This is a genomic window from Aneurinibacillus sp. REN35, assembly GCF_041379945.2.
Taxonomy (GTDB): domain Bacteria; phylum Bacillota; class Bacilli; order Aneurinibacillales; family Aneurinibacillaceae; genus Aneurinibacillus.
Window position 1 is genome coordinate 1 of sequence record NZ_JBFTXJ020000011.1, and the last position, 115,343, is coordinate 115,343.

Genomic DNA, 115,343 nt, shown 5'->3' on the forward strand with positions numbered 1-115,343 from the left:
GGCCCATCTGTACGTGGTTACAAGACCTTTCCATCTCAGACCATGCGGTCTGAGAACGTATCCGGTATTAGCTCCGGTTTCCCGGAGTTATCCCAGTCGTACAGGCAGGTTGCCTACGTGTTACTCACCCGTCCGCCGCTAACCTTAGAAGAGCAAGCTCTTCTTTGGTCCGCTCGACTTGCATGTATTAGGCACGCCGCCAGCGTTCGTCCTGAGCCAGGATCAAACTCTCCAATAAGATGTTGATCGCTCATGACAAGCTAGCTTTATTACAATCGAAAAGAAATCTTTTCGGGGTCTGTGATAAGGATCAGGCATTCGCTACAAAGCGATTCATCACCTTCACAGATATATTTACTCGCACACATCGAGTGTCACTGTTCAGTTTTCAAGGAACTTGTTAGTACGCTTTCGCGCTGCGCCGTATCTCATCGGCGACTTTATTATCTTATTACATTTATAATTTAATTGCAAGCACTTTTTTAAAAAAGTTTTTCTTTCTTTTGCCTGCAAAAAAACATGCGTAATAAGCGACAAAAAATAATGTACTATACTTTCTCAATGAATGTCAACATCTTCTGCCGCTTTTCTTTACAAAATTTCATAAAGAAAAGACAGCACACATATATGCTGTCTTTATTCCTTACAAATATTGATTATTCTTCATCATCAATCGGACTGCTTTGTACTTCCTCGATCGACTCATGTACTTCGTCTTTGTTTTCTACACTATCTACGTCCTCTAAATCGTCTATCTCTTCGGTTACTTCTACTTTTGCTACAGTCGCTACTTCTTCCTGTTCACCAACACGTATAAGCTTAACCCCTTGCGTATTACGTCCCATAGAAGAAATGTCTTTGATGCAAAGACGAATAATAATACCCGCCGATGTCACCAACATCAAGTCATTCTTAGCATCTACGACCTTTAATCCTACAATCTCACCGTTACGCTGCGTCATATGCATTGTCTTAATGCCTTTACCGCCACGGCTCTGAAAGCGGTAAGATTCAAGAGGCGTCCGCTTGCCGTATCCACGTGAGGTCACGATCAGAACATCCGCTTCTTCCTCAGCAATATCCATATCAATTACACGGTCTCCGCTGCTTAAGTTAATTCCTTTTACACCTGTAGCGGAGCGTCCCATGATGCGTACGTCTTTTTCCGAGAAGAGAATGGACATGCCCATCTGGGTACCAATAATAATATTCTGGTTGCCATCCGTTAAGCGAACGCCGATCAACTCGTCATCTTCTCTTAAGTTGATGGCAAACAGGCCAATCCGTCGAATATTGCTAAACGATGTAAGTTCGGAACGCTTTACAATCCCCTGCTTTGTAGCAAAGAACAAGTAATGATTCGCGCTAAACTCCTTAATCGGAATAACCGTCTGAATATACTCATCCTGCTCAATTTGCAGCAGATTAATGATCGGCGTACCCTTGGCTGTACGGTTTAACTCTGGAATTTCATACGCTTTTAGACGGTATACCTTCCCTTTGTTTGTGAAAAATAAAAGGTAATGATGTGAATTGGTCGTGATTAAATGCTGGACAAAGTCATCTTCTCTCGTACCCATTCCTTGAATGCCGCGTCCGCCACGCTTCTGCGCACGGTACGTATCGACCGGAAGCCGCTTAATATAGCCGCGATGCGTAAGTGTAATGACGACTTCTTCCTGCGGAATCAGGTCTTCATCTTCGATATTGTTCATGTCTACTGTAATCTCAGTGCGACGCTCATCCCCATATTTTTCCCGAATCAGGGTCAGTTCTTCGCTTACAATGCCTAGGATGCGCTGTTCGTCTCCAAGAATGGCACGCAGCTCAGCAATCTGTGCGGACAATTCATTGAATTCATCCGTTAACCGCTCAATGGAGAGACCTGTTAACGCCTGCAGACGCATATCAAGAATGGCATTTGCCTGTTCTACTGTAAATCCAAGCGGAACCTCTCGGCCTTCCAATGTGAATGATTCTGCCATTAAGAATCCCCGGGCTTCCTCCCTGTCGGATGCCGAGCGAATCGGACCCTGACGGTCAACGAGATCATCCACAATATCAATGGCCTTCAACAAGCCTTCCACAATGTGAATGCGCGCTTCGGCTTTGCGCAAATCGTACTGTGTACGACGGCGAATGACTTCTTTTTGATGCTCCAAATAGTAATACAGCATCTGCCTTAAGTTCAAAATACGCGGCTCATTGTTAACAAGTGCCAGCATATTGATACCAAAGCTTGTCTGCATCGCCGTATGCTTGTACAGATTGTTGAGCATCACCTGCGGATTTACGTCGCGGCGCAGCTCAATCACGATACGCATACCGTTGCGGTCGGATTCATCACGCAAATCTGTAATGCCATCAAGCTTTTTCTCACGTACAAGCTCCGCAATTTTTTCAATCAAGCGAGCTTTGTTCACCTGATAAGGGATTTCCGTCACAATGATTCTTGCTTTATTGTTATGCTCCTCCACTTCGGCTTTGGCCCGAATGATAACGGAGCCCCGGCCTGTCTCATACGCACGGCGAATGCCGCCGCGTCCCATAATGAGCCCACCTGTCGGAAAATCAGGACCGGTAATGTGCTCCATCAGATCCTGATTTGAGCATTCTGGATTCTCGATCAGCAGCAGAACGCCATCAATCACTTCCCGTAAGTTATGCGGCGGAATATTGGTCGCCATCCCGACGGCGATCCCGGCTGCTCCGTTCACCAAAAGGTGCGGAAAGCGAGCCGGCATGACCAGCGGTTCCTGTTCATTGCCATCATAGTTCGGCCCAAAATCGATCGTATCCCTGCCGATGTCACGCATCAGCTCGGTCGCGATTTTTGACATTCTTGCTTCCGTATAACGCATAGCCGCCGCCATATCACCGTCTACAGAACCAAAGTTACCATGTCCGTCTACCAACGGATAACGGTAAGAGAAATCCTGCGCCATCCGGACCATCGTCTCGTATACCGCTGCATCACCATGCGGATGGTATTTACCGATAACATCCCCGACGATACGAGCCGACTTCTTATATGGCTTATCCGGAGTCACACCCATCTCATTCATCGCAAACAAAATTCGACGGTGAACCGGCTTCAGACCATCACGAACATCTGGGAGAGCACGGCTTACGATAACGCTCATCGCGTATTCAAGGAACGATTCGCGCATCTCCTGGTTTATATTAATATCAATAACATTAGATTGTTGCTCGGCCATTCCACTACCTCCGTCGTTCAACGTTTAATAGGCCTACACACGGCAGGTTGCAATCGTTTTGCCTATATATTTTATTATACCATTTATCTCCCTTTACGTACGAAAATAAGCCCTCTTAACAGAGAAGAAGGCTTATTTTTTATTAAATATCGAGATTACGCACTCTTTTTGCATTTTCCTGGATAAATTCACGCCTTGGTTCTACCTTATCACCCATCAGCGCCTCAAAAATCTCATCTGCCTGCATCGCATCTTCAAGCGCAACACGCAGCAGGGTACGGCTTTCTGGATCCATCGTTGTCTCCCAGAGCTGTTCAGGATTCATCTCTCCTAAACCCTTATACCGCTGTACGTTCGGCTCCGGCCTTGCAGGCGCCTCTGCACGAATCTGATTCAGTTGAGCTTCGTTATATGCGTAGCGCACCACTTTGCCCTGCTGGAATTTGTATAGAGGCGGTTGGGCAATGTATACGTATCCGTTCTCGATAAGCGGTCGCATATACCGGTAAAAGAAGGTCAGCAGCAGCGTCCGAATATGAGCACCATCTACGTCCGCATCCGTCATAATAATAATGCGATGATAACGCGCTTTCGAAATATCAAAATCTTCTCCGATCCCTGTACCAAGAGCTGTAATGATAGCACGAATCTCCATGTTGGAGAGAATCTTATCCAGACGGGCTTTCTCTACATTCAGAATCTTCCCCTTCAGCGGAAGAATGGCCTGGAATTTACGATCCCGGCCCTGCTTGGCCGAACCACCGGCAGAGTCACCCTCGACCACGTAGAGTTCGCTGATCGATGCATCCCGGCTTGAGCAGTCCGCCAATTTGCCCGGCAGGGAACTGAATTCAAGCGCATTCTTGCGACGTGTTAGCTCCCTTGCCTTCCGGGCAGCTTCCCTGGCACGGGCAGCCATCAGACTCTTCTCCACTACCCGCTTGGCTTCCTGAGGATGCTCATCTAAATATACGAAGAAATGCTCTGCAAATAATGATTCCGTAATGCTGCGGGCTTCACTGTTTCCAAGCTTTGTCTTCGTCTGTCCTTCAAATTGCGGATCAGGAATTTTCACACTGATAATCGCTGTAAGACCTTCTCGCACATCATCTCCGGTAAGATTCCCGTCTTTTTCCTTCAACAGGTTATTCTTACGGGCGTAATCATTGATCACACGAGTAAGCGCACTCTTAAACCCGGATTCGTGTGTACCGCCTTCATGTGTGTGAATGTTGTTCGCATACGAATAAATGCTGCTAACAAACGAATCATTATACTGCAAGGCGATTTCGACCATCAGTCCATCTTTTTGCCCCTCGATATAAATTGGGGGCTCGTGCAGTTTTTCTTTATTTTTGTTCAAGTATTCTACGAACGAGCGGATTCCACCCTCATAATGATACGTATCTGTCTTATTTTCCCGTTCATCATGCAGGGTAATGTGCACACCGCGATTCAAAAAGGCCAGCTCACGCAGGCGCTTCTGCAAAATCTCATACTCGAATACCGTTACTTCTGTAAAAATCTCCGGATCTGGAAGGAATGTTACCTTCGTTCCCGTATCTTCCGCTTCACCGACCACCTTCAGCTCATCCTGCGGCGCGCCGCAAGCGAAATGCTGGACATAGCGTTTGCCGTTACGTTTCACTTCTACTGTGAGAGACTTGGATAATGCGTTTACTACGGAAACACCAACTCCGTGCAATCCACCGGATACCTTGTAACCCTCTCCGCCGAATTTCCCACCGGCATGCAGCACGGTTAAGACAGTTTCTACCGTCGATTTTCCCGTCTTCTCATGAACCTCTGTAGGAATGCCCCGTCCGTTATCCGTTACCGAGACACTGTTATCAGGGTGAACATAGATATGAATATCATCGCAGTACCCGGCAAGTGCCTCGTCAATACTGTTATCCACAACCTCCCAGACCAAATGATGAAGGCCGCGGGCGCTCGTAGAGCCGATATACATACCGGGGCGCTTGCGGACTGCTTCTAATCCTTCGAGGACTTGAATCTGGCTTGCTCCGTAATTGTTCTGCGTATTTTCTGCCATATGAGCCTCACCTGCTTTCCAAGAAATTAGCACGACGCTTCAACGTAAGCGATGAAATCGGAGAGCAGTACACCTTATCCTTGGTGACTACATAGGATTTCGTCTGCTCATTGTCTAGCGCTACGATCCGCCCGCTTTCTTCTGCCTTTTGCAGAAATTGCCGGGTAATTTTAGAAGATTGCTTCATGTGAAAATCAAGAATGGTAACCACATCTTTCGCCCGCACAACCGTCTCGCCACCCAAATGAATAAACATGTTTTTCCTCCTTAGGTGTCCCGTGTAATGGTTCCTTGCTTTACCCGGTAAATCGATGCCTGCTGCAGCGTCTGATGGTATAGACCTTCTACACCGGTCGTTGTTACAAACGTCTGCACGCGATCTTTGATATTCTGCAAGAGGTGCGATTGCCGATCGGCATCCAGCTCAGACAATACATCATCTAGGAGAAGCAGGGGATATTCTCCTACTTCCTGGTGGATCAACTCAATCTCCGCTAACTTTAGAGACAATGCAGTCGTCCGCTGTTGTCCCTGCGATCCATATTGATGTACACTCGTTCCGTTAATAAAAAAGTGAATATCATCGCGATGCGGACCAGCCAATGTGGTGCCGCGGGCAATTTCACGATCCTTGATGGAGGTTAGATGACGGTAGGCCGCTTCTTCTGCCTCGCTCTCTGACATATCGGATGTGATGGGCAGCGTGCTTTCATAAGAAAGAGTGAGCTTCTCTCTGCCCTGCGTAATTTGTGCATGAATGTCCTGGCCCCACTTCTCAAGCTTCTCCATAAAAATAAACCGTTTATACAATACTTTGGCTGCTAGCTGTGAGAGCTGTATGTTATAAACATCTAGCATATCACCAAACGACTTGCCCAACTGCAACTCTTTCATCGCCTGATTGCGCTGTTGAACAAGTTTTTGGTACTGCAGAGTGTGGTATAAGTATGATTTAGAAACTTGTCCAATCTCCATATCAAGAAAACGCCGGCGGATGATCGGACTTCCCTTTACAATACTTAAATCCTCCGGGGCAAACATCACAACATTCAGCGCCCCGATATAATCGCTCAGCCTTCGCTGCTCTAGGTGGTTGATCTTTGCTTTCTTCCCCTTTGGCGTTAGCTGAATATCAAGCTGAATAGGGCCGATTTGCCGTTCTGCCCGGCAAGATAAGCGGGCAAATGGTGCCTCCCACTCGATCAGCTCCCTGTCCTTGCTTGTTCGATGCGATTTGGCCATCGCCAGCACATAGATTGATTCTAATATATTAGTCTTTCCTTGCGCGTTGGGGCCTACAAACAAAACGATTGGTGAATCAAAGTGTACATGAGTATGTGCAAAATTTCTATATTGCGTAAGTTCAAGCTCTTTTAGTATCAAACCGTCTTCCCTCCCGGCCCACACGCCTCGCTATCTGCAATACGCATGACGCTGGTTACGATTCGGCTTGACGTGACACTTCATACGTACCGAATCCATCTACAAAAACCATATCTCCATTATACAACTTTTTGCCGCGACGATTCTCTTCTTCTCCGTTCACCTCAATATAGGTCTCGGCTAGAAAGAATTTTGCTTGTCCGCCTGTGTCAATAATTTCAGCCAGCTTTAAAAACTGGCCAAGCGGAATGTAATCCGTGCTGATGATAACTTTTTGTTTTTCCATACGAATACCCGCTCTCTATTGATTCGTTCTGACAGGCAGAATCAGATGCAGCATCCAGTCATGCTCTGTTGGATGAATAACGAACGGACTCATCGCTCCGGTAAACTCGATGCGAATCTCCGCACTATCTACCGCCCGCAGAGCATCAATCATATATTTGGCATTAAACGAAATCTTTACGTCTTCTCCATCTAGGGAGGATGGGGTCACTTCTTCTGTTACCTTTCCTACCTCTGGCGTATTAGAAGAGATTTCTACCACACCGTCCGGACGAGTAAATAAACGGACAACATTGTTTTTCCCATCTCTTGCTAATAAGCTTGCCCGTTCAATCGCTCCAAGAAACTCTTTTGTAGATAAAATCATTTCTGTTTTTGTATTTTGCGGGATAATACGGCTCGTATCTGGATACGTTCCCTCAAGAATACGAGAATAAAACAGTATATGGTTCACTTTAACAAGAATTTGATTATCAGTAATGACCAGATCTAAGAGCTGATCATCATCAGGTAGAATTTTATTAAGTTCAGTTAAGCTTTTGCCTGGAATGACGATGTTATCGAATTGTAATCCTGCTGCCGATTCCACTGACGCAGTACGCGTGGTCAAACGATGGCTGTCGGTTGCCACAAACGTAAGAGCATCATCAGCTAACCTCCACATCACGCCCGTCAAAATCGGACGTGTCTCCGTCGTTGCTACCGCAATGACAGTTTGGCGGATCATTGTTTTTAACAAATCCGCTGGCAAACTTAACACCTTATTTTCTTCAATTTGAGGAAGGCGGGGGTAATCCTCTGCATTCATTCCATTTAGATTAAATTCTGAACGGCCGGAAGAAATGGTCGTAACGAATCGGTCATTTACAGAAAGCGTAACTTGGTCGCCTGGCAGCTTTCTTACAATTTCACCAAAAAAACGAGAAGGAAGGACAATGCTCCCCGGTGTAATATTCTCAATCCATTGGTGTTCACCGGATTCCATCGGAATATATTGTTCAATTGAAACATCTGAATCACTTGCCGTCAATGTAATGCCATCTTCATGGGCAACGATCTTAATCCCAGTAAGAATGGGGATCGTTGTGCGAGAGGATACAGCTTTGCTAACAGTATTAATCGCATTGGTCAATTGGTCTCTTTGAATCGTGAATTCCATTATGTCCCCCTCTAGGAATGTTATTTATTATTTTATCATATACTAATATTTTATTCTTTTTTTAAAACCAGTAATAGTAATAGGGCCGGTGGATATGTGAATAAGTCGGAAGGAGAAAAGAAATAAAGCCTATACACATGTGGATAACTTTGTGTACAGGCCAAGTCTGTTATTCGCATTTATACACAGGGTACAACCGCTAGAAACACAAAAAAAAATTAGCGGCCGTTTTTAATAATATCAATAAGCTCTTGAATGGTTGCCTGCAGCTGGCGGTCGCTTTGCAGAGCCTGTGTAATTTTTTCATGGGCATGGATAACTGTTGTGTGATCGCGCCCTCCGAATTCCTCCCCGATTTTTGGAAGCGAATAATCGGTTAGCTCTCTCGATAAATACATGGCGATTTGTCGAGGAAAAGCAACTGATTTCGTCCGTTTCTTTGCTTTGAAATCTTCAAGCTTCAAGTTAAATTGTTCTCCTACCACCTGTTGAATAGAAGCGATATTAATGATTCGCGGTTTGTTGGAAGGAATAATATCCTTTAGAGCCTCCATCGCTAATTCTGAATCAATGTCCCGGTTGATAAGGGATGAATAGGCTACAACACGGATGAGAGCGCCCTCTAGTTCGCGAATGTTTGTATCGATTTGGTTTGCGATGTATACCATTACTTCGTTTGGAATTTCGAGATTTTCCGCTTTTGCTTTTTTGCGCAGAATCGCAATCCGAGTCTCAAGATCCGGCGGCTGGATATCGGTAATAAGCCCCCATTCGAAGCGGGAACGCAGCCGGTCTTCTAGCGTCGGGATCTCCTTTGGAGGTCGGTCGCTTGAGATAATAATTTGTTTGCTTTCTTCATGCAGCGCATTGAACGTATGGAAAAACTCCTCTTGTGTCTGCTCTTTTCCAGCCAGGAATTGAATATCATCAATCAGCAGGATGTCAACATTCCGGTATTTATTGCGAAAGTTAACGGTCTGATTATCACGAATTGAGTTGATAAATTCATTGGTAAATTTTTCAGAAGAAAGATAGACGACGCGGGCATTCGGATTCTGTTCCTGCACATAATGTCCGATGCCATGCATGAGATGCGTTTTTCCGAGCCCAACTCCTCCATAAATAAAAAGAGGATTGTAAGCCTTTGCAGGTGCTTCGGCTACTGCAAGAGAAGCAGCATGCGCAAAGCGGTTGCCGGCTCCAATCACAAACGTATCGAATGTGTACTTTGGATTCAGCATGGTCTGCGGATAATCATCATGCGCATTATTTCGCTTATCTTTGGCGGAATGAGCAGCGCCAGTTTCCGCTTCATTTTGTTGGGAATTCGAGGTCGGGATGACAAACTTAATCGTAATAACTTTGCCGGTTACTTCATATAATGTCTCAAGAATTAATTCCGAATATCGTGATTCCAGCCAATCCCTCGTGAATTCATTTGGAGCTGTAATCAATAGTGTATTGTCATCGATTGAAGTGGCTTTCGTCGATTTAAGCCAGGTTTCAAAGCTTGGTTTGCTAATACGGGTTTGTATATGTGAAAGTGTTGTGTCCCAAAGTTCTTTTACATTGGTAACCATGTGTCTCCTCCCTTCTCCTTCCCATACTCCTATCTTCCGGTATAAAAATTGACCCGGACCGTTCGTTTCAAAAGAAGAAGTATGCTGCATCGTGGGGTGTAAATATATCGACCGTTGTGGATAACCGGTTCATAATTTTTCCGCAGAAAAAAAAGGCCTTCCCACACTTTTAAACAGTTTCCCCAAAACTGTGACTTATTTGTCCACATACCGGTAAAAGTGTCCACAATTTTATCCACAGCTTGTGGATAAGGCGCTTGTTTTTGAATAGTTATCCACCGGTTAAAACAAAATTATGATAGCAGATAAAAGTAAGAACCGCAATGATTTTTTATTACTTATCCACATGTTCTACACCTTGTGTACTAAAAATATTCACACCACTATATTTTGTGAATAACCAGTTAGGAAAATTGTAGACAAGTCTATTCGGGAAATAATTTTATACACAATGGCTTTGGGAAATAAAAAATGTGGATAATAAACATGCGCTTGACAGTCATTAAAGAAGATATATATAATAATCTAGACTGTCTGTAATATGATATTTGGATGGAACCTTCCTAAGGAGGTGGATATAATGAAACCAACTTTTAACCCGAACAATCGTAAACGTAAAAAAGTTCATGGCTTCCGCGCTCGTATGAGCACAAAGAACGGCCGCAAAGTTCTTGCTGCTCGTCGTAGAAAAGGAAGAAAAGTATTATCAGCATAAGGCCACTTTTAAAGTGGTCTTTTCTATCGTTTTACTGTAGGTAAAGCGGAGAGATAAAAAGGACAAAAGCTGTAAGGAGTGTTTCCCTTGTATCGCAATAATCGTTTGCGAAAAAATGAAGAGTTTCAGGTCATATTTCAAAAGGGCACTTCTGTAGCGAATCGCCAGTTCGTGATTTATTCATTACCAAAAGACGAACAGGAGAATTTTCGGGTAGGCGTATCTGTAAGCAAGAAAATGGGCAACGCGGTAACGCGAAACCGTTTGCGTCGAACCATTAAAGAGGCCATACGTCTACGCGCAGATGAGGTAAAGCAGGATGTGGATTTTATTGTGATCTGCCGTAAGCCGGCCGTTGACCTGGAATTTCATCAATTCAAAGAAAGTCTGTATCACTGCATGAAAAAAGCGAAATTGTTTAAAGCAATAAAAAAAGGGAAAAACACATCCTCATAACATTTGTTCAGAAAGTTTTCATTTTTTTTCAAGGTGCAAGTATAATGAACGAAAATACATACGTTGCAAGGAGGAGTTTTCTTGCTTCCCAAGCGATTACGAATAGCCCTGCTTTTTGTGCTGATCGCTGTATTTTCCGCAGGATGTACCGCTGCTAATCCTAATAATCCTCTGCCGATTAACCCGGATGGGGGAATATGGGACAAGTTTTTCGTGTATCCACTTTCTTGGATGCTACAAGAATCCGCAGCGTTTGCCGGTGGAAGCTACGGCATAGCGATTTTGATTGTAACTGTCATTGTCCGCTTAGCGATTTTACCGCTGATGGTTAAGCAGATGAAGAGTAGTAAGAAGATGCAAGAGCTGCAGCCTGAGATGGTAAAGCTGCGCGATAAGTATAAGAATGATCCGCAGCGCTATCAGCAGGAGATGATGAAGCTCTATCAGATGCATCAGGTAAATCCGCTGTCCGGTTGTTTGCCGATTCTTATTCAGATGCCGATTCTTCTTGCTTTTTATCACGCGATCATTCGTACGGGTGATATCCGCTCCCACGATTTCTTGTGGCTGCAATTAGGAGCGAAGGATCCATTATTTATTCTGCCGATTCTTGCAGCGGGGACAACGTTCCTGCAGCAGTGGATGATGATGCGGAATAGCCCTGCGATGTCTGAGAACCCGCAGATGAAAATGATGCTCTATATCATGCCGGTCATGATTCTTGTTATCTCGGTCACGCTTCCATCCGCCCTCTCGTTATACTGGGTATATGGAAACATTTTCACAATTATCCAAACGTATTTCCTTTATCGTGATACTGGTTCTGCTGCTACTGCTACTTCAAGCAAGACTCCTAAATCTAAAGGAGGAAAGAACAAGTGAAAAAGGTGACGGCAACGGGAAAAACAGTGGAGGATGCGATTCAGTCCGCCTTGCAGGAACTTCGTGTAGCACGTGAGATGGTCACATATCGTGTGCTTGAAGAGCCGAGTAAAGGGTTTCTAGGATTGATCGGTGTCCGTGATGCGAAAGTAGAAGTCATTCTAGAAGAAAAAGCGGCAGAGGTAGAGAGCGCTGCCGTCGCGCAAGAACTGTCTGTAAGTGAACCTGTGCCTGAACCTGAACACCAGCCGCTTGTCTCTTCTGCTCAAGAAGAAGGGGAGGAAGAGTCGAAGGTAGCGACCCGAGTCAATGCAACCCAGCAGGGAAAGGCATTTCTAGAAGAAGTCCTCTCGACAATGGGGATTGATGCTGAAGTGGAAGAGCAGAAGAAGGATGGCAATCCTTTGTTTATTATTAAAGGCAGAGGACTTGGCCTCATTATTGGCCGCCGTGGTCAAACGCTTGATTCCCTTCAATATCTGGTAAATGTGGTAGCTAATCGTCATGCAGATAAACGCATGCGAATTGTGCTTGATGCTGAGAATTATCGGGAGAAAAGGAAGGAAGCGCTTGAACAGCTCGCTGATCGCATAGCCAATCAGGTTGTTAAATCTCGCAAACCAATCCGTCTCGAACCGATGAATCCGGCCGAACGAAAAATTATCCACAGCCGTCTCCAGAAGCATCCGAAAGTAGAGACATTCAGCGAAGGATCGGAGCCGTATCGTCGAGTAGTTATTGCATGGAAGAAGTAAAATAAGAAAATGCAATCGTGTAAGAATCGCGTAGAAAGAATCTATGCGATTCTTTTTTTGTGGATAAGTGAAGGATAAAAATGCTGTGAATACGTTTGTTATATTCTCAAATGTTAATAGAGTATGGTATTCTATACATTTAGGGAAAGCTTAAAAAAAACTGCCAGTTTGCGTGGTGATATAAACATGGATTTTGATACGATTACAGCGATTGCAACACCGCTTGGTGAGGGCGGCATTGCCATTATTCGCGTAAGCGGACCTGCAGCAGTCGAAGCTGTGGATAAGATATTTAAAGGTCGAGAAGCTTTATCCACTGTGGATAGTCATACGATTCATTATGGCCATCTTGTGGATGAGACTGGTGATGTACTTGAAGAAGTTATGGTATCAATTATGCGAGCACCGCGTACGTTTACGCGGGAAGATGTGGTTGAGGTTAACTGTCACGGCGGGATTGTCTCGGTTAAGCGTGTGCTTGACTTAATTCTGGCTCAGGGCGTACGTATGGCTGAACCGGGGGAATTTACGAAGCGGGCATTCCTCAACGGACGGATTGATTTGTCACAGGCGGAAGCGGTCATTGACTTAATTCGTGCAAAGACGGATCGGGCGATGAAGGTAGCGGTCAATCAGGTACAGGGTAAGTTGTCAACGCTGATTGGTAAGCTTAGACACCAACTGGTTGAGCTGATGGCGCATATTGAGGTGACAATTGATTATCCGGAGCATGATGTGGATGAGGTTACGCGGAATCTGCTCTCAGAGAAGAGCCGTTGGGTACAGGATGAGATTGGGAAAATGCTGCGCACAGCCAAACAGGGAAAAATCCTGCGGGAGGGTCTGTCGACGGTTATTGTCGGTCGGCCGAATGTAGGCAAGTCATCTCTTCTCAATAGCTTGCTACAGGAAGTCAAGGCCATTGTCACCGATATTCCAGGTACGACCCGTGATATTATTGAGGAATACGTTAATGTGCGGGGCGTACCGCTTCGTTTAGTTGATACAGCGGGCATTCGAGAGACAGAGGATATTGTTGAGCGGATCGGCGTCGAGCGCTCACGCGAGATGCTTGGCAAAGCTGATTTAGTTCTTTTGATTCTGAATTTCGGTGAAGAATTGACCGATGAAGATCGTAGTCTGCTAGCTATCGTCCAGTCGATGAATGCAATTGTCATTGTCAACAAAACCGATTTACCACAGCGTATTGACCTGGAAGAAGTACGAAGTCTTGCAAAAGAGATTCCGCTTGTGACGATTTCTGTAAAGGAAGAGCAGGGCATTGAACAATTGGAGGAGGCGATTGCGTCTCTGTTTTTTGCAGGCTCCGTACAGGGCGATGATTTAACGTATGTAAGTAATGCCCGTCACATTCAGTTGTTAAATGAGGCTCATAGAACGATAGGCGAAGCGATTGAGGCAGTAGAGAACGGATTGCCTGTAGATATGGTGGCATTTGACATTCGGCGTACGTGGGAGCTGCTTGGTGAGGTAGTTGGTGATGCGGTGAGTGATGACTTGATCGATCAGATTTTTTCTCAATTTTGCCTTGGAAAATAAGTAAGGTTGCGCGTATGTCGCGCAGAGGAGGAAGTACAAAAAGATGGGATATCAAGCAGGTTCATTTGACGTGATTGTGGTCGGAGCCGGACACGCGGGGGCTGAAGCAGCACTCGCTGCAGCCCGGATGGGTTGTTCGACACTGATGTTGACGATAAATCTTGATATGATTGCTTATATGCCGTGCAATCCGTCCATTGGCGGACCGGCTAAAGGTCATGTTGTGCGTGAAATTGACGCACTTGGCGGAGAGATGGGCAAAAATATTGATAAAACATATATACAGATGCGGATGTTGAATACGGGGAAAGGGCCTGCGGTTCATGCGCTTCGCGCCCAAGCAGATAAATTCTTGTATCAGCATACGATGAAGCAGACGATTGAGAATACGGAAAATATCGTTCTGCGGCAAGGAATGGTGGAGGACCTTCTTGTCGAAGACGGCATATGCAAAGGCGTTATTACAAAAACAGGTGCAGAATACGAAGCAAAAGCAGTGATCCTAACCACGGGTACGTATATGCGCGGCAAAATTATTATTGGTGACTTGCAATATGAGAGCGGTCCGAATAATATGCAGCCGTCAGTTGAGTTATCCCACAACCTCAAAAAGCTTGGTTTCGAGCTTGTACGTTTTAAAACCGGTACACCGCCCCGTGTACACAACAGCTCTATCGACTATAGCAAAACTGAGATTCAACCGGGTGATGACATTCCACGGGCATTTTCGTATGAGACAACAGAATTTCTTACTGAAGAACAGCTGCCTTGCTGGCTGACATACACGAATGAAAAAACACATGAGATTATTAACAATAACCTTCACCGTGCACCGATGTTCTCAGGTGCCATTGAAGGAACAGGACCGCGTTATTGTCCGTCCATTGAAGATAAAATTGTACGATTTAACGACAAGCCCCGTCATCAAATCTTCTTGGAGCCGGAAGGACGTAATACGGAAGAGGTATACGTACAAGGATTATCGACCAGTATGCCGGAAGAAGTGCAGCTTGAAATTCTGAAGACGGTAGATGGCTTGGAAAATGTAAAAATGATGCGGGCCGGTTATGCGATTGAGTATGATTCTATGGTGCCGAACCAATTGTGGCCGACACTGGAGACAAAGCGTGTATCAGGATTATATACAGCAGGCCAGTTAAACGGAACCTCAGGCTATGAAGAGGCGGCAGGCCAAGGCATTATGGCCGGAATCAACGCCGCATTAAAAGTGCAGGGCAAAGAGCCGCTTATTCTTGACCGCTCACAAGCATACATTGGTGTAATGATAGATGATCTAGTAACCAAGGGAACGAATGAGCCGTACCGTCTGCTGACATCGCGTGCGGAATACCGCCTGCTGCTCCGTCATGATAATGCGGATATGCGTCTGACAGAAATCGGACATGAGATTGGTTTGATTCGCGAAGAACGCTATCAGCGTGTTCTTGCGAAGAAAGAAGCGATTGAGGTAGAAAAGGAACGTCTGCGTACAGTGAAGGTTGGACCGAAGCCGGAAGTGCAGCAAATGCTGCGTGATGTAGGCTCTAAGGAACTCGATAACGCAATTGATCTATATTCACTGCTGAAACGACCGGAAGTAACGTATGCACATCTTGCACAGCTTGTACCTGCGGATATAGAGGTACCTGAAGATGTGGCGGAGCAGGTTGAGATTCAGATTAAGTATGAAGGGTATATTCGTAAGCAGTTGCAGGACGTGGAACGCCTGAAGAAAATGGAGAAGAAAAAGCTTCCAGAAGACCTTGATTATATGAACATTCAAGGTCTTGCGATGGAAGCACGTCAGAAACTTGAGAAAGTGAAGCCGCTGTCTATCGGGCAGGCTTCCCGTATCTCCGGCGTAACGCCAGCTGATATCTCCGTTCTGCTTATTTACCTTGAATCGTATAGAAAAGTCGCCAACTAGGAGAAGAGTATGGATGCAGCTACATTGCGGCAGATGGCCGCAGATAGAGGACTTGTCTTATCAGATGAGCAGCTTGCGCAATTTGAGACGTATTATGAGCTGCTTGTAGAGTGGAATGAAAAGATGAATTTAACAGGGATTACTGAGAAGCCCCAAGTATATGAGAAGCATTTCTATGATTCTATTACCCCTGCATTCTATTATGATTTTACGGAAGTAGGAAGTGTTATCGATGTAGGTTCAGGGGCAGGCTTTCCCGGTATTCCATTAAAAATTTGCTTTCCAGCGCTTGAGCTTACCATTCTAGACTCGCTGAACAAACGCCTGGTTTTCCTACAAGAAGTGGTAAATCAGCTCGGACTCACGCATGTTTCATTTGTTCATAGTCGGGCAGAGGATGCGGGCAGAGATAAGAAATACCGCGAACAGTTTGATATTGCAACTGCTCGTGCCGTTGCTCGTATGAACGTGCTGGCTGAATTATGCATGCCATTTGTTAAGCCGGGCGGTTCGTTTCTTGTTATGAAAGGCTCTAACGTAGAGGAGGAGCTGACAGAGGGCAAGAAAGCAATTAAAGTTTTGGGCGGAAAAACGGAGAAGGTGGAGACGTTCGATCTGCCGGAAGAGCAGTCAGAGCGCAATATTGTTATGATTCGTAAACAGCAGAAAACACCAGGAACGTATCCAAGAAAAGCCGGTACACCGTCTAAAAAGCCAATTATATAAAAATACAGAAGGGCAGCTAATCTGGCTGCCTTTTTTGCCTATTTTCTTTGTGTTTCACGTGGAACATCCGGCAGGAAACAACCTGGCAAATGGCGAATATTGAAAGTGGAAAGAAGGAGAGTGGGTGGTGTCTTATTTATGAAAGATCAGTTTTCACGTTTATTTGGACTGACGGAACGTACCGATCAGGAAGAAATTCGGCATATCCCCGTTGCTAAGATTGTACCCAATCCTTATCAGCCCCGAGCAGTATTTGATGACGATAAAATCGATGAGTTATGTGAAACGATTAAAGTGCATGGGGTCATTCAACCTATTGTTGTACGGGCAAGGAATAACATATTCGAGATCATCGCTGGAGAGCGGCGCTGGCGTGCAGTGACTCGTCTTGGCATGGAGAAGATTCCTGCTATCATAAAGGAATTTAATGATGAGCAGGCGGCCTCTATCGCTTTAATTGAAAATCTGCAGCGCGAAGGATTAACTCCGATTGAAGAAGCCATTGCGTACCAGAAATTAATTGATATTCATGGCTTAACACAAGAAAGCCTGGCGAATCGTCTGGGTAAGGGACAATCGACCATCGCCAATAAGCTGCGCCTGCTTCATCTGCCACAGCCGGTACAGGATGCATTGCTTGGTCGAAAGATTTCTGAACGGCATGCTCGAGCATTGTTAACACTAAAGGATGAAGCCCTGCAATTAAAAGTGTTGGCGGAGATTATCGAAAAAAATTGGAATGTGAAACAGACGGAGCAGCGAATTAAGCTATTAATAGAAAAACAAAAAGAGAGGCCGGGGCAGAAGCGTCGTTCTTTCTCAAAAGATATGCGCCTGGCTATTAATACGGTGCGCCAGTCGGTTGATATGGTGCTGCAAAGCGGTCTGAACATCCAAACAGAAGAAGAGGACCACGAAGAATTCTACCAATTTGTCATCAAAATCCCGAAAGAAAAAAATAGCCCAAAAGCAGAGTAAAGGGTTGTTGATTGGAATAATTGAGGGGTGAGAGCTATGGGCAAAATCATTGCGGTCACGAACCAAAAAGGCGGCGTCGGAAAAACAACCACCTCTGTAAACTTAAGCGCCTGTATTGCGAAGGAAGGCAAAAAAGTGCTGCTGGTTGATATTGATGCCCAGGGAAATGCCACAAGCGGCATCGGTGTGGAAAAAGCGAATGTCAGGTATTGTGTTTATGATGTGTTGATTAATGATATCAATACATTGGATGCGATTCTTCCGACAGAGATTGAAGGTCTTTTTGTCTTGCCTGCCACCATTCAATTAGCCGGAGCGGAAATTGAGCTAGTACCCGTCTATTCGCGTGAGAAGCGATTGAAGAAGGCATTGGAGGTCATACAGGATAAGTACGATTATATTATTATCGACTGTCCGCCTTCGCTGGGCATATTAACAATTAATGCATTAACAGCGGCTGACTCTGTGCTGATCCCCATACAATGCGAATACTATGCGTTGGAAGGGTTAAGTCAACTGCTGAATACGATTCGTCTTGTACAGAAGCAACTGAACCGCAATTTATATATTGAAGGTGTATTGCTCACGATGCTTGATGCCCGTACGAACTTGGGCATTCAAGTTATTGAAGAGGTGAAGAAGTATTTTCAGGAAAAAGTATATGGAACGATTATCCCGCGCAATGTGCGGTTGAGTGAAGCGCCCAGCCACGGTCAATCTATTATCACGTACGATCGTCGTTCTAAAGGAGCGGAAGTATACAGCGACTTAGCCAGAGAGGTGATCGGAATTGAGTAAGCGACTGGGGCGAGGGTTGGATGCGTTGATTTCTGCGACTGATATTGATGAAGGAGATCATATCCTCCAAGTAGAATTGAAAAAAATCCGACCCAATCCGTACCAACCCCGCAAGCATTTTGCTGAGGATGCGCTGCACGAACTTGCTGATTCGATTCGGGAACATGGCATTGTCCAACCGCTAGTAGCAAGAAAAAGTGTAAAGGGCTATGAACTGGTAGCAGGTGAGCGCCGATTACGTGCCGCTAAGCTTGCTGAAGTCGAGCATGTTCCTGTTGTTATACGCGAGTTTACAGATGAGCAAGTGATGCAGATCGCATTAATTGAGAATTTGCAGCGGGAGGATTTGAATGCGATTGAGATTGCGCAGGCTTATCAGAAGCTGATGTCTGCTTTTTCGCTAAAACAAGAAGAGCTCGCCAAGAAAGTAGGAAAAAGTCGACCGCATGTAGCTAATTTTTTAAGGTTGCTGCAGCTACCAGAAGAAGTACAGGAAAGTGTTTCACGTGGAACATTATCCATGGGACACGCCAGGGCGCTATTATCTTTAGAAAAAGAAAAAATGAGGATTGATTTAGCTAAAGAGGTAGAGAAGAAATCACTGAGTGTCCGCGAACTTGAAGAAATCGTAAAAAAAATCAGCGAAAAAAAGAAAGTTTCACGTGAAACAAAGCAGACAGATCAACAACGCTTTGTGAAAGATCTGGAGGAGCGGCTTCGAATGACATTCGGTACATCGGTACAGATTAAACCCGCCAAAAACTCTCGCAAAGGTAAAATTGAAATTGCGTACTTCTCCGAAGATGATCTAGAGAGAATCTTAGAAATTATCGAGAATCATAAAACGTAACCAAGGCAACCTGCGGATCTCAGGTTGCCTTCACGATTTTTCGAATGAAAAAGGGGGATGATGAGCATGCGCACAATTTATCTAGACAACGCAGCTTCCACCTGGCCTAAACCAAAAGAAGTAAGTCAAGCTGTAGCCGCATGTATTGAGGAATATGCTGCAAATCCTGGGCGCGGTGGTCATAAATTGTCAATGAAAGCAAGCAAATCAATTTATCAGGCACGGGTTAAGATCGCCCGCTTATTTAACGTAAAGAACCCAAACGACATTATTTTCACTTCCAATGCCACACATGCACTTAACCAGGCGATTAAAGGCTTTGTAAAGCCGGGTGTACATGTAATTACGACTTCACTTGAACATAATTCGGTTCGTCGCCCATTAGAGTTTTTGCGGAAGGAAGCAGGAATTGATGTTACATATATAAAGCCGGAGAATCACCAATTTTCGTTGGAGGCGATTCAATCAGCCATTCGTACGAATACAGCGTTAATCGTAGTGAGTCATGCTTCGAATTTATTGGGTACGATCGCTCCGATAAAAGAGATTGGTCGCATGGCACAGGAAGCGGGCATTACGTATTTGGTGGATGCCTCGCAGACCGCCGGGATTCTTCCGTTAGATGTGGAAGAGATGCATATTGATATGCTTGCATTCCCCGGACACAAAGGATTGTACGGACCGCAGGGAACAGGTGGATTGTATGTCCATTCTTCTATTGAGCTGATTCCGCTGTTGCATGGAGGAACAGGCAGCCGTTCGGAAGATATCGATCAGCCAATGACAAGACCGGATCGGTATGAAAGCGGTACGCTGAATACACCAGGTATCGCCGGGTTGGCTGCAGGCGTTGAGTTTGTTCTTGGTACCGGCGTAGATGCAATCAGAGAGAAGGAATGGCGACTTACTCGCTTATTGCTGGAGCGCATTGAAGCGATGGAAGGGATTCATGTATTCGGCCCGGCCAAAGACGTGGAGCGTGTCGGGGTTGTTCCGTTTATGATAGATGGAATTGATGCGTCTGAGCTTGCGTATATTCTGGATCAGGAGTATGGGATTGCGGTACGGGCAGGCTTTCATTGTACGCCACTGGCACATGAGACAGCAGGCACAAGTGATACGGGAGCTGTGCGGGTTAGTTTTGGTTATTTTAACGAAGAAGAAGATGTCGAAGCATTGCTAATAGCCTTAGAGGAGATTATGGAAGCCTTCGCGCTATAGAGAGAAGAGGGGAGCAGCAGGAGTCATGGTATTACTGGGTACAGTCATCAATGCGGTTGCGATCATTATAGGGGCGCTGCTAGGTTCATTATTGTCTGGAATTAAAGAGAATATGCGGGTTACTGTGATGCAGGGGATCGCATTGGCCGTTTTCGTATTAGGGCTTCAGATGGGCATGTCGTCTAAGAACTTTTTGTTGGTAATCGCAAGTCTTGTCATAGGAAGTATCTTGGGAGAATGGTGGAGAATTGAAGAGCGGCTTCAATCGGTAGGCACTTGGCTGGAGCGGCGCGTAGGAAGTAAAGGAAAGGGGAGCATATCCACTGCGTTTGTAACGACTACACTGGTTTATTGTGTAGGTGCTATGGCGATATTAGGTTCGCTCGACAGCGGACTTAGAGGAGATCATCAAGTATTGTTTACGAAAGCCATGCTGGATGGATTCTCAGCGATTATTTTTGCATCTGCTTTAGGAATAGGCGTGATCTTTTCGGCTATCCCTGTATTCCTATATCAAGGTATTTTGTCATTGAGCGCATCGTTTATTTATCAGATTGTTGATGAGAAGATGTTGATGCTGATCGTTGATGAGATTACGGCTACGGGCGGTATTATGATTATGGCCATTGCGATTAACCTACTGGATCTTAAAAAGATTCGGATTGCTAATATGCTGCCTGCGCTGCTCATCGTATCCATCGGAGTTCCTCTTATAGAGAAGTGGCCTGCTATACAACGCTGGATTGAGAATATACTATAACGCAAGAGAAGAGCATATGTTTCACTGCCTGGCAAAGCAACAAGTCATTAGCGGTGAATCATATGCTCCTTTTTTATTCCGTTGCTCTGTGATAAAACGAATTAGCGTGTAGCTTATGCATATAACGAGGGGCAGAGTCTTTTGCTTGAGAAATAGCGTTATATAATGAATTGGCAATGACTTCACCCATCTTCATCACAACGCTCAGACGTGTATTTTGCAGAACAAAATACTCCATAAATCCACCAATGTTTACGATTCCAGTAATATGAAACGTACCGACTTCAGGCAATTGCTTTTTTACACCTGCTCCTGGTTTAATGGGGCCGTGTGCTACAGAAATCTTACCGACGCTGTTGAGTTGTCCAAGACAGGCGTCTATGGCAATAATAAGTGGATTGGCATGATTTTTCTTCACATAATCAATCGTCTCTTGAAGATTAACGGCATGTACAGGGGAATCAAGGGTGCCATAAATGGATACGTTATTTGGATACAGGCGCTCTAAATTCGATCCGACAATAGGACCCAGGGCATCTCCGGTTGAGCGGTCCGTTCCAATACAGAAAACGACAAGCTCAGGATGTCCGCGATAGACGCGGATCCGCTGTTGAAGGTGCTGGCTTAATAGTTCGGTGGCTTGTTCCTCTGAATGGTCAATACGAAACGGATTGGGCGGGTACATTTGTACCGTATTGTTGTCGTTCACCATGCGTACCTCCCGTAAAAAAAGAATGTTATCAGTATACGTCGAAATTTCGAAAAATATACTACAGTATTACTTTATTCAGAGGCCGGAGAAAAAGGGACAAATTCAGTTTTGCTTCTTAAAATGATTTTATTAGTGTTTATACCACTTGCTCGCTTGTATGACACAGAGTAAAGTGCATTTGGTATATGACGGGACAATCAATTTCTGCTATATTTTTGTACAGAGTATGATAGATACGTGATAAAGGAGATAAGCATGCATACATGTATTCTTATTGCATTTGACTCCACCCAGCAGGCGCTGCGAGCAGAAATGCTGCTTGAATACGCAGATATTGATGTGGATACGAGACCGACACCAAAGGAAATTACGGCGGGCTGTGCGCTGTCCATTGATATTCCCGCAGCAGATTTTTCCGTTGCCAGCCGCATAATTAGAGATGAAAAGGTAGAGATAAAAGGGTATTATCATATGGTAGAAGGTATGTATGAGCCTTTTGTCAAACAGGAAGAAGCTGAGTGTGAGGCATAAAAACAAGGACAGGAGGAGTCATTTCGGTGGATTTTACCAAGTATTATGATGATTTTATCGTCTATATTACCGATGTGGAAAAATGGATTGCATTCGGTAAAATCGCATTAAAAATTATTGTCATTCTGATTCTGGCAAAGATCATCGTGAGCGTTGCCAGTGCAGCCGTGAACCGGATATTCCAACAGCGTGAAGAGACAACATCAGGAAGATTAGATCGTTTTCGAATGGATACGCGCCGCAGCCAAACGATGCGGACACTGATTAACAATGTGATCAAATACACGATTTATTTTATTGCGTTTTTAAATGTGTTTACCTTTCTCGGCTATGACCCGAAGCCGCTTTTAGCAAGTGCAGGGGTGCTGGGATTAGCTATTGGTTTTGGAGCACAAAACCTTGTGCGGGATGTAATTACCGGTTTCTTCATTATTTTTGAAGATCAGTTTGCGGTTGGGGATGTTATTACTGTAAATAATGTAACCGGAACAGTACAGGAGATTGGTTTGCGGGTTACACGTATCAAGATTTGGACAGGAGAGGTATATATCGTTCCGAATGGCAACATTACAGAGGTGACGAACCTATCTGTAGCCAATTCGCTTGCGGTTGTTGATGTGAGCGTATCGTTAAATGAAAATATTAATGAAGTAATAAAATTACTAGAAGAATCAGCGCCAAGATGGCAGGAAGAGTACGACCAAATTGTAGCTGCCCCTACTGTCCTCGGGGTAGAGCGATTTGGCGCATCCGATGTGGTGATCCGCATTATTGCAGAGTGTGAGCCGACGCAGCATTTCCCTGTCATGCGTGGATTGCGGGCAGATATTAAGCGGATGTTTGACGAACGCGGCATCGAGATTCCGTATCCGCATATGGTAATGATTCCGCAACGTGGTGAGAATGAACAGGCAAGCAGTAGTAATAAAGATGTCAAGGACTCAAAAGCTTCATCTTAAGAGAAAAAGAGGGGGTACGACGATGGAGCACAAGCAGTTTGCGCTAGGCGACATTGTGGAGATGAAGAAGCAGCATCCATGCGGAACGAACCGTTGGAAAATCATCCGGATGGGAATGGATATTCGATTGAAGTGTATGGGGTGTGAGCACAGTGTCTTAATCCCGCGCCAGAAGTTTGAAAAAAGCCTGAAAAAAGTATTGGTTCGCGCAGAAGAATAGGCAGTACAGCAAAAAGCGAAGACAACGTGGATGCGGTCTTCGCTTTTTGTATGGACTATTGTGGTTTGGATTGAGCACTTTCAAAAGCCATCAGCAAAATCGGCTTCTTCATCTCTTCAGTTAGCTGTCTTTCGAGAGCTTGAATCTTATCCACCTCTTTCTCGGATAGAGCAGCAGGCGGAAATTCTTGTAAGTATTCGTTTGCCATCGGTGTCACCTCCTCGCCATAGTATGTCCTGCAATGGCAAATTAAAGAGGATGAAGTTTGCTTTTTTACAGCCGAGCAATCATGCTATAATGGTGAAAGTGTTTTTGGAAATTAAAATGAGGAGTGTTTACATACATGGCGAATTCTTGTGGGATTGTAGGTCTTCCGAACGTAGGGAAGTCTACACTGTTTAATGCAATTACACAGGCGGGGGCCGAGTCTGCCAACTACCCGTTCTGTACCATTGAGCCAAATGTCGGCATCGTAGAGGTGCCAGATGAGCGACTTAAAAAGTTGACGGAGATCGTAGTACCGAATCGGACCGTACCTACTGCCTTCCAATTTGTCGATATCGCAGGCTTGGTGCGTGGTGCCAGCAAAGGGGAAGGTCTCGGCAATCAGTTCCTATCCCATATCCGGGAAGTGGATGCGATTGCGCACGTTGTACGCTGCTTCGAAGATGAGAACATTACGCACGTGGAAGGAAAAATCGACCCGATTAACGATATTACGACCATTAATCTAGAGCTGATTCTTGCGGACCTAGAATCCGTGGAGCGACGCGTTGATCGTCTAGGCCGGAAAGTAAAGTCAGGGGATAAGGAAGCAAAAGTAGAATATGATGTTCTGATCAAGCTAAAGGAAGCGTTGGAGAACGAGAAACCAGCCCGTAGCCTTGAGTTGACAGATGATGAGAAGAAACTTGTGAAGCATTTTCATCTGTTGACGATGAAGCCCGTATTGTATGTGACAAATGTAAGCGAAGATGGCATCCATGAAGCGGAACAAGGTCAAAATCCGCATGTGGAAAAGGTTAGAGAGTTTGCTGAAGCGGAAGGATCAGGCGTTGTCATCATCTCCGCCAAAGTAGAGTCGGAAATTGCGGAGATGGATGAAGAAGACAAGGCAATGTTCCTAGAAGAACTTGGACTGCAAGAGTCAGGGCTGGATCGCCTGATCCGTGAAGCCTATACGCTCCTTGGTCTCATTACGTACTTTACCGCAGGGGTACAGGAAGTGCGCGCATGGACGATTCGACGCGGCACGAAGGCGCCTCAGGCGGCTGCTGTGATCCATAATGATTTTGAACGCGGCTTTATTCGCGCGGAAGTGGTCGCATATGATGATCTAATCGCTGCCGGTTCTACAGCGCAGGCGAAAGAAAATGGTAAATTCCGTTTAGAGGGAAAAGAGTACGTTGTAGCGGACGGAGATGTAATGCATTTCCGATTCAATGTATAACAGTAAATCGGTTTAAAAAATACTTGCAGTGGATATTTAATTTCAGTATAATTGTAAAATGCGAGTTTAGAATTGCCACGTGTGAAACGGGCTCGCTCCTTGTCCCATAATATGATGGGACCGCTTAGACCAAAAGGAGGTGAATAGTATGCGCAAATACGAAGTTATGTACATCTTGCGCCCGGACCTTCAAGAAGAAGCCGCAAAAGCAAACGTTGAACGTTACTCCAATGTAATTACGGAGGGCGGCGGCCAAATGGAGAAGGTTAATGAAATGGGCAAAAAGCGTCTGGCATATGAAATCGAAGATCATCGTGAAGGTTTCTACGTGCTCATGAACTTCCAATCCGAGCCGCAGGCTGTTACTGAGATGGAACGTCTGATGAAGATTAGCGACGATGTGATTCGTTATCTTGTTGTTCGTGAAGACGAAAAATAAGTCTGATGATTTGGAGGGGTTATCTTGTTGAATCGTGCGATACTGTTAGGCCGATTAACGAAAGATCCAGAGCTGCGCTATACACCGAGCGGAACGGCCGTAACTACCTTTACGCTTGCCATTGATCGTCGTATGACGAATCAACAGGGTGAGCGGGAGACGGATTTTCTTCCGATTGTAGTATGGAGCAAGTTGGCCGAGCTATGTGCGCAGTATCTGAAGAAAGGACAACAAGCCGCTGTAGAGGGGCGCATCCAGGTGCGTAATTACGAGAACAAAGAAGGCCGCCGCGTCTATGTGACGGAGATTGTGGCCGAGAATGTTCAGTTCCTGAGCGGTGGACAAGGCCAAGGCGGCGGAGAATCTTCGTATGCTGGAGGCTTTGATAAGCCGGCTTCTTCATTTGGAGGAGGCAGCGGTGGTGGCGGTCGTTCCCGCGATTCATTCAATGATAATCCCTTTGCTGACGATCAGCGACCAATTGATATCTCGGACGATGATTTACCATTTTAATAACGCTTCGGTATGAAAATAAAAAAGGAGGGAATTCTCATGGCACAACGTCGTGGACGCGGCAAGCGTCGTAAAGTGTGTTATTTTACTTCCAATAAAATTACACACATCGATTATAAAGATGTAGATTTGCTGAAGAAATTCGTCAGCGAGCGCGGTAAGATTTTACCTCGCCGTGTGACAGGTACTTCTGCAAAATATCAGCGTATGCTGACAGTTGCAATCAAACGTGCTCGTCAAATTGCTCTGTTGCCTTACGTAACAGAGTAGGATAGATGATAAAAGAGGCAGAGAGATATTCTCTTGCCTCTTTTTGCGTCTTATCGTGTGTTTGTTTGCCACATAGCGGATGTGTATGATAAATTTAATTAGATTGTTTACTAGATGATGATGTGAAGGATTGAGGTGAAGCGTCTGTGCAAAGTAATGTGAGGGCTATGTTAGAAGGCGCCTTTATGAGTACGATTTTTCTCGTGCTCCTTCTTTTAACGGTATATACTCCCTTGAGCATTGTTGCCGCTTTTGCACTGCCCGTACCATTCTCGTTGTACGGATATCGTCACGACACGAAGATGGGAATTATAACTGTATCGGTTGCCGTGATGCTCTCCTTTATTTTTACCAGTTTTCCAGGGCTTCTGCTTTCTCTGCCAGCAGCCGTTATGGGACTGGTCATGGGGATTGCCTACAAAAAGAAAAAGCCTGCAGGCCAGGTACTTGTGCTTGGAATGCTGACTGAGTTGGCCTTTATGTTTGTTAGTTTTGCATTGGTGATTGCGATTATGCAGACCAATCCGGTTAACGATATGATTAAGGGAATGCAGATGATGTCCAATCAAGTGTTTACCCAGATGCAGGCCCAGGTAGATCAATCGATTAATCAGCTTCCGCCTGATCAGAAGAATGGGGCGCAGGGTAATCAATTGAGACAGATGAAGGAATCGATGGAGAGTATGAAGACGCAGCTTCCTTCGATTATCTCTTCGATTATTCCTACTATATTAATTACATCGTCTCTGCTTGCAGCTCTTGCAAATCATGCGCTTTTCCGCCGAATTGCACAGCGGATGGGGATGCAGATTCAGGCGCTGCCTGCTTTACATAATTTGCGTTTACCGCGTTCGGTTTTGTATTATTATCTTATTGTACTCTTTTTGTTTATGATCAAAGAGATACAGGATTACCGATTTCTCTATATGATCGTACAGAACGCGATGTTCTTGATGCCGCTTTTGTTTAGTGTTCAGGCATTGGGCTTCTTCGCCTACTGGATTCATAGGCGCAATCGCAGCAAGGGGCTTCTCGTTCTTGTGGTAATCTTATTTCTTATTCCGCCGTTTAGCTATATACTACTCTTAATAGGGGTTCTTGATGTAGGGTTTAACCTGCGGAATCGATTCTTTCAATAATAGGAGCTGAGTATATGCCGAAGTTCCTGGCAAAACGCTGGTTTGGCTCGCATATCATTCTTGCTCTCGTTTTTTGCCTGCTGGCGGCCGGATTGCTTGCCGTGTACGTGAATTGGTTATTTGGGCTGCTCGGATTGATGATCGTAGCGAGCAGCGGATATCTTGCTTTTCATAATCAGCGGCTTTTTCGTGAGGACATGGAGAATTATATCTCGACGTTAAGCCATCGAATCAAAAAGGTAGGCGAAGAGGTTCTTACCGAGATGCCAATTGGCATTGTGCTCTATAATGAAGAAAAAATCATTCAATGGCACAATCCATATGTACAGCAGATGACCGAGAGTGAAAGCGAGACGTTGATCGGCGAGTCACTGCTTGACGTGTTTCCTCCACTTACAGATATGAAGGAGAGTCAGCAGCAGGGTGAATTGACGTATCGTAAGCGTATATACGATGTCATACATCGTCCGGAAGAAAGGCTTCTGTACTTCCAGGATATGACCGAGTTTAAAGAACTGCAGATGCACTATCGGGAAGAGAAACTGGTGTTAGGTATTGTCCATCTCGATAATCTTGATGAAGTAGCACAGGGGATGGATGAGCAGAGCCGCAGCTTTTTGCTGACGAATGTGACAGGCGCAATTACGAAATGGGCGCATCGATACGGTATTTATCTGCGCAGGTTCTCTTCTGATAAGTTCCTTGCCGTGTTCGATCAGGGAACACTACAGCAGTTGGAAGCAACCCGGTTTGACATCCTCGATGTTGTGCGGGAGATGACGAGCAAGAACAAAATCCCAATTACGCTTAGCATTGGTGTCGGAGCCGGTATTGATACATTTATCGAATTGGGTGAAATGGCGCAGTCAAGCTTGGATGTAGCGCTGGGCCGCGGTGGTGATCAGGCGGCTGTAAAAGTCAAAGATAAAATTACGTTCTATGGCGGAAAATCGAATGCGGTAGAAAAGAGAAACAGGGTACGTGCTCGTGTGATCTCTCATGCGCTGCGTGATCTGATGCTTGAGAGTGATCTGGTGTTGATCATGGGCCATAAGATGCCGGATATGGATGCGATCGGAGCCGCCATTGGGGTATTGAAGGCCGTTCATGCGACACAAAAACAGGGCTATATCGTATTGGATGAAAGCAATCCTGCGATTGAGAGATTGATGCAGGAAGTAGAAGAGCATGAATATCTTGATGACTACTTCATTACGAGTGATCAGGCACTGCAAATGGTTACGAAACGAACGCTTGTCGTTGTTGTAGATACGCATCGTCCGTCAATGACTATTGAACCGCGCCTGCTAAATGCAACCCATAAGGTTGTGCTGATTGATCATCACCGCCGTTCAGAAGAATTTATTGCTGATCCTGTACTTATTTATCTAGAGCCGTATGCATCCTCGACAAGCGAGTTGGTAACGGAGCTTCTGCAATACCAAGGGGATAATTTGGCGCTTGATACGCTTGAGGCGACCGCACTTCTTGCGGGCATTGTAGTAGATACGAAAAGCTTTGCGTTCCGCACAGGCTCGCGGACATTTGAAGCGGCCTCCTTTCTCCGGCGCAAAGGAGCAGATACTTCGCTTGTCCAGGTGCTGTTGAAGGAAGATTTAACCCAATATATCCGTCGTTCCGAGATTGTTCAACATACAGAGATTCTCGGCGGCTCGATTGCTATCGCAACCGGAAAAGAAAATGAAAAGTACGGCCAACTGCTTATTGCGCAGGCAGCGGATACGTTGTTGACGATGGCTGGCATTGAGGCTTCCTTTGTCGTCTGCCGCAGACCGGACGATCTGGTGGCGATTAGCGCCCGCTCCTTAGGAGATTTTAATGTCCAGGTCGTAATGGAGCAGATGGGCGGCGGTGGGCATCTGAACAACGCGGCAACGCAGGTAAAGGATGTCACCGTTGAGGAAGCGATGGAACAGCTAAAACAAGCAATTAAGAATTACCAAGGGGGGAAACTGAAATGAAAGTAATTTTTCTACAAGATGTAAAAGGACAAGGGAAAAAGGGAGAAATCAAGGAAGTTTCCGAAGGTTATGCACGTAATTTCCTGCTGAAGAAGGGGCTGGCGCAAGAAGCGACTACAGGCAACTTGAAGATGCAGGAAGCACATAAACAAAGTGAGAATAAGCGCAAGCAGGAAGAATTAGAAGAAGCGAAGAAATTGGCTAAAGTAATGGAGGATACAACCATTACCGTTACAGCTAAATCAGGTGAAGGCGGTCGTCTGTTTGGCGGTGTAAGCTCTAAGCAGATTGCTGAAGAGCTGAAGAAAGCAAATTTCAAAGTTGATAAACGCAAAATTGAATTGCCTGAACCGATTCGCACTCTCGGCTACACGAATGTGCCGATCAAATTACATCAGGAAGTTACAGCGACAGTGAAGGTACATGTCGTTGAAGAATAGAATTGAGGGATAGACCATGAGCGATATTTTCCTCGATCGTATTCCACCCCAAAACATAGAGGCCGAACAGGCCGTTTTGGGGGCTATTTTTTTGGAACGGGAAGCACTGATTACAGCGACCGATGTTCTAGGAGCAGAAGATTTCTACCGGACCGCGCACCAGCGTATTTTTCAGGTGATGGTTGATCTTGGTGAGAGAAATGAGCCGGTAGACCTTGTGACGGTGACAGCGGAGCTAGAGAATCGCAAGCAGTTAGATGAGGTCGGTGGTGTCTCGTATCTGACTGATTTGGCGACGACAGTGCCGACGGCTTCAAATGTGGAGTACTATGCCCGGATTGTAGAAGAGAAATCGACCCTGCGTCGGTTGATTCGTGCCGCAACAAAAATCGTTACAGACGGCTATACGGCCGCAGAAGACGTTCCCGGCCTATTAGGTGAAGCTGAGAAGTCGATTATGCAGATTTCTCAGCGTCAGCGTACATCAAGCTTCCAGCATATTAAAGATGTGCTCATGGAGACGTACGAATATATTGAGACATTGTCCAACAATAAAGGGGAAATTACCGGGCTGCCGAGCGGATATCCGGATCTTGATAAGATGACAGCAGGGCTGAAGCCATCAGAGCTCATCATTCTGGCTGCCCGGCCAGCGGTAGGTAAGACGGCATTCGCCCTGAATGTAGCACAGAACGTCGCAGCGCGCGCGGGTGCTCCTGTCGCGATTTTTAGCTTGGAGATGTCAGCGACGCAGCTTGTGCAGCGGATGATCTGTGCAGAAGGAAACATTGACGCCCAGCGGATGCGGACAGGATACTTCATGGAGGATGACTGGCATAAGCTGACGATGGCGATTGGTACGCTGGCGAGTGCCCCGATTTATATTGATGATACGCCCGGGATTACGATCAGTGACATCCGCTCCAAATGCCGCCGCTTGAAGACGGAAGTAGGGCTTGGCCTCATTCTTATCGATTACCTGCAGCTGATTACCGGGAAGAAGGGCGGCAGCGGGGATAATCGTCAGCAGGAGATTTCGGAGATTTCTCGGACATTGAAGCTGATTGCCCGTGAGTTGGAATGCCCGGTCATTGCCCTCTCCCAGCTGAGCCGTGCTGTTGAACAGCGACAGGATAAGCGTCCGATGCTGTCGGACATTCGCGAAAGTGGCTGCTTATCTTATGATACACTGATCACTCGAGCTGATACGGGAGAGCAGGTAGAAATCGGATCGCTGGTTGGACAGGAAAACATTCCTGTTTTAAGCATGCGAGAGGATTTGAAGTTGGAAGTAGCTACGATCAGTAAAGTGTTTAGCAGTGGTTATAAGCGGCTGTTTGAATTGAAGACGGCCAGCGGACGCACGATTAAAGCTTCCGCTAATCATCCTTTTTATACGGTAAACGGTTGGAAACCTGTGGAATCACTACAGGCAGGCAATCGGGTTGCTGTTAGCAGGAAGGTTGCTCTTCATAACCATTGCAGTGATGAAGAAAAAATGAGTGAAGAAGAACTCGGATTGCTGGCTCATCTCATTGGTGACGGCTGCGTGTTATCAAGACAGCCGATTCATTATACAAGTCAGGATGAAGCCAATCTACAATATGTGGCAGAGGCGGCCCAAGCATTGTTTGGAATTATGCCACGTTTCGTCAAACAGGATACGTGGAAGCATATATATCTTCCGTCTCCTTATCGCTTAACTAGAGGAAAGCATCACCCTATTACTCTTTGGTTTAAAAAGATGGGGATCTGGGATCGTCGATCTTACGAGAAAGCAATTCCTGCATGTGTATTCAAGCAGCCAAAAGAATCGATCAGTTTATTTTTACATCATCTTTGGGCTACGGATGGTTGTGTTTATTATAAGAAGGACAAGCAGGGAAAAATCTATTACAGCAGTACAAGCAAAAAGCTTGCCCAGCAGGTTCAACATTTACTGCTTCGTATGGGCATAATAAGTACTCTGCGTATGGTACCACAAGGCAAGCATCGGCCTGGTTACCATGTTATTATTTCAGGTAAGGAAATGCAGAGGTTATTTTTAAAAGAGATTGGCTGCTTTGGTGCTCGTGGTGAGAAAGCGAATGCTCTGTTGGCCGCGCTAGAGATCCAGCGCATGAATCCAAATCGAGATATTGTTCCAAAAGAAGTATGGAGCTACGTATCGGAAATAAAAAATCATTATGGACTGAGCTGGAGAAAAGTTAGCAGTGGACTTGAAACGGCTTATTGTGGGTCTACCTTAATGAAAAGCGGGTTGTCAAGAGACCGCATGCTTCGATTATCTGAGGTGATTCCGGATAAGAGGCTATATGATCTCACTCATTCGGATTTGTATTGGGACGAGATCATATCAATTACGCCACTTGAGATAGAAGAAGTTTTCGATGCTACAGTTCCTGGAAATCACAACTTCCTTGCTAATGATTTTATTGTTCATAACAGCATCGAGCAGGATGCCGACATGGTTGCCTTCTTGTACAGGGATGACTACTATGATAAAGAAACAGAACGAAAAAACATCATCGAAGTTATTATCGGTAAGCAGCGGAGCGGTCCAACTGGTACAGTAGAGTTAGCATTTTTGAAGGAGTACAACAAATTCGTTAGCTTAAGCCAGCATGATGATGGAGGACAAGGATAAGCCGTGCATAGATTTTGAAAAAATCTCTATCCTACATGATAGGGATTTTTTCTTTTTTATACGGCATTGTCGAACAAATCATAGAGATAAAACCCGATTGTTCGGTTTTTATTGACATACGGAAATGCCGTTGCTAAACTTAATATGTTAGAAAAGTAGGAGGTGTCCAGCCAATGTCAACTGTAGTAGTTGTAGGAACCCAATGGGGGGACGAAGGGAAAGGAAAAATCACGGACTTCCTCGCGGAGAAAGCGGAAGTTGTCGCTCGTTATCAAGGTGGAGACAATGCGGGTCATACCATCGTTTTTGGCGGGACCAAATATAAATTGCACTTAATTCCTTCCGGGATTTTTTACAAAGAAAAAATCTGCGTAATCGGAAACGGTATGGTCGTTAATCCGAAAGCATTGATTACGGAACTGGATTATTTACATAGCCATGGCGTAAGCACGGACAATCTGCGAATCAGCGATCGTGCGCATGTAATCATGCCGTATCATATGAAGCTTGACGCCGCTGAAGAAGCGCAAAAAGGCGATAATAAGATCGGTACCACGCTTAAAGGAATCGGGCCTGCGTACATGGACAAGTCTGCACGTATTGGAATCCGTATGGCCGATTTAATGGATAAAGACGTATTCGAGATGAAACTGCGCCGCAATCTTGAAGAGAAGAATCGTCTATTTGAAAAGTATTATGAAACAGAAGGCTTTACAGTAGACGAAATTATGGATGAGTACGTAGCATACGCTGAACGCATCCGTTCGTACGTAGTGGATACATCGGTTACGCTTAACGATGCCATCGATGCTGGCAAGCGTGTACTGTTCGAAGGTGCACAAGGTGTAATGCTTGATATTGACCAAGGAACGTATCCGTTCGTAACTTCTTCCAATCCGGTTGCAGGCGGGGTCTGCATTGGTTCTGGTGTAGGTCCGACAAAAATCCATCATGTTGTTGGTGTAGCAAAAGCGTACACCAGCCGTGTCGGTGACGGTCCGTTCCCGACGGAACTGCATGATGAAGTCGGCAACCGTATCCGTGAAGTGGGCCGTGAGTATGGTACGACAACAGGCCGTCCGCGTCGCGTAGGTTGGTTTGACAGCGTAGTGGTTCGCCATGCGCGCCGCGTTAGCGGAATTACAGCCCTGTCTCTTAACTCCTTAGACGTATTAAGCGGCTTGAAAACAGTAAAAATCTGTGCCGCATATCGTTATAAAGGAGAAGTGATTGAACATTATCCGGCTAATCTTAATACATTAGCTGAGTGTGAACCGGTATATGAAGAGCTTCCGGGTTGGGATGAAGACATTACAAGTGTCCGCTCCCTTGATGAACTGCCTGAGAACGCGCGTCATTACATTGAGCGTATTACACAATTAACGGGAATTCCGCTCTCTACATTCTCTGTAGGTCCGGGTCGTGAACAGACAAATGTTGTCCGCAGTGTATATGCGCTGTAAGATAGGATAAAAAAAGCAGATCCTCGGTTGTTATTAGACCGGGGATCTGCTTTTTATTTGCTGAACTAGATATGATTCCCTCTTTTTCCTGTCATTTAATGTCGAAGTCTGTCATTTTTCCTTGCCATAGTATTCTGCCAATGGTACCATGAAAAAGTGTTTGGAAGATAAGCTGTGAGGGAATAGTCCCGGTCATTTGTCTTACGTATAAAATTATCTTTGTAACTAAAAATAAACATAGACAAAGGGATACTTTTACAGGATTCCCTTTTTTATTTTGTATGCAAGAGTTATGGCATAACGTTAATTGCAAGGAGAAAAGGGAGGTAGCAATGTTTATCGAAAGGATGTCGTCATGGACAAAAGATAAATGGTCCTATGGCGTAAATCTCATACAGGATAAGAAAAATCGTGGCAAAGTAGCATTTGGTATTCTCACAGGTTCATTGTTAGTAAGCGGGACGGCTGCAGGCGGATATGTATATGAGTCGAATGTAGGTACGCTCTATCATATCTCCGTTGATGGCAAAGACCTGGGTGCTGTAGAGAATCCGCAAAAGGTGCGCAAGTGGATGAATGATCAATTGGCGTCAGCGAAGAAGCAATACCCTGATTTGACGCTCGATTTTAATAAAAAGATCTCAGTGATTGAAGAGCGGCATTATAATGCTCAAGGCAGTGAGGCGGATAAGGTTGTGAAAAAATTAGCCGCTGCTGTCGAGGTAGAAGCTAAAGTCGCCCAGTTGACGGTGAATGGTCAACCCATCGCCTATGCTAAGGATCAGAAAACAATAAATGAAGCGCTGTATCATTTGAAAGCCCTCTATAATGAAAAGAAACCGACGCAAAACCTTACAGCTGGTGTAGGAAACGCATCCGACATGCAGGCATCACAGGTACAGCAGGATCATTCGGCTGTATCATTTAAGGAAAAGGTTCAGGTGGAAAATACATCAATCGCACCTGGGGTGGTGCTTGATGAAGCGAAGCTCATAAGCGTGCTGCAAAAGGGTGTGCCTGAGCTTAGGAAGCATACGATTGCTGCAGGGGAGAACCTGTGGAATATCGGACCGAAATACGGTCTTACCCAAAAAGATTTATTGGCGATGAATCCCGGTGTGACAGATGATACGCTGCTGCAAATCGGAGATACGATAAATGTGCAGGCAAAGGAACCGAAACTTACAGTTGTCTCCAAGCAGGAGATAGCAGAAACGGTAGCCGTACCGTATCCGATTCAAGCCAAGGCTGACCCGGCCAAATACCGGGGCGATGATACGATCATTGCAGAAGGAAAAAACGGCAGCAAGCAGGTCGTCTACGAGCTGATTAAGGAAAATGGGAAGCTTGTACAAAAGCAAGCAGTACAGCAAAAAGTGCTGCAGCAGCCGATCCCAAAAGTTATGATTCGCGGTACAAAGGTAAAGCCTTCACGTGGCGATGGTAAATTCCATATGCCTTCTGCGGGAACATTCAGCTCACCATTCGGCGAGCGCTGGGGTCGCCTGCATGCAGGTATTGATATTGCGACTCCGATTGGTACTCCGGTACATACGTCCGATCATGGCCGTGTCGTCTTCGTTGGAATAAAGAGCGGATACGGTAAATGTGTCATTGTCGATCATGGCAACGGATATCGTACATTGTATGGACATCTAAATGGCTTTGTAGCCAAAGAAGGTGACACTGTAGTAAAGGGCGAAGAAATTGCTAAATCGGGCAATACGGGACGCTCTACGGGTCCACACCTGCATTTTGAAATTCATAAGGGTGGGGAGCCGGTCAATCCCTTGTCATATTTACGATAGAGAAAAAGAATAGGATACGTTAACCGGTGCAGGCCCGCTTGTGCCGGTTTTTTATGTGTAGGAAATAGAGAAGGATTTTCATAGGGAAAGTGGAAGAAGTGTAAGAGAGGTGAAACCATGAGACATAAAGTAATGGTAGTGGATGATGAGCGTCCGATAGCGGATATTCTACAATTTACATTAGAAAAAGAAGGCTACTACGTCGTATGTGCCTACGATGGAGATGAAGCGGTAGCGCTCGCAGAAAAAGAAAAGCCGGATCTGATCCTGCTTGATATTATGCTTCCTGGAAAAGACGGTATAGAAGTGTGCCGAATTATCCGCCGCACATCCAATGTGCCGATTATTATGCTAACAGCTAAGGACAGTGAATTGGATAAAGTACTCGGACTTGAACTGGGTGCAGACGATTATGTCACAAAGCCATTCAGCAGCCGTGAGCTGCTCGCCCGTATTAAAGCGAACCTGCGGCGCCATACGCAAGACGCAGCAGAAGAGACCAAAAATCAAAGCGTAGCCTCAAAGATTACAGTCGGACAGCTTGTTATTGATATGAAATCCTATACGGTGGAAAAAGCGGGGCAGTTGATCGACATTACGCACAGGGAATTTGCTCTGCTTCATTACATGGCCAAAAACCGGGGCCAGGTCGTAACACGCGATCATCTGTTGCAGGCTGTGTGGGGCTTTGACTATTTCGGTGATGCTCGTACGGTCGATGTGACGATTCGCCGTCTGCGTGAGAAAATTGAGGATGATCCAAGCTCGCCCCAATACATTATTACCCGGCGCGGCTTAGGCTATATGATGCGTAACAATCTGGAGGAGTAGGCGATGAAGCGCCTTCGTTTTTTTCAGACGGTGCAATGGAAGGTTGTCATCCTCTACCTGCTGCTTATCCTGATTGCGATGCAGGTAATCGGAGCGTACTTCATTCGTGCCACAGAAACCTACTACCTGAATAATTTTAGCGAAACGCTCAACACACAGGCCAATCTGCTAGGAGCCAATGTTGAAAAATACTTGGAAGAAGAGAACATTCCGCGCGAGGATATTGATGTATTGATTCACAATTTGTTTGCGCTGCGCAATGCTGACGTACAACTGCTTGATCAAAACGGTATGGTAGTAACCACTACAGAAGAAAACAAAGCGTTCGTTGGGCAGAAGAATACACGCGCTGAAATCAATATGGCGCTGCTCGGTACACGCAATGAATCCATTCAATACAATCCTGAGACCCATGAGCGAGTAAAGGTGCTGGCCCTGCCGATTAAGAAGGGAGCCAAAATCCTGGGCGTGCTGTATATGGTGGCATCGATGGAAGAAGTGTACCATACGATCCGGCAGATTAATGGGATTTTTGCTACAGGTACGGTACTGGCCCTGCTTCTGACAGCAGCGCTTGGTATCGTACTGGCGCGAACGATCACAACCCCTGTTAAGGAAATTACCCGGCAGGCGACCGCGATGGCCGACGGAGACTTCAATGGACAGGTTCGCATCTATTCAGAGGATGAGATCGGACAGCTTGGGGAGACATTCAACCAGCTAACCCGCAAGCTCAAACAGGCACTCTCGCAGGCGGAAGCGGAGAAGGAGAAATTCTCTTCCATTCTGACCAATATGACGGAGGGAGTTATCGCAGCCGACGGCAACCGTGATATCATCCTCGTCAACAAACCAGCTCAGCGCATTCTAGGTGTCAGCTACAAAACGGTACTGGGTAAGAACCTTCACGATGTGCTCTCTATTCCGATGGAAGAAGAGAAAGACTCATTCTTTACGGAAAACGGCTCTTTAGTAATGGATATGAATGTCGAGGGAGAAGAGCGGCTTATTCGTTTCTCCTTCACCGTACTTAAAAGTAGAGAAGAAGAAAAGAACGCGGGCATTATTGCGGTGCTTCAAGACGTTACCGAGCAGGCCGCGCTAGAGCGTGAACGTAAAGAGTTCGTCGCTAACGTATCACATGAGCTTAGAACCCCATTAACAACGCTCAAAAGCTACCTGGAGGCATTGGAGGAGGGTGTCGTCGATGACCCGGACATGTCCCGGCGCTTTCTGCGTGTGCTATTGAATGAGACGGATCGTATGACGCGGTTGGTGACCGATCTGCTTCAGCTTTCCCGGTACGATGCCGGGCAGTACATCTTGGATCTGCAATCGATTGATGTATATGATCTTCTTCGTGATGTAGAAGAGAGATTCAAGCTTAGAAGCCAGCAGGAGAACATCGCACTTCGGCTTGATCTGCCGGACAGCGGGCTTCCTATCATCGCAGCGGATCGGGATAGCATCATTCAAGTGCTTGATAACTTAATTTCAAATTCAATGAAATACTCCAACGAGCATACGACGATTACCATTTGCGCGCGTACAGAGGAGCGCTTTGTACGAATTGACGTAATTGATGAGGGAATGGGAATTCGCAAGCGTGACCTTGAGCGGATTTTTGAGCGTTTTTACCGAGTAGACAAAGCTCGCAGCCGAAGCATGGGAGGGACGGGGCTCGGTCTCTCCATTGCCCGACAGATTGTACATGCGCACGGTGGGGCAATTGAACTTGATAGTGAATGGCAGAAGGGTACGCGCGTTAGATTTACCCTGCCTATATATGGAGAGAATGAAGATGAATGTTGAGAGAGTTAAAACCATCGTCTTGGTTCTGCTGATTGTAGTAAGCCTTGTACTGTCTATGTTTCTCTGGAGCAGTACACCCAAGCTTGACAGCCTTACCCCTTCTGATTATGTGGCTCCACAGCCCATTGGACACAAGTATGAAGCGACCGATGTGATCCGTCCATCTGCGGTGCTGTTTCATACCGGAGACGGCCATCATAAGAAGGCGGATCTAGAATCTGCGATCTATAAAGAAGTCGTGAGCGAGATGAATAAGTGGTCATTTTATGATCTAGCAGCTGTCCAGATGACGCGGGAAGAATGGGAAGCCTTCATCAATAAGAAAAAGACGATGGAGATTGTATATCGTCATGAAATTCCGGCTGATATCGCAAGCCAATTATTTACGCTGCGCGGGCGTATAGATGGAGAGCTGCGCTCGGTGAGCCGTATTCTCTTATATGAGAGCGGCGATAAAAGCGCTGTCTACGCGCTTCTCATCTCCAGCAGAGATCAGCGTATTATTCGGGCGCGTACCTCCATGACACCTGAGATGATTACGAAGCTTTCCACGCCAGAGAAAATAGGCGGGCTTCCCGAGCAAATATTGTATCGGGCGTTTGTCGATGGGATTGAGAGCCAGATTCGTCCGGCTCGGTATGATTTCTACGACCCGCTCTATCTGCCGAAAGAGCAGGGAAAAATGTCGCGCTACCGCTATTTCTATCAGCCTTTAACGATTCAGCAGGTACTAGATGCCATGTTTGTCGATGTCAGCCTGACCCGCCAGGTCACAGAACGGGATGGTACGATGATCTATACGAACGGCAGCCAATCTGTCTCTATCCCTGTCGATCGGAATTATCTGCTGTATCGGCATCCCCGCCATGAGGAAGAAAATATGGAAGAGGAGCAGGCCAATTATGCAGCGTTAAACTCGGCATTGACGTTTGTCAATCAGCATGGAGGATGGACCGGTAGATACTATCTTGAAGACATTGAAGAGAGCAGTGCATCGAATCGAGGAGAGTCCATCTCGTATCGTTTTCGCCAATATGTAGGGGCATACCCTCTATTTAACGGGGATGGGCCGGAGATGAATATCGTATCTGCCCGCGTCTTTGACGGCAGCGTATCAGAGCTGTATTATCCGATGCGCCAGCTTGATCTATACTTTGAGAAGATACCGTTAACAGTCGTATCTGGAGTTGAATTGATCAAGCTAGTAGAGAAGAAAGGCATCCGCAAAGAAGAGATTGATTCCATTGAACTTGGATTGTATACGCGATCGGTTTATGACTTTATCGAGATGAAACCATGCTGGCTGATTCACTTACAGGATAACAGGGAGCCGTTATATATTGAGGCCGGTACAGACAGCTTCGGTAGATGAGCAGGGGGAAGGAAGCATGGATTGGAGCAGAGCGAAGACCATTCTGATCATTACGTTTTTCCTGCTTAACTGTTTTCTCGGTTATCAGGTGGTGATGAGCCAGAACCGGGATATTGAGACGGCGCCGCAGGGTGAGCTCATTCCGTCAAGTCTAGAGGAATTGTTGAAGACGCGCAGTATTAAGATGGACGCCGACATGTCGAATGAAACGCCGCAGATGAACTATGTGAATGTACGATTTACCAGTTTTGCCGATCATCTGCACACATTAACCGGACAGGTGGTAGGACAGCAGGGAGTCGGTGTGGCGGTGAAATTTAATGAACCCATTGCCCTCCCTGCTTTCGTAAATAAGGGAGAGAGGTTGAAAAGCCTGTCATCCTATATTATTTACAGCGGAGATTATGCATTCGATGAGAAGCGAAGCACAGATAACGTGCAGCGCTATGTGCAGCAATACGGCAAATATCCGATATTCAGCGCCCCGCTTGAGATGGTAGTTAATGATGGGCAGGTATTAGGCTATCGCCAAATCCATGTTCATATCGTTAATCAAGGAACAGGCCGCAAAATTATCCCGTCTTTTACAGCGGTGCGGACGTTGATTGATAACGGATATATCCGGTACGGAGAGACCATCGTAGATATCTCGGTCGGATATTATGGTCACATGTATGATGCGGATATTCAGGTGCTCGCTCCTGTCTGGCGGGTGGCACACAGCGAAGGCGTTCATTATGTGAATGGCATTACCGGGGCGGTGGAACAAGCACCGCCTATTGAAAAAAATAAAATTATCTCCAATAATAATACTAGCAAATAGATAGACAGCAGAAGGTAACTTCAGGGAAGTACGGCAAGGAGAGAGAAAACATTTATGAAATTCAGTGTGCTTGCCAGCGGAAGCACTGGCAATTCTTTTTTTATCGAGTCAAAGAACAGCAAAGTGTTAGTGGATGCTGGGTTAAGTGGTAAGCAAGTAGAGAAGCTATTAGGAGAAGCCGGTGCCTGTGCGCAGGACTTAGACGCAATTCTCATTACGCATGAGCATTCCGACCATATTAAAGGAGTAGGAGTCTTAGCCCGGCGGTATCAACTGCCTGTCTATGCAAATTCGAAGACATGGGAACAGCTTGACCGCCAGCTTGGTACCATTGCGGAGGATCAGCGGCTGATTATGGAAGTGGGGGATACGGTAGAATTCGGCGATATGAAAGTGGAATCGTACGGCATCTCGCATGATGCAGCGGAGCCGATGGCTTTCTGCTTCTATGAAGATGACGCCAAAGTAAGCCTGACAACTGATCTTGGCTATGTAAGCCAGCGCATTAAGGATACCATCAGAGACTCCGATGCGTACATTTTTGAGTCGAATCATGATGTAGAGATGCTCAGAATGGGCAGCTATCCATGGAATACGAAGCGCCGCATTCTAAGCGATGTGGGTCATCTATCCAATGAGACCGCAGGTGAAGCGCTAGGAGATATTCTTGCAGGCAAAGGTGAAAAAGTCTATCTTGCTCACCTTAGCAAAGAGAATAATATGACTGAATTGGCCAGGCTCACTGTCAAAAACATTCTTCAGGAATATGGCCTTGAAGATGGAAGCGATGTAGAGCTCATGGACACATCACCGATTCGCCCGACGACCGTTCAAGAAATTATACGTAAATGAAGCAGCACAATCAGCAATACACGTTCGAGGAATTGTATACGGGATGAGAAAGGAGCAGCGCAATGGGCTACTATGATGATGAGTTTTACGATAATAGTAAGAAAAGCGGCAGACGAAGCGGCGCTTCCACGTTTTTCATTGCACTGGTTTCTGCTATTATCGGCGGGATCATCGTATTGATGATGGTCCCTACCTTATCCAAATCAGGATACCTACCAGGATGGAACCAACCTACTACTGAGCAGCCGACGCAGACACCTACGCCGAGTGGCAAGCAAGCGAACTATTCGGTTGAAGTCAGCAGCGGCGTAGTGGATGCTGTGCAGAAAGTAGAGAATGCGGTCGTTGGTGTCATCAACATACAGCGTTCGCGTGATTTCTTTGGCCAGACGGAAGAAGGCGAAGCGGGTACAGGATCAGGAATTGTGTTCCGTAAAGCCGGAGGTAAGGCATATATCGTAACGAATAACCATGTCATCCAAGGTGCCGAACGCGTTCAGGTCTCGCTTACAAGGGGTGAGAAAAACCTGGATGCAAGAGTAGTGGGAGCCGATCCGCTGACAGACCTTGCGGTGCTTGAAATTGATGGCTCTAAGGTACAACAGGTTGCCGAATTCGGTGATTCATCGAAAGTAAGGGCAGGAGAGCCGGCCATCGCAATCGGCAACCCGCTCGGCCTTGCCTTCTCCCGCACCGTTACCCAGGGGATTATTAGTTCCGTTGAGCGGACGATGCCTGTTGATGTAAACGGAGATAATGAAACCGATCTGGAGTTGAATGTCATTCAGACAGACGCAGCCATTAATCCGGGGAACAGCGGCGGCGCGTTGGTGAATATTGCCGGTCAGGTAATCGGTATCAATAGCCTTAAGATTTCAAAAACAGGTGTGGAAGGACTGGGCTTCGCAATTCCGATTGATGACGCCAGCAAAATTATTGATGATCTAATCAAATACAAGTCCGTCCAACGTCCGATGATCGGTATTACACCGATTGATCTCTCCTCGTTGCCAACAGAAGCATACAAAGATCCGCTGCAGCTGCCAGAAAGCGTTGAGAGCGGAGTCGTAGTCAAAGAGGTACAGGCGATGAGCCCGGCTGATAAAGCCGGATTGAAGCGCTATGACGTCATCGTGCAGCTTGATGATCAGAAGATCCAGAGCCAGGCACAGCTGCGCAAATATTTATTCCAGAAGAGCATTGGGGATAAAGTAAAGGTAACATTCTATCGCGCAGGCAAGCAGCAGAGTGTAGACGTCACGCTTGTTAAGCAGGAAATGCAGTAACAGGAAGCAGAAGCCGGGGCATGTTCCCGGCTTTTTGTATGGAAAGGCAAAAATAAGGTATGATAGGAAAGCGAAATACATGGATACGGAGGGAATCATTTTATGATGGATACTGCAAAAAAAGAATATCTAGCAAATGGAGGCGACCGCTTCATCGCGTGTGCAGCGGATCAGCTTGAAGTTGCCCTTGATGATTTTGTAGATGAGTATGAGGAAGCACCGGACGTATACAAAATTGACGAAGTAAAGCAGGAGTTGGTTGATTGGAAGGCTCCGCATACATGCCGCTACAGTGAACAGTCACCTGTGTACATCTTAGTATAAAGGAAAAGTATGCACAGATTTGAAGAGAAACAAAGAGATGTCATTTTTGTGAATAACTTGTGTATAGATGTGTGTAAATCTTGTTATGCACATGTTAGCAAACATTTGTGCTGTGTTAAAACCCTTGATACCACTAGGTAAATCCAATGTTTTCCTCTACAATAAATTCACAAGTAAGTTATCCACAGAATGTTAATAACTCTGAATAAACGGGGGATAACTTTTCAAAAAGTGTGAAAAAGGCAAGGAGTAAAAGATATGCACATAACCATTGTGGCGGTCGGCAAGCTGAAAGAAAAGTATTTGAAGCAGGGGATTGATGAGTATCGTAAGCGGCTATCAGCCTATGCGAAAATCGAGCTGATCGAGGTAGCGGATGAGAAAGCATCGGAGAATTTAAGCAAGGCTGACATGCTGAAGGTGAAGGAAAAAGAAGGGGAAAGAATTCTCGCTGCGCTGAAGCAGGACCAGCATGTGGTCGCCCTTGCGATCGAAGGCGAGCTGTGGTCGTCTGAGCAGCTCGCAAAGAAGCTGGATACGTGGGCAACGTATGGGAAGAGCTCGGTTGCCTTCATTATAGGGGGCTCGCTTGGTCTCTCGGATGCGGTGCTGAGCCGGGCCAATGAGTATTTGTCATTCTCGAAGATGACGTTTCCTCACCAGTTGATGCGCTTGATACTGTTAGAGCAGGTGTATCGTGGGTTTCGGATTAATCGAGGGGAACCGTACCATAAGTGAACGGCTAAAAACTCTTCGAAAAAGGAGCCATACTCCAGTCACAAGAGGGCAGAGCAAATCTATTGAAATAGCAACCACCGGTACTTTCCTCCGAAATAAGTAGAGATACGGCGATAGTCAGACTAATGATCACCATTTACATACATACAGAATGTATGTTAAAATCGATACTATCATAACCGAGGGGGAAATATTATGAAAGTATCCAGTTTTTATCCGGTCATTTTAACAGATCAAGTTATTACTACGACAGCATTTTACGAGGATCATTTTGGATGTGAGAAGGTATTTGAGGCGGACTGGTATGTCAGCCTCAAAATGCCAGGCAATGACATGCCGTACGAATTGGCTATTCTTGACGCCTCTCATCCGACTATTCCCGACGCATACCGGATAAAAGTAAGAGGGCTGATTCTTAATTTCGAAGTGGACGATGTTGATGCTGAATACGAACGTCTCATTCGAGGAGCAAAGCTGCCATTGGAACTGGATATTCGGAGCGAGGATTTTGGACAGCGGCATTTCATTACTTCGGATCCTAATGGGGTATTGATTGATATCATTACTGTCATCCCGCCCTCAAACGATTTTAGTACCCAGTATTCCGAAGAGGTTTGGAAATAGGGGGGAATACTTGCATGGGTGCACATGTACCTTTGAAGAATTATTTTGGAGGGGAGCTGGCTGTACGACTAGCCCATTTAATTAAGCCTTATTATCCGGGTTTCCCGGTCGACAGTTTTGTAAATAGAGTAGCGGAACAGACAGAACCGCTGGAGTTGAAAGCAAGGGTCCGGTTGATAGCTGAAGAGCTGCATTGCGCATTACCGCTGGATTATCCTGATCAATTGGAGATCTTATTACAAATCCTGGGCCCTGAGAATGAAAGTGAGCAGGGGATGTTCACCGAGGGTTACTTCCTGATGCCGATCGCCTATTTTGTGGAACAATATGGTCTTACTCATTTTCGTATTTCTATGGATGCGATGTACGAAATTACAAAACGCCATACATCGGAATATGCCATCCGTCCGTATCTCCTCCGTTATTCGGAGGAATGTCTTGAAGTATTATCTATGTGGGCTTCCGATCCTAATTTTCATGTGCGTCGCTTAGTCAGTGAAGGGACTCGTCCTCGTCTTCCATGGGCAAAGCGGATAGAAGTGTTAGATGGTGATCCCGTGCGAAATTTTGCTCTACTTGAGCCATTGCTGGATGATGATTCGGCTTATGTCAGAAGGTCAGTAGCAAATCATTTGAATGACTTGACGAAGGATTACAAGCAGATCACAATAAATTGGATGGCTAACAAGCTGAATACCGGGTGGAAGCATAGCCCGATTATGGTTCGGCATGCTTTGAGAACGTTAGCAAAGTCTGGAGACCCAGATGCATTGGCAATGTTACAGGCAATAAGAAAATGAGATGAAATGTAGTGCGAATGGAGAGAACGAACCGATTATGAGAAGAAACAAAGCAGAGACTGCAGAAACGATTCGTAAGCTGATCGATGTGGCTAGAAGTCATTTTACCGAATACGGTTATGCTGATGCGGCATTGGAATCGATCGTTCATGAGGCGAATCTGACACGGGGAGCGGTCTATCATCATTTTCGCAACAAGAAGGAATTGTTTCGAGTCGTACTAGAAGATGTCCAGCGAGAGGTTGCCGAAAGGGTGGAGCAGGAGGCATCGGCAAGTGAAGATGTATGGCAGCAACTCTACTTGGGTTGCCGCGCATTCATTATCGCTGCTGTTGAAGAGCGAAACAGGCGTATCATGTTAATCGACGGTCCTGCAATTCTTGGCTGGGAAGTATGGAGAGAGATGGACAAAAACCATTCCATGCGTTTATTGAGGGGGCAACTTGAAATTATGCAGGATCAAGGATACTTTCGGATGGTTCCTCTTGATGCAATGGCCCATTTTATTTCGGGTGGTTTGAATGAGACGGCGCTCTGGCTTGCCAACGAGTCCTCGCAGCCTAATGCTCTCGATGGGACGATGAAGGTACTTAGCGTATTCTTGGAAAGATTGAAACAATGACGATTCAATCGTCTGAAGAGTTGAGGTTAGGGGAGCGGATAGCGTGTATCACAGCCCCTAACACTGCTCTTCCGGAAAATGTAAAGGAGAGCACCTTAAACTGTGAACCGTATCATAATTAAACGATGTTTTATTTCTGCTCTTGCTCCCTTTAATATTCCCCTTTAATGACAAAAAACCAGCCTCGAATGGTTCCAGCCAGTTTAGACTTCTGCCTGGCAAACTTAAACTTCCCTTCTAACTCTTTTGGTACCTCCATTCCCTCAGAAAGCTTAAAACCAACAGTAGATACATTTTTAAAGTCAACGATATAGGACATTTCCATCCTTCCTTCTATCTCCTTATTTTCTGACAACTGGAATCTACATTTCTCCATATACGAATCCATTTCGTTGTCCTATTTCAACTGTTGCATTTGGCCCACCAACATAGGCAAAATTCTTTGCTTCCGGTAAGACTTGACCGAATGCAATGCCAGTAAGCTTATTGCTCAATTCTTCAGCCGTTTTCTCTTCGCCTTTCACAACTAAGTATTCTCCCTTAGGGAATTGGATTACTCTCGATTCCTCTGGTACCAATGCTTCTGTCATGACACCAGCATAGTGCATCATCTTGTTATTCACCGCTTCGTTCACGACAAAAATATAGTTATTTGCAGCGATGGCTTTTAACGTATCAAGCCTTCCATCTTGTTTGATTGCCTGCCAGAAGTCTGCCTTTTCCTTATTTATGCCAGCATAGTCTGTGTAATCGCTCGTAAGCTCAGTTCCAATACCTAAAACAGTAAGGCTGTCTTTTTCTTCAAGAATATAATTTGTCATATTCAAACCCTTCCTTTTTTAAAATTAATCAAATAATTTGTCTTTTCACTTGATGAGTTTATAATAGTCTTAAATCGTGTCAAAAAATGGTACTGTTTAGGAGTCCCGATGAAAAAAGTTGAACGGATTAATACGATGATGCGGTATATCAACAACCGCGCTCACTTTACCATTTCTGAGATCATGCGGGAATTTGGCATCTCTCGTTCGACAGCTATTAGAGATATCAGAGAAATTGAAGCCATGGGAATGCCGCTTGTCGCTGAAGTTGGGAGAGATGGGGGTTATTTTGTCATGAATAACTCTGTCTTGCCGACTATTCGCTTTACCAATAATGAGATTAAAGCTCTTTTTATTGCCTTTATGGCCACCAGAAATCAACAACTCCCTTATCTAAAGAGCCGTCATTCTTTAGCTGAAAAATTACTGGGTCTTATCTCAGAAAACCAGCAAGATGACCTTGTTCTTTTAAATCAAATCTTGCTTTTTGAAGGGACTAACCCCCATAATCCTGACCTGCTTGAGCTTTCGGACCTTCCCCACCCTATGTTAGAAAAACTTATCCAGATCCTTCTCCTGGATACCCATTTATTGATTACCATCAAAGAAGAGAAGGTAATAAAGTCTTATCTCATTTATCTTTTGCATCTTTATCTTGAAAGAGGATTTTGGTTGATAGAAGGTTTTGACTTAAAGGATGAAAAGAAGAGGATTTTCCCTGTCGACAATCTCACAGATGTTCAACTGTACGCTACGAAAAAAAAAGTAAGCAGAAAAAAGATTTTGGAAAAACTAGGTAAGCAGGAAGAAGCAATTAATCTTGTCCTTGAACTCGGTCCAAAGGCGATAGCCCAGTTCAAAAAATACCATCCTTTGAAAGTATCCATTTCGTATACGAATCCTTACCAAACCACAGCCATTCTAAAGGCTTTTATCAACGTTCATCATCTCGAAGAATTGACCGAAATGACGAATTGGATGCTTTTTTTGGGTGGGGATATTAAGGTAAGGGAAGTGCCAGATGAAGTCTTGGAAGGTTTACAAGAGAGAGTATCTCTATACCGCCCATAAGTAGTGCCGGTTTAAAGGAGGAGAAAACAAATGGTGGAGAAGATGCACGTAGACGAAATGGAAATTGATGAGGCACTTGTGCGTCGTCTGCTTGTTGCCCAGTTTCCCCACTGGGCAGAACTGCCTCTGGGACGGATCGAGCCTGCTGGCACGGTTCCATGGCGATCCAGCAGCGCTTGCTGCGCCTCCATGGGATGGCCCGCCGATTTGGCATCATGGCGATCTTGACGTGCGTAACTGGCTCGTACGAGATGGACGCATCACCGGTGTGATCGATTGGGCAACCATGGGCATTGGTGATCCTGCATGCGATGTCATGGTCGCATGGAAGTTACACTCGCTTGCGGCCCGTGATGCGTTCCGCGAATGCCTTCCTACAGACGACGCGACGTGGGCAAGAGCGCGCGGATGGGTCGTATCGCAGGCGGTGGCAATTCTGGCGTACTACACGCCGGCAAACAATCCAGTTCTGTATCAAGAAGCGAAATCCTGGCTGGACCTAGTCCTGTCAGAATGATGCCGAAAAATGGAGGCAAAACACGATGGTTGAACCAGTAAAGATTTTAGTAGTAGAGGATGATAATGATATAAATCAGCTGCTATGCAACATCATTAGAAAAAGCGGCTACTTTCCGCAGCCTGCTTTTTCTGGCACAGAAGCAATGCTTTATTTGGAGAAGAAAGAATGGGATATGATACTCCTTGACCTGATGCTTCCGGGAATGTCCGGAGATAAAATACTTTCAGAAATTACTGAAAAAAACAACATTCCCGTTATTATCATTTCAGCAAAATTGGATCAAGAAACAAAAATAGATATGTTAAGAACCGGTGCAGACGATTATATTACAAAGCCGTTTGATATCGAGGAAGTTTCTGCTCGGATTGACTCTCATTTGAGAAGATACCAACGAATAAATAAACTGCCAAACACGAAAAGGCTTATACATAAGGATATGGAAGTTGATACAGAAGCGAGGACTGTAATTGTACAGGGGAGGGAACTGAATTTTACAGCACGTGAATACGAGATTATAGTTCTTTTCATGTCATCACCAAAGAAGGTTTTCACGAAGAAGAATTTGTTTGAAAGCGTTTGGAAAGAGGCGTTTTACGGGGACGATAATATAATTAATGTACATATCAGCAATATACGAAGCAAGTTGGCAGCCGTTAATCCAGATGAACAATATATTGAGACCATTTGGGGTATGGGATATCGGCTTAAAACTTAAGGTTTTCTTTAGACTTTGCTTAAGGGTTGGCTAAGGTTTCCTTTCTATGCTAAAAGCATCATGTTGAGGAGGGAAATTAATGGGTGAGTATGTACTGAAAACAAGTAACGTAACAAAACGATTTAAAAATCAAGTTGCCCTAAATAAAGTGAACCTTTCCATTGAAAAGGGGTCCATTTATGGTTTTATTGGACAAAACGGTGCCGGAAAGTCCACTTTAATTCGAATTGTCGCAGGCCTTGCTACTCCCACCACGGGGTCGATTGAATTATTCGGGCACAGCAATGGTCCAGAACTAATTAAAACGAGGAAGCGGATTGGCACAATGATTGAAGGACCTGCCTTATATCCGCATATGACAGCTTTTGAAAATTTGGAAGCACACCGGCTTTTGAAAGGAATTCCAGGCAAAGAATGTGTAGAAAGAATGCTTGCAATGGTAGGTCTTCAGGATACAGGAAAAAAGAAGGCAAAAAATTTTTCATTAGGTATGAAACAAAGGCTCGGAATAGCCATCGCCTTGCTTGGAGATCCTGAATTTTTAATTCTTGATGAGCCTATCAATGGGCTGGATCCGATGGGAGTCATCGAAATAAGAGAACTATTGAAAAGACTAAGTCAGGAATATGGAATGACCATTTTAATTTCCAGCCATATATTGAGTGAGCTTTATTTGCTTGCGACCCATTATGGGATTATTCATGAAGGCCATTTATTGGAACAAGTAACGATCGAAGAACTACATGCAAAGTGTCAGCAATTTTTGCATATCAAAGTAAACCATCCGGAAAAGGCTGCTGCTATTATCGAATCAAGTCTTTCAACAAATGACTTTGAAGTCATGCCAGATGGTTGCATTAAACTATTCGACTATGTTGATACCCCTGGAAAGGTTTCTTCCATTCTTGTACATGAAGGTCTGGTCATTGAGCAACTTATGCCAATGGGACAGGATTTGGAAACTTATTTCATAAATCGTATTGGGGGTATTGAGCATGAGTAATCTTATTATGGCAGAATGGTATAAGCTGAAAAAGGATCGATCACTTTGGACATTGATCATTGTTCTGGTGGCTGTTAGCCTCTTATATCCTCTGTTGATTATGTTTGATGAAGGGGCAGAAACGATTAAAGTAAGTGATTTTTATCAAAGAACCATTCTAGATGGAAATAACTACGTGCTAAGGCTTGCTCCTTGTATACTGGCTGGCTTCTTTATTTCAGGCGAATATTCAACCGGAACCATGAAAAGTATTGTTTCTTCTGGGAATAGCAGGGTTTGTATTTATCTCGCAAAATTGATTGTCTATTCTATTGGGGCCATTACGCTTTCATTAATTTTTCCAATTGTTTTAACAGGAGCTGTCTCTGCTTCCCTTCATTTCAATGGGATGCCGGAGATCGGATATTTTGCTAAAACAATTGGATTAACGATCCTTTATGTGCCCGCTTTTGCCTCGATCATGGCCTTGCTTGCCACAATTTTTACGGATAGTGGAAAGGCAATCGGTTTTATGCTTATCTTTTTCCTTCTTATTGATAGTTTCTTATATTTATTGGCTCAAGTATCTCCGGTATTTGAAGTTATATTCAATTATTCTGTCTTTAAGTTATTTGTAGACGTTGCAAATGCAGACATTATTCATGGTGCTGAAATGATTAAGCTGTTCTTGGTACCGATTGTAACGTTTGTCGCTTTCGGGATTTTGGGCAGCGTTTTATTCCATAAAAAAGAAATAAAATAAACGAATGGGTGGGTGAGGAAAATGAAGTATGTACTAATATTTTTGGTTTGCATGGCATTACTTTTTCTCATCCGCCTTCTTTTCCTGAAAAAAGAAATACGAAGTGTTACTGAACAGTTACAGGAGAGACACCACAATAAAACAGATAAGAAAATAAGTCTTGCCTTTTATGACAAAGACTTTGAGGAACTTGCAAAGGAAATAAATCTTCAAATAGATGAAACAAAGCAGGCGATTGCACAAAAAAGACGGACAGAGAATGAATTAAAGCAGGCTATTTCAAATATTTCCCATGACATTCGAACGCCGATGACTTCTATTTTGGGTTATATACAATTTTTAGAGGATGATGAGTTAACCCCCGAAAGAAGAAAAGAGCATCTCCTAACTGTAAAAAATGGAGCATTACGATTAAAAGTATTACTGGAAGACTTTTTTGAGCTATCCATCATTGAGTCAACAGATTATTCATTAGAGATAGAATGGATTCAATTGAATGAGCTAGTTTTAGAGGTGTTGATAGGCTTTTACGAAGAATTCAATCAAAAGCAGATAGAGCCGACTATCAACATTCCAGAGGATAAAATATGGATGAAGGCTGATTCCTCAGCAGTAAAACGGGTAATGGAAAACTTGGTTACAAATGCTTTAAAGCATTCAACTGAAAATGTAACCATTACTTTGAAAGGTACTCCGTCATCTGCCCTGCTTATGATCAGCAATCCAGCTCCGCAATTAAAGGAAGAAGAACTCTTCCACTTGTTTGATCGCTTTTATAAAGCAGATCAAGCAAGAAAAGGAAAAGGAACAGGACTTGGATTATCCATTGCCAAAAGTTTAATGGAAAAAATGAATGGAAGTCTCTCTGCGGAATTGAAAGAGAACCAATTATATATGATATGTGAGTGGAAAATCAAAGCACATAATACCCGGGGATAAATATAGCCGTTACATAAAGGGAGTGACGTACAATTAAGGGCATGCAACTTCGGGAACAGATAAAAAAGATAGGATTAATATTGTCAATCATTCCAATTGTTTGGGGAACTTTGTTGTGTTTTGAGGAAAATAAAACCGAAGCACACATAAATAATAAACTGCATGAAATTGACCAATATGTTCAAGCAAAACTGGAAAAGAACAATATTCCTGGTGCATCTATTGCGATTACTCATAATGATACGGTTATTTTTATAAATGGCTATGGAAGAACTGCAAATCATCATCGGATTACAGCGGATACGCCATTTCCTATCGCTTCATTAAGCAAAGCTTTTACAGCATTATCTGTCATGCAGCTTGTAGAGGAGGGAAAGATCGAATTAGATAAGCCTTTTAATGAATATGTACCATCGTTTAAAATAAACGATCCAAGAGGTTCGAAAATTACTCCACGGCATTTATTGAATCATACTAGTGGTTTAACTGATAAGGTGTACCCCGATATGACTCTTGATCCCCAGCCTCAATCATTTCAAGAAGTAATCCAGCTATTAAAAAATGTATCCCTCGCAAGTGAACCTGGAAAGGAATATCAGTACAATAACACGAATTATCAACTGCTTGCACTTCTCGTAGAGGTTGTTAGTAAAAAGAAATTTTCGGAGTATATGGAGCAACACATCTTTGCCTCATTAGGGATGAAACAAACCTTTAATGTCGCAAATACGAAAGAACTTAATAAAAGTAACAAAGTAGTTGGTGGGCATTATTTTTTATTTGGCAAACCAGTGGCCAAAGATGAACCGGATTGGTTTGTAGACGGGCCTGCAGGAATGGTTTCAAGTGCAAAGGATATGGCTAAGTGGTTACTTATACAATCAAACGATGGTATGCATAATAATAACCAGCTCCTTAGCAGCAACGGGATTCAAGCCATGCACATGCCGACAAGCTCTAAGATATCTTATGGAATGGGCTGGAATATCTTCGAGGATGATGAGGGTGAAAAACAGACCCAGCATAGCGGAATTTTATGGACATATAAATCAGAAGCATTGATATTGCCAACTGAAGGCTATGGAATTGTGATGCTATTCAATAGTGGATTGAATTCGTTTGTTGATTATTATTCCTTTATCGATGGCATAGCAAAAATTTTAACAAACCAATCACCGGATGAGACTTTTTATAACAATCAACTTTTTGAGATAGTAGCAGGGGCGTTAATTATCGTAGCCATTGTTTTGGGGATTCGCCAACTACTGCGTTTACATCGTGGGGTGGAGAAAGTTAAAACCCGACCAAAATGGCGGTCTGCACTTTATCTGGTGTTACGATTGATTCCTGTATGCTTATTGATTTTCTTGCCGAAACTGCTGACGTTTATTGGGGGTGGGAGAGTAATTAGCTGGGAAGGAATTATCCTGATGATGCCGAGCATTTTTATCTTGCTTGTAATTGTGTCATTATTCAATCTTATGATTGTTATTTTTCGAGTAATGTATAGATAATGGGATACCCATATAAGTGAACCATGACAGTATAGACTAGAAGAAACCATACGTAGGGAGGGTAAAATGAATAAGAACAATTTTTTAGAGGTGATTGAACAGTCAGATATCGCAAGCCATAAAGAATATCTAGGTCAAGTTTTGAGACCAGCAATTGATATATTAAAGAATAAAGATGCCAAACCACGATTGGGCTGCAGCCGTTTTGGTGGAGCCCCCGATTTACCGATTGGTAGCGAATGGCCTACCTATGAGGGGAAGCCTTATCGCTTCCTTGGTCAAATTAATTTTGCAGAAATTCCATCAACTGAAGCAAATTTGCCATCGAAAGGAATCCTAAGTCTTTTTGTAGCAGGTACTAATCCTGATGGTGACTGTTATCTGGAGACGTATGAGGACGGATATATTCATGCTATATACATCCCTGAATCTACGAAGCTAGAGACTATATTCCCGCTGCGTTCTGATATTGGCAAGCCTACTGTGATTGAGTTTTCCCCGACGATTGATATCCCTTATGACGAATACCAGGTGAATGATTGGCCTTTCGAGGAAGATCAGAATGACATATACACTGAAATACGTGATTCTTTACATAAAAGTTCAGATTATCTTCTAGGCTACCCTTCATATTGCTCACTAGCATATGATCCAACACCTGGAGCAGAATGGATTCCACTGCTAACAATTGATTCAGATGATGATCTTGAGTGGTGCTGGCATGACGGCGACAAATTGATGATATTTATCGAAACAGAACGACTGAGGAATTTAGATTTTAGTAGGCTAAAGTCTGATGCAGGCTAAAGGAAATTAATCTTATGTTTTTTAAGAGTGAGGTCTTACTCTCACTCTTTTTATGTATGTACATAACATTATGGAAGGTGATAATTAAAATGAAAGCAAATCAAATTATCCAGATTATGGATGATCGTCAACTCGCTCACTTCATAATTATATTAATATTAAAAATAATATACGTCAAACAACCGATTCGTCTAAATATAGAGCAATCGAGAAGAAACCTTACCTTATTTTTCGTGCTACTATGAGCTTATGAATCGGTAGTGTTCTGTTAACGCGCATGAAGAGAAGGAGGGGAAATATGAATAAAAAAGTTCAGAAAATCTCAGCGAATTTGTGGTTTGATACGCAAGCCGAAGATGCAGCCACGTTCTATACGTCTATCTTTAAAAATTCGAAGATCGGAAGAATAACTCGTCGTGGTAAAGAAGGGTATGAAATTCATGGTATAGCAGAGGGAACGGTAATGACCGTGGAATTTCAATTGGAAGAACAAAAATTCGTAGCGTTAAATGGTGGTCCGCAATTCAAATTCACAGAGGCAATATCTTTTATCGTTAATTGTGATGATCAAGAAGAATTGGACTATTATTGGGAAAGGCTTTCCGAAGGCGGGGATGAAACGGCTCAAGTGTGCGGTTGGCTGAAGGATAAGTACGGCGTGTCGTGGCAAATTATTCCCGCCATACTAACTGAGATGATAAGCGATCCTGACGTAGAAAAATCAGAAAGGGTTATGAAGGCCCTTCTCCAAACAAGTAAAATCGACATAGAAACATTAAAACAGGCGTATGAAGGCTAGGGGTGCTATAGGGATATTTATGCTGCCCAACAACAGATGTGGCTTGGACCCTATTAGAAATAGTGATGAGAAAGAAGAACATGAATTGTAAAATTAAACGTATGGTTTTTAAGGGGCTGTCCAGAAAGTCGATATAACTGACTTTACTGGCAGGCCGCCGTTTCACCCGAAGTACAGCCGGTGCATCGAGAAGCTGATACAGGAACATCTTCCCGCCTTCCTTAATCTAAATGGGTTAAAAAAAGAAGATGGCCAAAAACTTTTCGTTTTCGCCATCTTCTTTACTGTTTTAGGGACCTTTTAGACAGCCCCTTCTACCAGGGGGGACAGGAATGCTTGCCAAATCTCTTATTACTCGTTTTTATATTCCAACATTCTGAGTAGCATTACGACTGCTTCTGCTCGCGTTGTCGTATCGTTCGGGGAGAACTTGTTGTCGCCGCGGCCGCTGACAATACCTAGCTTACGCATTGCTTCGACCGCACCTTTCGCCCAATTTGGAATATCTTCGTCATCGGTAAAGCCGCTTCGTGCATTCGCGTCAAGGGATATCTCTTGCGCTCTTGCGATCATTGACGCCGTCTCCGCGCGAGTGATCGGTGCATCCGGACGCAAACTACCATCCTCGTACCCGCTTACGATACCCGCCTCTACGGCGAGAGCGACCGCTTGTTTGGCCCATGATCCGATCTTAGCCTGATCCTTGAAGGTAAGTGACGTGCCTGATCCCTCCAATTTCAGCGCACCCACCAACATGACCATAAATTCAGCACGGCTAATCGGGTTATCCGGTTTGAACGTTCCATCCGGATATCCGCTCACATGCTTTTGCGCTGCTGCGCGAATAATGGAGCGCTCGCCCCAATGACCGATAATGTCAGTGAACGTTGGCTCCGGCTGTTTAGGTGTTGCTTTGCTACCATCCTTTTTTATATCAACGGCCAGAACAGCAAATTTGGTAAAGTGGTCCACCTGTGCAGTGATCCATTCGTCGTTAATCTGTCCTCCTATCTCTACCCACCTTTTCTTTTCTTCATCATAATAGTAGAGAGCGATTTTCTGATTTTTGCCTACTTTAGCTGGATCGAATTTGATCGATAGTGTGACCGGCTTCTTAAAGTTATTGTTAAAGTTTTTCAAGACTTCAAAGGGTTGACTGACGAGCTGTTCTTGATCGGTTAAGGGGACAGACGTAGCAATCAGCTTTTCGATCGTGATACGCAGTTCTTGTTCAGCAGCCCCATTGGGAGCTTTAATGACGACCTCCCCGCCTAGATGTACTTCCCCGGAACTTCCAACCGGAATCGTAATGGTTCCATTAGTTGATGTAATGACACCAAGATTGTTGCCTGAACCACTACGACCATCACCGCCCAAACCACCTGAACCGCCCGAACCACCGTTGTTGCCTATGTTATTAATCGCAATTGTTTCCACCGCTTTGTTTCCGGCATTGTCCCGCGCATACACCGTGTATGTTCCATTCTTCTTGACCTCAAAGCTGCTGGTAAAGCTGGTTCCACCGCCGGTTGAAAAGTAGGATAGAGGCTGCGCTCCGCTCGCCCACTTCGTCAATTCGAGTCCACTATGCGAGTCATCAATTTTCGCTGTGATTGTAGCGTTCTGATTTGCTGAAGAGGATGTTAAGTGGATAGTGGGCGGCGATTGATCCACATTGAAACTATCCGAATGATAGAGTGATTCATATTCATTCTCATCCTTAAAACGAACATGTAAAACCAAGCTTCCGGTCTCTGAAGATGTAGAAATCGTATCTCCGCTGGAAAATTCTTGCCAGCCGCTGGAATTCGGCTGCTCTTCTGTTTTTGTCCATTGGTAAGCTTGTGTACCAGCAATATATGACACAACCTCTACATCAGTAGAATGAGTTGGCGCCCAGTTTGAATGACCCTTTGGTTGGAAAGATACAGACACGATTTCTTTATATCCGAAATTATGTGAGGAGGCGTAATTGCGGATATTCTCGTAACCGACCATGATCAATGTAGGGTTGCCCATAAACGCTTGTTGATCTATGCTGGTTACAAGAGCCGGAATGGTCACGTTCGTTACATTCTTGCTTTTAAATGCGTTTTCCCCAATGGCAGTTACGATTAAATCAGCATCGCTTACCTTTGAAGGAATGACAATATTCCCTCCGCTTCCCTTATAGGAAACAATGGTCGCCGTCCCATCTTTATTATCTGCGTATTCAAAATCTCCATCGTAACTGACCACAATGGTTTCCACCGCTTCGTTCCCGACATTGTCCCGCGCATATACGGTATATGTTCCGTTATCCGTAACGTTAAAGCTTTTGGTAAAGCTAGTTCCGCCGCCGGCTGAGAAGTAGGATAGAGGCTGTGTTCCGCTTGCCCACTTCGTTAATTGGAGTCCGCTATGCGGATCATCAATGGTAGCTGTTATGGCCACATTCTGATTGGATGGGGAGGATGCTCCCGTGCTTAACTGGATAACGGGCGGCGATTGATCCACATTGAACCTGTTCGAATAATAGAATGATTCATATCCATTCCTATCTTTAAAGCGAACATGCAAAACCAAGCTCCCGGCCTCTGAAGGTGTAGAAATCGTATCTCCGCTTGAAAATTCTTGCCAGCCGCTGGAATTCGGTCTAGCTTCTGCTTTTGTCCATTGGTATGCCTGTATGCCAGTGATATAGGATGACACAACATCCACATCAGTTGAGTGAGATTGCGCCCAGCTTGAATCGCCATTTGGCTGGAAAGATACGGACACGATTTCCTTATAGCCAAATCCTTGTGAGGAAGCGTAATTTTTGATATTCTGGTAACCGACCATGATCGGGGATGAGTTATTGTTAAAAGAATTTGTAGAAATTCTCGTCGATGGTCCTTCGATAATGGCTTCCGTTAGCCTGTTATTCAAAAAAGCAACTTCATCTATGCTGTTTACACGGGCCGGAATGGTCACACTCGTTAATTCGTTATGCGCAAAAGCCAGATAACCTAAGCTGGTTACACTGTCTGGAATGGTCACACTCGCTAATCTGTTATTAGTAAAGGTACCTTCACCTATTTTGGTTACACGATTCGGAATAGTCACGCTTGTTAATTGATTACGAGCAAAAGCATAAGGGCCTAAGCTAGTTAAATCGGCCGGAAGCGTCACGCTCGTTAATCGGTTATCCTCAAAAGCACCATAACCTATCGTGGTTACACTGTCCGGAAGTGTCAGGCTTCCTAACTGGTTTTTTTGAAAAGTACGTTCGCCCATGCTGATTAAATTGCCCAGAATGGTGACGTTCGTTAATTGGTTTTCGCTAAACGCATATCCACCTATGTGGGTTACACTGTCTGGAATGGTCACGCTCGTTAATTGATTAATCGAAAAAGCATGATCATGTATGGTGATTACGCTGTCCGGAATGGTCACGCTCGTTACATTCCTTCGAGAAAAAGCGCGAGTCCCTATTTCAGTCACTGTCAAATCGCTAGAAGGGCCCACCTTTGAAGGAATGACAACATCCCCTCCGCTTCCATTATAAAAAGTAATCTTTGCCGTTCCATTACTGTTCTCCGTGTACGTAAAATCCCCATGTGTTGCCGCCTTCGCTTCGCGCATGCCCGTTCCCGACCAAATACCAAGCAAAAGCACCATTAGTACTGCAGACCATGCTGCTATTTTGCACCCTTTACTGCCACCTTTTTTCACTCTGAATCTCACTCCTCCAATTTCATTACTAGTAGAATTGGCCCTCAGAAGCAGGACAGCTCCGGAAGAACGCAAAGTCGCTAACTATGTCACAAATAGCAAGAACGTAAAATCTATATCAATTTTCTGCTTCATTATATCAATTCATTCGTATGCATAAAGAAAGTTAAAGAAAACTTTAACATCATAGAAGATGGACACGCAGCATAAAAAAGAGGCTCGCGTTCGAGCCTCTTACCCTGTTGTGAACCTATAACCGATGCCTCGTACCGTAACGATCCATTTAGGATCAGACGGGTCGGATTCTATCTTCTTGCGGAGATTGCTGATATGAACTGCCACTGTTCTTGTATCTTCTAAGTAGTTCGTGCCCCAAATCTGTTGAAGCAGCGTCGAAGAATCAATAATCTGATTAGGCGATTGCGCCATATGGGCCAGTAAGCCGAATTCTTTCTTGGACAGCTCTACGAATTGACCATCCAGATAAACATTCTGCGTGACAAAATCGAGCGTCATCCCGGGAAACTCCAAATACCGATCTGTGGCGATAGCGGACGTACGTCGCAGGTGCGCCTTGATTTTGGCAATCAACACTTTCGGACTGATCGGTTTCGTCACGTAGTCGTCTCCACCATCGGTCAGTGCACGGATTTTCACTTCGTCTTCCTGTCTGCTGCTCAGAAAAATAATGACTGCGCTCGTCACGTTGCGCACCGTCTGGCACCACTGTATGCCGTTCTCATTAGTCAGCATAATATCGAGCACAATCAAATCCGGTCTGAATTTTTCAACAAGCTTACTTGCTGCGTCGCAGTTGTGGGCTGCGGCAACCTGAAACCCTTCATTCTCGCAATACGCTCGAATTATTTCACAGAGGTGAAGATCATCGTCTACAATGAGTATTTTGCTATGTTTCATCGTGTTCACCCGCCTTGCTCCATTTCATTGGTCATGACCGGCAAAGCAATAAAAAAGGAGCTTTCAGCTTTGCCTGTGCTTTCTGCCCATATTTTCCCTTCGTGAGCTTCGACGATTTCCTTGGCAATTGCCAGGCCTAAGCCGCTCCCCATCGAAGTTTGCTCAAACCCAGAAGGATAATGTTTGTAATTTCGTTCGAAGATGCGCTCCAGATGCTCTGGTTGGATGCCGCTTCCTGTGTTCTTCATTTCGATCACCGCATACTTAGCCCCATCTATCTCCCAAAAGGATAATGATAACGCAATCATTCCTCTGCGCGGCGTAAATTTCAACGCGTTAGTCATTACATTGGACAACGCTTGCTCATATCGAAGTGGGTCCGCATACACGTGCAAAGAAGTGTCTTCGTGATCGGGGGGCAGTGAAATGGTCAGTTTCCCATTTAGTTCCGCATCTTTAATAACCCATTCATATTGCTGCCAAAATTCGCGGATAAACGATTGCATTGGTACCGCGCGCATTGCAAAAGAAATTTGACTCGTCTCCAGATGCGACAGGAATGAGAGGTCCTCTATCATACGGTTAAGCCATACCGTCTTGTCGTAAACAAATTTTAAGTAGGTCTGGGATTTTTCTGGCTTTACGTTATCCTGCACTGCTTCGACATAACCGAGCATCGTAGAAAGCGGAGCTTTCAAATCGTGCGTAATATAGGATAACAATTTCTTGCGCCCTTCCTCCGAACGCAGCAATTGATCGTAGGCTTGTCTGAGGCTTTCGTTCGAAGCTGACAATTCGTTCGTGCGTTCCAATACGATTCGCTCTAGATTTTGATTGACATGGAATAAATTGTCGTTAGCCGCGGCCAGCTCCAGCGCCGCCTTTTCCTCGTTCTCGGCCGCCTTGGCAAACCTGGTTGACAATAAATACATCTGTGCAAACGTAAAGATCAGAAGTCCCCAAGTGGACGAATTTCCGAGCAGAAGCTTTTCATTGTAATAGAGAAAATCGTTGATCACGGATGCAAATGTAATTACGGAGACTGTCAAAAAAATGGCTGCTCCTTCTTTTTTTTGCATGGTAGCTTTGCACAGAGCATAAAGAAAATAGATCAAGTGAACAACAATAATGACTTCGTATGCTAGCAGCGTGTGTGTATAGATGCGAGCTGGCGCGACGACAACAATCAGACAGAAAATGGTCGCTAGCCAGCGCGAAGCTATCTGGAACCAGGAAGGTACTTCTTTGAATAAATGATAGAAATACATGGTGAAAATATACGTTCCGCTATATAGCGCCAGATACTCGATTTTAATCTGAACGCCCCATGGAAAACTCGGAAACCATTTCGTTAGAATCAGCTCTCCGACAAGCAATGAGCGAATGGCCCAGATGATGGAGAACAATCCGAAGTATAGCATTGCTTTGTCTTTCCGACGTTGCATATACAGCATGAGATGGTACGCGCCAATGATGAGCAAGCTTGCTGTTACGAACATCTCAAAGGCGATTTTTAAGTTCGTGCTTGTCGTCATTGCATCGCTGTCGCCGAGCTCAATATATTTGGTAATACCGCCCCTTAAATGATGAAAGTTAGCCACCTGCATCACTAGTTCAACTTGATCTTTTTCTGGCTGGAAATAAATCTGCTTAGTAGCTAGGCTCGGTACAGTGTTACTTCGATCCGTCCCTACTTGACCTACTTCGGTATACAATTTACCGTTGATCCACAGCTTATACGAATGAAATATCGTAGGGATTCTTAGGACGAGGTTTTTTTCCATATCCTGTTCGCGAATATGCAGCATTAAACGAAATGTCGCATACCCGTCGCCAGTCAGATGCTGCCCTTCCCAAACATATCCGTTCCAAGAGTGCGGCAATGCAATCAAATGCTTGGTTTTCAGCGGATGCTCCTGCCCAAATTCGGCAGGAGTAAGGAAAACCTTCCAGTAAAATTCCCATTCTCCCTGAAGCATTACTGATTGCTCGGATAAGTCTCTTTCTCGCAAATCAAGAGCCCCGTCTTTAGCGGCTGTTGTTACAGATGCTGGTTCACTGCATCCAGATAAACATAGCATCAAACCAAAGATGATCCCTAAGTTGATGATGCTAAGCCTAATCTTTGAAATACTCAACACCTCTTCTTTATTCATTTCGTTTTCGAAATAAGTTACGTCATCATTCACAGCTATTTTTTATAGATACAATAATTTCACTATATTATCCTTAAATCTGGTTCTTTGTGTACACTAAAAATTCTACATTTTATCTGATTCCCCTGCTTTCGGCTCAGAATGACAAAGGCTTTAGAGTCTAGCCATCGAAAATATTTGTCTTTTATTTATGGCAAAAGATAACGGAAACTGGAACTATCCCCTTGTTGTAGCAGCGGGATTTGGGATCTTCTGTCTAGATTGTCTATCACAAAGAAAAATGTTAAAGCAGGCGTATGAGGGGTAGGTTGCGCTATAGGGATATTTATGCTGCCCTACAACAATTGCAAATTACATGTATGGTTTTTAAGAGTGGGTCCTTTGATCTCACTCTTTTTGCGTTTAACGTTTCATTAATAAACTCCAATACCTGTGTTAACGCCCATAACAAATGATCATTGCACCCATATAGTAAAAGATGGATATCTAATTTGGGAAGGAGAAAAAGCATGGCGACCGAAAGCATTACCACATTAACGAGTTCGCCCAATCCTTCTGCATATGGTCAGTCCGTGACTTTTACGGCCACAGTAGTAAGTGTTCCTCCAGGCTTAGGAACACCAACGGGGACGGTTACGTTTACGGAAGGAGCTACCGTTTTAGGAACGGCTTCGTTAGATGGCGGCGGCACAGCAGCGTTAACGACGAACGGATTGAGCGCAGGTACACACCAGATTACAGCTATCTATTCAGGCGATGCTAATTTTCAGGGAAGCGCATCAGCACCTGTGAGCCAGATCGTCAATCAAGCCAGCACGACGACCACGTTAACGAGTTCGCCCAATCCCTCTGCATATGGTCAGCCTGTAACCTTTACAGCCACGGTAGTAAGTGTTCCCCCGGGCTTAGGAACACCAACGGGCACGGTTACGTTTACGGAAGGAGCTACCGTTTTAGGAACGGCTTCGTTAGATGGCGACGGCACAGCAGCGTTAACGACGAACGGATTGAGCGCAGGTACACACCAGATTACAGCTATCTATTCAGGCGATGCCAATTTTCAGGGGAGTACATCAGCACCTGTGGATCAGGTCGTCAATCCAATGAGCTGCCTTTTACAAGCAAGCTGTTTTCTATCGGATGAAAATGGTCGCCCCTTAGATCCACTGGCTAAAGGATCGATTGTATGCGGTGAAATTTTGCAGAAGGATGGACGTAAGGAGATACCAATCGTTTTGCCAAATGGAGAAAGAATCACCCTGCAAAAGGTGACAATCAGGAAGAAAGGGTTTGTTGTTGTACAAATTACGAGTGCAACCACTATGCAGCGCACGCAGCCCATCCCGTTTCACATAGTGGAAACATTTCTCCTCTGTGTCCCTCCCAAAACAAATATTCATTGCGAGATCACAAGTTTTGAATGCGAAGTAAACTTCTGGTGTGACACGCATCAAAATATTCAGCAGTTCCATATAGCTTTAACCTTATGTCAGTCTGTAGAAGTTGAGGGGAAAGTCACACTCATGGTGGAAGGTATAGACTGTCAGCCTCGTGAAGAATTATTCTCGTCCTGTTCCTCACCACATATCCCTTCTTCTATACGTAGTACAGCCTCAAGTCAGAATAACGAACAAGAAATGGTCTGTGTACAGAGTACAAAAATCTATGACTGGGTTACTCGACCCGTTAACAGTACGATAAGTATCCCGTTTGATCAAGTGAAATGGATGTAGCTTCAAGTAAGACGAGGACACGCGTATATTTTTGTATGCATGTATCTTTGTCCCTTTCCTTCTATCCTCCTCTAGCATTGTATAACGTAGGGGGAGGTGATCGTATATGGCAGGAAAATCAAAGAATTTCAAAGCCAAACTGAAGCAATCCCGAAGTTCTGTTAGGCGTGTTACACAGCTTGAACGCTTTTCTTTAAGTGGTGATATTGGTGGAGAACGGTCATTTAGCATTTCTGGCCGGAGGAATCGAAGTGTACAAGTGATCACAGTTGGTGTAATTTCATCGGCAAGCTTGGTGCTTAAAGGTGCTCGCTTTAATTTTCAAAACAGAAACATGCGGCTGCGCGTGCAGGTAAGAGGATCTAGAGCTTTTTGGCAGTCAACATCCAATAAACAGGATTTCCCTAATTTAAACCGGGTTCTGTTTACTGAATCGGCTGAAGCTAGAGGCGTAGAACTCGTTGTTTCTGTGGTTAATGTCAGCGGAAATCGTGCGGTACTTTGTCCGCAAGATGGATGGTGGCTTGATTTTGCCCTTAACAAAAGATCATAAAGGCAATCAAGAGGAACGCTCTCAGTAGGGGAGCGTTCTTTTTTAATGAGGAGGATAAAACACGAAGAAAAGAGTATACTCAATAACGAGAATAACCGATAAAGGAGCAGAAAAAATGAAAAAAAATAACGTGGTGCTACTTACGGGTTCAGCGACCGGCTTAGGTCGTGCGGTAGCGATTAAACTAGCGGAACAAGGTTATACGCTTTCATTGGTAGATTTTAATGAAGCGGCCGGACAGGAAACCCTCTCGATCGTGAAAGAAAAAGGTGCGGAGGCTATTTTTGTGAAGGCGGATGTATCGCAGGAAGCCGACGTACAAGCGTATGTAGAGAAGACGGTACAGCAATTCGGCACGATCAATTATTTTGTGAACAATGCCGGAATTATGATTCCGATGCGGCTTTTACATGAGTATGATGTCAATGAGTTTGATCGTGTCGTAGGGGTTAATTTTAAGGGAGTATTCCTCGGCTTAAAGTATGTGATTCCGATTATGCTGGAGAATGGTGGCGGAAATATCGTCAATACCGCGTCCTCAAACAGCTTCAAGCCGACTGCGTACAATGGGCTTTACTCCGCTACGAAGCACGCGGTCGCTGCCTTAACAAAATCAATCGGACAAGACTATCAGGATGTGAACATTCATGCTGTTGGTGTTGCGCCGAATATGATGAAAACAAGCATTGGCGCACAAGCAGTGACTTCGCTTACTGAGGAACGGATGGCAAAAATGATGGCAAGCACAGGGCCGAATATCCCGGCTACCGCTGAAGAAATAGCGGACGTAGTTATTTTCGCATTAACGACAGGCGCAGCGATGTTAAACGGAACCATTGTAAATTGTTCCGGTGGTGAAATTTTTCAATAGTACTACATACGTGTAACGCTCAATAAACAGGCTGGTGTCAAGAAAGACACCAGCCTGTTTGGCTTTATGCACGAATTATTTTACAGACGATACGCGCAGTTGCTCATTTGCCTTTAGAATATTCACGACAGCTTGCAACGGTTTCTTGCTACCTTTTCCACTAAGGAATGATCTTGGTGGGAACATGTCAGTACCTCCTTTCTTAGTTTGGTAACAAATGGTTTGTATTAACATTATATGTTATCCTATGTGACCATTTCAGTAGTTTTAATCACATTTTACGTAAATAGTGCACCAATTTCTTGAAATCCGCGGCATAAATATTTTCTGTTCCGTGATAGCCCTCATGTTGCCCAATGACAGAAGCGAACTTGGAGTACAGCCGATTTAAGTAGGCGTTCTCGATTTGAGCATAAAAGTGCAGTTGCTTGACATGGCTGTTCTCTTCAGCGATTTGGCCGACGAGTTCACCAAATCCATGGAAAAAGAGGCGGCTGCTGCGGTATTCCTTGGTTATAATCACGGAGTTTATAAAAGCAATCTCACCCTGGGGGTCAGGCTGATAATCGGGAGTGACATATTTGTAGTGTCCCCAACCAATCATATTGCTGTTGGTATCTTCAATCAATACAATGTGGGAATCATGAATCGATTCGAGAATATGAAATATGGTATCACTTAGAGAAAAACGTCTGTCAAAATCTGTGCGGTGGCGGATAAAAAACAGCGTGAATTGCGCATAATCCTCATCGCTTACACAGCGTCGTAATTGTGCAGACATACGATATATAGGCACCTCCTAGTTTCTTCGCTCCTGTAACGTCTCCCTGACGCGAGTATTGATATCGGGATATTTGGACAGGATGTAGTGCAGTACTTTCCGTTGCAGGGTAAGGAATACGCATGGCGTCATTGTTGTAACTGTGGCCGTCCGTGGAACATTCTCCAGCAAGGCAATCTCTCCAAAATGATCTCCGTCCTCCAGTACGGCAAGTCGGATTCGCCCCGTATCAGCCTCTGGCGATACTTTCGTAATCTCTACTTTTCCCCGCACAATAAGGTAGAACGTCTCACCAGGTTCTCCTTCATGGATAATAGGCTGTCCGGCAGTGAAAGTTTCAGTATGAAAGAGCTGCGTGATTTCTTGTAACACATCAAGATCAATACCACGGAAAAAAGGAAGTCGGGCCAGGCGTTCATCATTAATGGCCGCCTCCTGACCGCTGTGGGATAGTGATAACCCGCTCTGTTTATCCCATAGCTGCTTATAAAATCCATCTTTTTCAAGCAATTGTTGATGATGGCCGCTCTCTATCAACTCTCCTTGATCGAATACGAAGATATGATCTACGCCGGTAATGGAAGCCAGGCGGTGGGTGACGGTAATAACAGTGCGCTCATGTGATAGCTTTCCGAATGTCTCGTTAATCGCTGCCTCCGAGATTGGATCGAGGGCAGAAGTCGCTTCATCTAGGAGCAGAATGGGCGGATCACGTAAAATAGCACGGGCAATGGCAAGGCGCTGCCGCTGTCCGCCAGAGAAGTTGCTTCCTTCATCCAGCACCTGTGTCTCATACCCATCCGCTAGATTGCAGATATAGTCATGGATCTCTGCTTTCTTTGCAGCAGCAACGACTTCATCCAATGAAGCATTCGGCTTACCGATTCTGATATTCTCCAGCAGCGTCCCATGAAATAGGAAATTATCCTGAAATACGACACCGATCTGTTCTCGGTACAATCCCCGATCCAATGCCTGGAAACTGACGCCGTTAATACGAATATGCCCATCATCAGGCGCATAGAAGCCGAGCAGCATCTGGACCATGGTGCTTTTTCCAGAGCCGCTAGAACCGACAAATGCTGCCGTTGTACCAGCAGGAATACGTAGACTGACCTGCTTTAAGGCCGGCTGCTTTTGGTCATAGCTGAACGTCACATGATCCATGTCAATCGTAAGCTTTCGCTGCTCTATCCCAGGGAAGATAGAGTTGCCCGTCTCTTCTCTAGGTTGATCCAACAGGTTCCTAATTCGCTCCATGCTGACAAGTGCTTCCGTAAAAGCAGGAATGGTAAAGGTCAGATTAAACACAGAGTTGCCCATGGACGTATACATGGTGAAGAAGGCGACAAGCGAGCCGATTGTAATATGCCCTTTTAAGGCTAAATACGAGCCGAATCCGATGATGGTAAAGTTAATAAGCAGCAGGCTTACCATCGGAATGCGTTCTAGTTTCGCATTCATCACATTTTTGTTGTAGCTGCTGCGAAATAAGGACGAGAGCCGGATATTGAATTTCTCGATCATGGCCGATTGCAGGTTGAAGCCCTTGATGACTTTCTGTGCCTTAATGTTTTCCTGCACATCACTTGTCATCGAGGCAAGCTGCTCTTTATATATGCTATTGACTGATTGGGCGCGTCGGCCAAGCAAATAAGGACCGGTAAAAATCACGATCGCACCTATCAGAATGAAGACAGCCATACTCCATTGAAGATAAAACAGCACCACGGTACTGATGATCACGACGGACAACGATTGGATGCCCGTGGTAAGAATCACTGTCATGGCGCCTTCAATTGCAGGCAGATCCACAGAAAAATAAGTGATGAAGTCGCCGGAGCGGGATTTTTGAAAAGAACCGATGTGTAGGTGCTGAATCTGCGCGAATAATTTCCTTCGTAAGTCGGTTTGCACACGAGCATTCAACTTGGCTAGTATATAGTCGCTTACAATACCGGCACTAAGACAAAAAAGTCCGACAATAACCAAAATCTGTAGAATGAGAAAAAAGGCATCCATATCCCGTGGTTCAATCGCTTTATCGATAATGAATTTAAAGCTAAGCGGAGCGAGTGAAATGAAGGCAAGGTCAAGCAGCAAGGTGAGAAAAAACAGAGATGTCAGCAGCTTATAGGGACGTAGATAGCTCAGCAGATTCTTTATGACGGTTACCATGAAAACGCCTCCTCCACCTTGTCAAAAACTCGCTTCATGACGAAACTTTGCTGCATAGGTGCGCCAGGCTGAGAAGGAGGCATGATATTCATCAATTGTGCCAAAGGCAGTTTCCGAAGAGGAAACTTTTTGTGCTATTTTAGTGAAAAGCTGACGCAGGTAGGCATCTGCCGGCGCCCAGAAGTGAAATTCTGTAACTTCTTGGTCTAACTGGGCGAGATATTGCGTCAAGAACTGAAGGCCTTTAAGGAAGACCGTCGTTCCGTGATATTCTTCCTGTAGAAATACAATTTGCATTTGTATAATATGTGTATCTTCGTAGTCGTTCTCGCCGGTTCCATATATGTATCCAAATGCCCCGATTACCTCATGTTCTTCATTAAAACAAAGAAAAGATTCTCTCTCCATGAGAATGGGGCTGGCTATAAAGCTGAGTGCTACGGGGAATGAGTAAGGCAAATGCAGTTGGTTGTAATGCTCAAGCAAAAATTCGAGATACTTTTGCTGATACATTGCGGAAGAACAAATAGAAAAATAATAACTCATAGCGCTGCCTGCTCCCTTGTTTATTCTTTACAATGTAATTATATACGCAGAGACAATAGAAAGTCTGTAGTTGTAATTACAAAAGTGGAGCGATGTTGAATGATTTAGAGGCACCTACGCCATGTGCTGCGGTATCTACAATTCGCGATGCTTATATGGAAAGCCTTGCTGTGTCTTTACAGCAGGGCTTTTTGGGTTTGGACTGTGCGTGTGCGATTCATACGAAAGAAAGAGGATATCCTTAAGAAAGTCTTAAGGATTGTACGCATGGAATGTTAAGAATTGCAGCGTACACTGTGGATAGAAAGTCCCGCGGGACCGCACATGCTATACTTTGGAGGGGAGCGTGAAAAGAGATGAATGATTATACAGTACTTGTTGTTGATGACGAAAAAGAAATCCGTGATGCGATTGAAATTTACTTAAAAAATGAAGGCATGACCGTGATCAAAGCACAGGATGGCATCGAAGCGATTGAAAAATTGAACGAACACACCATTCACCTCATCATTTTGGATATGATGATGCCGCGTCTGGATGGCATCGCCACCACATTTAAGATACGTGAGGAAAAAAACATTCCCATCATCATTCTCAGTGCAAAAAGTGAGGATATTGATAAAATTCTCGGCCTTCAGGTTGGCGCAGACGATTATGTCACAAAGCCCTTCAATCCGCTGGAGCTGATCGCCCGGGTGAAATCTCAGCTGCGCAGGTATGTGACGCTTGGTACATATGAAGGCACAGAGAAAGTCATTCAATGCAACGGACTGGCAGTGGACCCGTCCGCCAAGGAAGTAACGGTTGACGGAGAGCCTGTGAAATTAACGCCGACAGAATATAAGATCGTCGAATTGCTGATCCGAAATGCGGGACGGGTGTTTTCGATCAACGAGATTTATGAGCGGGTGTGGAACGAGCCCGGCTTTAATGCCGAGAATACGGTGGCTGTTCATATCCGTAAGATTCGGGAAAAAATTGAAATCAATCCGAAACAGCCAAGATACGTAAAGGTGGTGTGGGGAATTGGATACAAAATCGAAAAATAGATGGCTTTTTATCATCTGGATTCTGTTATTTACATTCGGGATCAGCGGCATTCTTACCGTACTGTTTAGCGGGCAGGAATACATAAAAAAGGATTATTTTCATACGCCGCAGTTTGAAGGCCAGATGAACCAATTTGTGGAGAATCTAAAGCGGTATGAGTTGGCTCCCGTCAATAAGGAAGAACTGATAAAGCAGATTACCGTTACAGAAGAGGAAATCAATGAGCACCGGTACCGCTACGGCGATCTGACGACCCAAATCTCGAACATAAAAAGTCAGTATGAGCAGAAGGTTCAGGAGGCAGTGGCCGCCAATAACCAGGAGCTAATTGTGGCCTATGCGGCGGATCGGGATCGAAAAATTGCCGACATTACAAACAACTTTAAAAGTGATGACTATGTTCGCCCCAAGGTTGTCAAAGAAAAAGAACAGAAGATTGAGCAGCATGTCCGTGAGATGGAGAGGGATCGTCCAGAATTTGTAAAGGAGAAAAGCCTGTTTACCTATTATCTAAAGGACACAACGACAGGAAAAATTTATACGAATCTAAATCTGGCTCAAGGCGAGTCTGCCGATAAGTATATAAATGATAACAAGATGTTCCTCATCCGAACGTACCCTTCTCAAAAATACGATGAAATTTTAACAGAGTATGAGGCTTGGATTGAAAACGGTGAGAAAAGGGTTTCGCCAATAAAATATGATGAAGTGGCAACAGCGACACATGAGGTTCAGTTTGAAAACGGTGAGACAGTAATGTCACCGGTAAGATCAGAAAAAAAGTTTGAAGGAAAAATTGCGCTGTCCAAATCCATTCCGTCAACAAATCAGTTTATGATGGATTACCGTGATTACCGACAGAAACAACTCTTTTTGCTTGTGTACGGAATTAGCAGTATCCCTGCCCTTTTCCTTGCCTATTTTATAAACCGAAGAACGCCTGTGCTCAAGCTGATTGCAACGGAGAGATGGCAGCCTTATTATCATCATGTTCCAAAAGACGTAGCGGCCATTGCCCTGCTGGGAACCGTGCTTGTTACCCTGTTTTTTCTAGTCGTGAATACGAATATATATAATATGCATATCTACCAAGATGTGTATAGCTTTGCTATTGATAAAACGACCATGTTACTGATTATAGCCTGCTTGGTTGCGCTTGCGCTGATTCAATGGAAATTCTGGCGGGAGAGAACAAAGGAGGCGGCAATCTGGCAGGAGGACTGGCAGAGATCCCTGACTTACCGAGTATATAAAGGCATGCGAGACGCCTTTATGCTTCGTAGTCTTGGAGTGCAGCTTTTCCTTCTGTTAGGGGTTGTCTTTGCTGCGGGCTTTGGCGCAGGCATCGTTCTGCTCGAAAATGAACTAATTATTGTATATGCTCCATTATTTGTTGTCGTATGCCTGCCTACACTTTTTCTGATTATAAAAAGCGTGGGATATTTCAACCAGATTGTGGTGAACACCAACGGTCTGGCGCAGGGAAGGATGGAGTCGGATATACCGGTTACAGGGAAATCTACTCTGTCTGTGCTCGCAGGCAATGTGAATACGTTAAAGCACGGCATCAAGGTCTCACAGAAGGAACAGGCGAAAAGTGAGCGGCTGAAAACCGAACTGATTACAAACGTAAGCCATGACTTGCGCACCCCGTTAACCTCGATCATTACGTATACCGAACTGCTCAAGACGGCGGATGCGTCGAGCGAGGAGCATGCTGCCTATATTGAGATCATTGACCGAAAATCCAAACGGTTAAAGGTATTGATTGACGATTTGTTTGAGGCGTCGAAAATGGCGAGCGGAAACATTGAGCTGATGAAGGAAAAGGTTGATATTGTGCAGCTTTTGCAGCAGGCGCTTGCTGAATATAACGAAAGCATCGGAGAATCGACGCTGCAGTTCCGTGTTACAAACCCGGATGCTCCTGTCTATGCAGTGGTAGATGGACAAAAGCTGTGGCGGGTATTCGATAACCTGATCGGCAACATTCTCAAATATTCATTGGAGAACACACGAGTCTATATTGCTGTAAAAATAGTACAGAATGAAGCTGTGATCACGTTTAAAAATGTGACCAAATATGAACTGAGTGAAGATATTGACGAACTATTTGAGCGTTTTAAGCGCGGCGATACATCGCGTCATACAGAAGGCTCCGGATTAGGGCTTGCGATTGCGAAATCCATTATGGACCTCCATCAAGGTGGGATGGATATTGAGGTGGACGGTGATTTGTTTAAAGTAACAGTCTCCCTTCCTATTGTTTAAGACATGGAAAAATTAAACATACGAAGCAGCGCGGCAGGTTTTTCATCCTGCGGTGCTGCTTTTTTTATTTCAAATTATATTTTACAAAATGACATATATATATTGCAAAAAGACGCATATCATATATAATGAGTATAAGAAAAGGAAAAAAAGAACAGCAGGAGGGTGAAGGAAATGGCTTGGTTTACAAGCAAGAAACGGATAGAGGATGAGCGAATTGTCCAGCTACAGAATGTGATTTATCGGGAGATGTATCTGATCGTATTGGTTCTCTGTCTGTTGTCGATTGCAGTGAAATTTTATATGCATGGGATCGATGTGAAGCAGGTCGCGATCGAATTTCTCATTTTAATCGTTCAAGGGCTATACTATATGGGTAGAGCGATGAGCCTTGGAATTATATCAGATGAGATTGAGGTACATGATCGCACAAGCAGTGTTCCGATGAGCAAAAAGAACTTACGGACTGGCCTGGGAACCGGTGTTGCGATTGCGCTGATCTTTGGCGTTCGCAGCGCGGTAGTATATGGAGATACGCTGTCTACGCAGTTGGGGTACTTCGCCACGGTATTCTTTGCTTCTTTCATGATCTATGTTCCGCTGTTTTTTGTTGTGATTATGATCTTTCATTATGCAGCAAAGAAGGCGGGACAGAAGTCAGCTGAAGATGATGAGGATGAATAGGGTGGAGAAATGGGTGGTATCGTATGAAAAATATTAGGCTCAAGATGGCGAGGGTAGAAAAGGATTTGTCGCAGGAGGAACTGGCTAAGCTGGTCGGGGTATCACGTCAGACGATTGGTTTAATCGAATTAGGAAAGTATAATCCGACTCTGAGTTTATGTGTGGCAATATGCAAGACTTTATCTAAAACGCTAGATGATTTATTCTGGGAAGAGTAATGAAAGAAGCACAGGGAGTTCTTTATGAGAATTAATAAATTTATTAGTGAAACAGGAATATGTTCGCGGCGCGAAGCGGACAAATGGATTGAGGCCAAGCGAGTAACGATTAACGGCGTCGTTGCGGAGCTTGGCAGCACGGCGGAGCCGGGGGATGATGTACGGATCGATGGCCGTCCGATCGGCAGCAAAAAGCAGCCGGTCTACATCGTGTTGAATAAGCCGGTCGGCATTACATGTACGACCGAGCGGCATGTGAAAGGAAACATCGTAGACTTCGTTAATCATCCGGAGCGGATTTTTCCGATTGGCAGGCTGGACAAAGACTCGCAGGGGCTGATTCTCCTGACGAATGATGGAGATATTGTGAACCGCATTCTGCGGGCGGAAAATAACCACGAAAAGGAATACATCGTAACGGTAAATAAGCCGATCACCGATTCGTTCATCAAAGGGATGTCGAGTGGTGTCCGTATCCTGAATACGAAGACGAAGCCGTGCAAAATCACCCGGATCAGCGACCGGGTGTTTCGAATTATTCTTACGCAGGGACTGAATCGGCAAATTCGCCGCATGTGCCAGGTTTTTGGCTATCATGTGATGAAGCTGCAGCGTATTCGCATTATGAACATTAAGCTGGACGGACTTAAAATCGGGCAGTGGCGGAATCTAACCCGCCAGGAGTTTAAAGAGCTAATGAAGGACTTATAACAAACCCGAGGGAGAAGAGGATTCTATTTCCTTTATATTACATGTATAATATTTACATATGAATATAAAGGAGAGGAAGAAGTGAAACGAGCAGGCGTACTGCTTTTATATGCTGTATGTTTCAGCCTCATCTTTTACGCTGGCTATGCGTATTGGTATTACTTGCGGGCAATGATGCAGCAAACGCTTGAAAGAATGCCCTTTTTTATCTTTTCTGTTACATTCCCCTTCTTTTTAGGAATGATGGCCTCCATTCCGTATGTGATAAAGGAGAAGAGGCGGTTCGGAAGGTGGCGCTATGACTGGCTGAAGCTGCTTATTTTTGGCCTGCCTGCGTTTTATGTGAGCTCCTTCTATGTACTTGCCATGTATACAGCACAGTATGAGAAGCTAAATCTGGTCTTGTTCCCTGCGGTATTTGATCTGTTCATGCAGCCTTCTGTATCGGGCATTGCCTCCTTTATCCTGGGCTGTGTTGTTGTGCAGTGCTTCTATAAAGCTGAGCTACAAATGACGGTGAATCAATAGGGAGGGTGTGCGTCATAAATAAAGGGGTATGGTGGCTTGCGGTGCTTCTTGCTTGCTCTCTAGGGCTCAAATAATGGTGTACATATGGCTGCGTTAGATGCAGAGGTGATGAAGAATGCCGAGCATGTTGCGATCAAGTTTGAGAGAAAGATTCGGAACAGGTTGTAAGATTGCACCGATGGAGGCGCAATCTTTTTTATTTTGGTTTGATGAATGTTTGGATAGATTAGAAGTTGGAAATGGATAGTATCATGATCAATGGTAAAATAGAGGAATACGTAGCTGGCAGATCGAGAGGTGAAACAATGACAGAAGCATCTTTTTTTATCACAAAGGAAATGGTAAGGCGATGGTGTAGCTCTAATGCGATGTATCAGCGTGGCTTATCCTATTATCAGCATGGCAGGGTGAGTCAGCTTACATTTCACCCGTCGCAGCGCGGCTGGCATGCGGTGGTTACCGGAAGTGAAGACTATGATGTTGAGATCAGTATGGGGAGCAGAGAAATTGATGCATGGTGTGAATGTCCGGCTTATGATACATACAGATCGTGCAAGCATATTGTTGCTGTTCTTCTAGAAATCCAGGAACGACAGGATGAAGAAGAAATAGTAGTATCACCAACATTGAAGACACAAAAAGACAGCAGAAATCAGCGGATAAATAGTTGGGATGACTATAAATACGAGCAAGCAGCACAGCTTATCGATACAGTAATGAACCGGGTCAAGCCCGCAAGTGAAGAGAAACAAATCCATGGGAAGCAGCCAGTGGCGATAGAATATATATGTAAGGTGCATATGCCTGTTTCTACAGGACCAAGACTGCTTGCTATTGAGCTAAAAGTAGGGACGCAGCGAACCTATGTGGTAAAAAGTATGGAAGAATTCTTGCGTAGTGTGATAGAAGGGGATTCCTATTATTTTACAGTCAAGTTCTCTTTCGATCCGTCTGAACACTATCTTCTAGCAGAAGATCTAGAGGTAATGAAGCTCCTGAAGGAAATCATCAGCAATGAAGCGTTTTTTCGCGTACAGCAGAGTTATTATTGGGGAAGCCGGAATGACCGTTCCCTGCTTATTCCGCCTATGATTGTAGATCGGCTTTTTTCGAAACTGAATGGAAGAGCAATATCCTTTGAGGAATATACGGATGTACGCTTTGAGATTGATCCGAAGGAAAATCAGCTTCCGCTTACATTCCGTTTGGAAAAAGGATCAGGTGAGGAGTTTAAGCTTGATGTGTCTGATCTAAAGACAATCGTATTCTTTGAATCGTACGGATGGTTTTTCCAGGATGGAGTTTTCTATAAATTATCTGATGCGCAGAAGGATATGATGAGTAAGTTTGTTCCTATGCTGCGTTCTATGGAAGGTGCTTCTCTTCCGGTTGCTCAGAAGCAGATGGAAACCTTCATCTCCTATGTAGTGCCGGGATTGAAGAAGATCGGCCAGGTAGAGGTGGCAGAGCAAGTATCGGATCGCATCATCAGTCCACCGCTACAGGCAAAAATGTTTATTGATCATGAAGAAGAGCGGATGTTTGCCAAAATTGAATATCATTATGGAGATATTGTGATTGATCCGTTTCGCCCGGATGCATCCAATAGTTTTTCACGGGGAATTATTTTGATGCGAGAGATGGAAAAAGAGCAGGGCATTATGAAAATATTTGAGAGTACATCCTTCAAATATAACGGCAAAGAATGCTATATCGAAGGAGATCAAGAGATTTACGACTTCTTGTTTGCTACATTGCCGAGTCTTGCGCCTCAAGTGGAATTGTATATGAGCGGCTCAGCCCAATCCTTGACACTGTTCAGACACCATGCGCCTTCCACAAAAATCGATGTAGATTCGGGAGGGAATTTGCTAGAGATTAGCTTTGACATGGATGAAATTAATCAGGAGGAAGTCAAAGAGATCCTGCAGTCGGTTGTGGAGAAGAAGAGCTATCATAGACTGTCTAACGGAGCCTTCGTATCATTGGAGAATGATGCTTTTCGAACGATTACCCACCTGTTTACCGAATTACAGGTCAACAAGTCTCAAATCAAAGAGGGAACCCTGCAGCTTCCTGTGTACCGCAGCCTACAGATTGATGGGATTATTAGCAAGACAGATACGTATTCAGCCAGTCTCGGGAAGAATTTTCGCCGTCTTATTCAAGAACTAAAGAACCCGGACATGATTGATTTTTCCGTACCTGCGTCGTTGCATGCTAAGCTGCGGGATTATCAGCATTTTGGCTTTCAGTGGCTTAAGACACTGGCCCATTACCGTCTGGGCGGCATACTTGCCGATGATATGGGTCTTGGGAAGACGCTGCAAACCATTGCCTATCTGCTCTCGGAAAAAGAAGAAGCGAAAGAAGGGAAGCGGAAGTCACTCATCGTCGTACCTGCATCGCTTGTGTACAACTGGAAGCTTGAATGTGAGAAGTTCGCGCCGGATTTGGAAGTAGCCGTCGTGTATGGTACACGGGAGGAGCGTATGGAGTGTTTTCGTAAAGGTGAGCCTGATCTGTTTATTACATCCTATCCGCTGTTGCGGCAAGACTTTGAACTGTATGAGGAGATGGAATTTGATTCGCTTATCCTAGATGAAGCCCAAGCGATCAAAAATCACCTGACCAAAACAGCAAACGCTGTGAAAACGATCAAAGCAAAGAAACGCTTTGCGCTCAGTGGTACGCCAATCGAGAATTCCCTGGATGAGTTGTGGTCGATTTTTGATACGATTTTGCCCGGTTTTTTTTACAATCATCGTATGTTCAAGGATCTGGAACAGGAGAAGATCGCACAGATGGTACGCCCCTTCATATTGAGACGGTTGAAGCAGGATGTATTGAAGGAACTGCCGGAAAAGATCGAAACGATACATCAGTCGGAATTAACCAAGCAGCAGAAGGAGCTGTATGTTGGCTATCTTGGGAGAATCCAACAGGAGACGAGGGACTCCCTGCAAGCGGGCGGATTTCAAAAAAACCGGATGAAGATTCTTGCAGGATTGACGCGTCTTCGCCAGTTATGCTGTCATCCGGCACTCTTCCTTGAGAACTACAAAGATAAGTCAGGCAAAATGGAACAGCTAATGGAACTGATCGAAAATGCGCTTGAGAATAAGAAGCGAATTCTTGTGTTCTCGCAATTTACGAGTATGCTTGCGATTATCCGAGAAGAATTGGCGCAGAAAAATATCGGATATTTTTATTTGAGCGGTCAGACACCATCGAGAGAGCGCATAGATATGACAGAGCGATTTAATCAGGGAGAGAACGATCTTTTTCTTATTTCGTTAAAAGCGGGGGGAACAGGATTGAACCTGACCGGTGCCGATACGGTGATTTTATATGATCTGTGGTGGAATCCGGCTGTGGAGGAACAAGCCGCAGGGCGGGCTCATCGCATCGGACAAAAGAACAGTGTTCAAGTGATGCGATTGATTGCGCGTGGAACGATTGAAGAAAAAATATATGAAATGCAGCAAAAGAAAAAAGAATTGATTGAGCAGGTGATACAGCCTGGCGAGACGATGCTATCTAGCTTATCTGAAGCAGAGATCTGCGACATACTGGGAATATAGCAGGCTGATAAAACAACAAAAGCAGGTAAGGGACACTATACAGTTCCTACCTGCTTTCTTTATTGATGCCAATCAAGTGCACTTGCTATGCTTGAAAAATGCGGCTGATTTTCTTCACTTCATCATCCGTTAATCGAACATCTACTGTCTTGAGATTGTCTTTTACTTGTTCTGGTTTTTTAGCGCCAGGGATCAATACGTCAATAGAGGGCTGAGTCAAATACCAGGCGAGAACGACATGCGCAACATCAGCGTTTTTAGCATGAGCAATGTCGCGTACTTGCTCGACTTTTTCTAAATTGCGGCGGAACGCTTCTCCCTGGAACATCGGGTTTTTCGCCCGGCCATCCTCGAATGTCGTATCTTTTGTATATCGTCCGCCGAGCAGTCCGGCCGCAAGCGGAAAGTATGGAATGAATGAAATATTGTGCTCTGCTGTATATGACAGCAGCTCTTTCTCCGCTTCTCGCTTGAATAAATTGTACTCGGATTGCAGTACATCTACATATCCGTCTTTGTTAGCTTCCTTAAGCTGATCAATAGAGAAGTTCGATACACCGATCGCTTTGATTTTTCCCTGCTCCTTCAGCGCCCTTAGTGCGCCAACCGCTTCGTCTTTTGGTGTGTCTTCATCCGGAAAGTGAATATAGAACAAATCAATATAGTCGGTTTGCAGACGTCGTAAGCTGCTTTCTACCGATTCTTTCAAAAAAGCGGGTGAGTTATCCAACACAATCTTACCGTCGACAAACTTGTGAGCGCCTTTTGTAGCGATCACAACCTCGTCGCGTCGGCCTCTCTCCTGCAGTACTTCACCAATGAGTTCTTCTGAGCGTTCGGGACCGTAGATAAAAGCTGTATCCAAAAAGTTAATGCCATTGTCTAAAGCGGTGCGGACAACGTCTTTGCCTACCTCTTCACTAAGATTTGGATAGATGTTATGTCCGCCGACAGCATTTGTGCCAAGACCGATTTTATTCACATATAAGTCTGTTTTACCGATTTTTGTTTGTTCAGCCATTTCGTACAGTCAGCTCCTTTTCTCAATGTAATACACTCTTCATAACAGTACCGCTTCTGAGCCTAAAGTAAAAGCCATAGGTGTGCACTTCCTCGCCGTTTGGTACTATAAATAAAAAGAGGAGGGATGGAGTATGCTGATAGATGAGCTGGGGAAGAGAACACTTCTCGTTGATGGAGGCATGGGTGCAGAACTGATCAGAAGGATAGGTGTACCGATGAAAACCTTATTCTCAGCTCCTTCTCTAAACCTCACCCATCCTGAGATGGTCAAGCAAATTCATAAGGAGTATCTAGAAGCTGGTTCTGATATTATTACGACGAATACATTTACTGCCAACGAGCTTATGTTGAGCGTGTATGAAAAAGAAGCGGAGCTGGTGCAGCAAAATGCCCGTGGGGTACATATTGCCAAAGAAGCGGTGGAAGAGCATTTCAACAACACGGGTAAGCGGTGTTATGTCGGTGCAAATATCGGGCCGCTGCCTTTTCCAGAGAAGCACCTGCATAACAAGTCGCTGGCTGAACTTGCTAGCCTCTACGAAACCCAGTTTACAGCCCTCCTGGATGCGGAGCCGGATCTGCTTATTATTGAGTGTGCGTATCATGTAGAAACGGTAAAAGCGCTCGGCATGTTGGTGGAAAGGGTATTTCAGACCGCGTATGAGCGCATTCCTATTATGCTTACCGCCACAATCAGTGAGAATCCAAGCTATATAGACGGAGTGACTGTCGCTGAGTTTTTTGCGGCAGCCGCTCAGATGAAGCCGGATGTGGTCGGTTTCTCCTGTGGCTATGGATTGAATCATATCGAGCCTGTGCTTATGGCACTGGATAATATACCCAAAGTGCTGATGCCGAATGCAGGGCTGCCGGATGAGCAGGGTGAATATCCAACAGATCTGCGGCTGTTGGCTCGTCGAGTGGTGGACCTGAGCAGCCAATACGATATTCGAGTGCTGGGTGGATGCTGCGGTACGACTCCGGCTTATATTGCCGAGCTGTCGTCAAAGGTGTCTGCGCAAAATAAATAGAAGATGCTAAAAAGAGCGGAAATGCTTTATCGCACCCGCTCTTTTTGGTATTGTCTTGTATGCTTATATAATCCCTTGAGCCATCATCGCATCTGCCACTTTAAGGAATCCTGCGATATTGGCGCCTACAACCAGATTTCCCGGTTGCCCGTATTTCTCCGCCGCCTCTACGCTATTGCGGTAGATATTGGTCATGATTTCATGCAATTTTGTGTCAACTTCTTCAAATGTCCACGAAATTCTTGCGCTGTTTTGTGCCATTTCCAGTGCAGAGACAGCCACACCGCCTGCATTGGCCGCTTTTGCCGGTCCGAACAGAACATCATGCTGTAAGAAAAGGTCAATCGCTTCTAATGACGAAGGCATATTAGCACCCTCACCGATTGCTTTGACTCCATTGGAGATGAGAATCTTTGCCGAGACGTCATCAATCTCATTTTGTGTAGCACACGGCAGAGCGATATCACAAGGAATAGACCAGATGCCTGTGCATCCCTCATAGTATTCCGCCTGTGGATGTTCTTTTACATAATCACGAATTCGCTTTCTGTCCACTTCTTTTAGACGCTTCACGGTATCTAGATTGATGCCGTTTTTGTCATAGATGTAGCCGTTGGAATCGCTGCAAGCCACTACTTTTGCGCCCAACTGCTGTGCTTTTTCGATGGCGTAGATGGAGACATTGCCCGAACCGGACACGACAACTGTACTTCCTGCGAATTCAAGCCCTTTATCCTTGAGCATTTCCTGCACAAAGTATACCGTACCGTAGCCAGTTGCTTCTGTACGGGTTAGGCTGCCCCCGTATCCCAGTCCTTTGCCTGTTAGCACGCCTGCTTCATATCCGCCGCGCATTCTTTTGTATTGTCCGAACAGGTATCCGATTTCCCGCGCCCCTACTCCGATGTCGCCGGCCGGTACGTCAGTGTCAGGACCGATATATTTACACAGCTCTGTCATGAAGCTTTGCGTGAAGCGCATGATTTCGCCGTCAGACTTTCCTTTTGGGTCGAAGTCGGACCCGCCTTTTGCTCCGCCGATCGACTGTCCAGTGAGAGAGTTTTTGAAAATCTGCTCGAAGCCGAGGAACTTAATGATACTGGCATTTACAGAAGGGTGGAAGCGAAGACCGCCTTTGTAAGGACCGATGGCGCTGTTGAATTGTACGCGGAAGCCGCGGTTTACCTGTACTTTTCCAGCATCATCTACCCAAGGAACGCGGAAGGAGATCATGCGCTCTGGCTCGACAATTCTCTCAAGAATTCCGCTATCCATATAGGCAGGGTGCTTGGCGAATACAGGAACAAGTGAATCGAAAATCTCTTTGACAGCCTGGTGAAACTCACTTTCGTTAGGATTGCGTTTCTTCGCTGTTTCATATACTTCATCTACATACGCTTTTGCCACCTGCAGCTCATCTTTTTTGATCTCTTGTAAAGTAGTCATGCTCTCTTCCACTCCTCTTTGAGTACATACGTAGTATAAAATCTCGCAATCTATACGATGTTGATCTTCTGTATAGAAAGATAATTTGACATATCAGAATATTAAAATCGTCGTTTTTGGTAGGTTTTCTTACTAAGGAATATTCTATAAGGAATAAATAATCTAAACAATATAGAAATTAGATAAGATTAATGCCGCTATGAGATGAATGTAGAGGAAGGGAATAAGTAATGGCACAACATTGGCATAAAATACTTGAAATTCCTCATACTGATAAAGAACAATGCAACAATAAATAGGCAAAAGGAGCATAGATAATGGAGAATCAGTCGATACAGGATGCGCGTAGATCCGTACATAATGCTTATCAGGCGGTAAGTCAGCTAGAAGGAGCGCCAAATGAGAAGCAGGTCATGAATAGTGCGCGTAATGCAATGGAGCATGCACGTCACGCCATTGAACAGGCACGACACGGGGGAGAGGAAGCCGCGGTAAGTGAGATGGAGCAGCAAATAGAGCAATTACAGGCTCGTTTTGAGTCGGCACAGGATGATAGTGCCAAGCATATAAATTAGAGAAAAGAGATAGTGTGGAGCGGGGCTGTCTAAAAAGCCCCTTTACGAGTAAAGTGCATACAAAACAAAAAGCCAAGCATGTTGATGTAACAGCATTCTTGGCTTTTCCTTTTATCAAGGATTTGGCTGAAATATAACTTTCTGGACAGCCTCATTCTTGTGGAAATAAATTTAAATAAAATACAAAATATGGATTATGATATTATTATTTACAAATAAAGGGAGGGATTATAGGGGGAATCATGGGGAAGCATGGTGTTACATTATATGGAGTAGTTGTGACAGGGCCAACGAAGGAACTGCTTAAGCTAAAGCAAGATCCGATGCTAACTGCACCATATATAGGAAGGTAGATTGGTGGAACTGGGATCAGCCGAGTGCTTCAGGAAGTGAAATAAGCTATTAAGTTATAGAGGGAGAACAGGAAGCAGGCATTCTTGTTCTCCTTTACTATTATTTTCCGCATATTTATAGATTGACAATAATAGAATGGGAGGATATATTGATAATGATAATTGTTTTCATAAAAAGGACTACATAGGAGAAGGGGTTAGGAAATGAAGCGTAGAAAGATTTTCTCAACAATGATGGCGGCTGTTATGGCAACAGGTCTTCTCGCCGGATGCGGAGCCGGAACAAAGGAAGAAGCAAAGCCGGAAGGAAATAAAGCTGCACAGGAACAAGTAGTGAATATTTATACGGCTAGACATTATGAAGTAGACGATGTTCTATACAAGAACTTTACAGATAAAACAGGCGTCAAGGTCAATGTAGTAAAAGGTAAGGCGGAAGAGTTAATCGAACGCTTAAAACGAGAAGGACAGAATACATCTGCGGACGTATTTATTACTGTTGACGGTGGTGTACTGAATAACGCAAAAGAAAAAGATATTCTACAGCCGGTTCAATCACAAACAGTAGACCAGCAGGTGCCTAAGCAATTCCGGGATAAAGACAATCAATGGATTGGACTGTCTACGCGTGCTCGCGTGATCGTATATTCTAAAGACCGAGTAAAACCGGAACAGTTATCTACATATGAGGATTTAGCAACAGACAAGTGGAAAGGTAAAGTGCTTGTGCGTTCTTCTACAAGTCTGTATAACCAATCGCTGATGGCGTCCCTGATCGAGTTGAATGGCGAGCAAAAAGCTGAAGAGTGGGCGAAAGGTATTGTAGCGAATATGAGTCGAGCACCAGAGGGTGGCGACCGTGACCAAGCTAAAGCCATTGCGGCTGGCGTGGGTGATGTAGCGATTATGAATACGTACTATGTTGGAAAGATGATGACATCAAAAGAACAGGAAGAAGTAAAAGCGAGCGAGAAAATCGGCGTCTTTTTCCCTAATCAGAAGACAACCGGCACACATCTGAACATCAGCGGTATCGGTTTGACAAAGCACAGCAAGAATAAAGAGAATGCTGTTAAGCTGATTGAGTATTTAACGGGTGAGGAAGCACAAAGCATGATGTCTAAAGAAAACTTCGAATTCCCGGTAAACGCAAAAGCTGAGAAGCCGGAGTTGTTAAAATCATGGGGTGACTTCAAAGCCCAGGAGATTGATTTTGCCAAGCTTGGCCAGCATAACAAAAAAGCAATCGAAATTATGAATAAGGTAGGCTGGAAGTAAACATGCACCGAGCGACCGTACTGCGCAGCATAAAAAAGAATACAAACGGTTGGTTGCTTATCAGTCTGGTTGGGGCAGCGGTCATTCTGCTGCCCGTTTTTTCTATTTTCTTCTCGCTATTCGAGACGCCAAATGAAAACTGGCAGCACATTAAGCAGTATTTGCTTGCGGATTATGTGCTCCAGACCATTTGGCTTGTATTATTTACTGGGATAAGTACAGTAATTATCGGTGTGGCGCTGGCCTGGCTGATTGCAGCATACGATTTTCCGCTAAAGCGGTTTTTCCGTTGGGGGCTGGTGCTGCCGCTTGCAATCCCGCCGTATATCGCGGCTTATACATACAGCGCCATGCTGAGCTATACAGGCGTCGTACAGACCACGCTTCGTACGTCCTTTGGTATCACACCTGATGCAAAATGGTTTGATATTATGTCGCTTCCAGGCGCGATATTTATTTTTACGATGTTTCTGTATCCGTATGTGTACATGATTACGCGGGCATTTCTCGAGAATCAGAGCGGTTCATACATAGAGAATGCGATGCTGCTTGGACGCAGAGGGGGAGCGATCTTTTTCAGGATTGCCCTGCCGCTGTCCCGTCCGGCTATTATTGGTGGCCTTATGCTTGTCATTTTTGAAGTCATTAGCGATTACGGAGTGACCAGCTACTACGGCATTCAGACGTTCTCGACGGCGATCTTCCATACGTGGTTCGGTATGTATGACGTCGATTCTGCACTACGACTGGCTGCTTGGCTGATGACAGGCGTGATCGGATTGTTCGTTATCGAGAAGCTGCTGCGCCACAATCGGCGTTTTAGCGCATCCACCAGCAAATCGACGCCGCTTGCACCAAAGCGCCTCTCTGGTCTAACAGGTTGGGCCGCTACAGGACTTTGTACGATTGTATTGGCTGGGGCGTTTCTGATTCCTGTCCTTCAATTGATCGTGTGGGCGACTTGGACGTATGAAGATGTATTTACCTCAGCTTTTTTTGAGTTGACCTACAATACGCTGTTCGTCGCAATGATTGCAACAGCGATCATTATGGTGTTTGCCGTTATTGTGGCTAATGTCTGCCGTATGCAGAACAATACATTTTCTTCTATATTGTCTAAGCTGGTGGCTGCTGGATATTCTCTTCCAGGTGCCATTATCGCTATTGGTGTGCTTGGCATGTGTATTGGGCTTGATGAGATGCTTGCGCCGCTGTATGCTTGGATGGGATTAGGGGAATCTCCGCTTGTGTTAAGCATGTCGCTGGTAATGCTGGTTGTAGCCTATGTAGTCCGCTTTATGGCTACAGGATACAATTCAATCGAGGCGGGATTTGAGAAGGTTGGTATGTCTTATACGGAAGCATCTCGTCTGCTTGGATACGGGATGACTCGAACGTTTTTTAAGGTGGATCTTCCGCTGCTTAAAGGAGCATTGCTTAGCGGCACCATTCTTACATTCGTTGAGATTGTAAAGGAGCTGCCCATGGCGCTTCTTTTGCGCCCGTTTAACTTTGAGACATTGGCTACGAAAACCTATCAGTATGCCAGTGACGAACGTATCTTTGAAGCATCAATTCCGTCGCTGTTTATTATTGCCGTAAGTATGATTTCTGTACTTTTATTCTATCAATTAGGAAAGAAGTTGGAACAATGAGTGTTGTTGACGTCCGCAATCTTTCATTTGCATACGCTAAAAAACAGCCATCTATTCTGCATAATGTCTCCTTTACGATTGAAAAGGGAGAGATTGTAGGAATTCTCGGGCCAAGCGGAAGCGGAAAGAGCACGCTGCTGCGCTTGGTCGCGGGACTTGAGATGCCCACCGGGGGAAGGATTGTGATCTCGGAGAAAACGATGGTAGACGAAGGGGTCTACATTCCGCCGGAACAGCGCGGCGTAGGGATGGTATTTCAGGATTATGCGTTGTTTCCACATCTGACAATCGCGAAAAATATAGAGTTCGGTCTGCACCGGATGGATAAGCAACGACGGAGAGCACGTGTAAAAGAAATGCTGGATCTTGTGCAGCTATCCGGATTCGAGAAGCGGTATCCGCATGAGTTAAGCGGTGGGCAGCAGCAGCGCGTCGCTTTTGCTCGTTCTTTGGCTCCAAGCCCCTCCATATTATTGATGGATGAGCCATTCAGCAATCTAGATGCTGATCTGAAATCTTCCATCCGCAGTGAACTGCGGGCGATGCTGAGAAAAGCAGAGATGACCTGTCTGTTCGTAAGTCATGATCAACAGGATGTGGAAGCGATTTGTGACCGGGAAATTACGCTTAGATAAAAATAGAATGATACACAAAAGGGAGCGGTATCTTACCGTTCCCTTTTGTGTGTTCATATAAGAATTATCCTTCAAGCAGAAGTGTTTCCGGATCTTCAAGCAGTTCTTTGACTCTCGTGAGGAAGCTGACGGCTTCTTTGCCATCAACGATTCGATGGTCATATGAGAGTGCGATGTACATCATCGGCCGGTTCTCCGAACGTTCCGCATCAATAGCGACAGGGCGAAGCTGGATCTTATGCATACCTAAGATGCCAACCTGCGGAGAGTTGAGGATTGGCGTAGAAAGCAGGGAGCCGAAAATTCCACCATTGGTGATGGAGAAGGTGCCGCCTTGAAGCTCAGATAATGTAAGCTTATTATCTCTTGCTTTCTTGGCAAGATCAGCTATCTCCTGCTCTAATTCCGCAAAGCTGAGTCGGTCGGCATCGCGAACAACAGGCACGACCAGCCCTTCATTGGCAGCGACGGCAATGCCGATATCATAATATTTTTTTAGCAGAATTTCCTTGTCTTGGATTTCTGCATTGAGCAGCGGATAGGCCTTTAAGGCGCCAACGACAGCTTTTGTAAAGAACGACATAAAGCCGAGCTTAATATTGTGCTGCTCAACAAACTTCTCCTGCCTGCGCTTGCGAACATCCAGGATAGCTGTCATGTCAACTTCATTGAAGGTGGTCAGCATCGCTGCGGTCTGCTGAGCGTGCACCAATCGATCGGCAATCGTCTGCCGGCGTCTTGACATCGGAATGCGCTCGATAGGCTTATCTGAAGCCGAAGGAGTTGCAGGCTGCTTTGGCGAAGGCTTTTGTCCGCCGCTTGCAGACTCTTTCTTGGTGCTTGGTGTTGGCTGTTCTTTATTGGCTTTTACATCATCTGCAGTAATTCGTCCGAGTGGATCACTGCTTTGTACGCTGTGTAGGTCAATGTTGCGCTCCCGTGCCAATCTGCGTGCGGCAGGACTTGCTGCTCGCATACCGCCGCTGCGGCTTTCCTGTTCTTCGTCTGCCTTTGGACTTGCAGCTTCCGTAGGAGCGGGCTCTTCTTTTGGTGTGTCCTGCTTGCTTACTTTGGCTGCTTTCTTCTCTGACTCAGGCGCTTCTGCCTCCGATGAGGCAACATCGCCGCTGTCGATCTGCTTGATGACAGCGACTACCTCTCCAACCTGTACGGTTTCCCCAGGTCCGCGCATGATTTTTTCTAGTCTTCCGTCTGTTTCCGCAGTGATCTCCATATTGACTTTGTCGGTCTCCAATTCAGCCAATACTTCGCCTTGAGAGACGGCATCGCCTTCTGATTTCAGCCACTCGGTAATGGTTGCTTCTGTAATCGATTCTGCAAGCTCCGGTACTTTGACTTCACTCATAGGTATGACCTCCTGCCTTGACTGTAGTAGATTCTGTGAAAAGCAGAGCTTCATTTAAGATGCGTTGCTGCTCCATTTTATGCATCTCGGGCGTTCCTTCTGCCGGACTGGAATGTCTAGGACGGCCAGCATAACGGATAGGCACTTCAGAGATATCGCGTAAGATTGGTTCGACGTACGACCATGCCCCCATGTTTTTGGGCTCTTCCTGCAGCCATACGATTTCTCGTAGTTTTTTGCAGCGGTTTATAACATCCGCTACTTCTTTTTTAGGGAATGGGTAGAGCTGTTCGACACGAGCTATGTGGATTCGCTTATCAGCAATCTCCTTGCCCTCCCATTCTGCTTCTAGATCAATAGCAACCTTTCCTGAGCATAGAATCAGGCGCTCTGCTGTCGCTGTATGATCTTCAAATCCTGGCTGCTCGATGACCCGCATGAAGGAGCCTTCACTGAGTGCTGAAAGCGTCGAGAATGCACGCGGATTGCGCAGCAGGCTTTTTGGTGTCATAATAACGAGCGGCCGAGCTGTCCCTTTTCCGAGCCTAGATGCTTGCCAGCGCAGCATATGAAAATATTGAGCCGCGCTGCTTAGATTGGCAACTGTCCAATTCTTCTCGGCGGATAGCTGCAGGAACCTCTCTAGGCGGGCGCTGGAATGCTCCGGCCCTTGTCCTTCATAGCCATGCGGTAGAAGCAGGACGAGGTTGGAGGACTGTTCCCATTTTGCCCGTCCGGCAGCAAGGAACGAGTCGATAATCACCTGTGCCGCATTTGCAAAGTCTCCAAACTGTGCTTCCCACAGTACCAGCGTATCTTTGGCCAATACATCATAGCCGTATTCGAAGCCGAGTACGCCTGCTTCTGAGAGCGCACTGTTGTAAATAGCAAAAGAAGCGCGTGCCTGTGGGAAGTTCTGCAGCGGAATGAATTGCTCGCCGGTCTTTGAATCATGCAGAACAGCATGGCGATGCGCGAATGTCCCGCGTTCCGTATCCTGTCCGGTGATACGGATGGGTGTTCCATCCATCAGGATTGAAGCAAAAGCGAGCGTCTCGGCAAGCGACCAGTCAATGCCCTTTTCAAACGCTTCCGTTCTTCGCTTCAGTATCCGTTCCAATTTAGAGTATACGTTCAGCTCTTTTGGCCACTGTAGCAGTGCTTCATTCAATTCAATTAGCGTATCGGCCGCAACACGTGTATCGGCAATGGCATCCTCCATCTGGATATTTGCTGATACTTTATGCTGTTCTTGGATATTTTTTGCTTTTTCATACGCTTCTTTTAGCTGGTCATGGATTAATGTTTTCATTTCCTGTACGGCATTTTCTTCGATGACCTTATTTTTTTGCAGAATATCTGCATAAAGATCAGGGACTCTCGTATGTGCTACCACTTTTTCATAGAAAAGAGGCTGGGTAGCGGCTGGATCATCCATTTCATTATGACCATACAGACGATAACCGACTAAATCAATCAAGAAGTCCTTTTTGAATTTCTTCCGGTATTCAAAAGCGAGACGAACCGCTTGAATGCAGGCCAGCGGGTCATCGGCATTCACATGTACGATCGGAATTTCAAATCCCTTAGCCAGGTCGCTTGCATAACGAGTGGATCTAGAATCTTCACTCTCTGTCGTGAAGCCGATCTGGTTATTGGCGATAATATGAATCGTGCCTCCCGTACGGTAGCCTCGCAGCCGGCTTAAATTCAATGTCTCAGCTACGATGCCCTCTCCGGGGAAAGCAGCGTCGCCATGAATGGCAATACGAAATGCTTTCGTTACATCCTGTTTTGGAGGACCTGGCTCATGTCTCTCTTCCTGTGCCGCCCGTGTATACCCTGCAACTACAGGATTGACGAATTCAAGGTGGCTTGGATTGTTCGCAAGCGTCAGACGCATGCTTGCCGAGTTATCTGCTTTCATCTCTCGGTCCGCACCAAGGTGATATTTAACGTCTCCTGTCCAGCCATAATTCATTCCGACCGAGCCTTCAGACGGAACAAGCTCCCGATTCGGGGAGTGATGGAATTCAGAGAAAATCTTCTCAAAAGGCTTGCCAAGAATATGAGCCAACACGCTTAAACGCCCGCGATGCGCCATACCAATCAATACGTGGCGTATACCGTCGCGAGCGCTTTGACGAATCAGCTCATCCATCATCGGAATCAGCATTTCAAGACCTTCAACAGAAAAGCGCTTCTGTCCGGCAAAGGTACGGTGCAGGAACTGCTCGAATTCACCGACTTCCATCAGCTTTCGCAAAATGGCAACTTGATCTTCGTTGCCAAGCGTCTTCTTAAGCTTCCCGGACTCTACCATGCTATTGAGCCAGTTACGTTCCTCAAGGTCATTGATATGCATGAACTGATACGCTGTTGAACTTGTGTAAGCTTCGAGCAGATGTTCGATCACGTCAAGACCTGTGCGAAGCTGACTCGGTGCGTCTGGCCAGATGATTTTAGCGGGGATTCGCCGCAAAGCCTCTTCACTAAGCCCATATGCTTTCGGATCAAGCATCTGTGTATCTGCATCTTCCTCATTTGTAAAGGAATTGATTTTTGAACACAAATGTCCATTCACTCGAATATCGTCGGCCAATTTTGCAGCTGCGATTGCCTTTTGCATAAGCGTCGCAGCGTCTATTCCTGCAACTGTGCCAACCGCTTCCTGTGCTTCGCTGTCATACAGCGGAGGGGCTCCCCATTCATTGAACAATGCTTGAACTTCTGGATCAACAGAGTCGGGGTCATCAAGATACTGTTCATACAATTGATGTACATATCCCAGATTCGGACCTTCTACATTCTGCCACGGCGTTTTTCTTCCCATGTCGTTATCAGCCAAGTTGTGACACCTCCAGCGAGTATAAATAGTGGTAAATTGGGAAGGGCGATACATTCATGTGATAACTTTTCCCTTAATCGTACATTTTGAATACCCTTACCCTATAATCTGCCCAGATAAATCTAAAGTAGATAACTTTTAAAGAAATTGTGGCTATAAAATGTGCCGGGAGCGTTAAAAGTAAGCATACTCGGCTTCGACTTCAGCAGAAATTTTTAATTCTCCGGGCTGGATGGGAGAAGGAGCGCTTTTGGCATAGAGGGACGTTTCAGATGGGGGCGGAACTGCCGTGCCGGATCTTTCGATAATTCGGGTAGGTGCCTTGCCTGCATGCACACCAAGGGTTTGCGCGATCACGACAGCTTTTTGCTGGGCGTTATGAATGGCTAAGGAGATGGCTTGATTGTAGTAAGCTTCCGGTTGGGTGAGCGTAAAGCGAATGTCGGTAACGGTATTTGCTCCGTTGGCTGTAGCTGTGTCAACGATACGCCCGGTCTGCTCAATCTGATCTATTGTAACCTGGAGCAAGTGTGTGACGCTGTATCCGCGCAATGTCTGCTTTCCATCATCATAGTCATACTGCATCTCGACGCGATACGTCACTGTTTTCATGTTTTCTTTAGGAACGCCCAGCGTAAGCAGCGATTGGATAACCTGTGTCATGGCTTGATTGTTTTCTGCCTGTGCGGTTTGGAGGTTTGGATTTTCTGTCACCACACCAAGTGTGATGATGGCTTGATCCGGCGCTGCGGAAACGCTACCTACTCCATAGACCTTGATTATTCTATGGTCATCACGTGCATATGGGATGGGCGTCGTGGGGTGCATTTGTGTGTAATACATAGGAGTCATCCACCTTTCTGATAAGAAATGTACGGTATAATGTACTTATCATCAGGGCGTAAGATTCCTTAAAGATTGATTGGCAGGGAGAGAAAATATAATGAATCCGACATGCAAGATATGTGGAACAGGTACAAGAGAAATATATGATCAACAATTTACTATTCGTTATTACGAGTGTGAACGGTGTGAATTCATCTTCGAGGATGAAGAGAAGATTGTCTCAAGTGAAGAAGAAAAAAAAGAGTATGATCTTCATAATAATTCGTATGAGGATGAAGGATACGTCAATATGTTTAGGGATTTCTACAGGCGAACTGTGGAGAAGTATATCGGGGATGGAAAGCGGGCGCTTGATTTTGGAAGCGGGCCTGAACCGGTGCTTGCCAAGATATTAACGGAGGAATACGGATACTGTACGGATATTTATGATATATATTATGCTCCCGAGAAAGTATACGAAGGCAAGAAATATGATTTGATTACATGTACGGAAGTAGTGGAGCATCTTAAGCATCCAATGGAGTATTTCTCATTGTTCAACAGCTTGCTTGCAGAGGGAGGTCTGCTTGCTGTTATGACACTATATCATCCGCGGGATGATGAGAAATTCTGCCGCTGGTATTATCGAAGAGATCAGACGCATATTGGTTTTTATACGCCAAAAACGATGAAGTATATCGCAGATACGCTTGGGTTGACACTCAAATATATGGATGGAAAAAGGTGCTGCACGTTCTTACGGACAACGAAAGGATAAAGACGAAGAAGGATTGAAGTGGAGATGATTCCATGCTATACTAAAAGATGGTCAGAAAATTCATTTACAACCATATAATTACCCAATTATAGTATAGCATCAAAATTTCTTGATGTCAAGAAGCTGACCAAAAAAGTTATTACAAAGGAGTGGAGCCATGAGTATGGAAGAACAGACGCTGCAAAAAGAACAGAAGCGAGTTGATCGGGTAACGGCATTGATTGGTCAGCGGCTTGATGAGCTAGGACGTGAGGTCAGTGACATCAGGGCGGACGTTGTAGAGATCCGCAAGAACTTCTGGGATGATGTTACGGTCAATTTCGATGACCCGCATGAGGCGCAAGAAACACATGCAAGCATCAAGCAGCAGGCTGAGTTGCTCTCTGAGAGAGAGCGCAGCCATAGCCATATTCAGAATCAGATCAAGACATTAACACGGCTTAGACAATCTCCTTATTTCGGTCGTATTGATTTTAAAGAAGATGGTGAGGCGAAAGCCGACTGTATCTATTTAGGAATTGCTTCGCTTCTTGATGAGAAGCAGGAGGATTTCCTTGTTTATGACTGGCGTGCTCCTGTATCAAGTCTATATTACGACTATCCGCCCGGTGCCGCGCAATATGAGACACCAAGTGGCACGATTGCAGGAATAATAGAACGAAAGCGGCAGTACATGATTCGGGATGGCCAGATTCATAGCATGTTCGACACAGGCGTTACCATTGGTGATGAGCTTCTGCAGGAAGTGCTTGGCAAGCAGGCGGATACGCAGATGAAGAGTATCGTAGCTACTATTCAGAAGGAACAAAATCGCATCATACGCGATGAGCGGAGCCGTCTGCTCGTAGTGCAGGGAGCGGCGGGCAGCGGTAAAACATCGGCAGCACTACAGCGGGTTGCGTATTTGCTGTACCGATACCGGGGGATGCTGCGTGCCGATCATATCATGCTCTTTTCCCCGAATCCCATGTTCAACAGCTATGTCTCGACTGTGTTGCCTGAACTTGGCGAAGAGAATATGCAGCAGACGACATTTCAAGAATATCTTGAGCACCGGCTCGGGAAGACATTCCGCCTTGAGGATTCGTTTGCTCAGATGGAATATACACTTACGGCTATGGATGAACCTGGATACGAAGCGCGTATGGCAGGCATTCGGTACAAAGCAAGCGTGGATTTTATGAAGCTCATCGATCGGTATGCCGAATACCTGGGACGTGAGGGGATGATGTTTAAGGATATCAAATTCCGCGGAAGTACGATAATTTCCGCAGAACGTATTCAGAAGCAGTTCTATGCCCTCGATCCGAGTTTATCCTTGCCGAATCGGATCCAACTGCTTGCTGATTCATTGCTTGAAGAAGTGAGCGCACGAGCTCGGCTGGAGAAGGCGGAGTCGTGGGTAGATGAGGAAATTGAATTGCTTGATAAGGAAGCGTACCTGCGCGCCTATAAAAAGCTGCGACAGGCAAATCGGTATACGGAAGAGTCATTCGATGATTTCGAGCGTGAGCGTGATCTTTTGGCTGCAATGGTAGTTAAGGAGCGTTTCAAACCGGTACGCGCCCGCGTAAAGAAATTGCGGTTTATCGATATGCCTGCAATATATAGCCAGATTTTTGCGGAAGCTACGGCGATTCATTTTTCTGCATCTGTAAGTGAACAACCGGAGTTGTGGCAGGAGATCTGTACACAGACAGTCGGTAGAATAGAGCGCAAGGAGTTAGCCTATGAGGATGCTGTACCGTATCTTTACTTGAAGGAGCGGATAGAGGGATTTCAGACTAACACATCCATTCGGCATGTATTTATTGATGAAGCACAAGATTATTCACCGTTCCAGTTTGCATTTATCAAAGGGTTGTTTCCACGCAGCAAAATGACGGTGCTTGGTGATCTGAATCAGGGAATCTACCCCCATACCGACAAGGAAACAGGCTTTGCGCCGCTTCTTTCCCTGTATGAAGGTGAAGCGACACAATCCTTCATCCTACAGCGCAGCTACCGCTCTACGAAGCAGATTTCAGAGTTTACACGCAGGTTGATTGCCGGTGGAGAGACAATTGAGCCGTTCAACCGCAGTGGAGAGAAGCCGGCAGTCATACGGGTAGCAGACAAAAAAGATCGTGTGAAGCGTATCATTGGGCTTATTGGAGCGCTAGAAGCGCGCGGACATAAAACGATCGGCGTGATTTGCAAAACCGCGCAGGAGAGCGAAGAAGCATATGAAGCGCTCCGTCATGAAGTACAACTTCGGCTCATCAAAAAAGAGACGTCTTCTTATGAACCGGGCGTGCTTGTCATTCCATCCTATCTGGCTAAAGGTGTTGAATTCGATGCCGTAATTATTTATGAAGGATCGCAAGCGCAGTACGGCAGGGAGAGTGAGAGGAAGCTATTCTATGCCGCATGTACTCGGGCCATGCATGAGCTTCATATCTTCTTCACAGGGAAGGTAAGTCCGTTTATTGCTGCGCTTCCCCCAGATTTATATGAATAGAGATTCTTATTGAAATATGGTGTAAATCATATGAGAATGAGAGGAGGTTCATGCCGCGTTGAGATTATGATAGGTGGGGAAGAGAATGGAGCTTAGACAGATTCAATACTTCATTGAAGTAGCCAGACGAGAACATGTAACTGAAGCGGCACTTGCTCTGCATATCGCACAATCAGCTGTCAGTCGACAGATTTTTAACCTGGAGGCTGAGCTTGGCGTTGACCTGTTCATTCGAGAAGGAAGGAATGTGAAGCTAACACCGATTGGTCGAGTGTTTTTGGAGCACATGCAGCAGGCGATGCAGATGATTGATAAGGCGAAGCGAGAGGTGGAAGAGTCGCTTGATCCGGAGAAGGGAACGGTGCGTATTGGTTTTCCAAGCAGTCTAGCTGCGTATACGCTGCCGACTGTTATCTCTGCGTTTCGCGAGAGCTACCCGCATGTGAAATTCCAACTTAGACAAGGGGCGTATCATTCTTTGGTCGAGTCGGTAATAAAAGGGGATATCGATCTGGCACTGCTCGGCCCAATGCCCAAAGGAGTAAAGGGGATTAAAGGCCAAATCTTGTTCCTTGAAAATATCGTAGCCTTACTTCCGGCCAATCACCCGCTTGCAGATAAGTCATCCATTATGCTGCATCAGTTGCGGAATGATTCATTTGTGCTGTTTCCTGAAGGCTTTGTTCTGCGTCAGATCATTATGGAGGCGTGTCAGCAGATTGGATTTAAGCCTGCTGTATCCTTTGAGGGAGAAGACATTGATGCGATAAAAGGGCTCGTGGCGGCCGGGCTCGGCATTACACTTATTCCAGAAATCACACTCATCGACAGTATTCCTCGGACGACGGTTAAAGTACCGATTAGCGAGCCTGCCGTTACACGTACGGTAGGTGTTATCGTTCCAAGCGAGAGGAAGCTGCTGCCTACAGAAGAGCTTTTCTATAAGTTTCTCACACAATTCTTTACGGTATTAAATGAGTTTGAAAAATAAAAGGGGCTTTTTAGACAGCCCCTTTTGCCTTGCTGTCTGCTTAGTCAGCAATGATTTCTTTTATCCTGCCGACTTGTCCATCCGTCAGTCTGACCTTAATTCCGTGTGGATGAAAGCTTGCCTTCGTTAGAATATCCTTCACGATGCCGCGCGTAGTTACTCCTGTTCGCTGATCCTTTTTTAATACAATGTCTACATGAAGGCCGGGAGAGATATCTTTACGATATTGTCCGCTCATTTACACACCTGTGCGTTTGCGCTGATTGTTTGGCTTTTTTGTTTGCTGACTTTTCATCTTTTGTGTTGTTTTCGTATGCGATGCAGCGTGCTTCGTGCCGGATTGTTCTAGCTTCTTCTGTGCAAGCTTCTGCTTGATCGCTTCCTGTAGGCTGATTTTTTTGCGTTCAGGAGCATCAGTGCTCGGCTGTTGATGTTCTTGTTTATCCATATAGGTAAATCTCCTCTTCATCTCAGAATGCCAAAGGAATGTGATGCATGGCGATTATGTTTTGGTTCATATAGGGAATATTATAGTATAACGGAAGAATAAAAACACCTCTATAGACAGAGCGTATATGAGCAGATTGCTATTTGTATTTTGACACATGAAGTGGTATGCTTATCACTGGATTAAAAAGCTAAGAAAATAAGAAAGCAATCTTGCGGCTTTGTGCGGGGAATGCCCCGGCAGTATGCGCAGTATGATATGGGTCAAGAATACGCTGGCTAGAAGTGCACGCCGCGTTTGTTATTGCTTGATTATGTTTATACTTCATCTAGGGATAAGGGGGTGTATTCCAGATAAGGGAATGCGCTCCTTTTTTGCTTGCTTTTATAATCACCATCTATATTTATTGAAGGAGATTGGATACATTGGCAACATTTTATGAATTTGAGCTTCACCATTCTGTTGTTCGGGCGCTAACGCACATGGGACTTGAAGAGGCGACTCCGATCCAGGAACAGACTATTCCGCTAGCATTAGAAGGTAAAGACGTGATTGGACAAGCGCAGACAGGAACGGGAAAAACGGCTGCATTTGGCATTCCTCTCATTAACCGTCTTAATGAAGAGAAAGAGCATATCCAAGGTGTTGTTTTGACACCGACACGTGAGCTTGCTGTACAGGTAGCGGAAGAATTAACGAAAATTGCTAAAAATAAAGGTGTTGGCGTTCTGCCAATTTACGGCGGACAGGATATGAGCCGCCAGATTCGTGCATTGAAGAAAAAACCGCAAATTATCGTCGCTACACCAGGGCGTTTCATGGATCACATGAGAAGAAAGACGATTCGTCTCAACGCCATCGACATGGTTGTACTTGATGAAGCGGATGAGATGCTGAACATGGGCTTCATCGAGGATATTACGATGATTCTCGAAGAGATGCCTGAAGAGAGACAAACCCTCTTATTCTCGGCGACAATGTCTAAGCCTGTGCAGGAGATTGCACAGAAGTTTATGAAAGAGCCGGAAATTATTCGCGTCAAAGCAAAAGAAATGACGGTATCAAACATTACGCAGCAATGCTTGAAAGTATCAGAAAGAGATAAATTCGACGTGCTGTGCCGCTTCCTTGATATCGATGCACCGGAGCTTGCGATCGTATTCGGAAGAACGAAGCGCAGAGTGGATGAGCTGTCTGAAGCGCTGCATAAGCGCGGCTACAAAGCGGATGGCATTCATGGAGATCTGACGCAGGCCAAGCGCGACAGCGTGCTGCGCAAGTTCAAGGAAGGCAGAATCGATGTCCTGGTCGCTACCGATGTTGCTGCTAGAGGCCTTGATATTAGCGGTGTAACGCATGTCTATAACTTTGATCTGCCGCAGGATCCGGAGAGCTACGTACATCGGATCGGAAGAACGGGTCGTGCTGGTAAGACGGGGATTGCCATTAGCTTTGCTACGCCTTCAGAGATCGAGCATATTCATACGATCGAGACGGTAACGAAGAAGAAGATGGACTGGCGTGAAGCGCCAACTCAAGAAGAAGCGATCGAGCAGCAGCAGCGATTAACTGCTGAGAAGCTGATGGAGATGGCTGAGAAGGCGAACTTGCAAGCGTATCGTGAGACTGCCGAGCAATTGCTTGAGGAAGTTGATTCCGTTACATTGGTGTCTGCGGTGCTGAAGCTGATGACCAAGCAGCCGAATACAACGTCAGTGAAGCTGACGGAGGAAGCGCCGCTGCGGATTAAGCGCAGAAGACCGGACCATAAAGGAAACCGAGGTAATCGGGGTAGTGGCGGTCGAGGTGGCTTTGGAAAAGGCGGCTTCAAAAAGGAAGGTTTCAGTAAAGATGGTGGACGCGGCAGAAACCGCTCGTTCCAGCCTTCTGGCGGCCGTGCGCCTGTAGGAAAGTCTCAGCAACGAAAAAAGAATAAATAACATCATAACTATCTATGGTATATACAAAGACAGAGCAGGATTATTTCCGCTCTGTCTTTTCTGTATGGTAAAATTTCGAAAAAGAGATTGTACAAAATGGGGAGAGAGAAGAATGAAGTACTCCGATGGATTCCATGAAGAGATTAAAAGAAAGGATAAAGAATACCCAAAGAATGCTGAGACGTATGTCTTGGCCCCTAACAGGTATGCTGGACTGCTTACACAGTATATTGCTGAAAAAATTGGTCATACCTTAAAAGAACTTGAAAGCAAAGATCGGTATAGCGAAATGGTTGATCTTGTTTATCAAATAGAACAGGGACTGGCACCTTCGCAGTTTACTGAGCTTTATACACCGTTATCTATGATGCACTATGATATTGCCACTCCCTTGCTTCCGCGTCTATCTGGAGAATCTTTTTTGCGTGAACCTTCACTAATTACTAATCAGAAGAAGGAAGGACGTAGCTTCTTTAAAGAACTTAAGTTTGAGCTTATGACTGCAGATAGAGCTGATTTTGTGGTGAGTTTCATCCGCTGGTCGGGCCTACAGCTTCTGCTGCGCGCATTTGACGAGATGATCCAGGCTGGTAAGAGCATCCGTATCTTGACATCTACCTACTTACATATTACGGAGCCAAAAGCACTGCGACGTCTGCTGGAGTTAGATTACGTGCAGGTAAGGTGCTTTGAGACTGGAGCGCTATCTTTTCATCCAAAAGCGTATTTGTTTTATCGACAGTCCGGGCAGCATACTGCTATTATCGGTTCTTCGAATATGACGCGTTCTGCCATTGAAAGTGGACATGAGTGGAATGTGAAGCTGCCAGATATGATTCATCTGCCGATCTATCAGTCAGCGAGCCATTTATTTGAGACGATGTGGCAGGACCCGCAGGCAGTTCAGATTTCTCCTGGGTGGGTTGATGCATACGACCAGGCTTATCAGCAATCTCGACAAAAAATAAAATATACATCAAATATCGAACGTCCGGCTCTACTTCTTGAAGAAAAAGTGGCGGATGTCCATCAAGATTATAGTGCGGGAGAAGAACGGCGTGCCATTGAACCGAATGCAATGCAGGTACAAGCCCTATCCGCATTAGAACAGACACGAGAACGAGGACATGACAAAGGTGTAATTATTGCGGCAACAGGGACAGGCAAGACGTATTTATCAGCATTTGATATAAAGCAGTATGAGGCAAAAACACTACTTTTCTTAGCGCATCGTGACGAGTTATTAGAGAATGCCCGCAATACGTTCCGTGCAGTATTTGGTGAGGCAAAGAGGATGGGTAAGCTGACAGGTACAGTAAAAGAGGTGGATTATCCTTTTTTATTTAGTACAGTGCAGACTCTTTATCGTGATGATATATTATACTCATTTTCCCGCGAACAGTTTGACTACATTATCGTAGATGAATTTCATCATGCAGAAGCGGCTACATATAAGAAGATATTATCATATTTTCAACCAAAGTTTTTGTTGGGACTTACTGCTACACCTGAGCGAATGGACGGTCGTGATGTGCTTGCTTTATGTGATTACAATGTTGTATTTGAAGTGCGTCTATATCAAGCTCTTGAGCAGGGTTTGCTAGCTCCTTTTCACTACTTCGGACTGAAAGATGCTACGGTAGATTATAATAAAATTCCAACGCAAAGCGGAAAGCTCCAGGAGAAAGCGCTGGTAAAAGCGTTAAAAACACATGAGCGCGTTGATTACATTATTGAAATTATGGATAAATATGGATTTTGTGGAGAGCGGCGAAAAGCATTAGCTTTTTGCGCTGGCATAGAGCATGCGCGTTATATGGCAGAAGAGTTTAACCGTAGGGGCTGTTGTGCGGTTTGTCTGACAGGAGAAGACTCGCCCCAATACCGAATGGAAGTGATTCGTCGCCTTGAGAGCGATACGGACCCATTGGAATTTATTTTTACTGTGGATATTTTCAATGAAGGAGTCGATATTCCATCATTAAATCTCATTTTATTCTTACGTCCTACAGAATCACCTACAATCTTCATTCAGCAATTAGGAAGAGGCTTGCGGAAGGCGGAAGGAAAAGAGTACGTGACGATTCTTGATTTCATAGGAAATTATCATAAATCTTTTGTTGTTCCACTAGCATTGGCAGGACAGACGAGTCACCGTGCTTTTGACCGTGAGGCTTTGCGTGTAGCCATCGAGACAGAATTTCAGAATCTGCCTGCAGGATGCTTCGTAGAACTAGAAGAGGTTACACGTCGTCATATTCTAGAGAAAATTGCTTCTGTTCGCATGGACGCGCAGCAGATGTTGAAAAATTTATATCAAGAATTCTCGCATGAAATCGGTCAATCTCCTGAAATTATGGACTTCCTTTATTCTACACAAGCACCAAGCTTGCATTACTTTGTACGTAAATATGGTTCGTGGGTAGAAACAAAGAAGAAAATGAGCGATACGAATATATGGGATAAGAAACTTCTTACTTCATCTCTAGAACTACAGATTATCAAGCGTTTAGAACAGTCTCTTCCGTTAAAATGGCCATATGAATTTGCTGTAATTGTGCTCAGTATGCAGCGTAGTAAAGTATCTGTTGACGACGTGTTGTCATTTCTTTCTCAACGCTTTTCTATCGAACTGAGCGGAGAAAACCATGCGCAATATGTTAGCAGAGCGATGGAGCGTATAAGTAGACCGTACAAAAAACAATCATGGTCTTTTGGTAAAATAGAAGGTGGATATTTTATTGGGGACGAGCTAATTCGTTCTACTTGGAATACGGCATGGATTCGCACGTATATAGAGGAACGCATACAGTACGGGCTAATTGAATTTCAGCGTACATATAGACCTGCCGACTTTTTACAACATGAAAAGCATGTGATTCCATATCAGAATTATACGCGCAATGAATTGATTTATTTGTTTAACGCTAAAGCTGCAGAAGGTTCTTGGCGGGAGGGAGTAAGTCGGACTGGAGCTCATTATTTGCTGTTTGTGACCTTAAACAAAGGCGAGAAAGTAGAAGAACATCTTAATTACCATGATTATTTCATTGACCAAAAGCACTTTCACTGGCAGTCTCAGAACATCACTTCTCATAATTCAGAGCGTGGTCGTGATTATATTAAACATAAAGAAAGAGGACTTCATGTTCATCTTTTTGTGCGGAAAGTCGAGAAGATGCATGGTATGACGCTACCTTTCATGTATCTTGGTGAAGCGGAATATATGAAAAGTCACGGAGATAAGCCGATGAATATTGTCTGGAGGCTTACGGAGCTACTTCCAGAACATATTTTTATTGATTTTGTTCGCTAGAGAAAGCAGGAGGATAAATATGAAGAAAATAGACGTAGTTGGAGCTGTTATCGTAGGAGAAAAAGGTAAGATCCTATGTGCATTACGCTCCCAGGATATGTCACTTCCAGGGATGTGGGAATTCCCGGGCGGTAAGATTGAAGCAGGGGAAACGGCAGAAAGTGCTCTTACGAGAGAAATTACAGAAGAGCTTGGAATTGAGATAGAAGTGGGCGAGTTGATCGCAGACATTACCCATGAATACTCCAACATTATCGTGCGGCTTCTAACGTATTATGCAGTGATGGTGGATAAGAATGCGGTTCTGCGTCCTACCGAGCATGAGCAGTTGGAATGGGTGGAACCCGGCCGGTTGAAAGAATTGAAATGGGCGCCTGCTGATATCCCGACAGTGGAGAAGATTTGTTGATAGAACAATGAAAGTGGAGCGATAAAGCATGACAAGATTGCCAATTGAAGACGTTCTACCCAAAGTAAAAAAGACCCTTCATTCTTGTGTAAATGCGGTGTTGGTAGCGGCGCCGGGTGCGGGAAAAACAACAAGAGTACCGCTTGCTCTCTTAGATGAGCCTTGGCTTGCGGGACGCCGGATTCTCATGTTAGAGCCACGACGTCTGGCCGCTCGTTCCGCCGCACGCTATATGGCCGCCCTGCTTGGTGAGCAGGTTGGCGAGACGGTAGGATACCGGGTTCGAATGGATACACGGGTGGGCAAGGATACACGTATCGAGGTTATTACCGAAGGTGTGCTGACAAGACTATTGCAGGCTGATCCTGCATTAGAGGATGTAGGACTTGTTATTTTTGATGAATTTCATGAGAGAAATCTGCATGCGGATGTAGGGCTTGCCCTGTGCCTGCAATCTCAATCCATTCTACGGGATGACTTACGTGTGTTAGTGATGTCAGCAACGCTTGATGCAGGGCCGATTGCTTCGCTGCTGGGTGATGCACCTATCCTTGTCAGTGAAGGCAAGATGTATCCGGTAGAGACAAGGTATATATCTAAGCGGATAGATGATCGCATCGAGCCGGCGATTGTGCGCACGATTGGTGAAGCACTAAAGAGAGATGTGGGGGATATACTGGTCTTTCTTCCGGGAGCAGGAGAAATTCGCCGAGTGGAGAGACAGCTTATCGAGGAGGGGATGGATGCGTCTGTATATATTGCGCCGCTGTATGGAAGTTTGCCGCGAGAGGCACAAGATGCAGCGGTTGCACCGAGTCCTAAAGGGCAGAGAAAAGTGGTGCTGGCTACGTCGATTGCGGAGACGAGCCTGACGGTAGAAGGTGTCCGCGTCGTTATAGACAGTGGACTTATGCGTGTGCCGCGTTTTTCACCACGTACGGGCATGACTCGGCTGGAGACGATACGGGTTTCTAGATCATCCGCCGATCAGCGCCAGGGTCGAGCAGGACGACAAGCACCGGGTGTGTGCTATCGGCTGTGGACAGAGGAGGAAGATCGATACCTTGCTCCAAGAAGTACGCCTGAGATTCTTGCGGCAGATTTAATTCCGCTCGCTTTAGAGCTTGCAGCCTGGGGAGTAGCTAATCCCGGGGATCTGTTATTCCTTGATTTTCCCCCAGCCGCTGCATTTAATCAGGCAAGAGACGTGCTGATGCAGTTAGGGGCGGTGGATAACGAAGGGAAGATTACAGAACATGGCCGGCGCATGGCCGAAGCCGGACTGCATCCAAGGCTTGCTCATATGATCTTGCAGGCGCTTCCGCTTGGTGAAGGAAGATTGGCCTGTGATCTTGCGGCACTGCTTAGCGAGCGGGATTTATTTCGTGCGGAGCGCATAGCGCAGGCTGATATTCGCTTGCGTATAGAAGCTTTGTATGAGGGAAAAGCTCCGCTATCTGCTTCCTTTCGTGTTGATGAAGGAGTGCGGCAGCGAATTCTTGTGGAAGCGGCACATTGGCGAAGCGAATTCGGAGTGAAATTGGATAAGACCAAGGGGTTCGATGCTTGTGGTCTGCTGCTGGCTTTTGCTTATCCGGATCGAATTGCGAGCAGAAGAGAGACGGGGCGCTTTTTGCTGCGCAGTGGCAGGGGTGCCGCGCTTCCCGTGCTTCAGCCTTTATCGAATGAACCATATATTGTGGCTGCACAACTCGATGATCAGGGAGCTGAAGGACGGATTTACCTGGCGGCTCCTCTAGATGCTGCTTTGTTGAACTTGCATTTTGCCGAACAGATTGTGGAGGATACGCTTGTATTTTGGGATCGGGAGGCACAGTCGGTTAGAGCACGTAAGCGTGAGATGCTAGGTGCGTTGACGCTTAAGGATACCGCTGTGGCAGAGCCGAATCCAGAAGCGATTCTTGCGGCACTTCTCAGTGGCATTGCGGAGGAAGGGCTCGGGGTACTGCCATGGAATAAGTCTGCTCGACAGCTTCAGCAGCGCATGATATTTATGCATCGTCTAAAAGTGGATTGGCCGGATGTTTCAGATACGATGCTTGCCAAGACGGTAGCTGACTGGCTTGGCCCACATCTATATGGAATGAGAAGCAGAAGTGACTTACAGTGCTTGCGTATGCAGGAGGTGCTTGAAGCACTGCTTCCTTGGGAGCGGCGCCGCCAGCTTGATGAATACGCTCCTTCACATTGTACTGTGCCGAGTGGCTCGCGTATTCCCATTGATTACAGCAATTCGGATGCTCCTGTGCTTGCGGTAAAGCTACAGGAGCTGTTCGGTTGGAGAGAGACGCCTTGTATCGGTGGAGGAAGAGTGCCGCTAACGCTACACCTGCTCTCACCGGCACGACGACCGGTGCAGGTGACGCAGGACTTAGCCAGTTTTTGGGCCAACGCTTATTTTGAAGTGAAGAAGGATTTGAAGGGGCGCTATCCTAAGCACTATTGGCCGGATAATCCGCTCGAAGCAATCCCGACGAATCGAACTCGCCCCCCCTCCTAAAAAAGATATAAATACTCAGCCGTTAATGTTCGTCTATTTTAGTTTGGTTTGGGGAGCAGGAGAAGTGCTTGTGAAGCCAAGTGACGATTTTATCTGACAATTCTTGGTCAACAGGCTTCTTAACCTGCCGCTTATAATCTTTTAATATGACGCTGAATTCTTTGGTAACATCGGTTTTTCGGAGGATATGTGTCATCTCGGGGATCAGGTAATGCTCGCATTCTCCCTGTACGGTTCGGCAGATTTGCTCAGCATGCTCTGGATGCACCTGCACATCCTTCGTGCCGGTAATCGCTAGGATGGGACAGGTGATTTTTTTCAGGTCGTCCCGTACATCATAGTGCCCGTGCTCTCGGTTCCATTTCACGCTTATTTTCTGTCCTTTGAATGTAACAACGGATTCAGTGGTGTCTTGAATTTTCTGAAGCAGTTCGTTATTCATTTTATCCAGTTTGCCGGAAACATTGAGTAAACGAAGAAGCCAGCCGCTGAATCCTTTTTTGTTCTCTATTTCTTCTTTCATTTGCTTGCGCTGCCAAGCTGTAGTGTCGGACAATGGCTCAGCCGTACCAGCCAGAAGAATCATTCCGTTTACAGGCGTACGTGCATGAATGGCTGGTGCGATGATCGAGCCTTCGCTGTGGCCAAGTAGAATGATGCGAGACGAATCAATTTGAGGGTGCTGCTTGGCGAAGTCTACCACGGCGGCAGCATCGTCGATTAAGTCAAATAGCCCCATCTCATGGAAGTCTCCCCCGCTCTGTCCAACGCCCCGCTTATCATAGCGCAGAACGGCAAATCCTGCGGCGGCAATCCTATCGCTTAGCTCTTTGAATGCATTTATATGAAGCTGTTTAGCATTTCCATCCCGGTCAATGTCACCGCTGCCGTGAATCATGATGATTATAGGGTGTTTCTCTTGTTCCTGCTGTGGAAGAGCTAGAGTAGCTGCCAATGGGTAAGCGCTAGGTATGCTAACTTCTTGTTCTGTATAATACATAGTAAAACGCTCCTTTTTATGCAATCGCACAGCTTATTATTATCGTTTTTGATATTGTTATTAATTATGATAGAAATAAATGGAATGTGGTGTCAAGAACAAAGTAGAAGGGAACATATATTTTTGTGGGTAAAAATAAAATTGTAAGCGCTATTTACTGCATGGTAAAATGGCATTTGTGAGTTTACACCATGAGAAAGGGGAAAACACCTTGGCATTATTTGAGAAATTCGTCTCGATGAGCAATGATATTTTATGGTCGTATATTTTGATCGTGTTATTGATCGGCTTAGGAATATACTTTACTTTCCGAACCGGTTTTGTCCAGTTTAGGATGTTTGGCGAGATGATCCGTCTTCTAGGAGATGGTGTAGGAGACACTGCAAAAGGAAAAAAAGGGGTATCTTCTTTTGGAGCCTTCTGTATTAGTACCGCATCTCGTGTAGGTACAGGAAACTTAGCGGGCGTGGCGCTTGCCATCTCGCTTGGCGGCCCGGGTGCCGTGTTTTGGATGTGGCTCATTGCGTTAATCGGCTCAGCCTCTGCGTTTGTGGAAGCGACGCTTGCACAGATTTATAAGGTAGGGGATAAGGACGGCTTTCGCGGAGGCCCGGCGTATTATATGGAGAAAGCATTGCGTCAGCGGTGGATGGGTGTTTTGTTTGCCGTATTGATCACGCTGTGCTTTGGTCTGGTATTTAACTCGGTTCAGGCCAATACCATTACGCTTGCTTTAGAGAGCGCATACGGCTTTAATCGGTTGTATGTCGGTTTGATTATTACGGTACTGACCGCATTTGTAATTTTTGGTGGAATTAAGCGCATTGTGAAAGTAGCTGAAGTTATTGTTCCGGTCATGGCCGGCGGATATGTTTTGTTGGCGCTCTACATAGTAATTACAAATATTACACTTGTACCAGAAGTCTTCGCTACCATCTTCAGCAGTGCTTTCGGTCTGAAGGAAGCAGTTGGTGGAGCGGTAGGAGCGGCCTTGATGGAAGGAATTAAGCGTGGTCTATTCTCTAATGAAGCGGGAATGGGAAGCGCGCCGAATGCTGCAGCGACCGCATCCGTAAGTCATCCGGCGAAGCAGGGGCTCATTCAATCACTCGGCGTATTTGTAGATACACTGCTGATCTGTAGTGCGACCGCTTTTATCGTTTTATTATCCGATGCTTATAAGGTAGAAGGATTAGAGGGAATTGCAATTGTACAAGCTGCTCTTAGCACGCATGTGGGCTCTTGGGCCGGCAGCTTCATTGCTGTTGCGATCTTCTTATTTGCATTTAGCTCTGTTGTAGGGAATTACTATTATGGCGAAACCAATATCGAATTTATCAACACAAACAAAACATGGCTATTTGTATACCGCGTAGCTGTAATTGGTATGGTTATGTTTGGTTCGCTCGCGGAAATCTCGATCGTTTGGAGTATGGCTGACTTGTTCATGGCCCTCATGGCGATTACGAACTTAATAGCCATCGCCCTTTTAGGTAAGATTTCTTTCAAAGCATTGCAGGATTATATGCAACAGAAAAAGCAGGGAAAAGACCCTGTATTCTATACATCAAGCATTCCCGGTTTGCAGAATGTAGAATGCTGGCCGGAAAGAGCGGCAGATGCGATAATGGATACTTCAAAAAGCAAAAAGTAAGAGGAATTGCAAGCCTGCGGATATGCGCAGGCTTTTTTCTGCCTGAGGAAGAGTATAGAAAGCGAACAAATAAGTAATAAAAGAGGTAGCAGATCAGGAAAAGAGTCTCCGATAGGATTGGTAATGTTGAACTCTCCATACACAGACGATATTATAGAACAAAGAAAGGTACATATCTGTCTGGCCGTACTATTCATTTCATATAGAGAGGTTGATTGCATTGGAAAATAAGCCAAGTTCATCGAACTTCATCAAAAGCATCGTGATCGATGATCTAAAATCCGGCAAAGTGAAGGAAGTGGTTACTCGCTTTCCACCAGAACCGAATGGGTATTTGCATATTGGGCATGCCAAGTCGATTTGTCTAAATTTCGAGCTGGCTGACGAGTTCGGGGGGAAAACGAATCTCCGCTTTGACGATACGAATCCGCTTAAGGAAGATATCGAATATGTTGAATCCATCAAGGAAGACGTCAAGTGGCTTGGGTTTACATGGGATGGTCTGTTTTTTGCCTCTGATTACTTCGAAGAGATGTACAACCGGGCCGTATTGTTGATTAAAAAACAGAAGGCGTTCGTCTGCGACCTGACACCGGAGCAAATGCGGGAGATGCGCGGTACGCTGACGGAGCCGGGAAAAGAAAGCCCGTATCGCAATCGGAGTGTAGAAGAGAATCTTGACTTGTTCGACCGCATGCGTAAAGGTGAATTCAAGGATGGAGAAAAAGTACTGCGCGCAAAAATTGATATGAGCTCGCCAAATATTAATATGCGTGATCCGATCCTATACCGTATCTCGCACTCTTCGCACCATAATACGGGAGATGCATGGTGCATCTATCCGATGTATGATTTCGCACACCCGCTTGAGGATGCCATTGAAGGCGTTACACACTCTATCTGTACGCTTGAATTCGAAGACCACCGTCCGCTGTATGATTGGGTCATTCGTGAATGTGAGATGGAGAATGTTCCGCGCCAATATGAATTTGCCCGTTTAAACGTAACCAATACGGTAATGAGCAAGCGAAAGCTCAAGCAGCTTGTCGATGAGAAGTTCGTGGATGGCTGGGATGATCCGCGTATGCCAACCATCTCCGGTCTGCGCAGAAGAGGCTTCACACCGGAGGCAATTCGTACATTCTGCCGTGAGATTGGTGTAGCAAGAAGCAATAGCCTTGTTGATGAGAAGATGTTGGATCATTTCATTCGTGAAGATCTTAAGCTGAAAGCACCGCGTACGATGGGAGTTCTGCGCCCGCTAAAGGTTGTTATTACGAATTATCCGGAAGGGCAAGTGGAAATGCTTGATGCAGAGATCAATCCGGAAAATCCAGAGATGGGCATGCGTCAAATTCCATTTTCACGCGAGATCTATATTGAGCAGGACGACTTCATGGAGGAGCCGCCAAGCAAGTACCACCGCCTCTATCCAGGCAATGAAGTGCGCTTAAAGCATGCCTACTTTATCAAATGCAATGATGTGATCAAAGATGAAGATGGTAATGTAGTCGAGATTCATTGTACGTATGATCCGGAGACAAAAAGCGGATCTGGATTTACGGGTCGCAAAGTGAAGGGTACGATTCATTGGGTGGAAGCATCAAATGCTGTGCCGGCCGAATTCCGCTTGTATGAGCCGCTTATTCTTGATGAAGAAGGGGAAGAGGAGGAGGGCAAGACATTCCTTGACTATGTCAATCCGAATTCCCTTGAGATTGTCCAAGGCTTTGTTGAGCCGAATATGAAGGATGCGAAGCCGCATGATAAGTATCAGTTTTTCCGTCATGGCTACTTCAATGTTGATCCAAAGCATACGACAGACGAGAAGCTCGTATTTAATCTTATCGTTTCCTTAAAAAGCTCGTTTAAGCTTCCAAAGTAACTAATACAGACAAGCCTTATCATACATAGGGCTTGTTTTTTTGTGCTCGATATTTCCAACTTGTGCAGATGATTTACGTGTATACTATATAAAAAGATGAAACTACTACCAGGCTATTACGTATGTATTTGTAGTATGTAATTTGGGGGCGTGCAATAATAATGGAAGAAAAAAAAGATAATGAACTTTTAGAAGAATTGGATTATGTATTCAAAAAAATAGGCAGGAAAATCACGCTGGATTTAACCAAGCGCCTCAGTCCTGTTATTTCTGCTTCACAGAGCTTAATTATGAATATTTTAGATAAGAACGGTCCTAAGAAAGTGTCGGAGCTGGCAGAAGAACTTGAAATCACGCTGCCTTCCATTACGACGCTGGCTGATAAGCTTGTGGCGTTGAATTACATTGAGCGGAAGAAATCAGATAAAGACCGACGCATTGTGTATTTGCATATTACGGAAGAGGGACGCCGCATAGTTGAGGAACTAAGTGACGAGAGACGGAAGCGGCTGAAAAAATATTATGAAGCACTGTCAGAAGAAGACATACGTACACTGATTCGTATTTATTATATTATGCTTTCTCATTTAGAAGAGCATGGAAAAAAGGATGGGGAAAGAAGTTAGCGCGCTTCTTCCCTATTTTTTATGAATAAATTATTTACGTGTATTCGACTATTGACGTACGTACAGGTGTACCGTCTATAATATTAATTAGTTTATTTAATTAATATTTCGCGATAAAAAATTTTTGAAGATAGAGAGAAGGGCTTCAGAGCATGATAAGACAAACAGGAGGGATACGATGAAGGTCTATATAGTATACGATAGCGAAAATGGGCATACGCAAGCGGTGGCATCTTCAATAGCTGAGGGTGCGCAAAGCATAGAAGGAGCGGAGGTATTTCTTCGCCATGTTGATGAAGCGGATGTATACGATCTTGTGGATATGGATGCAATTATCTGGGGGTGTCCAGGGCATTTTGGAACCATCAGCTCCGGGTTGAAGACATGGATCGATAAGCTGGGTTATTTGTGGGCGCAGGGTAAGCTCGTAGGAAAAATCGGAGCCGTATTCTGCACAACTGCGTCTTTACACGGAGGCCTAGAGGCAACGATGCTTAATCTTATTACTCCCATGCTGCATCAGGGTATGATTATTGTAGGGCTTCCAGCCAATATTCCTGAGAATGCTTTGTATGGTTCGTTCTATGGGGTTGGAGTCACATGTCCTGTCGAGAAATCTTTGGATGCGCCACCGAATATGCCAAATGAAAATGACCTTGCACTTGGTCGTGCATTAGGCAGACGGGTAGCGAATGTAGCAGGACAATTTGCGGCTGGCCGCCTGGAAGTAAGAGGGTAAGGAAAATGATGACAGGAATTATTATGGGTGTGCTTGCGCTGCTTGCGCTTGTGTTTCTCATTATATTCAATATCCGTGCGTCAACTCGTATGCCGGACGAATCTTCAGCTCCTTCACCAAGCGAACCGGTGCATCACTCACAAGAAGCGGCTGCTTCCCCATCGCGCGAAAAGAAGGAAAAACAGGACATTATACAGCAAGCAGAGCCGCCGACTATAGTACAAGGTAAAGAGAACGTGCGAATATCTAAAAGCCCAGATGATGAATATCGGCAGGCTCTACGACAGATATCTTATGAGCAGCAAGAAGTCAAAAGCGAAGAAGAGCTGCCGGACACTACCATGTCAGATCATGACTATCGTAATGCGATGCGATCTTTAGGAAAAAGAGATGAAAAATAAAGTAAAGCCCTGGCCGAAATATAATGGTCAGGGCTTCACTTTATTATATAGCGAGCTGCGATTATTTTGTCGCTGTGACTTCTGCCTGAAGATTTTCCTCTCTTCCTGCGCCGAACAAGCGGTATGCAGCATGGTGAGTAGGGCCGACATACTTATTGAGCGGGAAGGAATGGCGAATGGCATCCGTAATGAATGCTTTTGCGATATCAATCGCTTCGCGGGCAGACTTGCCTTTTGCCAATTCGGCAGCAATGGCCGCAGAGTATGTGCAACCTGCACCATGTGTGTAGGTTGTTCCGATGCGCTCAGATTCGAGTATTTCGAAGTTCTTTCCATCGTAGAGAACGTCTACTGCCGCTTCGTGCTGCAGTTTGCCGCCGCCTTTAACAATAACGTATTTAGCGCCGTGCTCCTGGATTTTTGCCGCTGCTTCTTTCATCTGATCGACCGTCTTAATCGGACCAAGTCCGCTTAATTGAGAAGCTTCAAACAGGTTTGGTGTTACGACAAGCGCCTTTGGTACAAGCACGTCACGCAGGCAATCGTTCGTCTCCGGATGAAGGGCTTCATCAGCGCCTTTGCACACCATAACCGGGTCGACAACTAGGTTTTTGATATTGTATTTTTCGATTTTACTTGCCGCCATCTCAATAATATCAATGGAGCCAAGCATTCCTGTTTTGGCAGCATCTACTCCAATACCAGCCATAACCGTTTCCAACTGTGCTTCAAGCGTACGTACGTCAATTGGAAATACGTTATGGAACCAATCGTTGTGTGGGTCCTGGGCTACGATAACAGTTAACGCCGTCATGCCGTATACCCCGCGTTCCTGGAATGTCTTCAGGTCAGCTTGAATACCGGCACCGCCGCTTGTATCTGAGCCCGCAATTGTTAATGCTTTATACATGCTCATATGTTCATCCCCTTTGCAACCGCGAATTCATAGTGTATGTTCCTTTATTCTGTGAGGCTCGAAGAAGGATTACTCATCTATTTGATAAATAAATAATTCGCATTCCCACAGGCGGTTTCTATCCTTAATTATAACAATCAGAACGAAGAGTACAATCAAAAAGAGGGACAAGTAGATGTTTTCGAAATCTTATCTTGTTGCAAAGCAAAAAAGCATATGGTATCATTTGGTTACTAATTGAACAACGGTCAATTAATGTGAGGTGAGGTGTTTTCATTGGCAGCAAGAAAAGCAGTCGATCAGGAGCTTACAAGAGAACGAATTTTAGATGCGGCTAGGGAGCTTTTTGTCACGTACGGGTATCGGAATGTATCAATGCGGCAGATTGGACGAGAGCTTGGATACAGTCACGGCTCGATCTATTATCATTTCAAGAATAAGGCAGAGTTATTCTATGCGCTCGTTCGCGAAGGCTTCAGATTACTCGATGTCAAGTTTCATACCACTATGGAGCAAGAACTTGCAGCAGAGGAGAAGCTTGCTGCCATCATGCTTGGGCTCATCGAGTTTGGCCTTACCCATCAAAGCCATTATGAAATTATGTTTTTGATTAAAGACGAGGAAGTAAAAAGCTATCTGCAGCAGGAACCGTATCAAAGCTATGAGAAATTTGCCGGAGCGGTGCATGAATTAAGCGGAAGAAAAGCTGATGCAGCAAAAATATGGTCTGTATTTCTTGCCTTGCATGGCTTTATTTCACACTATTATAAGACAGAGATGAGATTTGAAGATGCAAAGCCGGCGGCTGTGATACATATACAGTTTTTAATACAAGCTCTTCACTAAATTTTTTTGTATAAAATTGAACAATGGTCAATTAAAAAGGGAGAGAATGAAAAACATGAAAAAAGCAATGGTATTAGGAGCATCAGGCGGAATGGGCTATGCGCTGGTGAAGGAGCTTGCTGCGCAGGGAGTTGAAACGATCGCCTTCGCCCGAACAAAAAGCAAACTTGAAGCGCTTTTTGGAACGTGCAAAAATATTCATATCGCACAGGGAGATGCCCGCTTACTTGCGAATATTATAGAAGCCGGCAGCGGCGTGGATGTTATTTTTCATACGATTAACATTCCGTATTCTCAATGGACAGCAGGACATCCTATGATTATGGAGAATGTGCTATCGGCGACAGAAAAGCTTGGTGCCAAGCTGGTAATGGTTGATAATATTTATGCATACGGCAGAGGAAGCGAACAAGCGATTGGCGAAGAGTATCCAAAACAGCCGCATACAAGGAAAGGGAAGTTTCGGCTTACGTTAGAAAATATGATATGGAAAGCAAATCAGACGGGAGTTCCGTCACTGGTTGCCCACTTCCCAGATTTTTATGGACCGCATGCACCCAATACAGTTTTGCACTATACGTTTCATTCGATGCTGCAGGGCAAGCGGGCAATGTTTGTTGGTGGGCAGGAGATCAAGCGGGAATATATTTTCACACCGGACGGGGCAAAGGCGCTGATCGAGCTTGCAAAGCGGGAAGATGCGTACGGCCAGCATTGGAATATTCCAGGATACGGGGTCATTACCGGTAAGGAGATCATCGCGATCGCAAGAGAATTTACAGAGTTTACCGGCAAGGTAGGAACGGTTGGCAAGGGAATGATTACGCTGCTTGGTTTATTTAACAAAGATATGCGGGAAATAAAGGAATTAATGTACTTAATGGAAGAGCCAGTCGTCTTATCCGGCAGCAAGTATGAGGCACATATTGGACCGCTGCCTAAAACTCCGTATAAGGAGGGGATTCGGCAGACGATAGCATGCATGAAAGGAGCTTAGAGGCACACTATGATTTTAATTGGTTTGACCGGCTGGGGAGATCATGATAATTTATATGTCGACAAAATTCCCAGTCAAGATAAACTCCAGGTGTATAGCTCATACTTTCCTGTGGTGGAAGTAGATAGTTCGTTCTATGCAGTGCAGCCGGTAAAAAATTATGTGAAGTGGGTCCGTGATACGCCGGAGCGCTTCCGCTTCCTTATTAAAGCCTATCAGGGTATGACCGGACATCTTCGTGGAGAGAATCCGTTTGAGAGTATGGGAGAGATGTTCGCTGCGTTTACGTCATCGATTCAGCCTGTCATCGACGCAGGTAAGCTTGCAGCGGTGTTATTTCAATATCCACCCTGGTTTGACTGCACACAGAAGAATGTTGGTATTCTTCGTTATACGAAGGAGAAGATGGGAGACATTCCGGTTGCGCTTGAATTTCGCCATCAGAGTTGGTTTGCACCTCGGATGAGAGAGCAGACGCTTTCCTTTATGGAGCGGGATGGCTGGATTCACAGCATCTGTGATGAGCCGCAGGCCGGTGTGGGCTCTGTTCCCACGGTTCTTCATCCTACTCACCCATCGTTGACCGTTGTGCGGTTTCATGGTCGCAATGTATCAGGCTGGCACAGCAGCGGACAGCCGAATTGGCGCGATATCCGCTATTTATACCGATATAATAAGGAAGAACTGTACGAATGGAAGGAGAAGCTGTTATACCTTTCATCCAAATCGAAGGATGTGTGCGTGGTATTCAATAATAATTCCGGCGGGGATGCGGCAGATAATGCTAAACAATTAATGGAACTTCTGGGAATTGAATACGAAGGACTTGGACCGCGCCAGCTCAAACTTTTTTAATGAATGATAAGGGATTTGTAATTGAACAACAAACAAAATTATCAGGAAGAAAGAACTCGTTTACTTAGTTGTGCGAGTATCTTTCTTCCTTTTTATTGCACAATAAACTTTCAAAGTCTATTTATGAAATATTTATGAAGAAAATTTGTGAACTTTTTTTGTCGATTTTGTTACAAGGTCACCGAATTGCGGTAACTTTGCTATAATAGGCGTCGCATCCGAACTTTTATATTATAACCACCATGAATAAGGAGAATAAGATAGCGAACTTTTTTTTGAAAAAATATGGATGTGGAGCTGTCTTAAGGGAACAGAAGGGAGGTAACTGGAGCAGTTATGACTAAAAAAGGTCTTGTGAAATTAGGTGCATTATTACCTTTTTTGCTGCTATTGCTCACTGGTTGTACAGAAAAAGTCGATGTATTAGACCCTAAGGGTCCAGTCGCACAAAGCCAGTATAACTTGATTCTTTGGTCTTTTGCATTGGTATCGCTTGTATTGATCGTAGTATTCGTCCTGTTTACCATCATTTTAATTCGTTACCGTGAAAGACCGGATAATATGGATTATGAGCCGCCGGACACACATGGAAACACGAAGCTAGAAATTCTCTGGACGGTTATTCCTGTAATCATCGTTCTTGCTCTTGCCATTCCTACAGTACAAATTACGTACGGGTTGGAGAAAAAACCTGTAACGCCGGAAGATAAAAAGCCGGTAAAAGTTCAGGTAGTTGCCGCAGACTGGAAATGGATATTCAAATATCCTGAACAGGGAATTGAGACAGTAAACTATCTACACATTCCAACTGGACGTCCAATCGACTTCCAACTTGACGCTACAGCGAATATGAACTCCTTCTGGATTCCGAAACTGGGCGGGCAGGAATACACGATGCCAGGTCATACGGGTTATCTCTGGCTGCAAGCGGATGAGCCAGGTACGTATGAAGGAAAGAGTGCCAACTTTACGGGTGAAGGATTCGCGCACATGAAGTTCCAAGTCATTGCACAGGAGTCTGAAGAATTCGAGAAGTGGGCAAAAGAAACGAAAGCAACAGCACCCAAATTGACTGATGAGAAATTCAAAGAAATCATCAAGAAGGGTATTTTGGATGAACGCTTGACGTTCTCTAGTACACATGATGACGCGATTATTGAAACTGTACACAAGTATCGTAAGAAATCTGGCGAAAATAGCCATGAACAACACTAGAGGGTAACTCTGTGACGGAAGGAGGAAGGAAGAGTGCGTTGGGATGAATTTTTTGTAACAGGCGACCCGATGATCTACGCTGCGGATGCTTCCATTGTGCTAGCCACAATTGCGATCGTAGCTGTACTAACGTACTTTAAGAAGTGGAAGTGGCTCTGGACAGAGTGGCTTACTACCGTTGACCATAAAAAAATTGGTATCATGTACATTCTCGCCGCCCTTTTGATGATGTTCCGGGGTGGTGTGGACGGATTGCTGATGCGTGTCCAATTGGCCGCACCAGAGATGAAGTTCCTTGAATCAGAACACTACAACCAAATCTTTACTACACACGGTACGCTGATGATTCTCTTCATGGCGATGCCGTTCATCTTTGGTATGATCAACATTGCAATGCCGCTCCAAATTGGAGCCCGTGACGTTGCATTCCCATGGTTGAATGCTCTGAGCTTCTGGCTCTTTTTTGCGGGTGCAATGCTGTTTAACCTTTCATTCGTTATTGGTGGTTCTCCGGATGCCGGATGGACAAGCTATACGCCGCTGGCAAGCCTTGAGCATAGTCCGGGCGTAGGGCAGAACTATTATCTATGGGGGCTTCAGCTCTCGGGTATCGGTTCCTTAGCGAGTGGTATTAACTTTATTGTTACGATCTTACGACTGCGTGCTCCAGGTATGACACTGGCAAAAATGCCGATGTTCACTTGGTCCGTATTAATTACATCAGTTATTATCGTTTATGCGTTCCCGATTCTGACAGTTGCTCTGGCACTGCTTACATTAGACCGTATGTTTGGAACACACTTCTTTACGGTAGATGGCGGCGGTATGCCGATGATGTGGGTAAACTTATTCTGGATGTGGGGACACCCGGAGGTATATATCGTTATCCTCCCGGC

General features: G+C 45.1%; 104 protein-coding genes, 1 rRNA gene and 1 pseudogene (1 of these 106 running past the window's edge). 79 read left to right on the top strand and 27 right to left on the bottom strand.

Features of this window, described 5'->3' with window-relative positions; all coding sequences use genetic code 11:
• The 8 genes from AB3351_RS17605 to dnaA form a co-directional block, all read right to left on the bottom strand.
• A 16S ribosomal RNA gene (locus tag AB3351_RS17605) occupies window positions 1-238 on the bottom strand; the annotation flags it as partial.
• Between the two features lie 418 nt (window positions 239-656).
• Complete coding sequence (gene gyrA, locus AB3351_RS17610; RefSeq protein ID WP_371148462.1) at window positions 657-3,218, bottom strand: DNA gyrase subunit A; 2,562 nt, start codon at window positions 3,216-3,218, stop codon at window positions 657-659.
• 142 nt (window positions 3,219-3,360) lie between these two features.
• A complete protein-coding gene (gene gyrB / locus AB3351_RS17615; protein ID WP_371148463.1) occupies window positions 3,361-5,274 on the bottom strand; it encodes a DNA topoisomerase (ATP-hydrolyzing) subunit B in 1,914 nt (637 codons plus the stop codon).
• Window positions 5,275-5,281: 7 nt separating this feature from the next.
• A complete protein-coding gene (gene remB / locus AB3351_RS17620) occupies window positions 5,282-5,530 on the bottom strand; it encodes an extracellular matrix regulator RemB (protein WP_371148464.1) in 249 nt (82 codons plus the stop codon).
• Between the two features lie 11 nt (window positions 5,531-5,541).
• Complete coding sequence (gene recF / locus AB3351_RS17625; protein WP_371148465.1) at window positions 5,542-6,657, bottom strand: DNA replication/repair protein RecF; 1,116 nt, start codon at window positions 6,655-6,657, stop codon at window positions 5,542-5,544.
• 55 nt (window positions 6,658-6,712) lie between these two features.
• Entirely contained in the window at window positions 6,713-6,943 is a 231-nt protein-coding gene (yaaA, locus tag AB3351_RS17630) for a S4 domain-containing protein YaaA (protein ID WP_371148466.1), read from the bottom strand.
• A gap of 15 nt (window positions 6,944-6,958) precedes the next feature.
• Entirely contained in the window at window positions 6,959-8,101 is a 1,143-nt protein-coding gene (dnaN, locus tag AB3351_RS17635; RefSeq protein WP_371148467.1) for a DNA polymerase III subunit beta, read from the bottom strand.
• Between the two features lie 218 nt (window positions 8,102-8,319).
• Window positions 8,320-9,681: a chromosomal replication initiator protein DnaA gene (gene dnaA, locus AB3351_RS17640; RefSeq protein ID WP_371148468.1), complete on the bottom strand. Its 1,362-nt coding sequence runs from the start codon at window positions 9,679-9,681 to the stop codon at window positions 8,320-8,322.
• A 580-nt stretch (window positions 9,682-10,261) separates the two neighbouring features.
• On the opposite strand from dnaA, the gene rpmH reads away from it, so the two are divergent.
• From rpmH to AB3351_RS17700, 12 genes are all read left to right on the top strand, one after another.
• On the top strand, window positions 10,262-10,396 hold the full coding sequence (gene rpmH / locus AB3351_RS17645) for a 50S ribosomal protein L34 (RefSeq protein WP_206248812.1): 135 nt from the start codon (window positions 10,262-10,264) through the stop codon (window positions 10,394-10,396).
• 87 nt (window positions 10,397-10,483) lie between these two features.
• On the top strand, window positions 10,484-10,852 hold the full coding sequence (gene rnpA / locus AB3351_RS17650) for a ribonuclease P protein component (RefSeq protein ID WP_371148469.1): 369 nt from the start codon (window positions 10,484-10,486) through the stop codon (window positions 10,850-10,852).
• 81 nt (window positions 10,853-10,933) lie between these two features.
• Complete coding sequence (gene yidC / locus AB3351_RS17655) at window positions 10,934-11,734, top strand: membrane protein insertase YidC (RefSeq protein ID WP_371148470.1); 801 nt, start codon at window positions 10,934-10,936, stop codon at window positions 11,732-11,734.
• Window positions 11,731-12,489, top strand: coding sequence for an RNA-binding cell elongation regulator Jag/EloR (gene jag / locus AB3351_RS17660; RefSeq protein WP_371148471.1), 759 nt, complete (start codon window positions 11,731-11,733; stop codon window positions 12,487-12,489). Before yidC ends, jag begins: the two co-directional genes overlap by 4 nt.
• A 186-nt stretch (window positions 12,490-12,675) precedes the next feature.
• Complete coding sequence (gene mnmE, locus AB3351_RS17665; protein ID WP_371148472.1) at window positions 12,676-14,049, top strand: tRNA uridine-5-carboxymethylaminomethyl(34) synthesis GTPase MnmE; 1,374 nt, start codon at window positions 12,676-12,678, stop codon at window positions 14,047-14,049.
• Window positions 14,050-14,092: 43 nt separating this feature from the next.
• Window positions 14,093-15,976, top strand: coding sequence for a tRNA uridine-5-carboxymethylaminomethyl(34) synthesis enzyme MnmG (mnmG, locus tag AB3351_RS17670; RefSeq protein ID WP_371148473.1), 1,884 nt, complete (start codon window positions 14,093-14,095; stop codon window positions 15,974-15,976).
• Window positions 15,977-15,985: 9 nt separating this feature from the next.
• Complete coding sequence (gene rsmG, locus AB3351_RS17675; RefSeq protein WP_371148474.1) at window positions 15,986-16,702, top strand: 16S rRNA (guanine(527)-N(7))-methyltransferase RsmG; 717 nt, start codon at window positions 15,986-15,988, stop codon at window positions 16,700-16,702.
• A gap of 138 nt (window positions 16,703-16,840) precedes the next feature.
• Complete coding sequence (gene noc / locus AB3351_RS17680) at window positions 16,841-17,680, top strand: nucleoid occlusion protein (RefSeq protein ID WP_371148475.1); 840 nt, start codon at window positions 16,841-16,843, stop codon at window positions 17,678-17,680.
• 36 nt (window positions 17,681-17,716) lie between these two features.
• A complete protein-coding gene (locus AB3351_RS17685; RefSeq protein ID WP_371148476.1) occupies window positions 17,717-18,478 on the top strand; it encodes a ParA family protein in 762 nt (253 codons plus the stop codon).
• Complete coding sequence (locus AB3351_RS17690) at window positions 18,471-19,328, top strand: ParB/RepB/Spo0J family partition protein (RefSeq protein ID WP_371148477.1); 858 nt, start codon at window positions 18,471-18,473, stop codon at window positions 19,326-19,328. The genes AB3351_RS17685 and AB3351_RS17690 overlap by 8 nt, the downstream gene beginning before the upstream one ends.
• A gap of 66 nt (window positions 19,329-19,394) precedes the next feature.
• Window positions 19,395-20,549 carry an aminotransferase class V-fold PLP-dependent enzyme gene (locus AB3351_RS17695; protein ID WP_371148478.1) on the top strand — a complete coding sequence of 385 codons (1,155 nt, stop codon included), beginning with the start codon at window positions 19,395-19,397 and terminating at the stop codon, window positions 20,547-20,549.
• A 25-nt stretch (window positions 20,550-20,574) separates the two neighbouring features.
• A complete protein-coding gene (locus AB3351_RS17700) occupies window positions 20,575-21,309 on the top strand; it encodes a DUF554 domain-containing protein (protein ID WP_371148479.1) in 735 nt (244 codons plus the stop codon).
• 73 nt (window positions 21,310-21,382) lie between these two features.
• Here AB3351_RS17700 and yyaC read toward each other — a convergent pair whose 3' ends face one another.
• Window positions 21,383-22,021, bottom strand: a complete 639-nt coding sequence (gene yyaC / locus AB3351_RS17705; RefSeq protein WP_371148480.1) for a spore protease YyaC — start codon at window positions 22,019-22,021, stop codon at window positions 21,383-21,385.
• Between the two features lie 255 nt (window positions 22,022-22,276).
• Between yyaC and AB3351_RS17710 the strand changes: the two genes are divergently transcribed.
• Genes AB3351_RS17710 through AB3351_RS17720 form a run of 3 tightly spaced genes read left to right on the top strand, consistent with a single transcriptional unit; the run spans window position 22,277 to window position 23,731 of the window.
• A complete protein-coding gene (locus tag AB3351_RS17710) occupies window positions 22,277-22,552 on the top strand; it encodes a DUF3343 domain-containing protein (RefSeq protein WP_371148481.1) in 276 nt (91 codons plus the stop codon).
• A gap of 26 nt (window positions 22,553-22,578) precedes the next feature.
• Window positions 22,579-23,511 (top strand): mechanosensitive ion channel family protein, encoded by a 933-nt coding sequence (locus tag AB3351_RS17715; RefSeq protein WP_371148482.1) that lies wholly within the window; start codon window positions 22,579-22,581, stop codon window positions 23,509-23,511.
• A 22-nt stretch (window positions 23,512-23,533) separates the two neighbouring features.
• A complete protein-coding gene (locus tag AB3351_RS17720; protein WP_371148483.1) occupies window positions 23,534-23,731 on the top strand; it encodes a DUF951 domain-containing protein in 198 nt (65 codons plus the stop codon).
• A gap of 55 nt (window positions 23,732-23,786) precedes the next feature.
• Here AB3351_RS17720 and AB3351_RS17725 read toward each other — a convergent pair whose 3' ends face one another.
• Window positions 23,787-23,939, bottom strand: a complete 153-nt coding sequence (locus AB3351_RS17725) for a hypothetical protein (protein WP_371148484.1) — start codon at window positions 23,937-23,939, stop codon at window positions 23,787-23,789.
• A 135-nt stretch (window positions 23,940-24,074) separates the two neighbouring features.
• On the opposite strand from AB3351_RS17725, the gene ychF reads away from it, so the two are divergent.
• The 21 genes from ychF to AB3351_RS17830 all read left to right on the top strand — a co-directional run bounded on the left by ychF (window position 24,075) and on the right by AB3351_RS17830 (window position 45,966).
• Window positions 24,075-25,181, top strand: coding sequence for a redox-regulated ATPase YchF (gene ychF / locus AB3351_RS17730; protein ID WP_371148485.1), 1,107 nt, complete (start codon window positions 24,075-24,077; stop codon window positions 25,179-25,181).
• 148 nt (window positions 25,182-25,329) lie between these two features.
• A complete protein-coding gene (gene rpsF, locus AB3351_RS17735) occupies window positions 25,330-25,620 on the top strand; it encodes a 30S ribosomal protein S6 (RefSeq protein ID WP_371148486.1) in 291 nt (96 codons plus the stop codon).
• A 24-nt stretch (window positions 25,621-25,644) separates the two neighbouring features.
• Window positions 25,645-26,133, top strand: a complete 489-nt coding sequence (locus AB3351_RS17740) for a single-stranded DNA-binding protein (protein ID WP_371148487.1) — start codon at window positions 25,645-25,647, stop codon at window positions 26,131-26,133.
• Window positions 26,134-26,172: 39 nt separating this feature from the next.
• The gene (rpsR, locus tag AB3351_RS17745; RefSeq protein WP_021619993.1) at window positions 26,173-26,403 is read left to right on the top strand and encodes a 30S ribosomal protein S18; all 231 of its coding nucleotides are present in this window, start codon (window positions 26,173-26,175) and stop codon (window positions 26,401-26,403) included.
• 185 nt (window positions 26,404-26,588) lie between these two features.
• A complete protein-coding gene (locus tag AB3351_RS17750; RefSeq protein WP_371148488.1) occupies window positions 26,589-27,542 on the top strand; it encodes a YybS family protein in 954 nt (317 codons plus the stop codon).
• 14 nt (window positions 27,543-27,556) lie between these two features.
• Complete coding sequence (locus tag AB3351_RS17755; RefSeq protein WP_371148489.1) at window positions 27,557-29,524, top strand: DHH family phosphoesterase; 1,968 nt, start codon at window positions 27,557-27,559, stop codon at window positions 29,522-29,524.
• Window positions 29,521-29,964: a 50S ribosomal protein L9 gene (gene rplI, locus AB3351_RS17760; protein ID WP_371148490.1), complete on the top strand. Its 444-nt coding sequence runs from the start codon at window positions 29,521-29,523 to the stop codon at window positions 29,962-29,964. Before AB3351_RS17755 ends, rplI begins: the two co-directional genes overlap by 4 nt.
• A 16-nt stretch (window positions 29,965-29,980) precedes the next feature.
• Window positions 29,981-32,611, top strand: a complete 2,631-nt coding sequence (locus AB3351_RS17765) for a replicative DNA helicase (protein WP_371148491.1) — start codon at window positions 29,981-29,983, stop codon at window positions 32,609-32,611.
• A 173-nt stretch (window positions 32,612-32,784) separates the two neighbouring features.
• On the top strand, window positions 32,785-34,074 hold the full coding sequence (locus tag AB3351_RS17770) for an adenylosuccinate synthase (RefSeq protein ID WP_371148492.1): 1,290 nt from the start codon (window positions 32,785-32,787) through the stop codon (window positions 34,072-34,074).
• 332 nt (window positions 34,075-34,406) lie between these two features.
• On the top strand, window positions 34,407-35,882 hold the full coding sequence (locus AB3351_RS17775; protein WP_371148493.1) for a peptidoglycan DD-metalloendopeptidase family protein: 1,476 nt from the start codon (window positions 34,407-34,409) through the stop codon (window positions 35,880-35,882).
• Between the two features lie 117 nt (window positions 35,883-35,999).
• Window positions 36,000-36,713 carry a response regulator YycF gene (gene yycF / locus AB3351_RS17780; protein WP_371148494.1) on the top strand — a complete coding sequence of 238 codons (714 nt, stop codon included), beginning with the start codon at window positions 36,000-36,002 and terminating at the stop codon, window positions 36,711-36,713.
• Window positions 36,714-36,716: 3 nt separating this feature from the next.
• Entirely contained in the window at window positions 36,717-38,525 is a 1,809-nt protein-coding gene (locus AB3351_RS17785) for an ATP-binding protein (RefSeq protein ID WP_371148495.1), read from the top strand.
• The gene (locus tag AB3351_RS17790; protein ID WP_371148496.1) at window positions 38,515-39,897 is read left to right on the top strand and encodes a YycH family regulatory protein; all 1,383 of its coding nucleotides are present in this window, start codon (window positions 38,515-38,517) and stop codon (window positions 39,895-39,897) included. Before AB3351_RS17785 ends, AB3351_RS17790 begins: the two co-directional genes overlap by 11 nt.
• A gap of 16 nt (window positions 39,898-39,913) precedes the next feature.
• Window positions 39,914-40,720, top strand: a complete 807-nt coding sequence (locus AB3351_RS17795) for a two-component system regulatory protein YycI (RefSeq protein ID WP_371148497.1) — start codon at window positions 39,914-39,916, stop codon at window positions 40,718-40,720.
• A gap of 54 nt (window positions 40,721-40,774) precedes the next feature.
• Window positions 40,775-41,572, top strand: coding sequence for an MBL fold metallo-hydrolase (locus AB3351_RS17800; RefSeq protein ID WP_371148498.1), 798 nt, complete (start codon window positions 40,775-40,777; stop codon window positions 41,570-41,572).
• A gap of 62 nt (window positions 41,573-41,634) precedes the next feature.
• Window positions 41,635-42,858 (top strand): S1C family serine protease, encoded by a 1,224-nt coding sequence (locus AB3351_RS17805; RefSeq protein WP_371148499.1) that lies wholly within the window; start codon window positions 41,635-41,637, stop codon window positions 42,856-42,858.
• Window positions 42,859-42,960: 102 nt separating this feature from the next.
• Window positions 42,961-43,182: a CxxH/CxxC protein gene (locus AB3351_RS17810; protein ID WP_371148500.1), complete on the top strand. Its 222-nt coding sequence runs from the start codon at window positions 42,961-42,963 to the stop codon at window positions 43,180-43,182.
• Window positions 43,183-43,440: 258 nt separating this feature from the next.
• Window positions 43,441-43,920: a 23S rRNA (pseudouridine(1915)-N(3))-methyltransferase RlmH gene (rlmH, locus tag AB3351_RS17815; protein WP_371148501.1), complete on the top strand. Its 480-nt coding sequence runs from the start codon at window positions 43,441-43,443 to the stop codon at window positions 43,918-43,920.
• A gap of 195 nt (window positions 43,921-44,115) precedes the next feature.
• Complete coding sequence (locus tag AB3351_RS17820) at window positions 44,116-44,544, top strand: VOC family protein (RefSeq protein WP_371148502.1); 429 nt, start codon at window positions 44,116-44,118, stop codon at window positions 44,542-44,544.
• Between the two features lie 14 nt (window positions 44,545-44,558).
• A complete protein-coding gene (locus AB3351_RS17825) occupies window positions 44,559-45,344 on the top strand; it encodes a DNA alkylation repair protein (protein ID WP_371148503.1) in 786 nt (261 codons plus the stop codon).
• 37 nt (window positions 45,345-45,381) lie between these two features.
• A complete protein-coding gene (locus AB3351_RS17830; protein ID WP_371148504.1) occupies window positions 45,382-45,966 on the top strand; it encodes a TetR/AcrR family transcriptional regulator in 585 nt (194 codons plus the stop codon).
• A gap of 151 nt (window positions 45,967-46,117) precedes the next feature.
• Here the strand turns inward: AB3351_RS17830 and AB3351_RS17835 are convergent.
• Together AB3351_RS17835 and AB3351_RS17840 are read right to left on the bottom strand one after the other, a co-directional pair.
• Window positions 46,118-46,252 (bottom strand): annotated as a pseudogene (locus tag AB3351_RS17835) (phage tail protein); the annotation flags it as partial.
• A 76-nt stretch (window positions 46,253-46,328) separates the two neighbouring features.
• Window positions 46,329-46,787, bottom strand: a complete 459-nt coding sequence (locus AB3351_RS17840) for a GyrI-like domain-containing protein (RefSeq protein WP_371148505.1) — start codon at window positions 46,785-46,787, stop codon at window positions 46,329-46,331.
• Between the two features lie 108 nt (window positions 46,788-46,895).
• On the opposite strand from AB3351_RS17840, the gene AB3351_RS17845 reads away from it, so the two are divergent.
• The 10 genes from AB3351_RS17845 (at window position 46,896) to AB3351_RS17890 (ending at window position 54,897) form a co-directional block, all read left to right on the top strand.
• Window positions 46,896-47,858, top strand: coding sequence for a helix-turn-helix transcriptional regulator (locus tag AB3351_RS17845; RefSeq protein WP_371148506.1), 963 nt, complete (start codon window positions 46,896-46,898; stop codon window positions 47,856-47,858).
• A gap of 33 nt (window positions 47,859-47,891) precedes the next feature.
• Window positions 47,892-48,086, top strand: coding sequence for a hypothetical protein (locus AB3351_RS17850; RefSeq protein ID WP_371148507.1), 195 nt, complete (start codon window positions 47,892-47,894; stop codon window positions 48,084-48,086).
• Between the two features lies 1 nt (window position 48,087).
• Entirely contained in the window at window positions 48,088-48,375 is a 288-nt protein-coding gene (locus tag AB3351_RS17855) for a phosphotransferase (protein WP_371148508.1), read from the top strand.
• Window positions 48,376-48,400: 25 nt separating this feature from the next.
• Window positions 48,401-49,093: a response regulator transcription factor gene (locus AB3351_RS17860; protein ID WP_371148509.1), complete on the top strand. Its 693-nt coding sequence runs from the start codon at window positions 48,401-48,403 to the stop codon at window positions 49,091-49,093.
• A gap of 79 nt (window positions 49,094-49,172) precedes the next feature.
• A complete protein-coding gene (locus tag AB3351_RS17865; RefSeq protein WP_371148510.1) occupies window positions 49,173-50,096 on the top strand; it encodes an ABC transporter ATP-binding protein in 924 nt (307 codons plus the stop codon).
• Window positions 50,089-50,838, top strand: a complete 750-nt coding sequence (locus tag AB3351_RS17870; RefSeq protein ID WP_371148511.1) for an ABC transporter permease — start codon at window positions 50,089-50,091, stop codon at window positions 50,836-50,838. Before AB3351_RS17865 ends, AB3351_RS17870 begins: the two co-directional genes overlap by 8 nt.
• Before the next feature lie 21 nt (window positions 50,839-50,859).
• Window positions 50,860-51,777 carry a sensor histidine kinase gene (locus tag AB3351_RS17875; RefSeq protein ID WP_371148512.1) on the top strand — a complete coding sequence of 306 codons (918 nt, stop codon included), beginning with the start codon at window positions 50,860-50,862 and terminating at the stop codon, window positions 51,775-51,777.
• An 80-nt stretch (window positions 51,778-51,857) separates the two neighbouring features.
• Complete coding sequence (locus AB3351_RS17880) at window positions 51,858-53,291, top strand: serine hydrolase domain-containing protein (protein ID WP_371148513.1); 1,434 nt, start codon at window positions 51,858-51,860, stop codon at window positions 53,289-53,291.
• Between the two features lie 66 nt (window positions 53,292-53,357).
• Window positions 53,358-54,098, top strand: coding sequence for a YwqG family protein (locus AB3351_RS17885; protein WP_371148514.1), 741 nt, complete (start codon window positions 53,358-53,360; stop codon window positions 54,096-54,098).
• A gap of 298 nt (window positions 54,099-54,396) precedes the next feature.
• Complete coding sequence (locus AB3351_RS17890; RefSeq protein ID WP_371148515.1) at window positions 54,397-54,897, top strand: VOC family protein; 501 nt, start codon at window positions 54,397-54,399, stop codon at window positions 54,895-54,897.
• A 351-nt stretch (window positions 54,898-55,248) separates the two neighbouring features.
• Here the strand turns inward: AB3351_RS17890 and AB3351_RS17895 are convergent, their stop codons facing one another.
• The 3 genes from AB3351_RS17895 to AB3351_RS17905 all read right to left on the bottom strand — a co-directional run bounded on the left by AB3351_RS17895 (window position 55,249) and on the right by AB3351_RS17905 (window position 61,649).
• A complete protein-coding gene (locus AB3351_RS17895) occupies window positions 55,249-58,593 on the bottom strand; it encodes a leucine-rich repeat protein (RefSeq protein ID WP_371148516.1) in 3,345 nt (1,114 codons plus the stop codon).
• A gap of 234 nt (window positions 58,594-58,827) precedes the next feature.
• Window positions 58,828-59,511 (bottom strand): response regulator transcription factor, encoded by a 684-nt coding sequence (locus tag AB3351_RS17900; protein WP_371148517.1) that lies wholly within the window; start codon window positions 59,509-59,511, stop codon window positions 58,828-58,830.
• A gap of 5 nt (window positions 59,512-59,516) precedes the next feature.
• On the bottom strand, window positions 59,517-61,649 hold the full coding sequence (locus AB3351_RS17905) for a sensor histidine kinase (protein ID WP_371148518.1): 2,133 nt from the start codon (window positions 61,647-61,649) through the stop codon (window positions 59,517-59,519).
• A gap of 527 nt (window positions 61,650-62,176) precedes the next feature.
• Between AB3351_RS17905 and AB3351_RS17910 the strand changes: the two genes are divergently transcribed.
• The 3 genes from AB3351_RS17910 to AB3351_RS17920 all read left to right on the top strand — a co-directional run bounded on the left by AB3351_RS17910 (window position 62,177) and on the right by AB3351_RS17920 (window position 64,824).
• A complete protein-coding gene (locus AB3351_RS17910; RefSeq protein WP_371148519.1) occupies window positions 62,177-63,400 on the top strand; it encodes a BMQ_0737 family morphogenetic spore coat protein in 1,224 nt (407 codons plus the stop codon).
• A gap of 106 nt (window positions 63,401-63,506) precedes the next feature.
• Window positions 63,507-63,953, top strand: a complete 447-nt coding sequence (locus tag AB3351_RS17915; RefSeq protein ID WP_371148520.1) for a hypothetical protein — start codon at window positions 63,507-63,509, stop codon at window positions 63,951-63,953.
• 115 nt (window positions 63,954-64,068) lie between these two features.
• Window positions 64,069-64,824, top strand: coding sequence for an SDR family NAD(P)-dependent oxidoreductase (locus AB3351_RS17920; protein ID WP_371148521.1), 756 nt, complete (start codon window positions 64,069-64,071; stop codon window positions 64,822-64,824).
• 271 nt (window positions 64,825-65,095) lie between these two features.
• Here the strand turns inward: AB3351_RS17920 and AB3351_RS17925 are convergent, their stop codons facing one another.
• Genes AB3351_RS17925 through AB3351_RS17935 form a run of 3 tightly spaced genes read right to left on the bottom strand, consistent with a single transcriptional unit; the run spans window position 65,096 to window position 68,329 of the window.
• Window positions 65,096-65,605 (bottom strand): GNAT family N-acetyltransferase, encoded by a 510-nt coding sequence (locus tag AB3351_RS17925; RefSeq protein WP_371148522.1) that lies wholly within the window; start codon window positions 65,603-65,605, stop codon window positions 65,096-65,098.
• 18 nt (window positions 65,606-65,623) lie between these two features.
• Window positions 65,624-67,783 carry an ABC transporter transmembrane domain-containing protein gene (locus tag AB3351_RS17930; RefSeq protein WP_371148523.1) on the bottom strand — a complete coding sequence of 720 codons (2,160 nt, stop codon included), beginning with the start codon at window positions 67,781-67,783 and terminating at the stop codon, window positions 65,624-65,626.
• Between the two features lie 21 nt (window positions 67,784-67,804).
• Window positions 67,805-68,329: a hypothetical protein gene (locus tag AB3351_RS17935; protein WP_371148524.1), complete on the bottom strand. Its 525-nt coding sequence runs from the start codon at window positions 68,327-68,329 to the stop codon at window positions 67,805-67,807.
• Between the two features lie 356 nt (window positions 68,330-68,685).
• Here AB3351_RS17935 and AB3351_RS17940 point away from each other — a divergent pair, with 356 nt between their 5' ends.
• The 7 genes from AB3351_RS17940 to AB3351_RS17970 all read left to right on the top strand — a co-directional run bounded on the left by AB3351_RS17940 (window position 68,686) and on the right by AB3351_RS17970 (window position 77,375).
• Entirely contained in the window at window positions 68,686-69,378 is a 693-nt protein-coding gene (locus tag AB3351_RS17940) for a response regulator transcription factor (RefSeq protein WP_371148525.1), read from the top strand.
• Window positions 69,356-71,650: a sensor histidine kinase gene (locus AB3351_RS17945; protein ID WP_371148526.1), complete on the top strand. Its 2,295-nt coding sequence runs from the start codon at window positions 69,356-69,358 to the stop codon at window positions 71,648-71,650. Before AB3351_RS17940 ends, AB3351_RS17945 begins: the two co-directional genes overlap by 23 nt.
• Before the next feature lie 174 nt (window positions 71,651-71,824).
• A complete protein-coding gene (locus AB3351_RS17950; RefSeq protein WP_371148527.1) occupies window positions 71,825-72,334 on the top strand; it encodes a DUF6773 family protein in 510 nt (169 codons plus the stop codon).
• A gap of 23 nt (window positions 72,335-72,357) precedes the next feature.
• Entirely contained in the window at window positions 72,358-72,552 is a 195-nt protein-coding gene (locus AB3351_RS17955; RefSeq protein WP_371148528.1) for a helix-turn-helix transcriptional regulator, read from the top strand.
• Window positions 72,553-72,576: 24 nt separating this feature from the next.
• The gene (gene rluF / locus AB3351_RS17960; protein ID WP_371148529.1) at window positions 72,577-73,263 is read left to right on the top strand and encodes a 23S rRNA pseudouridine(2604) synthase RluF; all 687 of its coding nucleotides are present in this window, start codon (window positions 72,577-72,579) and stop codon (window positions 73,261-73,263) included.
• 81 nt (window positions 73,264-73,344) lie between these two features.
• Window positions 73,345-73,791, top strand: coding sequence for a hypothetical protein (locus tag AB3351_RS17965; RefSeq protein ID WP_371148530.1), 447 nt, complete (start codon window positions 73,345-73,347; stop codon window positions 73,789-73,791).
• Between the two features lie 239 nt (window positions 73,792-74,030).
• On the top strand, window positions 74,031-77,375 hold the full coding sequence (locus tag AB3351_RS17970; protein ID WP_373270238.1) for an SNF2 helicase associated domain-containing protein: 3,345 nt from the start codon (window positions 74,031-74,033) through the stop codon (window positions 77,373-77,375).
• A gap of 85 nt (window positions 77,376-77,460) precedes the next feature.
• Here AB3351_RS17970 and AB3351_RS17975 read toward each other — a convergent pair whose 3' ends face one another.
• Window positions 77,461-78,396 (bottom strand): aldo/keto reductase, encoded by a 936-nt coding sequence (locus tag AB3351_RS17975; protein ID WP_371148532.1) that lies wholly within the window; start codon window positions 78,394-78,396, stop codon window positions 77,461-77,463.
• Between the two features lie 133 nt (window positions 78,397-78,529).
• On the opposite strand from AB3351_RS17975, the gene AB3351_RS17980 reads away from it, so the two are divergent.
• Entirely contained in the window at window positions 78,530-79,429 is a 900-nt protein-coding gene (locus AB3351_RS17980; RefSeq protein WP_371148533.1) for a homocysteine S-methyltransferase family protein, read from the top strand.
• Between the two features lie 63 nt (window positions 79,430-79,492).
• Here AB3351_RS17980 and gdhA read toward each other — a convergent pair whose 3' ends face one another.
• Window positions 79,493-80,875 carry an NADP-specific glutamate dehydrogenase gene (gene gdhA, locus AB3351_RS17985; RefSeq protein WP_371148534.1) on the bottom strand — a complete coding sequence of 461 codons (1,383 nt, stop codon included), beginning with the start codon at window positions 80,873-80,875 and terminating at the stop codon, window positions 79,493-79,495.
• A 317-nt stretch (window positions 80,876-81,192) separates the two neighbouring features.
• On the opposite strand from gdhA, the gene AB3351_RS17990 reads away from it, so the two are divergent.
• The 5 genes from AB3351_RS17990 (at window position 81,193) to AB3351_RS18010 (ending at window position 85,371) form a co-directional block, all read left to right on the top strand.
• Window positions 81,193-81,450, top strand: a complete 258-nt coding sequence (locus tag AB3351_RS17990) for a hypothetical protein (RefSeq protein WP_371148535.1) — start codon at window positions 81,193-81,195, stop codon at window positions 81,448-81,450.
• 242 nt (window positions 81,451-81,692) lie between these two features.
• Window positions 81,693-81,803 (top strand): anti sigma factor C-terminal domain-containing protein, encoded by a 111-nt coding sequence (locus AB3351_RS17995; RefSeq protein WP_371148536.1) that lies wholly within the window; start codon window positions 81,693-81,695, stop codon window positions 81,801-81,803.
• Window positions 81,804-82,007: 204 nt separating this feature from the next.
• Window positions 82,008-83,081 carry a Fe(3+) ABC transporter substrate-binding protein gene (locus tag AB3351_RS18000; protein WP_371148537.1) on the top strand — a complete coding sequence of 358 codons (1,074 nt, stop codon included), beginning with the start codon at window positions 82,008-82,010 and terminating at the stop codon, window positions 83,079-83,081.
• 2 nt (window positions 83,082-83,083) lie between these two features.
• Window positions 83,084-84,736, top strand: a complete 1,653-nt coding sequence (locus AB3351_RS18005; RefSeq protein WP_371148538.1) for an ABC transporter permease — start codon at window positions 83,084-83,086, stop codon at window positions 84,734-84,736.
• Window positions 84,733-85,371 (top strand): ABC transporter ATP-binding protein, encoded by a 639-nt coding sequence (locus tag AB3351_RS18010; RefSeq protein WP_371148539.1) that lies wholly within the window; start codon window positions 84,733-84,735, stop codon window positions 85,369-85,371. The genes AB3351_RS18005 and AB3351_RS18010 overlap by 4 nt, the downstream gene beginning before the upstream one ends.
• A 64-nt stretch (window positions 85,372-85,435) precedes the next feature.
• Here AB3351_RS18010 and odhB read toward each other — a convergent pair whose 3' ends face one another.
• From odhB to AB3351_RS18025, 3 genes are all read right to left on the bottom strand, one after another.
• On the bottom strand, window positions 85,436-86,737 hold the full coding sequence (gene odhB / locus AB3351_RS18015) for a 2-oxoglutarate dehydrogenase complex dihydrolipoyllysine-residue succinyltransferase (protein WP_371148540.1): 1,302 nt from the start codon (window positions 86,735-86,737) through the stop codon (window positions 85,436-85,438).
• Window positions 86,730-89,585: a 2-oxoglutarate dehydrogenase E1 component gene (locus tag AB3351_RS18020; protein WP_371148541.1), complete on the bottom strand. Its 2,856-nt coding sequence runs from the start codon at window positions 89,583-89,585 to the stop codon at window positions 86,730-86,732. The genes odhB and AB3351_RS18020 overlap by 8 nt, the downstream gene beginning before the upstream one ends.
• A 174-nt stretch (window positions 89,586-89,759) precedes the next feature.
• Window positions 89,760-90,428, bottom strand: coding sequence for an SIMPL domain-containing protein (locus AB3351_RS18025; RefSeq protein WP_371148542.1), 669 nt, complete (start codon window positions 90,426-90,428; stop codon window positions 89,760-89,762).
• A gap of 100 nt (window positions 90,429-90,528) precedes the next feature.
• Between AB3351_RS18025 and AB3351_RS18030 the strand changes: the two genes are divergently transcribed.
• From AB3351_RS18030 to AB3351_RS18040, 3 genes are all read left to right on the top strand, one after another.
• Window positions 90,529-91,188: a class I SAM-dependent methyltransferase gene (locus AB3351_RS18030; RefSeq protein WP_371148543.1), complete on the top strand. Its 660-nt coding sequence runs from the start codon at window positions 90,529-90,531 to the stop codon at window positions 91,186-91,188.
• A gap of 157 nt (window positions 91,189-91,345) precedes the next feature.
• Window positions 91,346-93,688, top strand: coding sequence for an RNA polymerase recycling motor HelD (helD, locus tag AB3351_RS18035; RefSeq protein ID WP_371148544.1), 2,343 nt, complete (start codon window positions 91,346-91,348; stop codon window positions 93,686-93,688).
• 85 nt (window positions 93,689-93,773) lie between these two features.
• Complete coding sequence (locus AB3351_RS18040; protein WP_371148545.1) at window positions 93,774-94,679, top strand: LysR family transcriptional regulator; 906 nt, start codon at window positions 93,774-93,776, stop codon at window positions 94,677-94,679.
• 40 nt (window positions 94,680-94,719) lie between these two features.
• On the opposite strand, the gene AB3351_RS18045 is transcribed toward AB3351_RS18040, so the two are convergent.
• Entirely contained in the window at window positions 94,720-94,917 is a 198-nt protein-coding gene (locus tag AB3351_RS18045) for a YwbE family protein (protein WP_371148546.1), read from the bottom strand.
• A complete protein-coding gene (locus AB3351_RS18050; RefSeq protein WP_371148547.1) occupies window positions 94,918-95,127 on the bottom strand; it encodes a hypothetical protein in 210 nt (69 codons plus the stop codon).
• A gap of 425 nt (window positions 95,128-95,552) precedes the next feature.
• On the opposite strand from AB3351_RS18050, the gene AB3351_RS18055 reads away from it, so the two are divergent.
• The 4 genes from AB3351_RS18055 to hrpB all read left to right on the top strand — a co-directional run bounded on the left by AB3351_RS18055 (window position 95,553) and on the right by hrpB (window position 103,313).
• Entirely contained in the window at window positions 95,553-97,067 is a 1,515-nt protein-coding gene (locus AB3351_RS18055; RefSeq protein ID WP_371148548.1) for a DEAD/DEAH box helicase, read from the top strand.
• A gap of 112 nt (window positions 97,068-97,179) precedes the next feature.
• Window positions 97,180-100,383: a DUF3427 domain-containing protein gene (locus AB3351_RS18060; RefSeq protein WP_371148549.1), complete on the top strand. Its 3,204-nt coding sequence runs from the start codon at window positions 97,180-97,182 to the stop codon at window positions 100,381-100,383.
• 19 nt (window positions 100,384-100,402) lie between these two features.
• Window positions 100,403-100,792, top strand: a complete 390-nt coding sequence (locus AB3351_RS18065; RefSeq protein ID WP_371148550.1) for a (deoxy)nucleoside triphosphate pyrophosphohydrolase — start codon at window positions 100,403-100,405, stop codon at window positions 100,790-100,792.
• Between the two features lie 28 nt (window positions 100,793-100,820).
• Window positions 100,821-103,313 (top strand): ATP-dependent helicase HrpB, encoded by a 2,493-nt coding sequence (hrpB, locus tag AB3351_RS18070; protein ID WP_371148551.1) that lies wholly within the window; start codon window positions 100,821-100,823, stop codon window positions 103,311-103,313.
• Between the two features lie 22 nt (window positions 103,314-103,335).
• Here hrpB and AB3351_RS18075 read toward each other — a convergent pair whose 3' ends face one another.
• A complete protein-coding gene (locus AB3351_RS18075) occupies window positions 103,336-104,313 on the bottom strand; it encodes an alpha/beta hydrolase (RefSeq protein WP_371148552.1) in 978 nt (325 codons plus the stop codon).
• A 238-nt stretch (window positions 104,314-104,551) separates the two neighbouring features.
• On the opposite strand from AB3351_RS18075, the gene AB3351_RS18080 reads away from it, so the two are divergent.
• The 5 genes from AB3351_RS18080 to AB3351_RS18100 all read left to right on the top strand — a co-directional run bounded on the left by AB3351_RS18080 (window position 104,552) and on the right by AB3351_RS18100 (window position 109,618).
• The gene (locus AB3351_RS18080) at window positions 104,552-105,967 is read left to right on the top strand and encodes an alanine/glycine:cation symporter family protein (RefSeq protein ID WP_371148589.1); all 1,416 of its coding nucleotides are present in this window, start codon (window positions 104,552-104,554) and stop codon (window positions 105,965-105,967) included.
• Between the two features lie 220 nt (window positions 105,968-106,187).
• Window positions 106,188-107,852 (top strand): glutamine--tRNA ligase/YqeY domain fusion protein, encoded by a 1,665-nt coding sequence (locus tag AB3351_RS18085; protein ID WP_371148553.1) that lies wholly within the window; start codon window positions 106,188-106,190, stop codon window positions 107,850-107,852.
• Window positions 107,853-108,013: 161 nt separating this feature from the next.
• Entirely contained in the window at window positions 108,014-108,478 is a 465-nt protein-coding gene (locus AB3351_RS18090) for a MarR family winged helix-turn-helix transcriptional regulator (protein ID WP_371148554.1), read from the top strand.
• A gap of 178 nt (window positions 108,479-108,656) precedes the next feature.
• Window positions 108,657-109,217, top strand: coding sequence for an NAD(P)H-dependent oxidoreductase (locus AB3351_RS18095; RefSeq protein ID WP_371148555.1), 561 nt, complete (start codon window positions 108,657-108,659; stop codon window positions 109,215-109,217).
• Between the two features lie 5 nt (window positions 109,218-109,222).
• Window positions 109,223-109,618 carry a hypothetical protein gene (locus AB3351_RS18100; RefSeq protein WP_371148556.1) on the top strand — a complete coding sequence of 132 codons (396 nt, stop codon included), beginning with the start codon at window positions 109,223-109,225 and terminating at the stop codon, window positions 109,616-109,618.
• A gap of 61 nt (window positions 109,619-109,679) precedes the next feature.
• Here AB3351_RS18100 and pdxK read toward each other — a convergent pair whose 3' ends face one another.
• Window positions 109,680-110,534 (bottom strand): pyridoxine/pyridoxal/pyridoxamine kinase, encoded by an 855-nt coding sequence (gene pdxK / locus AB3351_RS18105; RefSeq protein WP_371148557.1) that lies wholly within the window; start codon window positions 110,532-110,534, stop codon window positions 109,680-109,682.
• A gap of 276 nt (window positions 110,535-110,810) precedes the next feature.
• Here pdxK and AB3351_RS18110 point away from each other — a divergent pair, with 276 nt between their 5' ends.
• The 5 genes from AB3351_RS18110 to qoxB form a co-directional block, all read left to right on the top strand.
• Window positions 110,811-111,380 carry a TetR/AcrR family transcriptional regulator gene (locus tag AB3351_RS18110; RefSeq protein WP_371148558.1) on the top strand — a complete coding sequence of 190 codons (570 nt, stop codon included), beginning with the start codon at window positions 110,811-110,813 and terminating at the stop codon, window positions 111,378-111,380.
• A 55-nt stretch (window positions 111,381-111,435) separates the two neighbouring features.
• Entirely contained in the window at window positions 111,436-112,377 is a 942-nt protein-coding gene (locus AB3351_RS18115; protein WP_371148559.1) for an SDR family NAD(P)-dependent oxidoreductase, read from the top strand.
• A 9-nt stretch (window positions 112,378-112,386) separates the two neighbouring features.
• Window positions 112,387-113,232 carry a DUF72 domain-containing protein gene (locus tag AB3351_RS18120; RefSeq protein ID WP_371148560.1) on the top strand — a complete coding sequence of 282 codons (846 nt, stop codon included), beginning with the start codon at window positions 112,387-112,389 and terminating at the stop codon, window positions 113,230-113,232.
• Window positions 113,233-113,568: 336 nt separating this feature from the next.
• On the top strand, window positions 113,569-114,447 hold the full coding sequence (qoxA, locus tag AB3351_RS18125) for a cytochrome aa3 quinol oxidase subunit II (RefSeq protein ID WP_371148561.1): 879 nt from the start codon (window positions 113,569-113,571) through the stop codon (window positions 114,445-114,447).
• A 33-nt stretch (window positions 114,448-114,480) separates the two neighbouring features.
• Window positions 114,481-115,343, top strand: partial view of a cytochrome aa3 quinol oxidase subunit I gene (gene qoxB, locus AB3351_RS18130; RefSeq protein ID WP_371148562.1) — the 5' end (the start) only. Its footprint extends 1,060 nt past the window's final position; 863 of the gene's 1,923 nt are visible here — the first part of the coding sequence; the start codon lies at window positions 114,481-114,483; its stop codon lies off the right edge, out of view.

Bases quoted from the DNA above. Each gene is read 5' to 3' on its own strand.
- mnmG (WP_371148473.1), top strand. From the start codon at position 14,093: ATGGGATATCAAGCAGGTTCATTTGACGTGATTGTGGTCGGAGCCGGA.
- AB3351_RS17750 (WP_371148488.1), top strand. From the start codon at position 26,589: ATGAGTACGATTTTTCTCGTGCTCCTTCTTTTAACGGTATATACTCCC.
- AB3351_RS17800 (WP_371148498.1), top strand. From the start codon at position 40,775: ATGAAATTCAGTGTGCTTGCCAGCGGAAGCACTGGCAATTCTTTTTTT.
- hrpB (WP_371148551.1), top strand. From the start codon at position 100,821: ATGACAAGATTGCCAATTGAAGACGTTCTACCCAAAGTAAAAAAGACC.
- AB3351_RS17845 (WP_371148506.1), top strand. From the start codon at position 46,896: ATGAAAAAAGTTGAACGGATTAATACGATGATGCGGTATATCAACAAC.
- AB3351_RS17770 (WP_371148492.1), top strand. From the start codon at position 32,785: ATGTCAACTGTAGTAGTTGTAGGAACCCAATGGGGGGACGAAGGGAAA.
- rplI (WP_371148490.1), top strand. From the start codon at position 29,521: ATGAAAGTAATTTTTCTACAAGATGTAAAAGGACAAGGGAAAAAGGGA.
- yycF (WP_371148494.1), top strand. From the start codon at position 36,000: ATGAGACATAAAGTAATGGTAGTGGATGATGAGCGTCCGATAGCGGAT.
- rluF (WP_371148529.1), top strand. From the start codon at position 72,577: ATGAGAATTAATAAATTTATTAGTGAAACAGGAATATGTTCGCGGCGC.
- AB3351_RS18040 (WP_371148545.1), top strand. From the start codon at position 93,774: ATGGAGCTTAGACAGATTCAATACTTCATTGAAGTAGCCAGACGAGAA.
- AB3351_RS17700 (WP_371148479.1), top strand. From the start codon at position 20,575: ATGGTATTACTGGGTACAGTCATCAATGCGGTTGCGATCATTATAGGG.
- AB3351_RS18005 (WP_371148538.1), top strand. From the start codon at position 83,084: ATGCACCGAGCGACCGTACTGCGCAGCATAAAAAAGAATACAAACGGT.
- noc (WP_371148475.1), top strand. From the start codon at position 16,841: ATGAAAGATCAGTTTTCACGTTTATTTGGACTGACGGAACGTACCGAT.
- dnaN (WP_371148467.1), bottom strand. From the start codon at position 8,101: ATGGAATTCACGATTCAAAGAGACCAATTGACCAATGCGATTAATACT.
- AB3351_RS17980 (WP_371148533.1), top strand. From the start codon at position 78,530: ATGCTGATAGATGAGCTGGGGAAGAGAACACTTCTCGTTGATGGAGGC.
- AB3351_RS17695 (WP_371148478.1), top strand. From the start codon at position 19,395: ATGCGCACAATTTATCTAGACAACGCAGCTTCCACCTGGCCTAAACCA.
- pdxK (WP_371148557.1), bottom strand. From the start codon at position 110,534: ATGAGCATGTATAAAGCATTAACAATTGCGGGCTCAGATACAAGCGGC.
- rpsR (WP_021619993.1), top strand. From the start codon at position 26,173: ATGGCACAACGTCGTGGACGCGGCAAGCGTCGTAAAGTGTGTTATTTT.
- mnmE (WP_371148472.1), top strand. From the start codon at position 12,676: ATGGATTTTGATACGATTACAGCGATTGCAACACCGCTTGGTGAGGGC.
- rlmH (WP_371148501.1), top strand. From the start codon at position 43,441: ATGCACATAACCATTGTGGCGGTCGGCAAGCTGAAAGAAAAGTATTTG.
- AB3351_RS17925 (WP_371148522.1), bottom strand. From the start codon at position 65,605: ATGTCTGCACAATTACGACGCTGTGTAAGCGATGAGGATTATGCGCAA.
- rsmG (WP_371148474.1), top strand. From the start codon at position 15,986: ATGGATGCAGCTACATTGCGGCAGATGGCCGCAGATAGAGGACTTGTC.
- odhB (WP_371148540.1), bottom strand. From the start codon at position 86,737: ATGAGTGAAGTCAAAGTACCGGAGCTTGCAGAATCGATTACAGAAGCA.
- AB3351_RS17710 (WP_371148481.1), top strand. From the start codon at position 22,277: ATGCATACATGTATTCTTATTGCATTTGACTCCACCCAGCAGGCGCTG.
- qoxA (WP_371148561.1), top strand. From the start codon at position 113,569: ATGACTAAAAAAGGTCTTGTGAAATTAGGTGCATTATTACCTTTTTTG.
- AB3351_RS18065 (WP_371148550.1), top strand. From the start codon at position 100,403: ATGAAGAAAATAGACGTAGTTGGAGCTGTTATCGTAGGAGAAAAAGGT.
- AB3351_RS17950 (WP_371148527.1), top strand. From the start codon at position 71,825: ATGGCTTGGTTTACAAGCAAGAAACGGATAGAGGATGAGCGAATTGTC.
- gyrA (WP_371148462.1), bottom strand. From the start codon at position 3,218: ATGGCCGAGCAACAATCTAATGTTATTGATATTAATATAAACCAGGAG.
- yaaA (WP_371148466.1), bottom strand. From the start codon at position 6,943: ATGGAAAAACAAAAAGTTATCATCAGCACGGATTACATTCCGCTTGGC.
- AB3351_RS18060 (WP_371148549.1), top strand. From the start codon at position 97,180: ATGAAGTACTCCGATGGATTCCATGAAGAGATTAAAAGAAAGGATAAA.
- gdhA (WP_371148534.1), bottom strand. From the start codon at position 80,875: ATGACTACTTTACAAGAGATCAAAAAAGATGAGCTGCAGGTGGCAAAA.
- AB3351_RS17765 (WP_371148491.1), top strand. From the start codon at position 29,981: ATGAGCGATATTTTCCTCGATCGTATTCCACCCCAAAACATAGAGGCC.
- AB3351_RS17885 (WP_371148514.1), top strand. From the start codon at position 53,358: ATGAATAAGAACAATTTTTTAGAGGTGATTGAACAGTCAGATATCGCA.
- AB3351_RS17910 (WP_371148519.1), top strand. From the start codon at position 62,177: ATGGCGACCGAAAGCATTACCACATTAACGAGTTCGCCCAATCCTTCT.
- AB3351_RS18045 (WP_371148546.1), bottom strand. From the start codon at position 94,917: ATGAGCGGACAATATCGTAAAGATATCTCTCCCGGCCTTCATGTAGAC.
- AB3351_RS17685 (WP_371148476.1), top strand. From the start codon at position 17,717: ATGGGCAAAATCATTGCGGTCACGAACCAAAAAGGCGGCGTCGGAAAA.
- AB3351_RS18095 (WP_371148555.1), top strand. From the start codon at position 108,657: ATGAAGGTCTATATAGTATACGATAGCGAAAATGGGCATACGCAAGCG.
- AB3351_RS17915 (WP_371148520.1), top strand. From the start codon at position 63,507: ATGGCAGGAAAATCAAAGAATTTCAAAGCCAAACTGAAGCAATCCCGA.
- AB3351_RS18080 (WP_371148589.1), top strand. From the start codon at position 104,552: ATGAGCAATGATATTTTATGGTCGTATATTTTGATCGTGTTATTGATC.
- AB3351_RS17785 (WP_371148495.1), top strand. From the start codon at position 36,717: ATGAAGCGCCTTCGTTTTTTTCAGACGGTGCAATGGAAGGTTGTCATC.
- AB3351_RS18115 (WP_371148559.1), top strand. From the start codon at position 111,436: ATGAAAAAAGCAATGGTATTAGGAGCATCAGGCGGAATGGGCTATGCG.
- AB3351_RS17810 (WP_371148500.1), top strand. From the start codon at position 42,961: ATGATGGATACTGCAAAAAAAGAATATCTAGCAAATGGAGGCGACCGC.
- AB3351_RS17865 (WP_371148510.1), top strand. From the start codon at position 49,173: ATGGGTGAGTATGTACTGAAAACAAGTAACGTAACAAAACGATTTAAA.
- AB3351_RS18050 (WP_371148547.1), bottom strand. From the start codon at position 95,127: ATGGATAAACAAGAACATCAACAGCCGAGCACTGATGCTCCTGAACGC.
- AB3351_RS18025 (WP_371148542.1), bottom strand. From the start codon at position 90,428: ATGTATTACACACAAATGCACCCCACGACGCCCATCCCATATGCACGT.
- AB3351_RS17990 (WP_371148535.1), top strand. From the start codon at position 81,193: ATGGAGAATCAGTCGATACAGGATGCGCGTAGATCCGTACATAATGCT.
- AB3351_RS18030 (WP_371148543.1), top strand. From the start codon at position 90,529: ATGAATCCGACATGCAAGATATGTGGAACAGGTACAAGAGAAATATAT.
- AB3351_RS17825 (WP_371148503.1), top strand. From the start codon at position 44,559: ATGGGTGCACATGTACCTTTGAAGAATTATTTTGGAGGGGAGCTGGCT.
- helD (WP_371148544.1), top strand. From the start codon at position 91,346: ATGAGTATGGAAGAACAGACGCTGCAAAAAGAACAGAAGCGAGTTGAT.
- AB3351_RS17840 (WP_371148505.1), bottom strand. From the start codon at position 46,787: ATGACAAATTATATTCTTGAAGAAAAAGACAGCCTTACTGTTTTAGGT.
- AB3351_RS17875 (WP_371148512.1), top strand. From the start codon at position 50,860: ATGAAGTATGTACTAATATTTTTGGTTTGCATGGCATTACTTTTTCTC.
- AB3351_RS17970 (WP_373270238.1), top strand. From the start codon at position 74,031: ATGGATAGTATCATGATCAATGGTAAAATAGAGGAATACGTAGCTGGC.
- yyaC (WP_371148480.1), bottom strand. From the start codon at position 22,021: ATGGTGAACGACAACAATACGGTACAAATGTACCCGCCCAATCCGTTT.
- rpsF (WP_371148486.1), top strand. From the start codon at position 25,330: ATGCGCAAATACGAAGTTATGTACATCTTGCGCCCGGACCTTCAAGAA.
- AB3351_RS17790 (WP_371148496.1), top strand. From the start codon at position 38,515: ATGAATGTTGAGAGAGTTAAAACCATCGTCTTGGTTCTGCTGATTGTA.
- AB3351_RS17870 (WP_371148511.1), top strand. From the start codon at position 50,089: ATGAGTAATCTTATTATGGCAGAATGGTATAAGCTGAAAAAGGATCGA.
- AB3351_RS18075 (WP_371148552.1), bottom strand. From the start codon at position 104,313: ATGTATTATACAGAACAAGAAGTTAGCATACCTAGCGCTTACCCATTG.
- AB3351_RS17955 (WP_371148528.1), top strand. From the start codon at position 72,358: ATGAAAAATATTAGGCTCAAGATGGCGAGGGTAGAAAAGGATTTGTCG.
- AB3351_RS17725 (WP_371148484.1), bottom strand. From the start codon at position 23,939: ATGGCAAACGAATACTTACAAGAATTTCCGCCTGCTGCTCTATCCGAG.
- AB3351_RS18100 (WP_371148556.1), top strand. From the start codon at position 109,223: ATGATGACAGGAATTATTATGGGTGTGCTTGCGCTGCTTGCGCTTGTG.
- ychF (WP_371148485.1), top strand. From the start codon at position 24,075: ATGGCGAATTCTTGTGGGATTGTAGGTCTTCCGAACGTAGGGAAGTCT.
- AB3351_RS17775 (WP_371148493.1), top strand. From the start codon at position 34,407: ATGTTTATCGAAAGGATGTCGTCATGGACAAAAGATAAATGGTCCTAT.
- gyrB (WP_371148463.1), bottom strand. From the start codon at position 5,274: ATGGCAGAAAATACGCAGAACAATTACGGAGCAAGCCAGATTCAAGTC.
- AB3351_RS17940 (WP_371148525.1), top strand. From the start codon at position 68,686: ATGAATGATTATACAGTACTTGTTGTTGATGACGAAAAAGAAATCCGT.
- AB3351_RS17820 (WP_371148502.1), top strand. From the start codon at position 44,116: ATGAAAGTATCCAGTTTTTATCCGGTCATTTTAACAGATCAAGTTATT.
- AB3351_RS17860 (WP_371148509.1), top strand. From the start codon at position 48,401: ATGGTTGAACCAGTAAAGATTTTAGTAGTAGAGGATGATAATGATATA.
- AB3351_RS17830 (WP_371148504.1), top strand. From the start codon at position 45,382: ATGAGAAGAAACAAAGCAGAGACTGCAGAAACGATTCGTAAGCTGATC.
- AB3351_RS17920 (WP_371148521.1), top strand. From the start codon at position 64,069: ATGAAAAAAAATAACGTGGTGCTACTTACGGGTTCAGCGACCGGCTTA.
- AB3351_RS17900 (WP_371148517.1), bottom strand. From the start codon at position 59,511: ATGAAACATAGCAAAATACTCATTGTAGACGATGATCTTCACCTCTGT.
- AB3351_RS18090 (WP_371148554.1), top strand. From the start codon at position 108,014: ATGGAAGAAAAAAAAGATAATGAACTTTTAGAAGAATTGGATTATGTA.
- AB3351_RS18120 (WP_371148560.1), top strand. From the start codon at position 112,387: ATGATTTTAATTGGTTTGACCGGCTGGGGAGATCATGATAATTTATAT.
- AB3351_RS17720 (WP_371148483.1), top strand. From the start codon at position 23,534: ATGGAGCACAAGCAGTTTGCGCTAGGCGACATTGTGGAGATGAAGAAG.
- AB3351_RS17935 (WP_371148524.1), bottom strand. From the start codon at position 68,329: ATGAGTTATTATTTTTCTATTTGTTCTTCCGCAATGTATCAGCAAAAG.
- dnaA (WP_371148468.1), bottom strand. From the start codon at position 9,681: ATGGTTACCAATGTAAAAGAACTTTGGGACACAACACTTTCACATATA.
- AB3351_RS17890 (WP_371148515.1), top strand. From the start codon at position 54,397: ATGAATAAAAAAGTTCAGAAAATCTCAGCGAATTTGTGGTTTGATACG.
- AB3351_RS18000 (WP_371148537.1), top strand. From the start codon at position 82,008: ATGAAGCGTAGAAAGATTTTCTCAACAATGATGGCGGCTGTTATGGCA.
- remB (WP_371148464.1), bottom strand. From the start codon at position 5,530: ATGTTTATTCATTTGGGTGGCGAGACGGTTGTGCGGGCGAAAGATGTG.
- AB3351_RS17795 (WP_371148497.1), top strand. From the start codon at position 39,914: ATGGATTGGAGCAGAGCGAAGACCATTCTGATCATTACGTTTTTCCTG.
- AB3351_RS17805 (WP_371148499.1), top strand. From the start codon at position 41,635: ATGGGCTACTATGATGATGAGTTTTACGATAATAGTAAGAAAAGCGGC.
- rpmH (WP_206248812.1), top strand. From the start codon at position 10,262: ATGAAACCAACTTTTAACCCGAACAATCGTAAACGTAAAAAAGTTCAT.
- AB3351_RS18010 (WP_371148539.1), top strand. From the start codon at position 84,733: ATGAGTGTTGTTGACGTCCGCAATCTTTCATTTGCATACGCTAAAAAA.
- AB3351_RS17995 (WP_371148536.1), top strand. From the start codon at position 81,693: ATGGGGAAGCATGGTGTTACATTATATGGAGTAGTTGTGACAGGGCCA.
- AB3351_RS17975 (WP_371148532.1), bottom strand. From the start codon at position 78,396: ATGGCTGAACAAACAAAAATCGGTAAAACAGACTTATATGTGAATAAA.
- AB3351_RS17930 (WP_371148523.1), bottom strand. From the start codon at position 67,783: ATGGTAACCGTCATAAAGAATCTGCTGAGCTATCTACGTCCCTATAAG.
- AB3351_RS17755 (WP_371148489.1), top strand. From the start codon at position 27,557: ATGCCGAAGTTCCTGGCAAAACGCTGGTTTGGCTCGCATATCATTCTT.